A 113,117-nucleotide genomic window follows, 5' to 3' on the forward strand; every position below is an offset into this window, starting at 1 on the left:
ATAACCCTGATGATTTCGCTAGTGACGCGTTAAACGGTAAAAATCCGTGAATAATCAAGTTCAATGGTACTTACACGCTACGGCTTACAGGGTGTCAGCTTGTGAGATAAAAAGCAGCTATTTTATTGCCTCAACCCGCATGAATACACTTAATAACGGCACTTCTGCATGAAAACTCAACGTTATTTTAAGATTTATTTTCGCGTTGCTTTTGCACACTTATGGAATCAATGCTTCCCAACTGAAAATGTGTCCATAAAAACCTCTATTTACAACTTTCCAGCGTTCGGCGATGTGCAATTTCCTTCTGCACAATCGTAGAAAAAACCGCCACCGGCGTCTATCTCCGATTCACCGGTTTCCAAGAAACCTCGTAAAAAATATTAACCGTTACATCAGTTACATAGCGTTATTAGATTGAACATTCCAACAATTGAAAAAGAGTCGAAATAGCTCAGTTTACTTATTGCCATCCCCCCAACCAGACTGCATTCTGTATTTCGAGCATCACCGCCGTTCGGCCCCAAGCCGATCTCTTTTCCATCAGACTGAATGACGCCATGAATAATAAAAATTTTTGTACCGTGGCCGACGTGGCCGACCTTGAGGCTGGCCTACGTGAGATTCGCCAGCACCTGCATCAACACCCGGAACTCTCCAACGAAGAGGCCAAAACCGCCGATTTCGTTTCCAAAGAACTCAGCCAGCTTGGCTATCACGTCACCATGGGCGTGGGCGGGCACGGCGTCGTTGGCACCATGAAACGTGGTACGGGCAGTCGCAGCATAGGCATTCGCGCGGATATGGACGCCTTGCCTATTAATGAAGAGACCGGCGCGGCCTATGCCAGCCAGACTGCCGGCGTGATGCATGCCTGCGGCCACGACGGCCACACCACCATGCTATTAGGTGCTGCCAAGCAGTTGGCCCGCAGCAAAAACTTCTCCGGCACCGTACACCTTATCTTCCAGCCAGCGGAAGAGATTGGTTTCAACAGTGGCGCACAACGCATGCTCGAAGAGGGCCTGTTCGAGCGCTTCCCTTGCGATGCGGTCTATGGGCTGCACAACCATCCGGGCTATCCGGCAGATAAAATGATGTTCCGCGCCGGGCCATTTATGGCGGCGTGTGACACGGTGAATATCACCATTCGCGGCAAAGGCGGCCATGCCGCGCGCCCGCACATGACCGTTGACCCTATTCTGGTCGCCAGCAGCTTGGTGGTGGCGCTACAAACCGTGGTTTCGCGCAATATCGACCCGAACGAAACCGCCGTCGTCACCATTGGCTCGCTGCACGCAGGCCACGCGTCTAATGTCATTCCTGAAACTGCCCGCATTGAAATGAGCGTCCGCTCTTTCGACGCCGGAGTGCGTAAAATTCTTGAAGAGCGCATCCGTTCTTTAGCCGAGCTGCACAGCGCGGGCTATGGCGCGGTGGCGGAGATTGAGTATGTGCCGGGCTATCCGGTGCTGGTCAATCATGCGCAGGAAACGGCCTTTGCCTTAGAAGTGGCAAAAGAGTTGCTTGGGGAAGAGAACGTGGTGGATAACTTGCCGCCTATTTCTGGCAGTGAGGACTTTGCTTACTTCTTGCAGAACAAACCGGGCTGCTTCTTGCGTTTGGGCAATGGCAATAGTGCGGTGCTGCACAACCCAGCCTATGATTTCAACGACGACAGCCTAACTATCGGAGCGGCTTACTGGACGCGTTTAGTCGAGCGTTACCTTACTGAGAACCTTGATTAGTTCAGAAGGTTAGCGGCAAAAACCAAACCAGCGCATGCCTAAGTGGAAGTGATTGGCGTGCGCTGCGTTATAGTCTGGCCCAATGGAGTTACCAAAGTAAGGGCAGCTGCGACTGAACATATCGCGGATGAAACTGCCGCTGGCGTCATCCTGCTTCCAGGCTTTCAGCACAGTGATATTTCTGCCATCGGCAAGTCGGAACCCCGCTACATCCAAGGCTTCCGCAGTGGCATGTTCGCTTAATCGGCCTTCTGCACGATGATAAACATTGCGACAGGCATAGCTGCCGAGATGGTCAATGCGAGTCAGCCCTGCTCCCAGTTGTGCTTCAGCCTGAGGTTTCGCGACCTGCGAAACAAACATCGCGCTGCTCAGCGCCAATCTACAACTCGCCAAAAAGCTTGAGCTTAGAGAAACAGAACCGAATTTCTGCACCCGCACCGCAGACTGCAATGGGCAGTTCCCCTGCGTGCTGGCAACCCGCGTGAAAGTAATCGCCCCCTCCTGTTCCGCGCTATCAAGCACAGACAAACAAGCCTCAGGATTATTGTCCAACCGACGGAGTTTGTACTTGGTAATAACATTCGGCGGATCGTTAACAGACAGCGGCGTAAAAGGGTTATAGCGCGAAGGCACCCTCTCCGTGATCCAAGGCGCTGCATACAGCAGAGCGACCAAGAAAATAATGAGGACAACCACGTACTTCATCAGGATGGTCCTTATGGTTGTGGGTTTGGTGTAAAGCTAGAAGGATGAGTTTTGGGGTAATTTTAGTGTATGGGTGGGGTTTGTGGGGGAAATGAGTTGGTTTATACAACCTAACTGGATTTAGACGTCAGGATGTCAGATATGAATTAGCCAGCAGCAACAGAAGGAGAATGAGGTATAAACCCTGAAAGGCAAAACACTCATGATTCAGGCAGATATTCCCAGCCATTTTGGCCCGCTATGAACTGTACTATCATCATCTATCACTCTTGCCTCAAGCTGAGCTGCAATTTGCAGCATTTTTCTATAGCAATAGCTTTAAACTCAACCAGACACATGGTTGATATCTCGTAGTTCCCCTGTAAAAATTAAAAATAAGTGTACTGAGGTCGATGATTTCCGATATGGCCGATAACGTAATTTGTGAAGAAAAGCCTGCCTCATTGTCATCCAGTGTTTACGATGACGATGAGGAGTGACTAGAAAAATTGAGTTCAGCGCTATGCATGGAGTGCATGATTCTGCATGGCGATCACCCTACTCTTTTCTCCAAGCCAGCCAAGTGCTGGCTTGGAGCGGATAAGTTTACGGAAGTCCATTAAAAGCGACCCATAAAGCGGGCAGGCGTGGCGGGGGTAGCATTGCGCCCAGAGCTGCTCAAGTCTCAGTGATTTTATCCTTTAAGGATATAGTCATTTTTGTCGTAATACCGACCAACTCCATATATATCATTGTTTAAACTTGGTTCTACCTTAGAAGTTGTCATTATCAACTGATAATTTTCAGCATCTTTCAGGCTCGAGACTATTAACTTTTGGAGATTACGGCTACGTCCTTCATTTATGTCTCCACATTCAAAATCCATAATAGAGAAACGTGGATACCTGCACTCTCTATCTTGGATAGCTAATAGTAAAAATGCCAAATGCAAGGCTGTTTTTTTAACTACGTTTGAACTATCCGAATAATTGACGCGCTCATTTATCAACCAGCGATCTTTCGCAAAATCAATTTCTGAGGATAAAGTTGTTGCTGTTTTAAACTTCTCTTCATTACCTGAGTCCTCCTCTAAAACTTTAGTAGCTAACTCAGATAATTTGAAATTAACAAATTCTCTTCTTTTTGCATTTGCCGCTTCTAATGAAGCAATTTTTGTGAAGCACTTATCTATATCTTCTCTCAAACTTTCTCTTTTCTTCTTCAAATCATCAACTTTCGAAACGGAATCAATCTTCTCTTGCAATGAATTTATTTCAATAAGTTTTTGTGTCCTTTCCTCAATCAGAGATGTGAGAAACAACTCTCTTTGATTAGAAACCAGGCTTATTTCAAAAAGCCTATTCTGAGTAAAATGTAATTCTTGCCTCACTCCCCCAATATAGCCGTCTAAATAATCAATCTCTTCAGTTAGTTTTTTTAATGATAATTTCATTTTGCCTACTTTGATATTGTAACTCATTTAAGGTTTCAATATACTTTTCTTCAAGCGACGAAGTACTATCATTAGATTTGCAAAGAGCACACCCAACATCGTCGGATACAGACTCAATTACTGGAGTAAAACAGCAAGGACAATATTCAAAAGATATTTTCCCTAAACTCTCATGAGTACTCTGTGATTCGTTTAAAGATTTAATTCTATAATTTAGGCTCTTGCCAAATAATATGCAATCCTGTATTTCAACTTTCCTAGAATCTAACTCATTGATTTTATTATTTATTTTAGTAGTTAAATGCTGAGATTTTGTAAGAGCTAAATCTCTTTCGGTGGCTAAGTCATATTCATCAGTATTCTTTAAATCAACTTTAGAATCTAAAAGAGACTCTTTTTTGACATCAATTTGTTCAAGCTCATTTATTTTTGTTTTTATTTTGTCAGTTATTTTTTCAACTGTTAAATCAGCATCATCACCAAGGAAGGAAAAGTATGTTTTCAATTCTGTCGTACTTAACTCATACTCCCTCTCGTATTTCAATAGGTTTTGACGATAGGAATGTGTCTCGAGATCGTCCAGCCCTAATAAGAATTCCGCAATAGCAGTACGCGTATTTTCATTATCAGATCGACTAGCCTCTTTTCGAAAAATCCTGTTAGAATCTGACGATTGACTGAGGTAAATCAAGCGTAAAATTTGGTGCATGGTGAGGTTTTGATAATCGTTTGATTTATATTGCCCCCAATTGAACAACTCAAACATTACCTCAGAAAAGCTCAACTTTTCGTTACTACGTCTAGGTCCATAGTCAATCCATCCCTGAACATCGCCCATTGCGATATCGTAGCCACCTTCATAAACTTTTATATGAGGTACTCCACCAGTAGCGTCAATATGCCTTGATAATGTTATAACTCTGCCGTTAATGGTTATTTCCGCATTAACGAATGAACATTGATCAGCAGGATATTTCCAATCATCTTTCTTTAACTCACCACCTAATACATAGAATATCATATCAAGAATTGTTGATTTTCCTACTGAATGCTCCCCTCTGATAATATTAATACCCTCATGAAAAAGCTCATCATAAACTTGCTTGCCATTTTTATTAATCACAAGCCTATTAAGTTTTAATCTTGATGCATTATTAATCATAACGATATTCCATTAAATTTGTTCTTGCCTTAAGGCCCCTGCTTCCTTTAATAGGGAGTTTAGGAATCTCCTTGGTAATTATCTGATACTCAACTGTATCCCTAAAACTATCATTATCAAGGGTGGTGATTAGATTTTGAGGAACTTTGTTTTCATGAAGGCACAGCACGTCCTCATTTAATGAAACCACTCCTTTTGAAAGCAAATGAGATAATGTATTCTTCCTCACAATATTTAATTCAAAAAATATTCTCCTTGGGTTTTCTATATTTTCATATTCACTTTGGATTTCACGAATATTCTTAGCAAGCTTTGAATTCGAACGAGGCCATTTATCGATACATGTCAATTGGCTAGGAAATAAGTAATAAAAATCCATAAAACCAATATTCCCTTCATTGACTTCACTTTCATTTTTATAAAGCAGATTAATAATGCGATATAAGCAATGATTCGCATCTCTGAATGGATGATAAATTATCATTATTCAACCCACCGTAAGTGACATTTACCAGTTAAAAAGAAAATCATTCCTCTGATGAGATCGATTGAAATGCTAGTGCTGACTTCCGAGACTTCTTCGTACAGCGGTTCGACAATTCTATCGTAAATCATCCTATCAACTATAGCAGCACTTACTGTGTTTTTAAACAGTGGTTTTACAAAATGTGCAAAAGTTGAATTTATTTTGCTCAAACAATGGCAGTAGATGACTTCTTCACTTGTAGAAAATTGGTTTCTGGTGACTCGTCTCGCAAATCTGTTCTCCAGATACATAGCATCATCTAAAAGGTCTAACCTGTCGCCTTCTTTAAGTTTCGCTTGAAGTCCAATTATTTTCCTACCTGGCCGAGGTTGGAGATACTCTTGCAACTCTTCGATCATATATCTATATTCACTATCTGTATCACACAGTTGCTTTGATCTGTTTAACAAATTTGCAAGAGCATTACTTTTTGTTTTTAATTCATTAAATGAATAATTTGTTCCAACAACGATATCCCTTGAAGCAGTATTATTACTTATATCATTATTACTGATGTTTGGAACGCTATTATTTGCCATTCTTAGGCCTCTGCCCAATGATAATGTCGCCATCAGTTTCATTATTGGTAACCCTATTTTTTATAATATCACCATTAGTTAGAACACTCAGTCCCTTAGATTTATTCCCTGAAATTACATTATTCTTTATATTTATTGTTTTACTCTTTTTACTAATTTCATTTTTTGAAAAAAATACCACCAGAAGAAAAGCATTTATAGCAACGATGAAAAAAGATAGGCTTATAAGTGGGTGTGCGGTAATAAAACCAACATCATCAAACATAGGTTTCAATAAATATAAAATAAACACTGAAGTAAGTGTGACAGGGGTATTTAACTTAAGTGCCTTTTTAAAAAATCCAAAATCCATAACACGCTCCTTGTTGATAGTTTAATTTATAATCTAAAAGCTCATAAATTAAACTAACTGCTGTGAATAAGGCCTACTAGGACAAAAATGATTTGGACGTTCATTAGATAATAGACAACGAAAATGCTAAAATAGTTAGCAGACTAATGATACCCATAGGCGCACTATGCTTATCTCAATTCAGATTTTATCCATTGCTATTTTATAAACTTTAGTCTTGTGCATGACCAGCATTTTTTGCAGTTATAACCTCGTTGCCCTTACCTTTTGTGGAGTCCACTTAAACACAAGATATCTAAATTTTAATATACTTACCTCATTAATTTTATAGGCTAAGAAGATGCCTCATGTCTTAACGCCTCCATTTCTAATTAAATTGATTTAGATGCTATATGACAAAAAATTGATTATCGGGCTATGCTCCCCAACGTTAATCCCTTTCATCCTCTCTTGCAGCGGTGTCAACTCGTTCCTTATGAAGACCTGCGCCGCCTTCTCCACATCTCCAAACCCTCCCGCATTATCAGGAATGATCCATATCATCTGCGGCGGTGCGCGCTCAGCAGGTCATCTCTGCTGGATTTTTTGATATTGAAGAAATCATACTTAGTGGCGACCTCACTCAGCGGCAGGATCTGGATGCCGTCTTTCTTGACATTCGGCGCCTACATGAACAGGTTGCGGAAGTTTCCCAAGCCTTTTGTTTTCCTCATTGCCTTACGCATTGAATCTATATCGCTTCTGCTCTGCGCGGCGTCAGTCATATATAAGATGTATACGTATCCGCATGCGCGCCGTTCTAGTGGTACTTGCGGCAGAATAACGTGGCTGAGTTATTCAGTCAGGCCGAGCTTAATACGCGGAGATATTCAAGCAGACCGCATAATTACTAATTTATATCCAACTCGATAAGGTGAAATACCCTACCCTTTGCGAACTGTTACAGCTCTTTCCACTCCTGCACAAACAAGTACGTCCCCCCCCCTCAACTCTGCGACGAATATATTTTTCCGGTATACATTCAAAACATAAAGGGTTCGTCAAGTTGGTAGCGACGCAATTCTATTTAGCAGCATGGCAGTTTTGATTTCAGGGCTGCTGCGTTTCACCCATACTACCTGAAGGGCAAACGGCACCACAGAGTGAAACCACTCTCAACAAAATATAATTTATTGAATTTTAAATGTTATTGATTTTAACCAAAAAAAAGACCGAATACGATTCCTATATTCGGTCTAGGGAAATGGCTCTTGGGAGAGAGCCGTGCGCTAAAAGTTGGCATTAATGCAGGCGGTTAAGCCGTACAACTTAAAGCGTAGTTGAGAGTTGCTCGTTTTCCAATCAACTTGTAACCAAGTGATAATAACTTCGCTAAATTAGTTGCTCTTTGTGATAACAATCTCAAAACAGAGATGAGTTTGCTGGCATGGAGCAAGGTTTTAAGACTTAGCAAAGGGTCTCCGCTTTGGCGATGAACGGAGCGAGGCTCATCTTCTGACCTGGATTTTTCGGGTCGTCGAGCAGGATTTTCTCCAGCGGCACGGCCTGTACTTTGTGGCTCTTCACCTGCTCGCGCGCGACATCGTTCAGGGGATACTGCGCCAGCGTGCTGTCGTTAATCACATACAGCGCCTTGCCTGCACGGCATTGCAGCATGACTTCTTCGCGGGTGAATGCCCAATCTTTGCCGTACTGGAGACGCGAAACCGTCACTAATTCAGGCGCGGCGAAGCTACTGGCTGACACAGCGAGCAGCAGAGTGGCAAGGAATGTTTTCCTCATGGCTTTTTCCTTTATAACTAACTTTAAAACGTGATCACGCCGAAGCGAGTCGCCCTTTCCCGCTATCTAATTTAGAACGGCGACAGCGTGGCAAACCAACTGACCAGCAGCATCACCACCAGCGATAGCACTAACTCAAGCTTGGTGGCGGAAGCCAATCGCTGATAGGCCAACTGCGGCTGCGTCGGGATCAGCGGAACTAACCGATAGCGATTAAATATCGCCACGCCGGTCATCACCATTACCAGCGCGATTTTCACCAGCAACAGCTGGATATAGCGCGACGACAGGTCGGTAGGCAGACGTTGCAAAATAATGGCGCTGTTGAGTATCCCGGTGAGGATCACCAGCGCGACCGCCACGTGCCCGCAGGTTGAGAAGCGAATGAGCGTCGCAATGGCGTAAGGCCGCGTCTCGTCCCGTTCGGTGTAAAGCAGGCAACCTAACAGTGGCAGTAAGCTGCCGAACCAGTAGGCGGCGCTGAGCAGGTGCAAGGTGTGATTGCCGCGTTGCAACAGGCCCAGCACGCCTTCGTTCATGGCCGCGTGACCAATCAACGCTTGGCTGAACAGCAGGCCGGTGCTGGTCAAGAACATCAGCATCACCCGCCCCGGCAGCCAGTCCATCAGCCACACCATCAGCGCAATCGCGGTGAGTAACAGGTGCCAGCGCCAGACCTCACCAAAGGTGGTGGTCAGCACCAGTAACCAGACGTTGAGGTTTAAACAATCCTCAAGGCCGTTGCCCATCAATCCGGCTTGAATCGCCAGCATGCCAACCGCAGTTAGCGCAGCAACCCCGACCGAGAGGGTCATCAGCCGCTGATTCTGGTTAAGCAATCCTGTTGCGAATCCTTTCGGTGCCAGCAATCCGGTCATCACGCTGATACCAAATATCTGCATCTCCGCGGCAAAATGGAAAAACCGGCACAGAACAAACAAAGTGGCCAGAGTCATGGCTTATTGCACCGTGAAACTGTACTGCCCCTCGGTTTTGTGACCATCAACTGACACGACGTGCCATGAAACGGTGTATTTCCCCGCGGTCAGTGGCGCGTTCAACGGCACGATGGCCTGAGTTTTGTCATTCGCCGCCAGAGCCAGTTTGCCCGTCTCGATAGCTTTGTTGTCAGGGCCGCTCAGCGCGACCTTGCTGAAATTAGGTTCAATCCCTTCGCTGAAGCCCAGAGTCAGCTCGGTGGGTGCAGATTTAAGGGTGGTATCGGCAGCCGGGGTTTCAGTTTTCAAGTGAGCATGCGCCAGAGCCTGTTGTGACATAAGACCTAAAGCAAGCACCGCGGAAGTAGCCAAAATACGGCAGAGAGAAGAGGATTTTTGCGACACAATTTTTCCTTAGCTTTCTGGTTGAGGGATTTTAACGCCGCAACTTTAGCGCAAAGTCGCCCTGCAAGTCTGTCAAATTTAAGGGATGGTTTAGGGAATCGTTAAGCAGAGCCGAAGTTTGGCACTTTTTGCCCCAAGGCAAAAACAAAAAAACCGCAGCGCTATCAGGTTGCCCTGAAGCTTACTGCGGTTTATTACCAGACGTTTTTGACGACGAAGTAATTAGGCTGATGGACCTTGGTTGACCATGCCTTTCAGGTCTTTGTCGACGAAGAACAGACCATTGCCGGTGTTGCTAACCAGTCCCAGTTTATCCAGAACAGATTTGAACAAGGTTTCTTCTTCATGCTGCTCTGCCACGTACCATTGCAGGAAGTTGAAGGAAGAGTAATCTTTCAGCGTCATCGCCAAGTCAGCGAGTTCGTTGATTTTGGTGGTGATGTGCTGCTCATGCTCGTAAGTCTGCTGGAACACGTCGGACAGTGACTCAAATTCCACCGGCGGCGCGGCAATCGCACCCAACAGTGGCAGAGCGCCAGTGTCGCTGACGTATTTGAACAAACGGTGCATGTGTTCCATCTCTTCCTGAGAATGCTGCATCAGGAAAGCGGCGGCGCCTTCAAAACCTTTATCGCTGCACCATGCGCTCATTTGCAGATATAAATTGGCAGAATAAAACTCAAGATTCAGTTGTTCGTTCAACTGATCGATCATTTCTTTTTTAAGCATGATAGCTCCACATAAATTGGCGAATAGCAGGATGAATTCATTATTTTCACGCATTATGCCGATCGTCGAACAAAATAAAAACACCTGATTCACAATAATATGAATATAAATAACGAAAACAAGTAAACTGTTGATATTTAATGAATTAAAAATTCAATTCAAATCTTATTGAGAATTATTCACAGTGAAAATAAATATTAAAAGAGAATCATTCTTATTCTTTATTTATTTCTTTTTTAGTTATTCCATTCATTATTTCAGTCAATAATTAAGAATGATTCTTATTCCATGAAATTAATTGGCAGATTAAAAATCGGCTGCGAACATTCACCCGGCGCGCTGGGTCGAGTACAATGCGCGCCAAGGCTCGCTTTGGGGAAAATCAATGAACAAGAATTTGGCTGATCTGAGTAAAGAAGAGATGGATAAGGTGAACGTTGATTTGGCCGCGTCTGGCGTGGCGTTCAAAGAGCGCTATAACATGCCGGTGGTGGCAGAAATGGCCGAGCGCGAGCAGCCAGCACACCTGCGGGATTACTTCCGCGAGCGTGTGGCGCACTACCGCGCGGAGTCACACAAATACTCACGCCTACCGTACGAACCTAAGCAGAAGTAGCTCTCAGCTCGGCCAGCAGGCGCGGGTAGACGCTTTACGCGCGGGCGAAACGCTCGTTGGCGCGGATCAGTTGGTCGAGAATACCCGGCTCGTCAAACGAATGCCCTGCTCCTTCAATAATATGCAGGTCGGCTTCCGGCCATGCCTGCGCCAGATCCCACGCGTTCTGCACCTGACAGGCCATATCATAGCGCCCGTGAATGATAACTCCCGGAATATGGCGAATGCGCTCGACGTTCTTCAGCAGCTGATCGTCACTGTCTAAAAAGCCCAAATGGGTGAAGTAGTGATTCTCAATGCGTGCAAAGGCCAGTGCAAAATCATCCTCGCCAAACGAAGCCGCGTCTTCCGTCGGCAGCAGCGTGACCGTCTCCCCTTCCCACAGGCTCCAGATTTTGGCGGCTTCAAGCTGCACGGCGCGATCTTTTGAGGTGAGGCGTTTACGGTAAGCCGCCATCACGTCACCGCGCTCTTCTGGCGATAAAATCGAGAGCATGCGCTGCCATTTGTCAGGGAAGAAGCGCGACGCCCCCTCCTGATAGTACCAATGCAGCTCCTGCTTTCTCAGGGTGAAGATACCGCGTAGGACGATTTCGCTGACATGCTCGGGATGGGTCTGCGCATAGGCCAGCGCCAGCGTCGCGCCCCACGAGCCGCCAAACACCAGCCATTTATCCACGCCCGCCATTTTGCGCAGACGCTCAATATCTTCCACCAGATGCCAAGTGGTGTTGTTGTCCAGACTGGCGTGAGGTTTGGATCGCCCACAGCCACGCTGGTCAAACAGCATGACGTCGTAATCGTTGGGATCAAACAGCTGGCGATGAACAGAGGAACAGCCGCCGCCCGGCCCGCCGTGGATAAATACTGCGGGTTTGCCCTGCGGATTGCCGCTGCGCTCCCAATAAATCTGGTGACCGTCGCCGGTGTCCAGCATCCCGCTGGCATACGCCTCTCTTGGCGGATATAAACCTTTCAATTTCGGCATGGCGTTTCCTGTTTTTTTGAGGTCCAGAATATCAATTTCTCATTTACGCTTTCTCATAACAGCGCATCAGGCTAAGTCGGTCAATCAACAACATGTTGTTAACAATAAAAAAATGCATTTTTTCTATCAGTCGCACAGTAATTCAGCGCGGTTGTATAAAGAAACGGCATCACGCCGCGAAAAAGTCCCTGCAAGATGAGGAGAAAAAACAATAACTCGCATAGAAACATGCCGTTGAGCGAAACCTCTCCAGCGGCTATTGCAAGTTGCGCGAATTAAGCAGTAAATAGGTGAGCAACCCAATCCACAAGCTTTAGAGAGGCAAGCCACCATGAGTAAAGGAATGGATAGCAAAAAGAATGCGAAGAAGAAGCCGTTGAAAACTCCAGCTGAAAAAAAAGCTGAGAAAAGAGCCAAAAAGGCTTCTGCGTAACGGTTCGATTCTGTCATTCAAGACACACCACTTCGTATTGATACAAACCCGCTGATAGCGGGTTTTTTTGTTTATTTAACCTCTGCGTCAGCGCCCTCACCGCTATCCGCTGGCATGTTGTTCTCCGCACAGGGCCATGCGCAGAAAAGTACCGACGGTTGGACTGGGGCCACCTATCCTTTACACTTTACGCATTAACAAGCTTGCTCATTAATAAGAGTGAAACAGGAGAAAAGGTATGACATTCCGGGTAATTGATACGGAAACCTGTGGACTGGACGGCGGCATTGTTGAAATCGCCACCGTTGACCTGATAGACGGCGAGATCGTGCAGCCGATGAGTGATCTGGTAAGCCCTGACAGGCCGATTAGCCACGAGGCGATGGCCATCCACCACATCACCGAAGAGATGGTCGACGGCAAACCGCGCATCGCGGCGGTCATCGGCAAGTATCACGGCAGCCCTTACTACGTGGCGCACAACGCGGCTTTCGATCGTGGCGTGCTGCCGGAGATGCACGGGCAGTGGATTTGCACCCTGAAGCTGGCGCAGGCGCTCTACCCGAATATTCGCTACAGCAACCAGTATCTGCGCTACGCCCTGAAGCTCGACGTCACTGTTCCCGAAGGCCTGTACCCGCACCGCGCGCTGTATGACTGCTATGTCACCGCCGCGCTGCTCAAGCGAATTATTGCGGATTCAGGCTGGAGCGTGGAGAAAATGCTCGAGATAAGCAACAGCCCGACCCTGCTGCGGACGCTGAAATTTGGTAAATACCGTGGGCAGAAGATTGAAGACATTGCGCTGCAAGATCCGGATTATCTGCGCTGGATGTTGAAGTCGATTAAAGATTTAAGCGGCGATATGCGCTTTAGCATTGAGCATTTTCTGGAGAAGTAATAAGAACTTGCTGACGTCACGCGGCCCTTTCATCGCGAAAAGGCCGCGCTATTCACTCACTGAATTACGATTTGCCCGCCAGAGACAGAACAAAAGCATATTCCAACGCAATGTCTTCGTAAGCCTTGAAGCGCCCCGACTTGCCACCGTGACCAGAATCCATATCGGTGTACATCAGCAGCTGGTTATCGTCTGTTTTCAACTCACGCAGCTTCGCCACCCACTTGGCCGGTTCCCAGTATTGCACCTGAGAATCATGCAGGCCGGTGGTCACCAGCATGTTCGGGTAATCCTGCGCCTTCACCTGATCGTAAGGGCTGTATTGCAGAATATAGTCGTAGTAGGTTTTGTCATTCGGATTGCCCCACTCGTCATACTCGCCGGTGGTCAGCGGGATAGACTCGTCAAGCATGGTGGTCACCACGTCAACAAAGGGCACCTGCGCCACTATGCCGCGATACAGCTCTGGCGCTTGGTTAATTACCGCGCCCATCAGCAAGCCGCCGGCGCTGCCGCCCATGGCATAAACCTGCTGCGCTTCGCCATAGCCTTCGGCCACCAGCTCTTTGGTGACGTCGATGAAGTCGTGGAAGGTGTTCATTTTGTTGAGCAGTTTGCCGTTGTCATACCACTGCTGGCCCAGCTCCGCGCCGCCGCGAATGTGCGCCAAGGCGAAGACAAAGCCGCGATCCAACAGGCTCAGGCGACTGCCGCTAAACGCCGGATCCATGCTGCTGCCGTAAGAGCCGTAGCCATAGACCAGCAGCGGATTGCTGTTGGGCTTGAAGGTGTCACGGCGGTAAACCAGTGAAACCGGCACCTTGACGCCGTCGCGCGCGGTCACCCAGACGCGTTCGCTGCGGTAGTTGGCCGCGTCGAAATCTTTCACTTCTTGCTGCTTCAACAGCGCGCGCTCGCCGGTGTCCAGATCCAGCTCAAACAGCGAGCTTGGCGTGGTCATCGAGGAGTAGCCATAGCGCAGCAGCGAGGTGTCCGGGTCAGGATTGTAAGCCAGCCATGTGACATAGGTCGGGTCGTCGAAGTTCAGCGACTTCTCTTCGCCGCTGGTCCAGTGGATCTGGCGCAGGTTGGTCAGCCCCTGCTCGCGCTCTTCCACCACCAGCCAGTCGCGGAACAGGCTAAAGCCCTCCAGCATCACTGCCTCGCGCGGGGCGATCAGCGTCTGCCAGCCGGCTTCGTTGTTATCGGCGCTTTTGTATAAACCGAAGTTTTTACCGTCTTTTGGCGCGGAGATATCGCGGTTGGAGCGAATGTAGAAATGGCCCTGATAGTGGTCCAGCCCGTATTCGTGGTCTTTACGGCGCGGGACGAATACCTGCGGCTTGGCCTGCGGGTCGTTGGCATCCAGCAGTAGCACTTCAGAGGTGGTGGTGCTGTCGAGGTGAATGATCACATATTGGTCGGACGTGGTTTTATCCAGCCCGACATAGAAAGTGTCATCTTTCTCTTCATACACCAGCTGGTCGTTTTTCGGGTCAGTGCCGACGGTGTGGCGGTAGACCTGATACGGCAGCAGGGTCTTTTTGTGTTTACGCACATAATAAAGGGTCTGGGAGTCGTTGGCCCACTCGCTGCCTGCGGTGTTCTTCAGCAGGTCATCGTTCCAGCTCTCATCCTGCAAGTTCTTGATGCGAATGTCATATTGGCGACGCGACAGGAAATCCTCGGAGACCGCCATCAGCTTGTTGTCCGGGCTGATATCCAGACCGCCCAGCGTGTAGAACTCACTGTCGCTGGCGCGCTCATTGCCGTCAATCAGCGTCTGCCACTGCTCGCTCTCGGCGGCTGGCTGGCGCAGATAAATCGCGTATTCATTGCCCGGCTCATAGCGAGTCTGATAGCGATAGCCGTGTTTGACATAAGGTACCGAGTGGTCCTGCTGCGCAATGCGCGCCACCATCTCTTGATACAGGGTTTCACGCAGCGCCTGATGGGGTAACAGCGCCTGTTCGGTATAGGCGTTTTCAGCCTGCAAGTAGCTCAGGACGTCGCTATTGGCGCGGTCATCGTCACGCAGCCAATAGTAATTATCAACCCGGTCTTCACCGTGAATGGATAGCGTTTTAGGGCGTTTTTCAGCCTTTGGAGGTGTGGTCATCAGGCTTTCTCTCAATGTTCTTGAAGGTTTATGCAGAGTGACAGGTTTATTTTGCGAAACCAAGCACTAAGCGGGCAAGCGAGGTGTAGAGCAGGAAATGGCAAGCAGAGGAGTAAGCGCCGTCAGGCAAGATGCCGAGGCGCTTTGAGCAGAATTTAGTGCGGCGTGCCGTAGGTGATTTGGCCGAGCTGGCAGTTTAGCGTTACCGGGTAAGTTTTCTCGGCGCGGTTACCGCGCGCTTTGACCGGAATGCTCCAGTTGGCGCTGTCGCCCGTAATGCTGTCGGTGGAGATCCACACCACTGGCGTTGAGGTGCCGAGCAGTTTTTTATCTTCATCCCAACGGGTAATACGGTTTTGCAGAAAATCACGTTTTACCAAAGCCGCCACTTCGTCCTTGCTGGCATTGTTGCAAGGCGCGATGGTTACCGTGCGACTCTGTTGCTCTGAGGTCTGCGCGGCCTGCACTGCGCCACTCAATCCTGCTACTGCCACCACTGCGCTAAGAATTAATTTGTTCACGTTCCGCCTCCCGTATGCTGTTTCTGTCCCTGACCGAGCACTGCACCCGGCGATATCCTTGCTGAGTGCAGGGTCATTTTTAACAGGGACATGTTAATCCATGACAAGATCATAACACAACGTTAACATCGCGGCGGCGCGAACTTAATTCTCGCCGACGGCTTATCGCAAGATAATCGCTTTGCAGCTTTTGCCTTTGATTTTGCCTTCTTGCAAGCGCTGAAGGGCTTTCTTGGCGCTCTTCTGGCGAATCGCTACATAGGCGTGAACCGGGAACATGTCGATTTTCCCCACTTCCGCCGCCGTCAGCCCGGCATCACCGGTCAACGCACCTAAAATATCGCCGGGACGGATCTTGGCTTTACGGCCGCCGTCGATGCACAAGGTCGCCATTTCAGGGTCCAGCGCCACGGGCGGTGCAGACATCACCTGCGCCGCAGGCTGCCAAACCACGGCCTGACGGGTGTAATCTTCCAAGGCGTGAACGCGCACCATCTCCTGCGGCGTGACTAGACTCACCGCCAAGCCGCTGGTGCCAGCACGGCCCGTACGGCCTACGCGGTGAACATGAACTTCTGGGTCAAACGACAGCTCGTAGTTGATCACCAAACTCAGCTGTTTGATGTCCAAACCGCGCGCGGCGACGTCGGTGGCCACCAGTACGCGGCAGCTGCCGTTGGCGAAACGCACCAGTACGCGGTCACGGTCGCGCTGCTCGAGGTCGCCATTCAACGCCAGCGCGCTAATGCCCTTGCCTGCCAGTGCTTCGTAAATCTCCTGACAGTCGCGCTTGGTGTTACAGAACACCACGCAGGAAGCTGGCTGCTGCTGATACAGCACCGCCGTAAGCAGCGCCAGACGCTGATTGCGGTCAGTTTCGATGAACACTTGCTTGATGTCGGCAATGTCATCTTCGCCTTCAATTTCAACTTTCACCGGCTGACGCTGGAATTTGTTGCTGATGCGCTCGATGCCTTCCGGGTAAGTCGCGGAGAACAACAGGGTTTGGCGGTCTTGCGGCGCGTAGCTCACTACGTCTTCGATATCTTCGCTAAAGCCCATATCCAGCATGCGATCCGCTTCGTCCAGCACCAGCACTTTCAGCTGATCCAGCTTCAGCGTGCCTTTACGCAGGTGCTCCTGAATACGGCCCGGCGTGCCGACGATGATGTGCGCAGGGTGAACCAGAGACTCAAGCTGTGGCCCGATAGCCTGCCCGCCGCACAGGGTCAAAATTTTAATGTTCTGGGTGAAGCGTGCCAGACGGCGCAGCTCTTTGCTGACCTGATCGGCCAGTTCGCGGGTTGGACAGAGCACCAGCGATTGGGTGACAAATTGCCCGACGGTGATTTTATCCAGCAGCCCGATGCCGAACGCGGCCGTTTTACCGCTGCCCGTTTTGGCTTTGGCGCGGACGTCCTGCCCTTGCAGGATAGCCGGTAAAGACGCGGCCTGAATGGGGGTCATTTCGGCATAACCCAGCTCGGACAGGTTAGAAAGCTGCTCGGCGGGCAGTGGCAGGACGGAGAATGAATGCGTGCTCAAGGCGATAACTCTTTATATAAGGCAGAAAATTCGGGGCAGCGACGGAAAAAACGACGCCATGATTTGGGCTAAATGATAACAGAGAGACGGCCTGCCCGCCTTACTCAGCGAACGCCATGCACAAAAAAACCCGCACTAGGCGGGTTTTTCATGCTGTGCAGCGACAGATTGTCTGTCACCGCCCCGAGGTCAAGACGCTCAGGCGTTTTTGCTGTAAGACTTACAGTGCAACAACGTTAGCAGCGGACGGGCCACGTGGGCTGTCCTGAATGGTGAACTCAACGTTCTGACCTTCGGCCAGCGTTTTGAAACCATCGCTGTTAATTGCGGAGAAATGCACGAAAACGTCTTTAGAACCGTCGGCCGGAGTGATGAAACCGAAACCTTTGCTTTCGTTGAACCACTTGACCTGACCAGTTAACTTACTCATTTTTATATCCTTTACTATTTTAAAAGCACCCGCCTCGATCGCGAGTGCGGTGATATTAACGCACATTCAGCCGCCTCACGCAAATCGCACTCTTTGCCGCGCAATCGTTTTCGTCGCGTTTTTTTTCCGTTATAATGCGCCCGAACTGCTCACAGGGCGGCGAATTTGGCCTGTAAATGCGCCATCAGCACACCTTTTCAACCACCACAGATCTGGGTACGAAGCTATGTTAACCATTGGTACTGCACTGCGCACCGGCGCGACTCGCGTCATGTTATTGGGTTCCGGCGAGTTGGGTAAAGAAGTCGCCCTTGAATGCCAGCGTCTTGGTCTGGAAGTGATTGCCGTTGACCGCTATGCCGATGCTCCCGCCATGCAGGTTGCCCATCGTAGCCACGTGATCAATATGCTCGACGGCGAAGCGCTGAAGCAGCTTATTGAGCACGAACGCCCTGATTTCATCGTGCCTGAGATTGAAGCTATCGCCACCAGCATGCTGGTTGAGCTTGAGAAACAGGGCCACAACGTGGTGCCGACTGCCGAAGCCACGCGCCTGACCATGAACCGCGAAGGTATTCGCCGTCTGGCCGCAGAAACCCTGAAGCTGCCAACTTCTACCTATAAATTTGCCGACGACGAAGCCGCTTTCCGCGCCGCCGTCGATGAAATTGGCTACCCGTGCATCATCAAGCCGGTGATGAGTTCTTCCGGCAAAGGCCAGAGCCTGATCCGCAGCGAAGCCACGTTGCAGCAGGCGTGGGATTACGCCCAGCAAGGCGGGCGCGCCGGTGGCGGTCGCGTCATTGTTGAAGGTCTGGTGAAGTTTGATTTCGAAATCACCCTGCTGACCATCAGCGCGGTGGACGGCATTCACTTCTGCGCGCCAATCGGCCATCGTCAGGAAGATGGCGACTACCGTGAATCCTGGCAGCCGCAGCAAATGAGCGAGCTGGCGCTGCAACGCGCCAAAGATATCGCCGAAAGCGTAGTGAAAGCCTTGGGTGGCAAGGGCCTGTTTGGGGTTGAGCTGTTTATCTGTGGCGATGAGGTGGTGTTCAGCGAAGTCTCTCCGCGCCCTCACGATACCGGCATGGTGACCCTGATTTCTCAGGACTTGTCAGAGTTCGCCCTGCACGTGCGCGCCTTCCTCGGCCTGCCAATCAGCCAGATTCGTCAGTTCGGCCCGTCGGCTTCTGCGGTGATTTTGCCAGAGCTGACCAGCAACAACGTGACCTTCAGCGGGCTGGAAAATGCCTTGGTTGGCTCGAATCAGGTTCGCTTGTTCGGTAAGCCAGAAATCAGCGGCAAACGCCGCCTGGGCGTGGCGCTGTCGATTGGCGACAGCGTGGAAGAAGCCGTCGAGACCGCCAAGAAAGCCGCGGCGTCGGTAGTAGTTAAGGGCTAAGCTTTTTTCTGCTGAAGGGGAATGCAAAAAAAACCGGGCCTGCGAAGGACCCGGTTTTTTTATCTCTTGCGTCGAGCTTTTCAGCTCGGCTGGGCATTATTCGTCTTCGTCATCAAAAATAACGGTAACGCGGTCGCCCTGATGCTTAGTGCGGATTTCATCCGCTACCGTGGCAATGGCTTCGCCGCTGCTCATGCCGTCGGCCATCAATTGGCGGATACGGTCGGCGGCCTGTTCCTGTTCGCTATGTGAAAGTGAAGGCATACCTGTCAGCATGGGAGTGTCCTGTTTGTGGGTCATTAGGGAAATACGGTCAGCAATGTCGCCATTCAAGCGCCACTACAACGTGAAGGATCGCCAGTATACTCCTTCTTGCCGCATTGGCCTATGCAGCTTTCAGGGGCGGAAATCTATGTTAGGATCGACACCCTGTTCCAGCCTACTCGTCAGAAATCGTGAAGCCATCCATGCAGCCTGCCCAGACTTACCGTTTACATACGCTCCCTTACCATCCTGACGCCCTGCTGGCGCGGTTCGCGCCGCTCTCTGCTCAGCCGTGGGCGATGCTGCTGCACTCCGGCTCGGCGGATCACGCCCATAATCGCTTTGATATCTTGGTCGCCGATCCGTTGATTCGGCTGACCACCCGTGGCGACAGCACGGAGATTGCCAGCGCGACAGGCACTCAGGTGAGCGACGCGGATCCGTTTCTGCTGATTGACCAGCAGCTAGCCCTTTCGGGCCTGCGGGCCGAGTCACGCGAAGACTTGCCGTTTCTCGGCGGCGCGCTGGGGCTGTTCGGCTATGATTTGGGCCGTCGGGTAGAAAACCTGCCGAGCATTGCCGCGCAGGACATTCGGCTGCCCGACATGGCGGTAGGCATTTATGACTGGGCGCTGATTGCCGACCACCAGTTGCAGCGCCTGACGCTGGCGTGCCACGGCGACCTTGAGCAGCGTCTGGCGTGGCTTGAGGGACAGACCTCGACGGCGCAAAGCAGCAAGTTTAGGCTGCACGGCGGCTGGCAGGCCAACATGAACCGCGAGCAGTATGGCGAGAAGTTCCGCCAGATTCAGGAGTACCTGCACAGCGGCGACTGCTACCAAATCAATCTGGCGCAGCGTTTTTCTACCCGCTATTCCGGCGACGAGTGGCAAGCCTTCCTCATCCTGAACGCCGCCAACCGCGCCCCCTTCTCAGCCTTTATTCGCTTGCCAGAAAACGCCGTACTGAGCCTTTCACCAGAGCGTTTCCTGTGGCTGGAGAACCAGCACGTGCAGACGCGCCCAATCAAAGGCACCCTGCCGCGACTGGCCGATGCGCAGGCCGACGCCCAACAGGCTCTGCGCCTCGCGGCGTCGGAGAAGGACCGCGCTGAGAACCTGATGATTGTGGATCTGCTGCGTAACGACATTGGCCGCGTCGCCACGCCCGGCAGCGTGCGGGTGCCGGAGCTGTTCGTGGTCGAGCCATTCCCGGCGGTCCATCACTTGGTCAGCACCATCACCGCCGACCTCCCGGCAGAGTGCCACGGCAGCGACCTGCTGCGCGCCTGCTTCCCCGGCGGCTCAATCACCGGCGCGCCAAAAGTGCGGGCCATGCAGATCATTGAAGAGCTGGAGCCGCATCGCCGCAACGCCTATTGCGGCAGCATCGCCTATATTAGTTGTTGTGGCACGATGGACAGCAACATAACTATTCGCACGCTATTGACCGAGGGCGATCACATTTATTGCTGGGCGGGCGGTGGTATTGTGGCGGACAGTGTAGAACAGGCGGAATATCAGGAGACCTTCGACAAAGTGGCCCGTATTCTGCCCCAACTGGGAGAACCTGAGCTTTGATGAGCCTTGAAAAAGCGATCGAGATGCCGCGTTATTCACCTGCGGTAGAAGAGTTCGTGCGCCGTTTTCAACTACAACTTCCGGCCTCAGCGCCAGCCAAGGTGACGGGAAAACGTCAGGCGGCGGTGCTTATTCCGATCATCTGCCGCGAGCAGCCGACGCTGCTGCTCACCCGCCGCTCGGACCGCCTGCGCAAGCACGCCGGGCAGGTCGCCTTCCCCGGCGGCGCGGTAGACGCCTCTGACTCTTCTATTATCTTCACCGCGCTGCGTGAAGCGCAGGAAGAGGTGGCGATCCCCTACGGCGACGTCAACGTGCTCGGCACGCTGGCCCCGCTCGACAGCAGCACCGGTTTTCAGGTCACGCCAGTAGTCGGGTTACTGCCGGTAGATGTGCCGCTGCACCCGTGCGAAGACGAAGTGGCCGAGCTGTTCGAGATGCCGCTGGAAGAGGCGTTTAACCTGTCGCGCTATCACCCGCTGGATATCCACCGCGCCGGTACTCACCATCGCGTTTATCTCTCTTGGTATCAGCAGCAGTTCGTTTGGGGGCTGACCGCCGCCATTATTCGCCGTCTGGCGGAGCAAATCCGCGCTTAATCCCTTCTCTTGATGTGGCCATAATTTACACATTGGTCACATTTCGGCATCAAATTACTTTATTTCATGCGAAAAAAGCCACTTTACATCACAGGGCCTTTTACACTGTGTGTTAAGTCCGGAATAAAACTGCGATAATCCACTGCTAAAGATTAATTAAACAGTAAATCTATCCGGGCATGATGCACATGACAGTGCCATCGGCCAAAACAGGAGTATTCAACGTGATTAGCGTTTTCGACATGTTCAAAGTCGGTATTGGTCCTTCCAGCTCCCACACGCTGGGGCCGATGAAAGCGGGTAAACAGTTTGTTGATGACCTGCTCGAAAAAGGCATGATGGCCGACGTCACTCGCGTTGCGGTAGATGTCTACGGTTCGCTGTCGCTGACGGGTAAAGGACACCATACGGATATCGCCATTATTCTCGGGTTGGCGGGCAACAAGCCTGACACCGTGGACATTGATGGCATTCCGCACTTCATCCGCGATGTTGAGCAGCGACGCCGTCTGCCGCTGGGCGACACTCACCACGAAGTCGACTTCCCGCAGGACACCGGGATGGTGTTCCGCAACGAAAATCTGTCTAAACATGAAAACGGCATGCAGATCCACGCTTTTGCGGGCGACAAGCTGCTGTACAGCAAAACCTATTATTCGGTCGGCGGTGGTTTTATCGTCGATGACGAACATTTCGGCCAGCCGGTACTGGACCAAGTCACCGTGCCTTACGCTTTCAACTCGGCAAGCGAAATGCTGGCCAAATGCAAGGAGACGGGCCTGTCGCTCTCCGCGCTGATGATGAAGAACGAGCTGGCGCAGCACAGTAAGCAGGATATTGAGCTGTATTTCGAAAATATCTGGCAGACCATGAAAGCCTGTATCGATCGCGGGTTGAATACCGAAGGCGTGCTGCCGGGGCCGCTGCGCGTGCCGCGTCGTGCTCCTGCCCTGCGCAGGATGCTGGTGTCTAACGATAAGCTCTCCAATGACCCAATGAACGTCATTGATTGGGTGAATATGTTCGCGCTGGCGGTCAATGAAGAGAACGCCGCCGGTGGCCGCGTAGTGACGGCGCCTACCAACGGCGCCTGCGGTATCGTGCCTGCGGTTTTGGCCTATTATGACCAGTTCATTGAATCCGTTAGCCCAGACATCTATTTGCGCTACTTCCTCACCTCCGGCGCTATCGGCATTCTGTATAAGATGAATGCGTCGATTTCCGGTGCGGAAGTGGGCTGTCAGGGTGAAGTAGGCGTGGCCTGCTCGATGGCGGCGGCGGGCCTGGCTGAACTGCTCGGCGGCAGCCCGGAACAGGTGTGCGTAGCGGCTGAAATCGGCATGGAGCACAACCTCGGCCTGACCTGTGACCCAGTTGCTGGGCAAGTGCAGGTGCCCTGCATCGAGCGTAATGCCATTGCCTCAGTCAAAGCCATTAACTCGGCGCGTATGGCCCTGCGCCGTACCAGCGAGCCACGCGTTTCTCTGGATAAAGTGATCGAAACCATGTACGAAACGGGCAAAGACATGAATGCCAAATACCGCGAAACCTCTCGCGGCGGTTTGGCAATCAAAGTGCAGTGTGATTAACCCGCCTCGACAGGTCTAGACCACCCGGCCGCCCTCGGTTTTATGCAGAAATACCGAGAAGCGGCCGCATGAAATCTGCCCTTCAGCAAACTCCGCAGCCAATTGTTCTCTATTAACAGAAACCCCCTGTAATATCAGGAAAAACTGATTTAGCCCTCTTGCTTTCCCCGCCGCTGCTACGGCATGCTGCGTTATAACTGAAACACCTGTTACGTCAGCTATTCTGGTTCACTTACCCATAAAAACGAATAAACCGCCATCTCTGATGGTGGACATGATAAGGGCATTCACCCGTGACAACGTCACTTTGGCGCAATTTGTCGGAATTTAAGGATTCGTAGCATGCCTTTTTCACCGATCGCGCTCGCAAAATATCGCTCCTACCGCGTGGCTTTCGCGGTTGCTATTGGACTTTTCGCCCTGATCATGACGCTCGGCATTCGCATTTGCGAACAGAGCCGGGCTATCAGCCAGAATCAACAGCGGCTGGCAAACCACACCGTGGAAAAGCTGGAAAACCTCTTACAACCTGCAACGAAAGTTTCTTTTAGCGACTTCACTGCGACTGGGACAAGCTGTGCGCAGCAGCAAATCGCCTTACAGCACGCGGTGGCGAGAATTCAAACCCTGCGCGCCATCGCCTTGGTGGTGAATGGCAAAATTGTCTGTTCGAGCCTCGCCGGGGCGCTGGATTTAGACTTCGACCAGATGCTACCCGAGCTGGCCTTGGGCAACAAACACGTGCAGCTGCGCCACTCGATCATGACGCCAGAAAGCATCCCGACGCTGGTGCAGTGGCAGCCGGCGGATACTGACAATCGCAACGGCGTGCTGTTTGTCTATAACATCGGCATTCTGGCCAATTTCCTGCTCGAGCCGCAGCCGCCTTACGCCAACCGCGTGGTGCTCAACGTGCTCAATCAGAGCCTTGAGTATGATAAAAACCGCATCGTGCCGCGCAGCAAGCTCGGCAAAGATGAAGTGGTGCAGGCCTATTCCACCCACAATGAGTTTTCTATTTCGCTGTATGGTGACGACGCCGCGACCATTGCCTGGGGCGACTTGCCCGCCCACTTGCCCCTCTCCTTGCTGATTAGCCTGCTGGTCGCCATCGCCACCTATTTGCTGTCGGCCAGTCGCATCAGTCTGGGTTATCCGATTAGCCACGCCATGTCTAATCGCGAGTTTCAGGTCTACTGCCAGCCGATCATTAACAGCTCCAATGGCAACTGCGTCGGGGTCGAAACCCTGATGCGCTGGAAGAATCGCCGCCAGGAGTGGGTCTCCCCCGACCTGTTTATCCCGCTGGCCGAGCAGCATGGGTTAATCATTCCGCTGACGCGCTACCTGCTGCGACAGGTGAGTGAGAACCTGAGCATGTTCCCGGCGCGGCAAGACTTTTATATCAGCGTCAACGTCGCCGCCCAGCACTTCCACAATATGGAAATCATTGATGACGTCCGCGACCTCTGGCTGTCGGCCAAGCCTGAAGTCTCGCTGATGCTGGAGCTGACCGAGCGCACTCGCCTGCAAGAGCTGAGCGCGCAGCAAATCGCCAAGTTGAAAGCCATGGGCGTGATGCTGGCGATTGACGATTTCGGCACCGGACACAGCTCGCTGAGCTACCTTAAGACGCTAAATCCTGACGTGTTGAAGATTGACCGCGCCTTTACCGCCTCGATTGGCACTGACGCCATCAACGCTACTGTGACCGACACCATTATTACGCTGGCCCACCGCCTTAAGCTGAAGCTGATTGCCGAAGGGGTGGAGACGCTGGAGCAGGCCAACTACCTGCGCGAGCGTCAGGTGGATTCGCTGCAGGGCTTTTACTTCGCCCGCCCTATGCCCATCGACATCTTCCCGCAGTGGCTGGAACGCTATGAGCAGAACAACCAACTGGCCCCGCCCTTCTCCTTCTAATGGGTTTGCGCAGGCATAAATAGAAAACGGCGACCGAAGTCGCCGTTTTTAATGCTGAATCACCCGAAAAGGTTAATCCGCGTCGTGCCAATCATTGTCTGATTTCATCTTGGTTATCTTCACTCGCTCAATGCGGTACTCGGCAAGTTCGATAATTTCGAATTTCAGCGGCGGGATCTCAATGATCTCGCCCACTTCAGGCATCTGCCCAGACTGGGCTAACAGCAGACCGGCCAACGAGGCGTAGTCGTCAGTCGGGCTGACCAGCTCGTAGGTGTCGAGCGTTTGCTGCAACAGGTGCAAATCGGTGCCGCCCTTGGCAATCCAGCCGTCACCGTCAACCACCACGTCAGGAGTTTCGTCCTCGTCCGGGAATTCACCGGCAATGGCTTCCAGCACGTCGAGAGGCGTTACCAGCCCCTGCACCACGCCAAATTCATTGCTGACAATCACCAAACGGCCTTTCGCACGGCGCAGAACCGACAGCAGGTTAATGACATCGATTGTCTCCGGCACCACGATTGGCGCGGTCTTCTCAGCGAAGGCAACAATGTTTTCGCCATTTTCCAGCGCCACCAGCAGGTCTTTAGCACGCACCACGCCAATCACGTCATCCAGCGAGTGGCGACAGATTGGGAACAGGCTGTGCGGCGTGTCCAGCAGCTGCATGCGGATTTCCGCCGGAGAGCGTTCGCAGTCGACCCAAGAGATGTCGGTGCGCGGCGTCATGATGCTGCGCAGTGAGCGCGACGCCAGCGTCAGCACGCCGCTGATCATATGGCGCTCTTCTTCGGCGAAGGTCTCTTTGCTTGGCAGCGTCGGGCCTTGATCGTCTTCTTCTTCATGACGGTGGCTTTTACCCCCCATCAGGCGGTGAATCGCCTCGGCCGTGCGTTCACGCATTGGGCGATTCGACTGGCTCTTGAGGAAGTTACGACGGGCGATTTGGTTGAACAATTCGATAAGAATCGAGAAACCAATAGCGGCGTACAGGTAACCTTTTGGAATATGGAAACCAAAGCCTTCTGCAATCAGGCTCAGACCAATCATCAGCAGGAAGCTCAGACAGAGCACCACCACCGTCGGGTGATTGTTCACAAAGCGCGTCAGCGACTTGGATGCCAATAGCATGACGCCCATGGCGATCACCACGGCGGTCATCATTACCGCGAGGTTATTGACCATACCGACGGCGGTAATTACCGCGTCGAGGGAGAATACCGCGTCGAGTACTACTATCTGCGCCACCACCGACCAGAAACTGGCGTAACCGCGGTTATTACCGCCGTGGCTTTGCTGCCCTTCCAACCGCTCATGCAGTTCAGTCGTGGCTTTAAATAGCAGGAATATTCCCCCCAGCAGCAGGATCAAGTCGCGTCCGGAGAAACTGAATTGCGCGATGCTGAACAGCGGCGTGGTGAGTTTCACCATCCATGAGATCAATGACAGCAGGCCGAGGCGCATGATCAGCGCCAGCGACAGGCCGATGATACGGGCCTTATCACGCTGTTTAGGCGGCAGCTTGTCAGCCAGGATGGCGATGAAAACTAAGTTGTCGATGCCGAGAACGATTTCCAGCACGACCAATGTCAGCAGACCGACCCAAATCGATGGGTCCATTAAAAATTCCATATTAGGCCCCGTGATTCACAGAATGAGAAAAAAGACGCAAGACGTTCCCGCCAGAGCTGGTCCGGTGGTTGAGATCAGTGGTGATCTGAGTAAACGATTTCAATGCGGCATTTATCCGACCTAAATAGGCGAAGTTGCCGAAATGCTGAGAAAAGAAGGAAAAAGAGGATAAGTGACGTCGGTGACAGTCCATAGGGAGGGCTGAGGCCCGATACTCCTGTGCAATTATTGGGAAAGCAACTCTATCAGGAATCATTTATTGGGAAAAGAATGTTTTTGGCTCCACTCTCTTGGAGTTCCACTATGCTGTTTTTGTATGCAATGACGTAACTCATTCATGTTACGTCGTTCAATAGCAGACAGTCGTCACATAATTTATTTTTTCACACACTAAAATAAATCCGGTCGCACAACCTGATGAGGTTCTGCAATGCACGCTTCTTGTTGTTTATCAGAAATTAAAGACTGAAATGCACGGAGGTTCTGAGTCATCTCTCAAAGAACTGCGCGCAAGGACAGCAACATTCGCCACGGGTTATAAAAAGTGTCGAATCTAATGAGCACCCACACTTATGTGCATAACCCTTAATGGGGTTAACAGAGGAGGTAGCGAGTGAGTATTGCTATTATCATCGGCACGCATGGGTCAGCAGCCGAACAGCTGCTGAAAACGGCGGAAATGATTTTAGGCGAACAGGATAACGTGGCCTTTATTGATTTCGTTCCCGGCGAAAATGCTGAAACATTAATTGAGAAATACACGGCAAAACTGGGTGGACTTGATACCAGCAGCGGCGTGCTCTTCTTAGTAGATACCTGGGGTGGCAGTCCGTTTAACGCCGCCAGCCGAATTGTCGTCGACAAAGAGAATTATGAAGTGGTCACTGGGGTGAATATCCCTATGCTGGCAGAAACCTTCATGGCGCGTGACGATAACCCTTCGTTTGCTGAACTGGTTGCCATTGCGGTGGAAACCGGGCGTGTTGGCGTGAAAGCGCTGAAAACGCCTGAACCAGAAGCAGAAACTGCCGCTGTTCAACCCGTGGCTTCGGCACCAAAGGCCGCTGCACCAGCGCGTCCGGCAGGCCCGAATGATCACATGAAAATTGGCCTGGCTCGCATCGATGACCGTTTAATCCACGGTCAGGTGGCAACTCGCTGGACCAAAGAAACCAACGTTAACCGCATCATCGTCGTCAGTGACGAAGTGGCCGCCGACCATGTCCGTAAGACATTGTTGACTCAGGTTGCTCCTCCTGGCGTGACGGCGCACGTCGTCGATGTGGCTAAAGCCATTCGCGTTTACGACAACCCAAAATATGCTGGCGACCGCGTCATGCTGTTATTTACCAACCCAACTGATGTTCTGCGCGTGGTGGAAGGTGGGGTAAATATCACGTCGGTAAATATTGGTGGTATGGCATTCCGTCAGGGTAAAACTCAGGTTAATAACGCCGTTTCCGTCGATGAAAAAGATATTGATGCTTTCAAGCAATTGAACGCCAAAGGTATCGAGCTTGAGGTGCGTAAAGTCTCTTCTGACAGTCGCCTGAAGATGATGGATCTCATTAATAAAATGAATTAATAAACTCAGCGAATTAAAGCAGCAGGTTGTTAACAAATAATCTGTTTCTGATGAGCTTATTTTACTCAGAGTCCTTTTGTCATAGGAGAAGTGCAATGGAGATCACCACACTACAGATTGTGCTGATATTTATTGTTGCATGTATTGCGGGGATGGGTTCCATCCTTGATGAATTCCAATTCCACCGTCCTTTAGTGGCTTGTACCTTAATCGGTTTTGTTCTGGGTGATGTTAAAACCGGGATCATCATCGGTGGTACGTTGGAAATGATTGCCCTTGGCTGGATGAATATCGGTGCGGCAGTTGCACCCGATGCCGCCCTCGCCTCCATTATTTCAACCATTCTGGTTATTGCCGGTGGTCAGTCGGTGGGTGCAGGTATCGCGCTTGCTATCCCACTGGCAGCGGCAGGTCAGGTTCTTACCATCATCGTTCGTACCATCACCGTTGCCTTCCAGCACGCGGCTGACAGTGCGGCAGAACGCGGCAATCTGCGCGCCATCTCTTGGATCCACGTTTCGGCGTTGGTACTTCAAGCGATGCGTATCGCCATCCCTGCCGTGATCGTTGCCGTCTCTGTAGGCACCGAAGTTGTACAGGAAATGCTGGCGTCTATCCCTGCTGTCGTGACTAACGGTCTGAACATTGCGGGCGGTATGATCGTGGTCGTAGGTTATGCGATGGTCATCAACATGATGCGTGCCGGTTACCTGATGCCGTTCTTCTACCTCGGTTTCGTCACCGCTGCTTTCACCAACTTCAACCTGGTTGCGCTGGGTGTGATTGGTGTGGTTATGGCAGTGCTGTACATCCAGTTGAGCCCGAAATACAACAAGTCGGCGCAAGCGGCTGGGCCAGCACAGGGTGTTAACGATCTCGATAACGAATTGGATTAAGGGTGAGAGAAATGGTTGATCAAACTGTAGTTAGCCAAACTCCTGAAAAGAAACTGACGCCAGGCGACATTCGCGGTGTGTTCATGCGTTCGAACCTGTTCCAAGGTTCATGGAACTTTGAACGTATGCAGGCACTGGGTTTCTGTTATTGCATGGTTCCGGCCATCCGTCGTCTCTACCCAGAGAACAACGATGATCGTAAAGCGGCGATCAAACGCCACTTAGAGTTCTTTAACACCCATCCATACGTTGCAGCGCCGGTTCTGGGCGTAACCTTGGCGATGGAAGAGCAGCGTGCCAACGGCGCACCTATCGACGACGCGGCCATCAACGGCCTGAAAGTCGGTCTGATGGGTCCACTGGCAGGCGTGGGTGACCCCATCTTCTGGGGTACTGTTCGCCCGGTATTCGCCGCCCTTGGCGCGGGTATCGCGATGAGCGGCAGCCTGTTGGGTCCGCTGCTGTTCTTCGTACTGTTTAACCTTGTACGCTTGCTGACTCGCTACTACGGCGTGGCATACGGCTACAAAAAAGGTGTCGATATCGTTAACGATATGGGCGGCGGCTTCCTGCAAAAACTGACCGAGGGGGCGTCAATTCTCGGCCTGTTTGTCATGGGGGCCTTGGTTAACAAGTGGACGCACGTCAACATACCGCTGGTGGTGTCGACCATTACCGACCAAACCGGTAAAACCACGGTCACCACCGTGCAAACCATTCTCGACCAGCTGATGCCGGGTCTGGTGCCACTGCTGCTGACCTTCGGCTGTATGTGGCTGTTGCGCCGTAAAGTTAACGCCTTGTGGATCATCATTGGCTTCTTCGCCATTGGTATCTTCGGTTACTGGATTGGCCTGTTAGGTCTCTAAGTAATCACTAAGCCGGGGGAGCCTATCCCCCGGCTTTTTTATGCTTTCACGCTGGAGAAGTTTGCATGTCCCTCACTGATATCGTCCTCGCTGTCTTCGCCCTTCTGCTTCTGGCCTACGCCATTTACGACGAATTCCTGATGGGATCCAACAAAGGGAAAACGCTGCTGCGCGTCAACCTGCGTCGCCGCAACAAGATTGATTGCATTATCTTTATCGGGCTGTTGGCTATCCTGCTTTATAACAATGTGAATGCTCAGGGCTCGCCAATCACCAACTACTTATTAATTGGTCTGGCGCTGATTGCGTTCTATATCTCGTTTATCCGTTGGCCAAAAATGTTGTTTAAATCGACAGGCTTTTACTACGCCAATGCATTTATCACCTATGATCGAATCAAATCCATGAATCTCTCAGAGGACGGCGTTTTAGTGATTGAACTGGAACAACGCAAGCTGTTAATAAGGGTTAACCAGTTAGACGACCTGCAAAACATCTATAATTTAATGGTTGAACATCAGTAAGTTACGTTAATTATGCTATTGGCTATATTTAATAGCATTATATTTAAATAACCCTAATTACCCGCAAGGTTGTTATTGATGTTTAATTCCACAATTTGTGAGTTTATTATCCAATCAATATGATGTGTGCGGGTACTTAATGAAAATCATTATCTTTGGGAATGCTAAACCCTAAATTATTTGTTGTTGTTATCAATTAAAATATTATGTTAAGGTTGCGCCGTCATTTGGGGAGTAGCCGGTTTTTGCATCAATTGTCTCGCACAATGGATGTGAAAACGCTCGTATCAACATACTCGTTTTGAAATAAAACGTGGTGCGAGCAGCCGTGAGGTTGGCGAGACCATAGACGCGTAGCTCCGTCGTAAGGTTGGGGGTGGGTTACGTGTATATGGAAACACCCGGCCGAGGTAACACTCGTGAACTTATCTGCAACACTGATTCTGGCTTTCGGCATGTCGATGGACGCCTTTGCGGCCTCGATAGGCAAAGGCGCCAGCCTGCACCGCCCTCACTTTCGTGAAGCACTGCGCACCGGTTTAATCTTTGGCATCATCGAAGCTATCACCCCGCTGATTGGTTGGGGCATTGGCTTGGTCGCCAGCAAATACATTATGGCGTGGGACCACTGGGTCGCCTTCACCCTGCTGTTCATTCTGGGTGCGCGCATGATCATGGAAGGTCTGAAGAATAAACCGCAGGAAGAAGCCACCACGCAGAGCCGCCACGGCTTTTGGATTTTAGCCGCCACCGCCATCGGCACCAGCCTTGATGCGATGGCTATCGGCGTCGGCTTGGCTTTCCTTCAGGTGAATATCATCCATACCGCGCTGGCCATCGGGCTGGCAACCACGATTATGGCCACTATTGGCATTCTATTAGGACGCTTTATCGGCCCGCTGTTAGGGCGTTGGGCCGAAGTGCTGGGTGGCGTGGTGCTGATTGGTATTGGCTGTAATATCCTGCTGGAGCACTTGGGTTATCTTAGCTGAGAAGCCTGCTACAGGCGGCGATGCAGCCTAATGAGGAAGTCGGTTTCACAGGAGAACGACGTCTCAGCCAGCAGCGCCGCTTTAACTTCTTCGGTAGCCCGCCACGCAAAGGGCGTCATTTGCAGTAAATCAAAAGCTTCGCTGCCGTTTAGCATCATCGGATAGGCCAGCGTCTCCTGACTCACCCGCTCAAACCCTTCTAGCTGTTCATCCAACTCGGCGTGCAGCTGCACCTGCGAATAGATAAGCCCTTTCAACTGATATAAATGACGCGGCCCCGGCGCGACGGTCATCACCAGCCCGCCGGGCTTAACGGCGCGATACAGCTCTTCTGCCTTGCACGGGGCATAAATACGCAGCACGGCGTCAAGCGACTGGTCGGCAAACGGCAGGCGATGGCTGGAGGCCACGCAGAAATTCACCTCGCGATAGCGTTTAGCGGCGTTGCGGATAGCCACTTTGGCGACGTCCAAGCCATAGACTTCAATTGCGCGCAGCTGGCTTAGACGACGAGCCACCTCAGCGGTGTAATAGCCCTCGCCACAGCCTATGTCCAACAGCGTCGAGGCCTCTGCTGGCAGTGACTCATCCAGCTTCTGCGCCACAAGGTCACGCAATGGCTGGTAGTGACCCGCGTCGAGGAACCGGCGGCGCGACTCCATCATCTCCGGGCTGTCTCCCGGCTGCTTCGAACGCTTATGCTGTACGGGCATCAAATTGACATAGCCTTCTTTAGCATTATCAAACTGATGATTTTGCGGGCAGCGCCACTGGCGATCGTTAAGCGTAAGTGCCTGATGGCAAAGAGGACATTGATAACTCATGAAGATCCTAAGGGGAATTCGCGGTGCCCGCAGGCAGAATGCCGCCAAGTCTAAAGAACGCACCGGAGAGTTGCAACCGCTGGCGTGGAAAGGAAAAATCCAGCTACACTGAGCCTTCGACGTTTTACTTATTTGACGTGGTTTATATGACTGACATTTCGGCGTTAATCAGCCAGATAGCTGGGATCCGCCACGGCTTTGGCAGCAAGCGCGCCCTGATACCCGAGGTTTTGGCCGAGTTCGAACCGACCCGGCCGCAGAAAAAACAGGTACACGGCACCCGCATCGTGGATATCAGCCACCCCGCCCAGCCCTGCGGCGAAGCTGACGGCTTCTATACTTCTCAACCCGGCATTCTATTAACCGTGTTCAGCGCCGACTGCCTGCCGCTGATTTTTAGCCGTCAGGACGGTCGCCGCGTGGGCGTGGTTCATGCTGGCTGGCGTGGGCTGAAAGCGGGGATTATTGAGAAAATGGCCGAGCGTATTCATCAGGACGGCATCGTGGAGGATTGGCTGGTATCTATTGGCCCGGCGGCGCGCGCCTGCTGTTATGAAGTCAGCCAAGAGCTGGTGGATGAGTTCCTGCGCGACGTGGACCTGCCGCCCGCGCTTATCTCCCCTTCCCCGCGCCATCTTGACCTCGCGGCGATTGCTCAGGCCAAGCTCGAGCGTTTGGGCTTCGCCGCCATTGACCATGCTGGCGGCTGCACCATCTGCAGCACCGTGCAGGACGGCAGCTTTAAATACACCAGCTTTCGCCGCAACAGCCACCAGCGCGCCAAAGACCCAACGCACCCGGGGATCAGCGGCCGCAATCAGCAATCGGGGATTATTATTTTGCCAGAGTGATGCTGGCTAGCCTCAGATTTCAGATACAAAAAAACCCGCACATGGCGGGTTTTTTTCACAGCTGACGCTGCTTAGATTGCATTCACGTTAACAGCAGACGGGCCTTTCTGGCCGTCTTGGATTTCGAACTCAACGTTCTGGCCTTCAGCCAGAGTTTTGAAGCCGTTACCCTGAATGGCAGAGAAGTGTACGAATACGTCTTTGCTGCCGTCAGCAGGAGTGATGAAACCGAAGCCTTTAGACTCGTTGAACCACTTAACCTGACCTTTAATCTTTGCCATCTTGAGTATTTCCTTTGGATTGTTTAAAGCCGCCTATTGGCGTTACATAGACAAACTAGAGTCGTTACTGCTTGAGGCACTAAGATATAAATCGGCAGAGAAGCAGTGTTCAACGATAACGTTTTTACTCAGGTCTTCTTTACTGAAAATGCCACACATATACAGAACCGTACCTCGTTTTACCCATATGCGTTATCACATAAACTGATTTCGATGGCAAGCCATTTTTAATCAGTGATGGACCTGTCGCACATATTTGAGTCGGTTAAAGCCGGTTGCCGTTAGGCTAAGCTGAAATATGTTGATAGACATGCTTTTTTCTGCTTAACAGTGAAGCCTGTCTTTGATTCAAAACAATAACGACTTGCCCCGATTATTGATCATTTAATGCCGAACGATAAGCGTAAAAGACAACTTTATTTGAATTTTTATCTTTTAAGATATGCCATGAAGTACTGAGAGGACTGCGCCGCAACGCTTGCCTATGATTGGTTATGCATTCATCAAAATGGGCGTGCTGGCAGGCGTTGGTGCATTTCATTGTGTCGCCCGTTATCTATTGCACCGCAAGCGAGCAAACAATTCTATTCCAACTAATAACGCTTGAAAATTAGTTGGATTAATTTCAGGGGCAAATAGCGGCAGGGTCAATATGGGAATAGTGCCTGTTTCGAGTATTTAACATTATGATGAAATAATGATGACCAGACGGTTAAATTACTGTTGATTATATAACCACAATTAATTGAAGTATGTTTAAACCCGAAATCTGGTTTCTATTTTAATAAACCATTTACAGTGATCGACATCACGAATTCATTTTCTATTCTAGTGGGAAACGAGAGCTAAGAGGCATTTTTCACCCTTCATCCGCGTTTAGCCCCTGCCCTTACGGCGGCTTTCGCCGCGAGGTGTAGACGTGGCGGGTGACTTGGACAGATGCTTGCAAGGAAAATCAGCAGTGACGGGAGGAGGCCCTCCCGTCAATAAGGCGCTAATACTGCACATATTTCACTCGGGCAGAATGCTCTGCCCAATTTTCAATGGATAAAAACGCGAGGCAATTTCAGCATTGTTTTGCGTAGCCTGTGCTAATTCCTGCAAAGGCTCATCCAATGATTCATCGGCTAATTCAAACACGCCCCAATGAATTGGCACGGCTTTACGACATTTTATTTCTGAGAAAACCTCGACCGCCTGCTGCGGGTCCATATGCTGCGCACTCATGAACCATCGTGGTGCATACGCGCCAACCGGGATAGCCGCCAAATCGAAAGGCCCCAGCTTGTCGCCGATAACTTTGAATTGGTTGCTATAACCACTGTCGCCGGAGAAGTAGAAACGCAGGTCGGCACTGGTCACCACCCAGCCACACCACAGCGAGCGATTTCGGTCCCACAGGGTTCGCATACTCCAGTGGCGAGCTGGCACCGCGTGGAAATTCAGCCCGCCGATGCTGTGCTCCTGCCACCAGTCCAGCTCGGTGACGTGGCGCGCGCCTTGGCGTATCAGCCAACGCTTCATGCCCAGCGGCACAATAAACTCCAGCTCGGGGAAGCGACGCAGCAGCCTTTTTATGGTCGGCTTATCCAGATGATCGTAGTGATTGTGGGACAGCAGCACATAGTCAATGTGAGGCAAATCCGCGACGTCGGCGCTTACCGGCGTCTTGCGTTTCGGGCCGTAGAATTTCAGCGGCGAGGCGCGAGCAGAGAGCACCGGGTCCATCAGCACGGTTTTGCCTGCAATGCGCAGCAGCAGACAGGCGTGACCCAGGAACCATAGGCGATCCTCGCTGCCGCTGAACTCGGCCTTCTGCCACCACTGGGAAATAAAGTGCTCATAGCCACGGTGCGGCGGCTTGGGCAACTGCTGCTCTTTGCGCTCGCGCTGCCAGCGCTTGAGATCGCCGTCCTGTCGATTATGAGGTTCAGGATTGGTAAACCCTTCCGGCGTATGGTGCGGTTTAGACGCATCATAATAGGGATTTTTAATAGCCATAATGTTCCTTCAAATTACGCAGACAGCTTACTTATGGGGAAGTAAAAACCGCGATGAAGGCTGGCCTCATCGCGGTTTGGGTGTGAATAGACAGTAGTATGTACAAAGTTTTACTGCAACATTCGTGACAGGACTTTACTCAAGCAGCGTCTGCACAAAGTTTGGTGAGATTTCTGGCTCCAATCATTAGGGTAGCAACGTAAGATTGCCGGCGGGTAACCACTTCTACCGCCACACGAGAGTCTTTGTATTTAATGAGATACGTTGAGGGCCAGCCTTGGCGTCGCGTGCCATAGGCTTTTTCGTGACTGTCGATGGCTGCGTGGGCAACCACCAGATGGGAGAGATTTGTATCACCTTTAATGATGCGCTTCATAATGGACTCCGCCTTAGACACAACTGTCAAAATGAGGAAACATTAATCACTTGATACGCATCGCTTTGCGCGATGCTTATTCGAATCACTTCTTTGCAACTTTGTTACAGAATGAGTATCTCCGCGCTTTTTATTACGCGCAAGTTTTACTTAACAAGAAACAGACCATTGCAGCATGCAGTGGCCGGTGACTATCGGCATGCCAATGTCCCTGCTCGCTTTGAATTTGCGCAGACCAACGGGTATCCCCCGGCTGTTCAGTGACATTAAGGCTAATTTTGTTGGCGCAGATTATGGGCCAAGCATCGGAAGGGTTATTGCAATAGTCTTTACCTTTGACGCCGCCGTAGGGATACCATTTGTCAGGCTCTTCGCCGGTCAGCAAGGCAATATTGTGGTTGAGTTCGCTGTCGTTCTCTTCAGACCATTTAATCATCGTCATTCCATCGGGTATCGTTGTTGCCCTGAGACTACGACAGAATTAAGACAGTTTTATGAAAGCCAAATCGGAAACAAAGAAAAGCCCGCGGGTAGTGATACCGGCGGGCTTAGGTTAGATCAAAAGCATCAATCCAAACGCTTATCTTTCGGGGATAAAGCCCCGCAGGCTGAGCACGGAATCCTCTTCCTCAGGCTCTGTCGGAGCTGTTGGCCCCTTAACCTGCGCAGCAAGAATTTTTAACAGCTCCGTTTGTTGGCGCTGCTGTTCAGCGATTTCCTGTAAAAGCTGAATTTGCTGATTAGCTCTGACGCTGGCGCGGTTGACCACAAACCACAGCAGCAAAAATAGCAGAATAAACAAAACACACAGCACCAATGAGGCCAGGCTGGATTGGCCCATTGCGAGATCGAACATTGACAACCCTACAGCTAAATTTTAACGAGCACGTATCTTACCATTCCGCTGAATACTGGGAAGAGCCGATGCCAAAAACAAGCCACTTTTCGCGGCGGTTGGCGGGGAAATTACCAGGGAATGAAAGATGTCACCGAGCAGACCCCGAGTTCAAAGTTTCCACCTTGATCGCAGTAGCTGTTCAATGCCAGAAGATAGAGCGCGATGCAGATAACCAGAAGCGCTAAAATCAGGCTAAGTCTCTTCAGGTTAAAGAAAGATCGTTTAGGTTTTATGGTCGGTTTCTTCCGTTTGGTATCGGGTTTATCAGAGCTCAACGTCAGCTTCCAACGCTTAATGATTCATAGAGTTATGCTACGCCATCGACCTTAAACAAAATATTAACAACTTTGCCCTGTGGTCATAAGCAGCACATATTACTAAGTCAGAACCATTGATTCTAGGAATGCACTGGATTTTGCCGGCGTCCATAGCGACGAAATCCTTCTTACATCTATACTTATCAATACCCTGAGACTGCTCAGGGAGCACAAAAAAAGGAAGGCAGCAGATGGGTGCTATTAAAGCCATTATTGTTTTGGTGATTATTTATGCAATTTTCCTCTTCTCGGGTTATGGCGTCACCGTGGGAAGCAGCGAAAATGCGGCGGGACTGGGTCTGAAGTGTCAGTACTTAACGGCGCGAGGTATTGTTGATTCTCAGTATCTGCATACCGATAGCGGCATCGTTGGCGTGGCTAAGTGCCCGATATTCAAACAAATAGACGAAGTGGTCGACAAAAAATAGTTCTGACTTCCACCTCAAATGCGTTAACAGAATGCCCACCAAGGTGGGCATTTTTCTTGCCTGAGGCTCAGCCTTATGCAAGAAAATTAGCTGTCGTGCTTGGTGAATTTTAGGTCAATCAGCGCGATGGCTTTTTCGATAGCGCGCTTGGTGACGGGATCAGCGCCCGCCGGATGGCGTGAAAAATCGATGCTTTTCAGCTGGTGTGACATCTTGTCGCGCACTTCGGTCGGCGCAATCACGTCGATCACATCCAAAATTTGCTTAATGACCAGCTGACAGGCCACTAAGTCAGACGCGTACTCTTGTTCTTGGGTTAAAAGCTCGGACATGGAAATTCCTCTTTGCATGCACGCAATTTAAGTACATTCGGCTAAAAAATTTGGCCGCCAGAATAGCATGCCGGGCCGCTTATTTTACCCCGACGGTGGTTTATCTGCCTTGAGAATGAGCGAAATGTTTAAATTCTCGGCAATCAATTCAGTGCAACTGTGGTTATCGCCGCAGATCTTCTATGCTTTATTCAGCGGAGCAAAAAGGAGATGTTATGTTCGCGCTTGTATTGACCATTTGCTATCTCGGTGGTGGCTGCGACGACCTCGCTATCGATGCCTTTGATACCAAACAACAATGCATAGTAGCTATGCGCCAGGAAGGTTTGCGCCACGCCGGATGCTATCCGCTGGAAGATTTTATTGACGGCTACTACCTGCCTGCCCGAGAGAATGCTGACTTTTAGAGGGTGATCACACTATATTGTCCTGTTCTTGTAACAGCTCTAACATAAATCTGACATATGTATTGCCAAACGTATCGACCAAAGGTATGACTATCCTGTTACTTATTGATATTTAACTATATTAACAGGACAGGAGATGGCAATGATGCAGCAAAAACGTAAAGCGATTTTCAAGCAGATCCCTCTGGCACTCTTAATTTCCAGTACCTTCCTTTCCTCAATTCCCGCCTTGGCCGCACAAGTGCCCGCTGGCGTGGAATTGGCCGCTAAACAAGAAATTGTGCGTAACAACGGCACTGAACCGGCTTCCCTTGATGCCCACAAAGTCTCCAGCGACATTGAATTCAACATCATCGCCGACCTGTTCGCCGGGCTGGTGAGCATTGATGATAAAGGTAATCCCCACCCCTCTCTGGCGGCTAGCTGGGACAATAAAGACAATACCGTGTGGACCTTCCATCTGCGTCCAGACCTGAAATGGTCCGACGGCTCGCCGATCACTGCCGAAGACGTGGTATTCAGCTGGCGACGTTTAGTGGACCCAACCATTGGTTCACCGTATGCCACCTACCCGAGCAGCATGCATATTCTCAATGCCGCTGACATTACCGACGGTAAAAAGAAACCTGACACGCTGGGTGTGAAAGCCCTCGACGCACACACCGTCGAAGTGACGCTGGACCAGCCTATCTCCTACTTCCTCGGTATGGCGGCGCACCCGACGTTGTTCCCACTGCCGGAAGCCGCCATCAAAAAATTTGGCGACAAGTGGACCCAGCCGGGTAATTTAGTCAGCAGCGGGCCTTTCAAGTTGGATAGCTGGACCGTTAACGAGCGCGTCGTCTCCGTTCGCAACCCGAATTACTGGGATAACCAACACACCGTCATTAACAAAGTCACCTACCTGCCGATTGTTTCCGGCACCGCCGACGTCAACCGTTATAAGGCCGGTGAAATCGATATCACCTCGACCGTGCCTGAAATCCAATTCGCCGCGCTGAAAAAACAGTTGGGCTCGCAGGTGCATGTCGGCCCTAAACTAGGCGTTTATTACTATGCGCTGAATGTCACCAAGCCGCCGTTTGACGATGCGCGCGTGCGTTTAGCCCTCAACCTCGCCTTAGATAAAGACATTATTGCCGGTAAAGTTCTGGGTCAGGGGCAGAAGCCTGCGTGGAGCATTGTCCCGGATGAGACCGGCGGCTTTGACTTCAAGAAAAGCAAATACCAAGAGATGAGCCAAGAGCAGCGTGTTGCCGAAGCCAAAAAATTACTCAGCGAAGCGGGCTATGGTCCGTCTAAACCATTGAAATTCAATCTGCTGTATAACACATCAGAATCCCACCAGCGTATCGCCATCGCCGCCAGCTCCATGTGGAAGAAAAATCTGGGCGTTGATGCCACGCTGCAAAACCAAGAGTGGAAAACCATGCTCGACACCAAACGCCAAGGTAACTTCGAGGCGGTACGCATGGCTTGGATCGCCGACTACAATGAGCCATCCACTTTCCTGAATACCCTGCGCACCGGCGACAGCGAGAACTCCTCGAAATTCAGCAACGCCGCCTATGACAAAGCGCTGGACGACGCCCTAACGGCGAAAGACAAAGCACAGGCCGGTGAGTTCTACCAGCAGGCTGAAGACGTGCTGTCTGAGCAGGTTCCGGTGATCCCGCTGTACCAATATGTCAGCGCCAAACTGGTGAAACCGTTCATTGGCGGTTACGACAACCAAAGCCCGCTGGGCTACATTTACACCAAAGATTTGTACGTGATTAAGCACTAATTTTTCACCGCCGTTAACCGGCGTTGTGGTGGCCCAAAGCCTGCCGCGACGCCGGACTTCCCTTCCCTCTCTTGCTCATTCCTATCGCGAAAAGTTCATATTTCTCCACACATCGGGGCTTGCCTCATCGCGCCCAGATGTTAAATTGGAGAAAAATCACACAGTCGGGAGGAGAGATGAAATTATCGGAAAGTGAAATCCAACCCCTCTGGGATGAGGTTTCACGCATCATTGGCGACGCGGTGATCCATTTGCATCATCGCGGAGAGTATTTGAGCAATGACGCGCTGGTAGGTTATCTCGACGGCCAATTGGGCAGCACGCAAAATGTAAAAAGCCGCATCCTATTGGGCGCGGCTATTAATATGCTTAAAACCAATCGGGTGAGAAATTAACTCAGGCGGACAGCGCCACCTCTGGTGTCAGGGTGCGTAAGCACTTATCCAGCACCACGTAATTGCCTTTCTCGCCGTACAGATAGCCATTCATCACCATCCAATTCAGCGTCGCCTCGAAGTCGATAATCAGTTCGCGGCCGTCCAGCCCCGGCTCTTCCACCCTTTCGCCCTGCGCATCAAGAAAGAAATAGTCATAGTTCGGTACGGCGGCAAACATGCTGCTCGGCGGCTCTTCATTGGCTTCTTTATCTAGCGTCCAGCCGATCCTGCTTTCACCAAATTGGCCGTTGTGCAGCGCCAGATTTACTATTTCCAGAGAATCAAACTCAACCGATCTCGGCAAAGCGCTAATTTGCGCCGCCCTGATCAACTGATAAAACAGAATAAAATTTTGCATTTTTTGCCTCTACTCCACGGGCTTGATCCACACACTAAACGCCCGACCACGCACGTGGACAGGCACTTTAATGAGAACATCAGTATTGAAGGAGCGCAGTTTATCTATTCCCTCTCCTTACGGCGAGAGAAGGAAGGAATAAACTGCGCAATAACGTGGCATCCGGCCCTATTTAGACTGTGCAGCACGTCCTTGCGCAAACAGGAATATCCGCTGAGTGATGTCATCAGTTCCCAATATATTGCCTTTCTGCTCCAGATTAGCGCGGGCATAGGCAATATCATGAGCCTGATCCACCATCATAATCACTCTGTCGCGGGTCTCTTTATCCAGATTTCCCAGCAAAGTGGTCAGGATGGCTTGATAGGCGTTGGAGGCATAGGTCAGCTGCTTTTCGCGCTGCTCGAGTGCCTCGATGCGGGCTACCAGAGACTGCAAAAGGTCATGTTCAGACATAGCGATATCCTTCTGTTCTGGTGAAGGCGACCCGGTGAAATATCTGACAAGCGCGTTATTGCACTGAGTCTACTGATAAGTTTAGCAGAGCGTGCAAAAGTGCTGATAAAACTGTTGAAATCCTCGCGCTAGCCCGCCCGATGATTAAACCAATATTCAACCGTTTAGCATCTCATCGCGCGCCATCGCCTAGCTGTAACCAACTCCCTGCCCGGCTCAACTCACCCAACGCTCAGGCGGTGCGGCTTGCAGACGTGTTGTGCTAATTGCGCCGCCAAACAGGTAACAAATGCAGCAACTGGTTACAGATACCCCCATAGAATATCCGGTCGCGGTATGACATTTTCAGCGCAGGTTTCGCATTCATTGTTTAGCGTGGTGGGATGAATTTATGACAAGAAAAACGATTTACACTCTGGCCCTGACCATGATGTTGTCAGTCAGCACTTTGGCTCATGCCGATGGCTGCCTGAAAGGCGCTGCGGTGGGTGCGGCAGCCGGGCATCTCAAGCACCATGCCGTGTTGGGCGCCGTGGCGGGCTGTGCCGTCGGGCATCACTTAGCCGCCAAGGCGAAAGAAGAAAAGGCGCAGACCGCGGCCAACAAATCATAAAAACTCAGGGAGCCTCGGCTCCCTGATTATTTTCAGCACTTATATTTGGCTACAGCTGAATAGTCTCGAAACGGCCATCCAGCAGCGGCTTGCAGAGGATCTTGTAGCCGTCGCTGTCAAAATAAGTGGAGACTTTTTGCAGGCTCTCCTCATCTTGCAGCGAATCCACGGTGCCGAGATAGAACCAGTCCTGAACAATATGGTACTGGGTGAAGCTCGACCCTTTCTCAACAATGGCAATTCGCCCCGGCCAGTTCCAACAGTGCAGTCGCAACGACGCCAATGAGGCTTCCAGCCGCTGTTGATGCTCCTCGAGAGACTCTGCGCCGCAGCAAGCTCCGGCGCAGCGTTTCAGGCTGTAGCGAAAACAGGCGCGATTTTTAGCCAGCTTCTCAATGCCCAAAACGCCATAACAGAGCTTTTGCTCATCCGCCAACTGGCGCAGCTTTTCCAGCGCCACGGTGCGATTGGCAAACAGCCCAAACAGCCCCGGCGTGCTGGAGAAGTCAATCTCCTTGGCGTAAGCCACCGCCACCTTGCCTTCCTGAATATGCAATGAGCAGAGCTGTTTGGAACGGCGCAGCCTTTTGTTAAACAGCGGCTGCTGCTCTTTGATCATCCGCGCTTCAGTCAGCAGCGCACCCAACTCCCCCGCCGTTTCGACAAAGGAGATATGGGTGGTCTGCCGCAGCATGCGGGCTTCGTCTTTGGCGCGAAAATGGGACATCACGCGAGTGCGGATATTGACGCTTTTGCCGATGTAGAGCGGCATCTGCTGGCTCACACCGTGGAAAATATATACGCCGGGAGAAGATGGCAGCTGCGCCAGACTGTCGCGCAGGTGCTCGGGATATTGGTAAATTTCAGCGGCAAACTCGCTGCGGGACAAATTCCTCAAACGCTCTCACTTATCTCTGTATTGCCATTAGGACGACACAATCACGCGGTTTCGCCCTTCCTGCTTGGCAAGATACAGGGCTTCGTCGGCCTTTTTCAATACTTTCTCTGCGTGATTTTTGTTCGACGCCCCACCAGCGACCCCGAGAGAAATAGTTATCTTATCAATATCCACGATATCCATTTCGGCCACTAGGCCGCGTAAACGCTCGGCAATCTGCGCCGCCACGTCAAGCCCGGTGCCCGGCAGCACCATCAAAAACTCCTCGCCGCCGTTGCGACACAGAATATCGCTATCGCGCGAACTGGCGCGGATCTGCTGGGCAAGCTGCTTGATCACTTCATCGCCGACGTCGTGACCATAGGTGTCATTGACCTTTTTAAAGTGGTCGATATCCAGCGCGATCACCGAGAAACTCAGCTTCATCTGCTGAATATATTCCAGCGCCGTCGCCAGCCCGCGCCGGTTAAACAGCCCGGTCAGCGGGTCGGTTTGCACCTCAAACTTCAACTTACCGATTTTCTTTTGCAGCAGGCTGATGCCCACCAGCAGCGCGCGTTTCAGCTGGGTGACTTCAAAATACCAGTCGGGGATCAGCCGAATATTGTTGGAAACGTCGGGCTTATCCATCTCATTGGCGCTGCGGGCCAGCTGGCGCAGAGGCCGGGCAATCAGCCGCGACAGCAGCCAGACGCAGAACAGTGTCACCAGCGCCAACGGCGTCAGATGGCGCAGCACTTTAAACATCAGACCTTGCAACGGCTTGAGGGTGGAGTCGGTTGGGCGCAGCGTCACTATCTCCCAGCCGGTCGAAGGGACCCGCGCGTAGCCCGCCAGCACGGCTTCACCCGCGTAATTCTCCATCACCAAACTGCCGTTTTCCGCTTTCTTCACCACGTCGGTGATCGGGCGCGGCGGCATGACTTTGCCGATATTGCCCATGTTTGGGTGATAGAGCACGCGGCGATCGCTGTCGACCACCGCAATGTAAGAACCATCGCGATAATAATGCTCGCCCAGCAGTTCGTTAAGAATGCTCTTCTGCTTAAGGTAAATGGTGCCGCCAATATAGCCACGATAGCGGCCATCAGGGGTGACAATCGGCGTGGAGATATTGATAACCAGATTATTGGCCGCGGAAATATAGGGCTTGCTAACAAGCGGCCGCCTCTTCTTCAGCGCCTCGACCGAGCCCGGAGTGGCGATAGTGCGGCCCATCAGTTGCAAACTGTCTGGCGAGGTGGCGCGGATCAGCCCGTGGGCGTCAGTGATCACTACCGAGTTAAAGCTGTCACTTTGGTATTTAAGGCGGGCAGTTTCGGCCTGCAAAATCGCCGGCTCGTCAAAATGCTCGGCGGCAATACGGCTGCTATAAAACAGCTGCTTTTGCATGCTGCGGATTAAGAGTTCGGTACTCGACGCCAGCTTAGTGGCGTACACCCGATTAGCTTCCAGCGTGTTATCAATCAGCAATTGGCGCTGCACGCTATAGCTGGCGTAAAAACTGTTCGCCAGCGTCACGAAGGCACTTGTCACGGCCAAAATCAGGATCAGACGGCGAAGATCGAGACGGAAAAAGGCGCTGAAAAAGGTTGAGAGTGACAAGAAAATAGCCCCGGGGAAAAAAGTGGCTCATGTTTACCATTGCCCGTTACGCTTCACAAGGAGCACGCTGGAAAAATCCTTAAAATCAGCAGATACGGGTAGGAAACAGACTTAATGCAGACATTTAAAAGCGCCCTCGCCCAGAGGGCCGTTATTGCCCGCTGGTGTGGAGTAAGAAGCCGCCCGAAGGCGGCTTCTATTTATATTAAATGCTGTAAACGTCCCAGCCTAAATTTCAGCGTATCAAATATGGATTGGCGGCAAACCAACAAGGCCTTGCACTGCTGAAAGCAAGGTACCTTGCTTAGTGCTTTCCTGTTGCAGTTTAACAGCTGTTTCTATTTCAACACCGAATGCTTCAGCTAATGCCGCCGCATCAAAACCACTAAAGATATTGTTCATTTTGAACCTCACAATTTGTTATGAACCAGATGATTTGCAAATGAATCTATAACTTGCAGGTACAAGTTAACCCTTTGAACAATGACTGGGTATTGATCCCCGCCGTGCTGGCTATGGCACAACGGAATTGAGGGGGCCGTGTTGTCGAGAAAACGCTAATCCATAAAAAAGCCGCCCTGTGGCGGCTAATTAAAAGACGAGTATTTGTAGTGCTTTTATTATTCGTCTTTTTTAATGACAACCTGTTGTGGCTTCATCTGCTGAATTGCACGGCAGATGCAATAAGGTATGACAGCCCACGCGAGACCCATGGCGGCTCCAGCTGCTTGCTGAGGTGCACTGTTTGCGCCGAATACGGCAATAATGCCTTGGAAGAAGCCAATTACGCCGCAAATTGCAGCAATTACCCATAAAGCTTTCATTTAACAATAAACTCCTGTTTATAAAGAATATGAATTTTAATCATAGGAATATTCTTAACAAGGTGTTTTTATACATTTATAGGCGGGCCCACGATAGTATTACTGAATAGCCTTTGATAACGCATGGCTGATTAAAATAGGGACAGAGAATGAAAAAAATGACTTTTATGGCATTGCTATTAACCAGCTTCTCAAGCATGGCGGCCTATGAAAATTGCACAATAGCTAACGGCCGAGTCACTTTCTGCGCAGGATGGGCTCAGTCAGACTCACAGCCCGTGAAACAATCTGATGGCGCTTATAGTGACTGTACTATCAGTAATGGACAGGTCACCAGTTGTCGAAGCTGGTCTCAAGGTTCGGCAGTTGTTCAACAAAGTGATGGCAGCTACTACAGCTGCACCATCGCCAACGGCCAAGTCACCAGCTGCGGGTCTTGGTATCAGGGCAGCGCCATTGTGGACCGGTAGAAAACTGCGGATTTGGAACATTAAAAAAGGAGCCCTAAGGCTCCTTTTCTCATTCATTCCAGCAAATTACATGTTGGAAATGATGTCGTCGCCGAACTCGCTGCATTTACGCAGTTTCGCGCCGTCCATCAGACGTTCGAAATCGTAAGTCACAGTTTTGTTCGCGATCGCGCCTTCCATACCTTTAACGATCAGGTCTGCGGCTTCGAACCACTCCATGTGACGCAGCATCATTTCTGCGGACAGGATGATGGAACCTGGGTTCACTTTATCCTGACCTGCGTACTTAGGTGCAGTACCGTGGGTTGCTTCGAACAGTGCGCAATCGGAACCGATGTTTGCACCCGGTGCGATACCGATACCGCCAACCTGCGCCGCCAGGGCGTCGGAGATGTAGTCACCGTTAAGGTTCATACAGGCGATAACGTCGTATTCAGCCGGACGCAGCAGGATCTGTTGCAGGAATGCATCAGCGATTACGTCTTTAATGATGATGTCTTTGCCGTTGTTTGGGTTCTTGATTTTCACCCATGGGCCGCCGTCGATCAGCTCACCGCCGAATTCTTCACGTGCCAACTGGTAACCCCAGTCTTTGAACGCGCCTTCGGTGAACTTCATGATGTTGCCTTTGTGAACCAAAGTCAGGGAATCACGATCGTTGGTGATGGTGTATTCGATAGCCGCGCGAACCAGACGCTTGGTGCCTTCTTCAGAACAAGGCTTGATGCCGATACCGCAATCTTGTGGGAAGCGAATTTTCTTCACGCCCATTTCGTCTTGCAGGAACTTGATCACTTTGTCTGCTTCAGCAGAACCGGCTTTCCACTCGATACCCGCGTAGATGTCTTCGGAGTTCTCGCGGAAGATAACCATGTCGGTGTCTTCTGGGCGTTTAACCGGGCTTGGCGTGCCGGTGTAGTAACGAACCGGACGCAGGCAGATGTACAGGTCAAGCTGCTGGCGCAGGGCAACGTTCAGGGAGCGAATACCGCCGCCGACTGGGGTAGTCAGTGGGCCTTTGATAGCCACGCGGTAATCACGAATCAGGTCCAGAGTCTCTTCTGGCAGCCATACGTCTTTACCGTACAGGTCAACCGATTTCTCACCGGTGTAGATTTCCATCCAGGAAATTTTGCGTTCGCCGTTGTAGGCTTTTTTAACCGCCGCATCCACAACCTTGATCATGGCTGGGGTCACGTCAACGCCAATACCGTCGCCTTCAATGAACGGGATAATAGGATTATTAGGAACGTTCAGTTTACCCTGGGCGTCAACTGTGATCTTCTTACCTTCAGCCGGAACAACTACTTTGCTTTCCATTAACCTCTCCTTCGAGCGCATTTTTGTTAAAAATTTGTAAGATGCGGGTCGATATTACTTCAATAATCGCCCCGCGCCAATCCGAAACGGTTTTCACGTATAATGCGCCAATTATCTTTTATCTCAATGTCTGTGAGAACAATGTCTGTTAAAAATCACCACGTTAAACGTTTCAGCAAGCGGCCTGACAGGGTTCGTCCCGAACAAAATGCGCCACGAAAAGTGCTATTGTTCAATAAACCTTACGATGTGCTGCCGCAGTTTACTGACGAAGCCGGACGCGCCACGCTAAAAGACTACATCTCATTAACAGGTGTCTACGCCGCAGGCAGGCTGGACCGGGATAGCGAAGGTTTATTGGTGCTGACCAACGACGGCAAACTGCAAGCCGCGTTAACTCAGCCGGGCAAACGCACCGGCAAGGTCTATTATGTGCAGGTGGAAGGTGAACCTGATGACGCGGCCATTAGCGCCCTGCGTTCAGGCGTCGAGCTTAAAGATGGCAAAACCCTGCCAGCGGGCGTGGAGTTGGTGGCCGAGCCTGAGTGGCTGTGGCCGCGCAACCCGCCGATTCGCGAACGCAAAGCGATTCCAACCCGCTGGCTGAAAATCACCTTATTCGAAGGCCGCAACCGACAGGTGCGCCGCATGACGGCCCACGTCGGCTTTCCCACTTTACGTCTGATTCGTTTTAGCATGGGCGAGTACCAGCTTAGCGATTTACAGCCCGGCCAATGGAAGGAGATTTCTGATGTTTAAACCCCACGTTACCGTGGCCTGCGTGGTGCAATCGCAGGGGCAGTTTTTGATTGTCGAGGAGACGGTCAATGGCAAAGTGACCTGGAACCAGCCCGCCGGACACCTCGAGGCCGATGAAACGCTGTTCAGCGCAGCGAAACGCGAACTCTACGAAGAGACGGGTATTCACGCCGAGCCGCAATCCTTCTTGAAATTGCACCAGTGGCAAGCGCCCGACGGCACGCCGTTCCTGCGTTTTGCCTTTGTGATTGATTTAGACCAGCAGCCCGCCACCGCGCCGCAGGATAGCGATATTGACGGCTGCGTGTGGGCCAGCGCGGAGGAAATTCTCAGCTCTACGCAGCTGCGTTCGCCGCTGGTGGCCGAGAGCATCCGCTGTTACCAGCAGGGCGCGCGCTACCCTCTCGACCTGCTGGCCAATTTTAATCTGCCGAACTAGCTTAATCCGCTCTCCAGAGCAGATGGCCTGAGGCACCAAACGACGGTGCAGCAGGCCGCCTGACGTGCTAAAATCCCGCGCTTAGTTTTTAGGTAGTACCCTCTGTCCGGTCCGGAGTGACTTTTTTTGTTGCGCGCGGCCTTCATCCTCGTGTGACTTTCTGGCAGTGAAATGTCAGTCAAAAGCGCCACCCGTCGGGCAATTTATTTATGCAATTCGGTAAAATCATTCGGAATGACAATGTCTGAAGACAACAGCCAGAAAAAAGTGATCGTCGGGATGTCCGGCGGTGTCGACTCCTCCGTATCGGCCTATTTGCTGCAACAGCAAGGCTATCAGGTGGAGGGCCTCTTCATGAAAAATTGGGAAGAGGACGACAATGAAGAGTATTGCACCGCAGCCACTGACCTCGCCGATGCGCAGGCAGTCTGTGACAAGCTGGGTATCAAGCTGCACACCGTCAACTTTGCGGCGGAATATTGGGACAACGTGTTCGAATTATTCCTCGAAGAGTACAAAGCGGGACGCACGCCAAACCCGGATATCCTGTGCAACAAAGAGATTAAATTCAAAGCCTTCTTGGAATTCGCCGCCGAAGATTTAGGGGCGGATTTCATTGCTACCGGCCACTACGTGCGCCGTAAAGACTTTGACGGCATCAGCCACCTGCTGCGCGGCACCGACGGCAACAAAGATCAGAGCTATTTCCTCTACACCTTGGGCACTGACCAAATCGCCCAGAGCCTGTTCCCGGTGGGTGAGTTGGAAAAGCCAGAAGTGCGCCGCATTGCCGAAGAACTGGACCTGATCACCGCCAAGAAGAAGGATTCCACCGGGATCTGCTTCATCGGCGAGCGTAAGTTCAAGGACTTCCTCGGCCGCTACTTGCCTGCTCAACCCGGCCCAATCAAGAGTGTTGATGGTCAGGACATGGGCCAGCATCAGGGTCTGATGTACCACACCCTCGGCCAGCGTAAAGGTCTGGGCATTGGCGGCCAGAAAGACGGCGGCGAAGACCCGTGGTACGTGGTGGACAAAGACGTGGCGAACAATATTTTGTACGTCGCTCAGGGCGGCGAGCACCCGCGCCTGATGTCCGTGGGCCTGATTGCTCAACAGCTTCACTGGGTGGATCGCAAAACCTTGACCGAGCCGCTGCGATGCGTGGTGAAAACCCGCTACCGCCAGCAGGACATCCCCTGCACCGTCACGCCGCTGGGCGAAGATCGCATCGACGTGCGCTTCGACGCGCCGGTTGCGGCAGTGACGCCGGGGCAATCGGCGGTGTTCTACATCGATGAGATCTGCCTCGGCGGCGGCATCATCGAGCAACGCCATCCGCTGTAACGCAGTAAACATCAAGTCGGGACGCCAATGCGTCCCGATTTTTTTGACCAGAATATGTCCGTAAATCTGCACTGATTCCGAACTGGGTTTAAAAAGGATTTTATGGCATGATCTGCGGCTCAGATTTGGCCTGCCGGGTCTCGTCGATGACAGCAGCCGGGTAGTGTCCGAACAACGCTTACAGGAGTAGACGTGGCTAAAAATTATTATGACATTACGTTGGCATTGGCCGGAATGTGCCAGTCAGCACGTCTGGTGCAGCAATTAGCCCATGAGGGGCATTGTGCACAGCATGAAATGTCAGTGTCGTTGCGCAGCCTGCTGGAGATGAATCCGGCCTCAACGCTCGCGGTCTACGGCAATAATGAAGCCAATTTGAAGATGGGTTTGGAAACGCTGCTGGGCGTGCTCAATGCCAATCGTCAGGGGCCGGGCGCGGAATTAACCCGCTATGCTTTAAGCCTGATGGTATTGGAGCGCAAGCTGAATGCCAATAAAGCGGCGATGAACAAACTCGGCGAGCGCCTTGACCAACTTGACCGTCAGCTGGCCCATTTCGAACTTGAGTCTGACACCATTATCAGCTCACTGGCGGCGATTTATGTCGATATCGTCAGCCCGGTCGGCCCGCGCATTCAAGTCACGGGTTCGCCAACCATTTTGCAAAACCCTCAGGTTCAGGCCAAAGTCCGGGCCGTGCTGCTGGCGGGTATCCGCTCAGCCGTGCTGTGGCAGCAAGTAGGCGGTGGACGCCTGCAACTGATGTTTTCCCGTAATCGCTTGTTTGAACAGGCGAAAAATATTTTAGCTCATTGTTAAGACCAGGAGTTGCTACCGATGGAATTATCCTCACTGACCGCCGTTTCCCCCGTTGATGGACGCTACGGTGATAAAGTCAGCGCGCTGCGCGCAATCTTCAGCGAATTTGGCCTGCTGAAATTCCGCGTGCAGGTTGAAGTACGTTGGCTGCAAAAACTGGCAGCGTGCGCAGAAATCAAAGAAGTTCCTGCTTTTGATGCTGACGCAAACGCTTTCCTTGACCAGTTGGTGGCAAATTTTGATGAAAATGATGCCCAGCGCATTAAAGACATTGAAAAAACCACTAACCATGACGTTAAAGCCGTTGAGTACTTCCTGAAGGAAAAAGTTGCGGCGATCCCTGCCCTGCACGCGGTGTCTGAGTTCATCCACTTCGCCTGTACCTCTGAGGACATCAACAACCTGTCCCACGCGCTGATGCTGAAAACCGCTCGCGAAGAGGTGATTGCTCCTTACTGGCTGAAAATCATTGATGCCATCAAAGGTCTGGCGCACCAGTTCCGCGACATCCCGCTGCTCTCCCGTACTCACGGCCAGCCTGCGACGCCATCCACTATCGGTAAAGAGCTGGCTAACGTCGCTTACCGTATGGACCGCCAGTACAAACAGCTGCAACAGGTTGAAGTGCTGGGCAAAATCAACGGCGCGGTCGGCAACTACAATGCCCACATCGTGGCTTATCCGGAAGTTGACTGGCACAAATTCAGCGAAGAGTTCGTGACCTCTCTGGGCGTGACCTGGAACCCGTACACCACACAAATCGAGCCGCACGACTACATCGCCGAGCTGTTTGACTGCGTGGCGCGCTTCAACACTATCCTGATCGACTTCGACCGAGACATCTGGGGCTACATCGCTCTGAACCACTTCAAACAGCGCACCATCGCTGGCGAAATCGGTTCATCCACCATGCCGCACAAAGTTAACCCAATCGATTTCGAAAACTCCGAAGGTAACCTCGGCCTGTCGAACGCCGTGCTGCAACACTTGGCCAGCAAACTGCCAGTTTCTCGCTGGCAGCGCGACCTGACTGACTCCACCGTGCTGCGTAACCTCGGCGTCGGCTTGGGCTACGCGCTGATTGCCTATCAGGCAACCATGAAGGGCGTGAGCAAGCTGGAAGTCAACGAAGCCAATCTGGCCTTCGAATTGGATCACAACTGGGAAGTGCTGGCTGAGCCAATCCAGACCGTGATGCGCCGCTACGGCATCGAAAAACCTTATGAGAAGCTGAAAGAGCTGACTCGCGGTAAGCGCGTTGACGAAGCCGGCATGCACAGCTTCATCGACGGCCTGCCACTGCCAGAAGAAGAGAAAGTGCGTCTGAAAGACATGACGCCGGGCAACTACATTGGCCGTGCGGCGAAGATGGTTGACGAGCTGAAATAGCCTTTTGCCGTCAAATCGCGTAAATCGCGCAAATCAATGATATCAGGCGACCTGCGGGTCGCCTTTTTTGTTATAAAATAGAGAACAACAACTAGAACAATACTGGCTACAGGAAAATCGCCGTTTATGAGCACGGACACCAACCAGCGCCTACTCGATATTCTTAAACAAAACCTCGCCGCCGCCGGGACGCAGCCGCTCTATCTCTGTTTTAGCGACGTCGTCATGCAGGCGATGAAAGAAGGCGTTTTGGCCGAAGGGGATTTTCTGCCCAGCGAACGTCAGTTTACCGAAGAGCTGGGGATCTCGCGCATCACGGTGCGAAAAGCGCTGGCACGGCTGGAAGAGGCAGGCAGCATCGGGCGTTCGCGCGGTTACGGCACCTTTGTTAAAAAGGCTGGCGAGCCCAAGCTCTCTTACTCACTGGCCGATGTGAAAGGCTTCTCGCGCGAAGTGATGTTGCAGGGCCGCAAGCCCGACACTCTGTGGATCAGCCGCGAAAAGGTGCCCGCCGACGCGCTGGTCGCCAGCAAACTCGCCATCACCGAGCGCACGCTGGTCTATCGCCTCAAGCGTATTCACTACATTGATACGCGCCCGATGTCCGTCGCCCTCTCCTACGTGGTGATGGACGCCATTGCCGACGTGCAGGATATCGGCGTGTCGCTGTATGACTATTTCCACCGCAATAACATTGAGTTAGGCGCGCTGCAAAGCCGCGTCAGCGCGGCCATGTCTGACGACGAGCTGATGCAATCGCTGCAGTTGAAAACCCCGATGCCGGTCTTAATCATCCGCCAAACCCTGTTCGATGGGCAGAACCGCCCCATCGAATACAGTGAAAGTTTCTGTCGCAGCGACATGTACGAATTTATCAGCGAGGATTAATCCTCGCGGCTCATCTCATCGGCAAGCTGGGCCAGCGTCGGCGCACAGTCGCCACCCGGCTTAGACACCACGTAGGCCGCCACGCAGTTCGCCAGCATCATGCTCTGCCAGTGGCTTAATCCCAGCGATAACCCCGCCAGCAGCCCGGCGCAGTGGCTGTCGCCCGCGCCAATGCTGTCCACCACCGTCACTTGGCGCGGCGCGATCCAGCCGTGGTCGCTTTCGCCACCAAAGTAGTAACTCCCCTTCTCGCCGCAGCGCAGCACCACCAGCTCGTGAGTTTTAGCATGCAGCTGACGGCAGAAATGCTCTTCGTCATCGCGATAGCCGAGCAGGCCCGCTTCGCGCTGGTTAAGGGTCATGATCACCCCCGGACGCAGCAAACCGTCGATGAATTCTGGCGACATGGTGTCGAGGCGCGGGCCTAAATCCAGCACCACGCGCACCTCGGCGGGCAGCGCCTGCATCCACTCCACCAGCACCCCACCCTGCTTGGCGCCTAGCTGGTAGCCGGAGAGATAAACCAGCCCGCTGGTCGGCGTGCGGTTCTCCAGCCACGCGGTCTGCCACTGATTCTCAATGCCGTCGATGGAGATAAAGGTGCGTTCGCCGTCGGGTTCCACCAGCGCCAGACACCAGCCGTTATCCGCGCCGCCGACCTGCAAGTCAGACTGAATACCGCGCTGGGCCATTTCATCACGCAGGCGTGTTGCCCACATGCCCTCTCCCAGCGGCAGCAGGTTGTGGCTGTCGATCCCCAATTGTTTCAGGCCAAGCGCGATATTCAGCGCGCAGCCGCCGAGGTGAAATCCTGACACACTGGCGGCAGTGTCGCCACCGCGCTCGGGCAAGGCGTCGGCGTGTGCCACCATGTCCATCACCGCCGCGCCGACTACCGTTACCGGACACTGCTGATGCCAGTTCCCCTGCATCAGCGTGTGGAGCAGTTCGCCGTGCTGATTGCTCATGACGCCTCCTCAGCGCGCAGGCGGAAGCGCAGGAAGGCGCTGCTGTAAGTGGTCATGTCCAGCGGGTTAACGCGTTTTAGCTCGGTAAGGTATTGCGCGTCGAAGGCGTCGATACCCTGCAAGGCCCCGCAGATAGCCGTCGCCATCGCGCCGATGGTGTCGGTGTCGCCGCCTAAGTTGGCGCACAGCACGGCGCAGCGGTTCGGGCAGCCTTCGGCCAGTTCCACCATGGCGATAGCCGCCGGAACCGACTCAATAGTGCTCACTCCCGCACCCACCAATTGGTAAACCTGCTCGGAAGCCTGCTCGCTGCCGGTGGATTTCGCCACCACGTCGAGTGCCAGCTCAATGCGCGCGGCCAAAGAGGCGCTGAAGGTGGTGCTCTGGCGGGTCTGGGCGTATTTGGCAATGTCCGGCAACGCCAGTTTAATCTCCGCCCAGCTCGCCCCTTCAATCGCTTTGGACACCGCCCAAGCAATCACCACGGCACCGGCCACGGCGATATCAGACTTATGCGTCGGGCTGGAAGCCAGCCACACCTGCTGGCAGAAGTGCTCGAGTGGCGCTGAAGGCAGCACGCAGCCCAGTGGCGACACGCGCATCGCCGCGCCGTTGGTCACGCCGTTGTTCTCCAGCTCACTGATTGCCACGCCCTTCTTCTGCTCGGCCAGGGCCAGCTTGGAGCTCGGTCCAAGGATGTTTTTATTGAAGGCGTCGAAGCCGTCCACCCAGCGAATGACGTTGCGGGCAATCAGCTCCGGCACCACGTCGCCGTCGGCCTCAATCAGGGCATCGGCCAAGGCCAGCGCCATCGAGGTGTCGTCAGTAAACTGCGCGGCGGTGAAGTAGCAGGCGGCATTGTTCTCAGCCGGGCCATCAAGGAAACGGTCAATCCAGCCAAAATGCTTTTTCACCCGTTCACGCGGCCAGAGTTCTGACGGCATACCCAAGGCGTCGCCCAGCATTTGCCCATAGAGCGCGCCAAGAATGCGGTTTTCGCGGGTTATCTGTTGCATCTGTTATCTCCATAAATAGGCCTGCTGGCGGGCACCACGCCCGCCAGAGAAATCATTAAAATCAAGAACGTGCCAGTTCTACCGGTTCAATCGTTTTGCTGCGCTCGCGGAAGAACAGCAGGAATAAGAGCATCACCGCGACCACCATCGCCGCGCCAACGCCCCACACGGCGAACCAGTCGAAAGTCATGCCGTTGCGCGGGGTAGCCAGTGCGAAAGTGGTCATCGCGCGGCCTCCCAGCCAGTTGCCGATAAAGCTGCCCAACCCTTGGCAAATCAGGGTGATCAGCCCCTGTGCCGCGGTGCGCATGTGCGCCGGGGCTTTTTTATCGACATAGATATAGCCGGTGACGAAATAGAAGTCGTAGCTCACGCCGTGCAGCAGGATGCCGAGGAACAGCATGCTGTAGCCCCACACGTCCTCAGTGCCGCCGTAAATAAAGAAGATGTAGCGGATGGCGGCAGTGACGAAGCCGAGCATCAGTACCTTCTTGATGCCAAAACGTTTGAGCAGCAGCGGCAAGGCCAGCAGCGCGAAAATCTCCGAAACCTGACCCAGCGTCATCCAGCCAGTAGCTTCATTCAGCCCGACCTGCGTCAGATAGCCGTTGGCGAACTGGTAGTAAAACGCCAGCGGCATGCAGAACAGGAAGGAGCAGAGCGCGAAAATGGCGAAAGAGCGGTCTTTGAGCATCGCCAGCGCATTCAGGCCAAACAGCGCCTTAATATCCACCGGGCCGCTGCCCTTGGCCGGGGTATTTGGCAGCCAGAAGCTATAAAGACCCAGCGCGAAGGAGGCCGCGGCGGTCAGCCACAGTGGCAGGTTGGTGTCAGAGATGTTGCCCATGCCGAGCATTGGCGGCAGGACAAACCCGATGAACAGGCCGGAGGCGATCCAGCCCAGCGTGCCCAACACGCGAATGCGCGGGAAGTCTTTTTCAGGGTCGCCAATGTTGGCGAACGCGATGCTGTTGGTCAGCGCCACGGTAGGCATGTAGGTGATGGCATAAACCACCAGCAGCGGGAAGAAGGAGGAGAATTGGGTCTGCACCGCGATGAAACACATCAACACGCCGCCCCCCAATAAGAGCCAAGCGAGAACCTTTTGCGCGGCGAAGTAACGGTCAGCGATAACCCCTACCAAGACCGGCGAAAGAATTGCGGCGATGGCCGTGCTGCTATAAGACCAAGCGATTTCAGACGGGCTAAAGCCCAGTTTATTGAGGTATTGCCAGAGAGGCACGAACCACGCCCCCCAGATAAACCATTCAATAAACATCATGACGGACAGCTTCAGATGGGTACGTTTCATTATTATATCCTTGCTGAATGAGACACCTTTAGCACGAATCACAAGCTCGGCCGCAGGCAGATAAAGGCATCCATCAGATACCTTTATAATACCTTAATAATACATTTAAAATCTTACCGCGATCTTTCTCACATTTCCTGTCATCGCCCCTGAGCGACGTTTATAATTGGTTTAGCTTTCATTTAAGTTGCCTTCCGTCGTGTTTATCTGGCGTTGAAGCAATTGTTTCTGAATAGGCTAGAGTTGTGTCACGATTTATCCTCGATATTTCAGCCAAATGGGCGTAACGCCGCAGCTTACTCCCGCTGAAATCCTCGAGATCTCCATGCAAAAATTGGCCGGGGTTCGTTACGCCCTGCATTAAAAGGAGTTGTTATGCGAATTCTGGTTGTCGAAGACAATGCGCTGCTGCGCCATCACCTCTCGGTTCAAATGCGTGAAATGGGGCATCAGGTCGATGCTGCCGAAGACGCCAAAGAAGCCGACTACTTTTTGCAGGAACACGCGCCGGACATCGCCATCGTTGACCTCGGCCTGCCGGGCGAAGATGGCCTGAGCTTGATCCAACGCTGGCGTAGCCATCAGGCAAAATTGCCGATTCTGGTGCTGACCGCCCGCGAAAGCTGGCAGGACAAAGTGGCGGTGCTGGAAGCCGGTGCCGACGACTACGTCACCAAACCTTTCCATCTGGAAGAGGTGATCGCCCGCATGCAGGCCCTGATGCGCCGTAATAGCGGGCTGGCATCGCAGGTTATCACCCTCGCGCCCTTCCAGATTGACCTGTCGCGCCGCGAACTCACCGTCAGCGACCAGCCGGTGAAGCTCACCGCCTTTGAATACACCATCATTGAAACCCTGATCCGCAACGCCGGTAAAGTGGTCAGCAAAGATTCCTTGATGCTGCAATTGTACCCTGATGCCGAGCTGCGCGAGAGCCACACCGTTGACGTATTGATGGGCCGTTTACGCAAAAAGCTTCAGGCTGAATACCCAACCGACGTGATAACCACCGTGCGCGGTCAGGGTTATCGTTTCGACATTCGTCCATAACGTCTTCGAGCACCTATTTATGAGATTTCGCAAAGGAAAGCCCTTCTCACTGCGCTCGCGTTTTATGGTCGCCACGGCTGGCGTGGTGTTGGCGCTGTCACTGGCTTACGGGCTGGTGGCGGTGGTCGGCTACATGGTCAGCTTCGACAAAACGGCTTACCGCCTGCTGCGCGGTGAAAGCAATCTGTTCTTCAGCCTCGCCCAGTGGCGCGATAACCAGCTGACGATCAATGTGCCGCCAGATTTAGATCTCAACTCGCCAACTCTGGTCTTTATTTATGACGACAAAGGCCATCTGCTGTGGGCCCAGCGCCGCGTGCCTGAGCTGGAGTCGCACATCGACAAAGAGTGGATGAACAAGCCGGGCTTTTATGAAATCGACACTGACACCCAAGTCAGTAGTGAGGTGATCGGTGATAATCAGCAAGCTAAAGATAAGCTGAAAAATTATGACGATACCGACGCCAGCGCCCTGACCCACTCCATCGCGGTGAACACCTACTCGGCCACCTCGCGGCTGCCCGCGCTGAATATCGTGGTGGTGGATACCATTCCGCAAGAGCTGCAGCGTTCCGACTTGGTGTGGGAGTGGTTCAGCTATGTGCTGATCGCCAACTTGCTGCTGGTTATCCCGCTGCTGTGGCTGGCGGCCTACTGGAGCCTGCGGCCGATTAAGGCTTTGATAAGACAAGTGGCCGAGCTGGAAACCCACGAGCGCGAAGCCTTGGACGAAAACCCGCCGAGCGAGCTGAAAGGCTTGGTGCGTAATCTCAACACCCTGCTGCACGGCGAGCGCGAACGCTATGACCGTTATCGCACCACGCTGGCGGATTTGACTCACAGCCTGAAGACGCCGCTGGCTGTGTTGCAGTCCACCCTGCGCTCGCTGCGCAACGGCAAGCAGATGACCATCGAACAGGCAGAACCCGTGATGTTGGAGCAAATTAGCCGCATTTCGCAGCAAATTGGCTACTACTTGCATCGCGCCACTTTGCGCTCAGAACATAATATTTTGGTGCGTGAAGTGCATTCGGTGCCCGGCCTGCTCGACAGCTTGTGCTCCGCGCTGAACAAGGTGTATCAGCGCAAAGGCGTGGTGCTGACGCTGGATATCTCGCCAGAAATCACCTTTATTGGTGAAAAGAATGACTTTATCGAAGTAATGGGCAATGTCATCGATAACGCCTGTAAATACTGTCTGGAGTTTGTCGAGATCAGCGCGGTGTATGCCGAGAAGCAGCTGGTGATCCTGATTGAAGATGACGGCCCCGGCATTCCCGAAAGCAAACGCGAAGTGATTTTCCAGCGCGGCCAGCGTGCCGACACCCTGCGCCCCGGCCAAGGTTTAGGCTTATCCCTCGCCAGTGAAATCATCGAGCAGTATGACGGCCAAATCATTATTGACGACAGTCCGCTCGGCGGTGCCAGCATGCGGGTTTGCTTCGGCCAGCAGCACGACGTGGACATCGATTAAGCTTTCCCCGGCAATTCGTCCGAGTTGCCGGCTATTAATGAAATTTGCAGGCGATTGCCCAATGCAGCCGCCTCGCCTTCCGTTATAATCCTTCTCAGTGACTCTCATTTACGCCATGGAAAATATTTATGGATTATCAACTCGACTTGGACTGGAATGACTTTTTGCAGCGTTATTGGCAAAAACGTCCGGTTGTTCTTAAACGTGGCTTCAAAAACTTCATCGACCCTATCTCCCCGGACGAACTGGCCGGGCTGGCGATGGAGAACGAAGTCGACAGCCGTCTGGTCAGTCATGAAGACGGTCGCTGGCAGGTCAGCCACGGTCCCTTCGAAAGCTATGATCACCTGGGTGAAAATAACTGGTCGATTCTGGTTCAGGCGGTTGATCACTGGCATGAGCCCTCTTCCCACCTGATGCGTCCTTTCCGCCATATTCCTGATTGGCGCATGGATGACCTAATGATCTCCTACTCTGTGCCGGGCGGCGGCGTTGGCCCGCATCTGGACCAGTATGACGTGTTTATCATTCAGGGTACCGGCCGCCGTCGCTGGCGCGTTGGGGAAAAAATCCCCATGAAACAGCACTGCCCGCACCCGGACTTGCTTCAGGTTGAGCCGTTCGAAGCCATTATTGATGAAGAGCTGGAGCCGGGCGATATCGTCTATATTCCGCCGGGCTTCCCGCACGAAGGCTACTCGCTGGAACACGCGCTGAACTACTCAGTCGGTTTCCGCGCGCCGAACGCCCGCGAGATGCTGAGCGGCTTTGCCGACTATGTGCTCTCCCGCGAGCTAGGCAGCAAGCGTTATGGCGATCCTGAGCTGGTTGAGCGCGAGCACCCGGCGCAAATCCTGCCAAACGAGCTGGACGGCCTGCGTAACATGATGCTGGAGCTGGCGGGTGACCCCGAGCACTTCAACAGTTGGTTCGGTGAGTTTATCTCCCAGTCGCGCCACGAGTTGGATTTGGCACCGCCGGAGCCGCCTTATCAGGCCGGTGAGATCTATGAACTGCTGGAATCTGGCGAAACCTTGCAGCGCCTCGGCGGCCTGCGCGTGCTGCGCATCGGCGATGTGTGCTACGTCAACGGTGAAGCCATCACCACCGAGCAGGTTGAGGCCGTGGACGCCCTGACGCGCCACCTGACGGTCACCCGCGAGATGCTGGGCGACGCGCTGGATGACCCGTCATTCCTCGCGCTTATCTCCGCGCTGGTGAACAGCGGCTACTGGTACTTCAATGATTAATCGCTGAAATAAGCGGCATAAAAAAGGGTGCGTATCCTCAGGATCGCACCCTTTTTGTTTTCACTTCGCTAAACAGCAGAGTTATTTTTTGGCGTTGCTGGCCGTCAGTTCGGCAATGCGCATCACCACGCTAACCGCCTTCTCCATCCCCTCCAGCGTCACAAACTCATGCTTGCCGTGGAAGTTGTAGCCGCCGGTGAAAATGTTCGGGCAAGGCAGGCCGCGGAAAGAGAGCTGCGCGCCGTCGGTGCCGCCGCGAATGGGCTTCATCAGCGGCTCGATTTCGCAATCAATCATCGCCTGTTTGGCAATTTCAATGATGTGCGGATGCTGCGCCACTTTGTCGCGCATATTGTAGTAATGGTCATCAAGGGTCACTTCGATATAGCAGTCGCGGTGCAGCCCTTCGCCCACCAGATGCGCGATATCGATGATTTTCTGTTTGCGCGCTTCAAAGTTCGCCTGATCGAAATCGCGAATAATGTAGTGCATCTCGGCGCGTTCGACCGAGCCTTTCATCGACGTCAGGTGGTAGAAACCTTCATAACCTTCGGTTTTTTCAGGCGTTTCATCGGCGGGTAACTCGGCATGAATTCTCACCGCCAGCGACAGCGCGTTGACCATCACTCCCTTGGCGCTGCCGGGATGGACATTGTTACCGACAATTTTAATGGTCGCTGAAGCCGCGTTGAAATTCTCAAACTCCAGCTCCCCGACGCCACCACCGTCCACGGTGTAAGCCCACTCGGCGGCAAAAGCCGGCACGTCGAAGGACTGCGCGCCTTTGCCAATCTCTTCGTCTGGAGTGAAAGCAATACGCAGCGGGCCGTGCGGGATTTCGCTATTTTTCAGCCGCGCCATTGCGGTGACGATGGTGGCGATGCCCGCTTTGTCATCCGAGCCGAGCAGCGTTTTGCCGTCGGTGGTGATCAGCGTCTGCCCCAGCAGCTGGTGCAGCACCGGGAACATCACCGGCGACAGCACTTCGTCGCCGTTGCCCAGCGCGATATCTCCGCCGCGATAATTTTCAACAATTTGAGGATTGACGTGCTTCGCCGTGAAGTCCGGCGCCGTGTCTAAATGAGAGATGAAACCAATGGTCGGCACCGGCCAGTCAACATTGGCGGGCAAGGTTGCCATCACGCAGCCTTTGTCACTGAGCGTGACCTGATCCAGGCCGAGTGCAATCAATTCTTTCTGAAGTTCACGAGCCAGCTTCAGCTGCCCTTCCGTGCTCGGCGTGTGTCGGACGTTGACCTTCGATTGGGTATCAAACGAAACGTAGTGTAAGAAACGATCAAGCAACTTATCCATATTAGGTATCCTCTAGCGACCGAGTTTTATTATGCGCAGCATGAATACCTCGGATATTGCGTCAGGTCAGTTTTCACCGAGTTTAGCCAATGAAGTGTTCTGCTCAGACGCAATTTTAGCAAAATGGAATGACGGCTGAAAAAAAGCCCGGCTAGCGCCAGGCGTTTTCTTGTTTGGTCAGGAAAGCGTGAATAAATTCCGGCACCACCTGACTGGCAAGGCCATACTTGCGTTCATCAAACTGGCTCTCCACCTGACTCGGCTCGAGATTCAGCTCAATGGTGTAAGCCCCGCCCATCTTGGCTTCGTGGACAAATCCCGCCGCCGGATAGACATGGCCCGAAGTGCCAATCGCGATAAAGAAATCCGCTTTCGCCAGCGCTTGATAAATCTCATCCATGCCAATGGGCATTTCGCCGAACCACACCACGTGCGGGCGCAGCGGCGCGGGGAACTGGCAACAGTGGCATTTGTCATCCACCGACAGGTCGCCCGGCCAGTCGAACACTTGCCCGGACTGGGTGCAGCGCACTTTGAGTAATTCACCGTGCATATGCATTACGCGCTTGTTACCGGCCCGCTCGTGCAGGTTATCGATATTCTGCGTTACCAGCATAAAGTTATCGCCCAGCGCGTCTTCGAGGGTGGCTAAAGCGTGGTGCGCCGCATTGGGTTCAATCTCAGCGTTTTGCAGCTGCTGGCGGCGAGCGTTGTAGAACGCCTGCACCAGCTGAGGGTCATTGCGATAGCCTTCCGGCGTCGCCACGTCCTCGACCTTGTGCTCTTCCCACAGGCCGTCGGCGGCGCGAAAAGTACGGATGCCAGACTCAGCGGAGATGCCCGCCCCGGTCAGCACCACAACAAAAGGCCGCTTCAGCGATGCAGCGGCCATATTGTCTCGATGGAAAATATTTGAGCGAAAACGTTGGTGCCGTATGCGCTTGTTTTTGCGAAATCGACACAGACGATGGCGTGTGCGCATATGTGCTCCTGCTCTTGGAAACCTTTTTAACACCCATAATAGGCGTTATTGTCGCAGTCAGTTTGGACATGGACAGCGCGGAAAAACCGCAGCGTACGTCTGGTACGTGAGGATTTTGAGCACTGCCCTCGTTCAAACTGGCAAGTAAAATAGCCTATTGTCCGCCGCTGAGTACACGGGCGGGATCTATGCGGCTTGCACGTCTCGCTGGATACCAACTGGCCAGCAGGCTCAGTACCAGTGCGGTAAACAGTACGCCCGCTACATCAATCCAGTGTAGCTCCGACGGTAAAAAGTCGATGAAGTAGATATCGCCCGACAGGAACTTATGCCCGGTGAAGCTCTGCAACGCGTTAATAATGTTGGTCAGTTGGTATGAGGCAATTACCCCGACCACCACGCCAACAATGCTGCCCACTAGCCCGGAAAGTAAACCGTACCAGATGAACACCGCGCGAATAAGCCCGTCTTTGGCACCCAGTGTGCGCAAAATCGCAATATCGCTACTTTTATCTTTTACCGCCATCACCAGCGTAGACACGATATTGAAACATGCCACGCCGATGACTAAAACCATCGCCATATACATAATGGCGCGAACCATCTGAATATCGCGATACATGTAGCCGTAAGTGCCGATCCAACTGCTGATGTAGACATAAGCGTGGGTCACTTCGCCCGCATCTCGCACCAGCTTTTGCGCGGCAAATACATCATTTACCTTGATATCAATCCCGGTAACGCTGCTGCCCATCTCCTGATACTGCTGGGCATCCGCTAGCGGCACCATGGCAAAGCTGTGGTCCAGCTGGCCGCTGAGTTGCAGGATACCAGTGACGTGCAGACGAATGCGTTTTGGCTGCAACAGCTTCATCTCAGGGTCGCTGTTCGGCACCATCACGGTCACCCAGTCATCCTGTTTGACGCCAATGGCATCCGCCACGCCTTTACCCAAGATCAACTGCTGCTCACCGGCTTTGAAGTTTTTCCAGGCATCGCCCTGCACGAAGTTTGGCGCGGCGCTGACGCGCGATTCTTGCTGCGGATCCACACCTTTCAGCTTGATAGCGCGCAGCTTGGCGCCGTGCTCGATCAGGCCGTTAAATTCAATATAAGGAGCGGCGGCGGCAATACCGGGCACTTTTTCAACGCGTTCCAGTACGCCTTCCCAGCCGTTAAACGGCTGATTGACCGGGCGAATTTCACCATGAGGCACCACGGCCAGCACGCGCTCTTTCAATTCGCGCTCAAAGCCGTTCATCGCGCTTAAGCCGACGATCAGCACCGCCACGCCAAGGGCAATACCCAGCGTGGAGATAACCGAAATCAGCGACACCATGCCGCTGCGGCGACGCCCGCGACTAAAACGCAGGCCGATTAATAGAGAAAAGGGAATGGCTGACATTACTTCGCTCCCAGCAGGGTCGAGTCCTGTTGCAGCTTGCCGTCACGCATCTCCAGCTGTCGGTTCATTCGTTTCGCCAGTTGCAGGTCGTGGGTGACCACCAGAAACGCCGTGCCCTGACGGACATTCAGCTCGCCGAGCAGGTCGAAGATGCTGTCAGCATTTTTCTGGTCGAGGTTACCGGTTGGCTCATCGGCCAGTACCAGCGACGGGCTGTTAACCAGTGCGCGGGCAATGGCGACGCGCTGGCGCTCACCGCCGGACAGCTCGGACGGGCGGTGCTTGCTGCGGTGCTGCAAGCCCACGGCCGCCAGCATCGCCATGGCTTTCTCTTCCACTTCGGCCTTCTTGCCTTTGCCAATCAGCAGCGGCATCGCCACATTTTCCAGCGCGGTGAAGTCCGGCAGCAGATGGTGGAATTGATAGATAAAGCCCAGCTCGCGGTTACGCAATTCGGCCTTGGCGGCAGAAGACATGGTGTTAAGAGAGGTGTTTTTGAATACCACGTCGCCCGAGGTTGGCGAGTCCAGCCCGCCTAGCAGGTGCAGCAAGGTACTTTTACCCGAACCCGAGCTGCCGACAATCGCCATCATTTCGCCCTGTTGGATAGCGAAAGAGACATCGCGCAGCACGTCGGTGTGCATTTTGCCTTCCTGATAGGTCTTACAGAGGTTTTCGCACTGCAATAAGATTCCGCCCTGCGACGATAAAATGTTACTCATAACGTAAAGCCTCTGCGGGTTGGGCGGCAGCTGCGCGCCACGAAGGGTAAAGCGTAGACAGTAGAGCGATGACCATGGCGACCAGCGCGATGACCACGACTTGCATAGGTTCGATGTCGACCGGCAGTGAGCCGCCGTCCAGCATCAGGCCAAGCGCTGGCATGATGGTGTTGAGCTGGGTGGCCAACACCACGCCGAGCACGGCACCGAGCAGCGCGCCGATGATCCCGGCACTCGCGCCCTGCACCATAAACAGCGCCATAATCTGGCGGCGGGTCAGGCCTTGAGTTTTCAAGATAGCCACCTCGCCCTGTTTCTCCATCACCAACAGGCCGAGAGAAGTAATAATGTTAAATGCGGCGACCGCCACAATCAGGCTCAACAGCAGGCCCATCATGTTCTTTTCCATGCGCACGGCTTGGAACAGCTCGCCGCGACGTTCGCGCCAATCTTTCCACTCGGTGCCCTGCGGCAGGGTTTGGGTGCTCAGATTATCCACATCCAACGGCTGATTGAGGTACAGACGCCAGCCGGTGACGTTGCCTTTCGGATAGAGCATCAGGCGCGAGGCGTCCTGCTGGTTAACCAACATCTGGTAGCCATCCACTTCACTGTTAGCAGCAAAGGTGCCCGCCACGGTAAACAGGCGCTGGCTTGGAATGCGGCCCATCGGCGTGAACTGGCTGACGCTGGTGACCATCAGGCGCAGCTGGTCGCCGCGTTTAACTTTCAATTGTTGTGCCAGTTGGTCGCCAAGAATGATGTTGTACTGGCCGGGTTGCAGCACCTGCTGATTGACCGCCACCATGTAGTTCGACAGCGGATCTTTCTCATCAGGATTAACCCCGAGCATCACGCCAACGGCGACGCTACCCGGGCTTTGCAGCACCACGTCACCGGTGGTGAACGGCACGGCGCGGTTGACGCCTTTGAGTCCGGCGACGGCGTCATGGTTGATTTTCTGCGGATCCAGCGAACCCTGCGCTGTGGTGACCAACGCCTGAGGCATCAGACCCAGAATGTTATTTTCCAGATCCTTCTCAAAACCGTTCATGACCGACAAGACAGTTACCAGCGCCATCACCCCGAGGGTGATACCAATAGTAGAAAGCCAGGAGACAAACCGCCCAAAGCGGTCTGAAGCACGTCCGCGCATATAGCGCAGACCTATGAATAACGCGACAGGTTGATACATGACATCCGTATTAAGTGCGTGGCGAAGACAAAAGTTGTCAAGGATAATAAAGGCTCGCTTGGCTTTATGGAACCATAATACCTAAAGTAATCGGTTAATCCTTTAAGCTTTCTACCCAAAATATTTCGGGTTGACCCCGATTAGGAGCACGTCGCAAGATACGCTCTGTAAATCAGGTCCCTATGGCCGCCGACAACGAGATAACAACACTGCCTATGCCTCAAGATCATCGTTATTCTTTGCCTGAACGCGCTGGTGACACCCGAGTTCTGGGCCAGCTGACTGGCTCCGCCTGCGCGCTGGAATGTGCCGACATCAGCGAGCGCCATGCAGGTCCGGTGATGCTTATCGCCCCCGACATGCAAAATGCCCTGCGCCTGCGCGATGAAATCCAGCAGTTCACCGACCTGAAAGTGATCAATATTTCCGACTGGGAAACGCTGCCGTATGACAGCTTCTCGCCGCATCAGGAGATTATCTCCTCGCGCCTTTCCAGTCTGTATCAGCTGCCAACCCTCGAGCGCGGCATCATTATCTTGCCGGTCAACACGCTGATGCAGCGGGTTTGCCCGCACGAGTTCTTGCACGGCCACGCGCTGGTGATGAAAAAAGGCCAGCAGCTCTCCCGCGACAAACTGCGCGCCCAGCTCGAACAGGCGGGTTATCGCAGCGTTGATCAGGTGATGGAGCACGGCGAGTTCGCCACCCGCGGTGCCCTGCTCGACCTCTACCCAATGGGCAGCGACGAGCCTTATCGCATCGACTTCTTTGATGATGAAATCGACAGCCTGCGCGTGTTCGACGTCGACACCCAGCGCACGCTGAGCGAAGTGGAGCAGATCAACCTGCTGCCTGCGCACGAATTCCCGACCGACAAAAACGCCATCGAGCTGTTCCGCAGCCAGTGGCGTGAGAAGTTCGAAGTGCGCCGCGACGCCGAGCACGTCTATCAGCAAGTCAGCAAAGGCACCTTCCCGGCGGGGATCGAATACTGGCAGCCGCTGTTCTTCAGCCAGCCTTTGACCACCCTGTTCAGCTATCTGCCGAAAAACACCCTGCTGCTCAATACTGGCGATTTAGAAGGCGCTGCCGAGCGCTTCTGGCTCGATGCCAACCAGCGTTACGAGAGCCGCCGCGTTGACCCAATGCGCCCGCTGCTCGAGCCTGAGGCCCTGTGGCTGCGGGTGGATTCACTGTTTAGCGAGCTGAAAGAGTGGCCGCGCATTCAGTTAAAAACTGAAGAATTGCCGAAGAAAGCCGCCAACACCAACCTGAGCTATCAGGCCCTGCCGGACCTGTCGGTTCAGCCGCAGAACAAAGCGCCGCTGGACAATTTGCGCCGCTTTAATGAGTCGTTCAGCGGCAGTCTGGTGTTCTCGGTTGAAAGTGAAGGTCGCCGCGAAACGCTGCAAGACCTGCTGGCGCGCATCAAGCTTAACCCGACGCTGATAACGCGCATTGAGCAGGCCGCCACGGCGGGCCGCTACATTATGATTGGCGCCTGCGAGCGCGGTTTCCTCGACAGCGATAAGCAGCTGGCGCTGATTTGCGAAAGCGACCAACTGGGCGAACGCGTTGCCCGCCGCCGTCAGGACAGCCGCCGCGCCATCAACACCGACACCCTGATCCGCAACCTCGCCGAGCTGCGCCCCGGCCAGCCGGTGGTGCATATGGAGCACGGCGTCGGGCGCTATCAGGGCCTGACCACGCTGGAAACTGGCGGATTTACTGCCGAATACCTGATCCTGACCTACGCGGGCGAAGACAAGCTGTACGTGCCGGTTTCCTCCCTGCACATGATCAGCCGCTACGCCGGTGGCGCGGACGAAAGCGCCCCGCTGCACAAACTGGGTGGCGAAGCTTGGTCGAAAGCGCGGCAAAAAGCCGCCGAGAAAGTGCGCGACGTCGCCGCCGAGCTGCTGGATATCTACGCCCAGCGCGAAGCCAAAAGCGGTTTTGCCTTCAAGCATGACAAAGAGCAGTACCAGCTTTTCTGTCAGAGCTTCCCGTTCGAAACCACGCCAGATCAGGCGCAGGCTATCAACGCCGTGCTCACCGACATGACCCAGCCGCTGGCGATGGACCGTCTGGTGTGTGGTGACGTCGGCTTTGGCAAGACCGAAGTGGCGATGCGCGCCGCGTTTCTGGCGGTATCAAATAACAAGCAGGTGGCGGTGCTGGTGCCGACCACCCTGCTGGCGCAGCAGCACTTCGACAACTTCCGCGACCGTTTCGCCAACTGGCCAATTCGTATCGAGATGATGTCGCGCTTCCGCAGTGCCAAAGAGCAGAACGCGGTGCTGGAGCAGGCGGTGGACGGCAAGGTGGATATCATCATCGGCACCCACAAGCTGTTGCAGAGCAATTTGCACTGGAAAGACCTCGGCCTGCTGATTGTCGACGAAGAGCACCGTTTCGGCGTGCGCCATAAAGAGCGCATTAAGGCGATGCGCGCCGATGTGGACATCCTGACGCTGACCGCCACCCCTATCCCGCGCACGCTGAATATGGCGATGAGCGGTATGCGCGACTTGTCGATTATCGCCACACCACCGGCTCGCCGTTTGGCGGTGAAAACCTTCGTACGCGAGTACGACAGTCTGGTGGTTCGCGAGGCAATTCTGCGCGAAGTGCTGCGCGGCGGGCAGGTTTACTACCTGTATAACGATGTCGAAAACATCGAAAAAGCCGCCGAACGTCTGGCAGAACTGGTGCCGGAAGCGCGAATTGCCATTGGTCACGGCCAGATGCGCGAACGCGACCTCGAGCGGGTGATGAACGACTTCCACCATCAGCGTTTTAACGTGCTGGTCTGTACCACCATCATCGAAACCGGCATCGACATCCCGAGTGCCAACACCATTATCATCGAGCGCGCCGACCATCTCGGCTTGGCGCAGTTGCACCAGCTGCGCGGTCGCGTAGGCCGTTCGCACCATCAGGCCTATGCCTACCTGCTGACGCCGCCGCCAAAAGCTATGTCTACCGATGCTCACAAGCGTCTGGAGGCCATCGCCTCGCTGGAAGATCTTGGCGCAGGCTTCGCACTGGCGACCCACGACTTAGAAATCCGTGGTGCCGGTGAGCTGCTGGGCGAAGGGCAAAGCGGCCAGATGACCAGCATCGGCTTCACGCTATATATGGAGCTGCTGGAGAACGCCGTCGAGGCGCTGAAAGAGGGTCGTGAGCCGTCGCTGGAAGATTTAACCACCAGCCAAACCGATGTCGAAATGCGCATGCCGGCCCTGCTGCCGGAAGACTTCATCCCTGACGTCAATACGCGCCTGTCACTGTACAAACGCATCGCCAGCGCCCGTAACGAAGGGGAAGTGGATGAACTGCGTGTTGAGCTGATTGACCGATTTGGCACCTTGCCGGACGGCGCGCGCAACCTTCTGCACATCGCCGTGCTGCGCCTGAAGGCCAAAGAGCTGGGCATCAAGCGTATTGAAGGCAACGAGCGCGGCGGATTTGTCGAGTTCAGCGAGAAGAACCGCGTCGATCCGGGCTATCTGATTGGTCTGTTGCAGAAACAGCCGCAGGTGTATCGCCTCGACGGCCCGACCAAGCTGAAGTTTATGATTGATCTGACGGACCGACCAAAACGCCTGAAGTTTGTCGATGACCTGCTGGAAGCCTTTAGCAGCCATCTGGTTTAAAGGTTAAAACCTCCACCCGAAGCCTGTGTCAGCCCAGCCTGCCACAGGCTTTTTTATGCCTTTCTCGGTGAACAACATCATCGGTCAAAACCCTTTTTTAAGAATTCATTTACACTAACGGCGTATGTCAGATTCCAGCCAGCAAACCAAGGGATTCAGTAGTGATAGGGATAATTTTACTGGCTGCCGGTAGCGCCAGCCGCTTCCGCGCCGCCGGAGGCCAAGGCAATAAGCTCAACGCCAGCCTGCCGGGCAACGCTTCAAGTATCTTCGCCATGACCTTACAGCAGGCGCTAAACAGCGGCCTGCCGGTGCATGTCGTCACTCGCCCAGACAACCCACAGGTGCAAGCCGAATGCGCCGAAGCGGGCGTGACCACCACCCTGATCGACAGCGCCGGAAGCGGCGATTCTATTGCCGCCGGAGTAAAGGCCACCCAGCACTGGTCCGGCTGGCTGGTGCATCTCGCCGACATGCCTTTCGTCCCCGCAGCCCTCTTCATGCGCGTCTCTCAGGCGTTGCAAAAGACCTGCACCGCCCGCCCTTACTGGCAAGAGCAACCGGGGCATCCGGTTGGCTTTAGCAGCATGCTGCGCGACGAGCTGATGGCCCTGCGCGGCGACGCGGGCGCGCGTGAACTGCTGGAGAGATATCCCGCGCTGGCCATCGCCGCCGACGGCCCTGCGACCTTCGTCGATATCGACCTTCCCACCCAGCTTGGCGGCGCGCTCTAAACAGGAATTCTCATGCAACACCTTGATATTCAGGTTATTGAACGGGCAGGATTTTGGCTCCAGCAGCAGCCGGTGTGGCTGTGCACCGTGCTCACCACCTATGGATCTTCCCCGCGTGCGCCGGGCGCGCTGATGGCAGCGACCCGCGACGGCTCATACTGCGGCTCGCTCTCCGGTGGCTGCGTGGAAGATGATTTCTTACAGCGCATTGCCGAGGGCGAGTATTTGGCGGCCAGTCAGGTGATTCGCTATGGCGAAGGGGGCATGACGCCCAACGTCGCCCTGCCCTGCGGCGGCTCGCTCGACGTGCTGGTAGAGTATCTTCTCGCCTCAGATTCAAGCCGAGAGTACTTGTCGCGCATGGCGCAGGCCCTGAGCGGGCATTACGCGCTGAATAAAACCCTCACGCTACCGCAGGCGTGCGACCATCTCGCGCTGACTGGCTACCACAGCCACACCAAGGTCAGCCGACGCGGCAATGAGATCCAGCTGCATATCGCCGCCGCGCCGCGCCTGCTGATCGCCGGACTGTCCAGCGTGGCGCTGTACTGCGCCGATTTCGCCTGCGCCTTGGGGTTTGAAGTGGTGGTGTGCGAATGCCGTGAAGAGGTGCTGGAGAACTTCGCCTCAATGCTGAAAGCCGATGTGAAGTTAGAACACAGCTTCCCGGCGAAATACCTTGAGGAACAGGGTTGCCACGCCAATACCGCCATCGTGGCACTAACCCACGACCCGCGAATGGATGATTTAACGCTGATGGAGGCGGTGAATACGCCAGCGTTTTATATTGGCGCCATGGGATCACAGCTTAACAGCGCCCGCCGTCGAGAAAGGCTGCGAGATATCGCGCAATTCGCGCCGGAGGATTTCGAGCGACTGCACGCCCCGGTAGGGTTAAACATCGGCAGTAAAACCCCGGCGGAGATAGCGCTGGCGGTAATGGCCGACATCGTGAAACACAAAAACGGCAATGCCTGAAAACAGAAAAGCCTGAAGCATCTGCCTCAGGCTTTTTTCTGCGCCGAACTGCGGGTAATTAGCTGCGAGTAAGCTGCAACTGACCGCTTTTATCCAACGGGATTTGCGTGCCTGGATCATGGTCCATACGCACTTTGCCTTGCTGGTTGCCAATTTTATAGGTCACGTCATAACCCAGCATTTTTTCTGACTTGTCGTAAACGGTGTTACAACGCTGCTGCTGAGTGGTGTAAGTGTCACCTTCTTGCATGCTGCTTTGAACTCGGTTACCGGCGTATCCGCCGCCCAATGCGCCCGCGATGGTCGCAACATCACGACCACGACCGCCACCAAACTGGTGACCCAGTACGCCACCGGCGACCGCACCCAGTACGGAACCGGCAATCTGATGCTCATCCTGCACAGGGCGTCTGTGGGTAACAGTCACGTTACGGCACTCCTGGCGTGGAGTTTTCAACGTTTCTTTAATCGGCGTCGCGCTGAGCACTTGTGCATACTCTGGGCCAGATGAAAAAACATTCATACTTGCGACAGCTGCAATACCGAGCGCAGCCGCTACACCGATACCTACGCCAGCTAACATTGACTTGTTCACAGGACATCCTCCTGAAATGTTACCACGCATTTTGTCTCCCGCTGCCGTTGTGGCTGACGCTGTACGCCAGCGTCAAGAGACAGAACCTCAAAGGGCTGAGCCACTGTATTGAGGGATCGGCGTGCGTGAATCGCCGTCTGTAAACAATGTAAAGTCTGCACAATGTTTGCGATTCCGACAATAAGACTCAGGGATGAAAAGCGCGGGTTTATAGGGCAGAACTGCGGGTTTCGGAGAATTCTTAGCTGGCGAAGGGATTTGTATAACATCTTATGCTGAAGTGAAGCGGCTGGCTGGCGAAAAGAAAAAAGCCTGTTAATACAGGCTTTTTCAGTTAGGCCGCTTTAAGAGCTGTGCTCTAGACCATTAATGCAGCTTGAGGCGCGGGCGAATCACTTTGTTAATGCCGCCCACCAGCATCATCAGGCCGGTTTTGGTGTAGCCGTGCAGTGCAATCTGGTGCATACGGTAGAGAGAAACATACACGATACGCGCCAGACGCCCTTCGACCATCATCGAGCCTTTCATCAGGTTACCCATTAGGCTGCCGACGGTGCTGAAGCGCGACAGGGAAACCAGCGAGCCGTGGTCTTTGTAGACATAGTCTTTCAGGCTATGGCCATTGCGCTGCGCCATGATGTTGTCGAAGCAGCGCGACGCCATCTGGTGCGCGGACTGGGCGCGAGGAGGCACAAATCCGCCGCTCTTTTGCGGGCAAGAGGCGCAGTCACCGATGGCGAAGATGTTCGGGTCGCGGGTGGTTTGCAGCGTCGGCTCAACCACCAGCTGGTTGATACGGTTGGTTTCCAGCCCGGCGATATCTTTCATAAAGTCCGGCGCTTTAATCCCCGCCGCCCATACCATCAGGTCAGCTTCGATGAACTCACCGTCTTTGGTGTTCAGGCCATTGGCATCGGCGCTGGTGACCATGGTCTTAGTCAGCACGCGCACGCCAATCTTAGTAAGCTCAAGGTGGGCCGCCGCAGAAATACGCGGAGGCAGCGCAGGCAGAATGCGCTCGCCCGCTTCCACCAGCGTGACGTTGAGTGCCTGATTGTCCAGACCTTCAAAGCCATAGCTGTGCAGCTGTTTCACCGCGTTATGCAGCTCGGCGGACAGCTCAACGCCGGTCGCCCCTCCACCCACAATGGCGATATTCACCTTCTTCTGCTTGTCTGGGTTAGCAGAGAACTTGAGGAACAGGTTGAGCATTTCGTTATGGAAACGGTGCGCCTGATGCGGGTTATCCAAGAAGATGCAGTTCTCTTTGACGCCCGGCGTGCCGAAGTCGTTGGAGGTACTGCCCAGCGCCATGACCAAGGTGTCATAGGCGATTTCACGGGCAGGCACCAGCACTTCGCCATTCTTCTCGTCGCGGATCTCAGCCAGTTGTAAAGTCTGAGTGTCGCGGTCGATATTGGTCAGAGAACCAATTTGGAAGTTAAAACCGTGGTTACGCGCATGGGCCAGATAGCTCAGGGCATCAACGCCGTCATCCAGACTGCCGGTTGCCACTTCATGCAGCAAAGGTTTCCATAAATGGCTGTGGTTGCGATCCACTAAGATGATTTCGGCTTTCTTCTTACGGCCCAGTTTATGGCCCAGGCTGGTCGCCAGTTCCAATCCACCCGCGCCGCCGCCAATAATGACAATTTTCTTCATAGTAGCAGTCAAATGACCCCCTCAAATGTGAACCAATTGTTATCTAAGAGTAAAATTAATATCCTTAGATTACATAGGGTTGGCTTAAGTTAATTCGGTATCTTTCCCGAGAATAACACGCGTGGTGATTTGGTCATACCAAAATTGACCTACATCAATTTAAATTCATTTGGCTAATTTTAGTTACGAAAATGGCACGGCTTTTGACCGTTTTTAATCAGGGAGTTAGCGCGGAGAAATGGCAGAAAAAAGTCATGCCGCCGGGGCAAGTTTAGGCATGATTGGCGAGGCTGAAAGTAAAAAAACGGCCGCAAAGGTGATTCGCGGGCCGTTTTTTTGTTACTCGTCGCAAACTCAGGCGAGGTTTTTGAAAGCTTTGATGCGCTGCAGGTGTGGCGAGATATCTTTGAACTTGTGGCTCTGCTTATCGTCCCAGATAATTTCATAGTAATGATGCAGCGCGCTGGCGCTGTCATTGCTGTCGAGCACGCCGTCTTCACGGGATAAAATCACCAGACAGCGATCGCGGTTTTTCTCGCGGAAATCGCTAACGCACTTGGTGGCGATGTCCAGATACTCTTCCGGGCGGTCGATTTTGCCGGTCATATTATCCTGCGGCGCAAGGTTCGGGTTGAACATCACCTGACGAATGCCGCACAGGAAGCCGATACGCTCGGCCCAGAAACCGCCCAGTCCCACGCCGCAAATCAGCGCCCGCTGGTCGCCGGATTGCTGAATGGCTTTATCCACTTCTTTTAACAAATGCTGCATGTCGTGACGCGGATGCAGCGTGCTGTAGCTGATGAAGCGAACGTCCGGGTCGATAAACTGGAGTTGCAGCACCTTTTCATGGTTGCCGGGGCTGGTTGAGTCAAAGCCATGCAAATAAATGATCATCGTTTTCCTCGTCCTGACTGTGCGTTGATTAGATTAGCGAGCCGACTGTTTATGCTCCTGCCAGCGGGCGTCCAGCGCGGTGAGTTCACGGTTGGACTGCTGCCAGCGGCTGGAATTTAACAAATCGCGGCGCGCATCTTTCCCACTGTACTTGCCCCGATGGTACAGGCCAGCGACCTTCTCTGCTTTGACCGGAGACAGGTTATCTAACACGCTCACGGCTCCCTGACGGTTGTTGCAAACCAGAATCATGTCGCATCCGGCGTCGAGCGATGCCTGCCCGCGCTCGGCATAGCTGCCCATGATCGCTGCCCCTTCCATCGACAGATCGTCGGAGAAGATAACGCCGTTGAAGCCCAGCTCTTGGCGCAAAATCTGCTGCAACCAGTAAGGGGAACCACTCGCCGGACGCGGGTCAGCTTGAGTATAGATAACGTGAGCGGGCATCACCGCATCGAGCAGCTTTTTCTCGTTGAGCTGGCGGAAAATCGCCATGTCGTGTTCGCGGATAACCGACAGTGGGCGGTCGTCGCGCGGCGTCTCTTTGTGCGAGTCGGCACTGACCGCACCGTGGCCGGGGAAGTGTTTGCCGGTGACTTTCATCCCCGCGCTGTGCATGCCGAGAATGAACTGTTCAGCCATCTCCAACGCTTTTTGCGGTTCGGCGTGGAATGAGCGCTCGCCGATTGCGGCGCTGATGTGGCCAATATCCAGTACAGGCGCGAAGCTGATATCAATGTCCATGGCAATCATCTCCGACGCCATCAGCCAGCCCGCTTCCTGCGCCAGACGTTTGCCTTCGTGCAGCTCATTGATTTCGGCAAAAGACTGCGCGGCCGGAATGCGGGTAAAGCCTTCGCGGAAACGCTGTACTCGACCACCCTCTTGGTCGACCGCCAGCACCAAGCGCTCTCTCGACGCCTCGCGAATCTGGCGAATCAGCTCGTGCAGCTGCTCCACGTCATGGTAGTTACGGGTGAACAGAATTAAGCCGCCGACCAGCGGGTGTTGCAAGATCTCGCGCTCTTCAGCATCCAGCTCATAGCCGGCAACGTCTAACATTACTGGGCCCACGTCGTTTCTCCTTTATTTATTATGCTTTCTACCGGGCATGGCTCTGGTGAATAGGCTCTCACGCAGCGGCTGCGCCCAGTCGGTAAATTGGCGATCGCCGGTCTGTTGCCAGCGAACTTCAAACCACATCAACATTAGGTACTCAACCCACGGGGTCCAGCGGCGAATTTGCTGCTGTAAACGCCGGGTTTGTTTATGACCGCCATAGCCGCCAGCGGCAGCATAGGTTTGCAGAAAGTATTGCTGCTGCTCATCACTCCAGCCATTGCCACGAAACAGCGCCGCAAGCTCTAAAGCGATATCGCCGTCGGCGGCGTACTCCCAGTCAATCAGCCGCAGGCCCTGCTCGCCGTCCACCAGATTGCCGGGGTGGATGTCCATATGCATCACCGCCAGCTTTAACGGCTGTGGCATGGATTGGTGCATAAAGTGCTGGTGTAGGCGCAGCCAATCGGCAGTCAGGCGCGAACGGTCGATCTGTTGCCAATAGCGGGAGAATTGCTGGTGAAGCTGGAGCCGATAGCCACTGGGCGGCAGCCGCTGTAGCTCGACCACGCGCTGACTCAGCCTGTCCAGATTATGCCGGTGAGAGAAGAAGTCTGGTTCGCAGGGTTGGCCGCTGAGCCATGTCACAACCAGCCACGGCGGAGAAATTAGCCGAGTTTGCGGCGCAATATTCAGTGCCGCAACATGGCGCAACAGAGCCTGCTCTCGGCGGCGATTGACGCCCAACGCGGCTTTATCAGCCGACTGCATGCGCGCCAACAGAGTTTGCCCCGGCGCCTCGATTTTCCAGCTTTCACCCGTCAACCCGACCACAGGGCTTAAATGACAACCGGCGGAAAAGACCGCCGGAAGTTGTTGTGCTAAGCGCTGCTCGAGTGACGCCTTAATGCTGGACGGCACCGTTACCCGACCACACAATTTCGCCACTCGGCACGGTCATCATCTGCATTTTCAGCGTCGGTGACTTCACGTCGCCCGTCACCGTGCTGTAGAGCACGTACTGGGCGTTAACGTAGCGCGCCAGACCAATCGCCTTGCTGCGCGAACCCAGACTGTCGTCAACTGACAGACCTAACGCCTGCTTGGCGCTGGCTAACTGGGTATCAGGAACCACTTGGAATTTGTTATTGGTGGCCAGCGCGTCGTGCAGAGCCGCCGTGGCGTTACCCACTGGCAGTGAGCCGTTGGTGCTGTTTTTCACGCTGTCGAGCAGCAACACGCTGCCCGCCTGAACGCCGTCAGCTTGCAGCATTTTTCGCTACCATTGGCTGAACGCTGGCTTTCCAGTTAATGGTCTGCTCTTTCGGCGGCTGCGGCACGGTTTCTGGCGGCGGCGGCACTTCAGTTTGTGGTTTCTCAGGCTCAACCGGGGTCACAGGCGCGGTTGGCTGCTCAGGCTGCTGCTGTTGGTTTGGCAAGGTACAACCGCCAAGGATCAGGGCGGCAAAGGCCACCATGAGGAAATACTTTTTCATCAACCTACTCCGTAGAGGACATTAAAGGTAGAGGTAAACACGCACCCTGTACGCATCCAGATTGCCGTTCAGGGAGGAGATAGTCAGCTCGCTGTTGGCCGGAACGGTAATGGTTCTGGCTTCGGCAATCGGCAGTAAATCCAGCCCCTGTTTGTCATACCAATAGAAACGATAGTGCAAGGTCACGGCGTGGGGCTGGCTGTTACTCAGCACGCTGCTGGCTTGTTTACGCCCACCGACTTCAGAAATAGACGGCGAGCTTGGGATGATTCCCGCCGTCAACACCGGCGATTCCATGATGACGGTCTGCTGATTGTTTAGTGCAATATGCGGGTCACTGCTACAGCCCATCAGTAATACAACGGGTAACAACGCCATCAAAAAACGCATGGTACTTCCTTTTAACAAAGAGCTTTATGAAGACAAAGCCTTATGGACGCGCCAGCATCGGGCCTAACTTACGGCCACCCACCAGATGCATGTGAATGTGATAAACCTCCTGACCGCCATCGCGATTGCAGTTCACAATCAGGCGATAACCGTTTTCAGCAATACCTTCCTGCTCGGCGATTTTAGCCGCGACGGTCATCATGCGGCCCAGCGCAGCTTCGTGCTCGGTCGTCACATCATTCATGGTCGGGATTAACACGTTAGGAATGATCAGGATATGGTTGGGTGCCTGAGGAGCTATGTCGCGAAACGCCGTGACTAACTCATCTTGATAAACCACGTCCGCAGGGATCTCACGGCGGATAATTTTGCTGAAAATTGTCTCTTCGGCCATCTTGCCAGTCCTTATCTTAGTCAAAAGCAATGCCACCAGTATGAGTGACAATTTCTATTCCTTTCAACCTGATTACGCTTTTTAAACCTTAATTGGCGTAGAAAGCGCCATCCCGCGCCCGAAATGCCGTTTTGCCGGATAGCAGACATGAAAAAAGGAGGCCGAAGCCTCCTTTTTGCTACTGCTCAACGCTAATCCGAGGATTAGTGGTTGCGCATGTATTCGTCCATATCCGTTTTCAGGTTATCAGACTTAGTACCGAAAATTGCCTGAACGCCTGAACCCGCGACCACCACACCTGCTGCACCCAGTTTCTTCAGGCCAGCCTGATCCACTTTGGAGACATCAGCCACGCTAACGCGCAGACGAGTGATGCAAGCATCAAGGTTAGTGATGTTTTCTTTACCACCGAACGCCTGAACCAGAGAAGCTGACATTTCTGAGCCACCCTGAGCAGATTGCTCGCTGCTGCTCTCTTCGCGACCTGGCGTTTTCAGGTTCAGTTTCACAATCAGGAAACGGAAGATGCTGTAGTAAACGATGGCATAGATGATACCAACCACTGGGAACAGCCAGATACGGCTGCTGTTGCCGCTCAGCACGATGAAGTCAATCAGACCGTGTGAGAAGCTGGTACCGTCACGCATACCCAACAGGATACAGATTGGGAAGGCCAGACCTGCCAGAATCGCGTGGATTGCGTACAGGATTGGTGCCACGAACATGAAGGAGAATTCGATTGGCTCGGTGATACCGGTCAAGAATGAAGTCAGCGCAGCGGAGATCATGATGCCGCCAACTTTCGCACGGTTTTCAGGTTTCGCTGAGTGCCAGATAGCGATTGCAGCCGCTGGTAGACCGTACATTTTGAACAGGAAGCCACCAGACAGTTTGCCCGCAGTTGGGTCACCCGCCATGTAGCGAGGGATGTCACCGTGGAACACCTGACCGGCTGAGTTCACGTACTCACCGATTTGCATCTGGAATGGAACGTTCCAGATATGGTGCAGACCGAATGGAACCAGCGAACGCTCAACCACGCCGTAGATGCCGAAAGCAACCACTGGGTTCTGATAAGCAGCCCACTGAGAGAAGGTCTGAATAGCCGTACCAATAGGTGGCCAGATGAAGGACAGCACCACGCCCAGGAAGATAGCAGCCAAGCCGGAGATGATTGGGACAAAGCGTTTGCCCGCGAAGAAGCCCAGATACTCAGGCAGCTTGATGCGGTAGAAACGGTTGAACATGTAGGCTGCAATTGCACCTGCGATGATACCGCCGAGAACGCCGGTGTCTGCTAAGTGTTTAGCTGCAATTTCTTCAGCCGGTAAGTGCAGTACCAATGGCGCAACCACGGCCATGGTTTTCACCATGATGCCGTAGGCAACCACCGCCGCCAGTGCAGAAACACCGTCGTTGTTAGTAAAGCCGAGGGCAACACCGATGGCGAAAATCAGCGGCATGTTAGCGAAGACTGAACCACCAGCCTCGGCCATAACGTGGGAAACGATCATTGGCAGCCAGCTGAAGTTTGCCGACCCGACGCCAAGCAGGATACCTGCGATTGGCAGTACGGAGACTGGCAACATCAGCGATTTACCCACCTTTTGAAGGTTTGCAAACGCGTTCTTAAACATAATTGAGTGTGCTCCTGAGTAATGATGCTTTAGATACTTCTCACGGCGTCCGCTTATGTGGATCTGCAAACTGCCGCGTTGCAAGGTTATGAAAACCCTTGGCGTTCAGGGTGTCTAAGCACCCCTTTTGAATTTTTACGAAGGGTAAAATAATTCCCTTTTTTAATGTTTGATGGCAGTCACGTTTTATTGAAAAAAGACGGCAAGCGCGCTTAAAAATGAGACTTTCGTTAAAGAAAATCTGAAATTTGCCGCTTCTGACAGCCTAAAACGGGTGTGCACATTACCCGTTCAGGCCATTAATTACGAGCCGTAAAATAATTCCAGTGAATATGACTGCTTTTTAAGGCTAGCTCAGGGAGGAAGTGTTGAGGTGAAACAGGCGTGAAAAGTTGGCCGTTGTGGCTTCGGCGAGGGCTTCAAGGCTAACCCCTTTCAACACGGCCATGTACTCGGCCACGTCGCGAACATAGGCAGGCTGGTTCTCTTTACCACGGTGCGGGACCGGGGCTAAGTAAGGCGAGTCAGTTTCAATCAGCAGGCGATCCAGCGGCACATAGCGCGCCACGTCGCGCAACTGCTCGGCATTGCGGAAGGTAACAATCCCCGAGAAGGAGATGTAAAAGCCCAGATCCAGTAAGAACTCCGCCGTCGGCAGGTCTTCCGTGAAGCAGTGCAGCACGCCGCCGCACTCTCCGGCTTTCTCATCGCGCAGGATGTCCAGCGTATCCTGTCGCGCATCACGCGTATGGACAATCACCGGCTTGTTCAGCTCGCGGCCGACGCGGATGTGATGGCGGAAAGAGTCCTGCTGCAAGGCAATCTGCTGCTCTTCTTTCTGGTAGAAGTAATCGAGGCCGGTCTCGCCCATGGCAACCACTTTAGGGTCTGCCGCTAGCTGGCGCAGCTCGTCGAAATCATAACCCCCGTCAATGTTCAGTGGGTGGACGCCACAGGAAAACGCCACATCCGGGCGGTCGCCAATCAGCTGGGTCATGGCACGGTAGCCCGGCAAGGTCGTGGCAACCGCGAGCATGAACTTCACGTCGCGCTCGCGGGCTTTTTCTAATACTGCATCCACACCGCTGTGCAGCTCGTTGTAATCCAGACTGTCGAGATGACAATGGGAGTCGACTAAAAACATAATATTTAACTCTTTACGATGGTTTTGGCAGGTCAGCGCACCGATGAAATGACGCGCTGCTGAATAATCATTTTGGTCTCATTAGCCCAGCAACTGTTCCCATTCGAGCAACTGCTCGGTAAGGATCAGCTCCCGATTGACGCCAGTAATGGTCAGAAGCTGCTGGCGGCAGTGCATCCAGCCCTGCACGCTTTTCTGCAACGCGTCGTTGGTTTGCAGGTGAGCAATCTGGCTAATGAGGTTCTGTTGGTCGTGATTGATGATGAACTGCCCGGCGTTTTGCTGCCATTTAATGGCGTCGAGCAGCAAAGAGCAGAGCCACTGCACGCGCTCGCCGACGTCATCATGATTAAGCTGCGGCAGCAAAGAAAGCATGTCCCGCTGCTGGCAGCTTGTGGCCAACTGCTGGCACAGCGCCACTCGCTGCTTCCAGCGCTCAGGCTGCAGCAGCGCCTGCGCCGATAGCGGCGTGCCATTGCCGAGCCTGAGAGCCGTTTTGATAGCCAGCGGATCGGCGCTCAGTTGACGGCTGAGCCACTGCGCCGCGAGATTCTCTTCCGGCGTCGCCAGATGCCAATACAGGCAGCGGCTGCGCAAGGTCGCCAGCAGGCTGGCAGGCTCGGTGCAACCAATCAGGAAATAGGTTTTTACCGGCGGCTCTTCCAGCGTTTTCAACAATGCGTTGGCGGCGGCTTCGGTCAGCAATTCGGCCTCGGGCAGCCAAACCACCTTGGCCCCGCCCTGCTGAGAATAGTTGTAGAGCGTTTCAATCAGTTGACGAACAGGGTCGATGCCGAGCGAATTCTTGCCTTTCTCTGGCGTCAAAACGTGCCAGTCAGGGTGGTTGCCAGCAATCATCAGTTGGCAGCTACGACAGGTGCCGCAGCTTTTCTCGCCGTCTTGATGCTGGCACAGCAACCAGCGGCTTAGCCCGTAAACCAGCGCCTCCTCGCCCATACCGCGCGCAGCGTGCATCAGCAAGGCATGGTGACCGCGGCCAGATTGGTACTGGCTCACCAGTTGACGATAAGGGGCGCTCAGCCACGGATACCACGTCATTGCGCTTGGCCCTGCTGCTCGGCAAACCAATGACTCAGCGTCTGTTGGATTGAAGCCGTGACCTGCGCCAGCGGCTGGGAAGCATCGATGGTTTTGATCCGCGAGTCTTCCGCCACCAAGCTCAGGTAACGCGCACGAGTGCGTTCAAAGAACGGCAGCGCCTCTTTCTCAATGCGATCCAGCTCGCCGCGCGCGCTGGCGCGTTGCAAACCAATTTCAGGCGGCAGGTCGAGGTAGAGCGTCAGGTCAGGGCGGAAATCCCCCAGAGAGATATCACGCAGAGAGCGCATCAGTTCCGGGTCAATGCCACGGCCGCCGCCCTGATAAGCTTGCGAAGAGAGGTCATGGCGATCGCCAACCACCCAAGCTCCGCGCGCCAAGGCAGGCAGGATAACGGTTTCAACCAACTGCACGCGGGCGGCGTAGAGCATCAGCACTTCGGCTTTCACCGTCGGCTTGTCGTGGTCAACGCCGCGTTTAAACAGGTCGCGCAGCTTTTCAGCCAACGGCGTTCCGCCCGGCTCGCGGGTAAAGACAATCTCTTCCACGCCCAGTTCGCGCAGTTGGTTTACCACAACGTCGCGCGCCGTGGTTTTACCGGCCCCTTCCAGACCTTCAATAACAATAAACTTACTTTTCATTCTTATTTTTCAATGCCTCGCGATACACACGCACCGCTTTGTTGTGATTTTCGAGGTTAGTCGTAAAGGTGTGGCCGCCTTTGCCGTCAGCCACAAAATAGAGGTAATTGGTGGTCGCCGGATGCGCCGCAGCTTCAATCGAGGCTTCGCTTGGCATGGCAATTGGCGATGGCGGCAAACCAGAAATCACATAAGTGTTGTAAGGCGTCGGCGTCTCGAGATCCTTACGGCTGATGTTGCCTTTGTAGTTCTCACCCATGCCGTAAATCACCGTCGGGTCAGTCTGCAAGCGCATGCCGATGCGCAGACGGTTGATGAACACCGAAGCCACTTCGGCGCGCTCCTCTTTGACCGCCGTCTCTTTTTCAATAATAGACGCCATGGTCAGCATGTCGGTTGGCGTTTTGTAAGGCAGCGAGTCAGCGCGGCCTTTCCAAATGCTGTCTACGGTCTTCTCCATATGCTGGTGAGCGCGCTTGAGCAGAGACAGGTCGGTCATGCCCGCGGTATAGAGATAGGTGTCCGGATAGAGCCAGCCTTCGGCGTTTTTGGTGTCGGTCATGCCTAGCGCGGCGGCAATCTCTTCGCCGGTTTTGCCACTTAACTCGTGTTTGAGGTAGGCCGAGTCATCCAGCACCTTCATCCAGTCACTGAGTTTAAAGCCTTCCACCAGACGCACGCTAAACTGCGCCTCTTTGCCACTTCTCAGCAATTCGAGCATTTGGCGCACCGTCATGCCCTTTTCAAAGCGATAGGTCCCAGCTTTGAAATTACTCAGCTCCGGCTCAATGCGCAGCAGCCAAGAGAAGTAGGGATTTTTTTGCATGATCTGGTGTTTCACCAGCAGGGTTTCCAGCACCACGCGGCCAGTACCGGCTGGCAGAGTAAAGATAGTCTCACTGCTGACATTGATCGGGCGATCGCCAAAAGTTTTCACTTTGTGGTAACCAAAAGCCAGCGCAGCAAGCAGAATGACGATAATAAGAGCAGGGATTTTGAATTTTTTATTCTTCATGATTGTTCACTTCTGATGCGCTGGTTTAACAAACCTGATGTAAAAAGTCGTTCAAAGTTGACGACGTAAAATGCCAATCTTCTACCTGACGCACCGGCATAAAGGGCATCAGGGCATTACAAATAATCACTTCTTCTGCATCACTCAGAGTCTGCGGCGGCTCTGCAACCACGGAAACGCTAAACCGGCCACTTTGCTCGAGCAAGGCAATAATATGGTGTCGCATCACGCCGGACACCCCGGACAGTGACAAGTCGGGAGTAAAAACGCTCTCCCCTTTGCGCCAGAAAAGATTGGCGGCACAGCATTCTACCAGCATCCCGGCGGTATCAACCACTAGTGCCTCTTGGGCATCTGTCTGGTCGAGGTGCAGGCGCACCATCACTTGCTCGAGGCGGTTGAGATGCTTAATGCCGGCTAACAGCGGGTTTTGGCTGAGTGCCACCGGGCTAAGAGCCAGTTTAACGCCCTGCTCGCGCCATGCGTGATAATGCGCCGGGTAAGCAGAGGTGGAGATAATCCGCGTCGGCGAATCGCAGCCTTGCGGGCTATAGCCGCGGCCACCTGCCCCACGCGTCACCACCACCTTGAGCACCGCTTCGTCGCACAGGCTGGCGGCGTGCAGCATTTCGGCTTCGAGCAGTGACCAATCCACGCCCGTAATCATCAAACGCTCGGTCGCGACCTTCAGCCGGTCAAGATGCGCTGACAGGAGTTTTACTTTCCCCTGTGAGATATGAGCCGTTGTAAAACTGCCGTCACCAAATTGTGCAGAGCGATCCCCTGCTGGCAATAAATGGGTCGAGACACCGTTAATCCACATTACTTACTCCCGCTGTGACTCTTGTGAGCAGTTCCCCAGCGAAGCCTGAGGCAGTTTGCTTGGCCTATCAAGTAGAGCATTCTGACTTTATACCGCGAGTCTCAGATAACAAAAAGGCCCGAATATCGGGCCTTTCAGACATCTTCAACAGGCTGGGAATATCCCGTCAGACTTTACGGAAGACCAATGAACCATTGGTGCCGCCAAAGCCGAACGAGTTACACAGCGTGTATTCCATATTGCTTACCTGACGAGCTTCGTGCGCCACGAAGTCCAAATCGCAACCTTCATCTGGGTTATCCAGGTTGATAGTTGGAGGGACAGCCTGGTCACGCAGCGCCAGCAGGGTAAAGATGGATTCAACCGCGCCCGCCGCGCCCAGCAAGTGGCCGGTCATAGACTTGGTCGAACTCACCAACACGCGCTGTGCGTCAGCACCAAACACCGATTTAACGGCTTGGGCTTCGGCTTTATCTCCGGCGGCGGTAGAAGTGCCGTGCGCGTTGATATAACCAATTTTAGAAGCGGCAATACCGGCATCGCGCAAGGCATTTTCCATCGCGAGAGCGGCGCCAGCGCCATCTTCCGGAGGAGAAGTCATGTGGAATGCATCGCTGCTCATGCCAAAACCAACGATTTCAGCATAAATTTTTGCGCCGCGCTTTTTCGCGTGTTCATACTCTTCCAGCACCATAATGCCAGCGCCGTCGCCAAGTACGAAACCATCGCGGTCTTTATCCCACGGACGGCTCGCCGCCTGTGGATTGTCATTACGCGTGGATAAAGCGCGTGCTGCACCAAAACCACCCACACCCAATGGGGTACTGGCCTTTTCGGCACCGCCGGCCAGCATCACGTCGGCATCATCATAAGCAATGATTCGAGCGGCATGACCAATATTGTGAACACCAGAAGTACAAGCTGTGGCAATTGAAATGCTCGGTCCACGCAGGCCAAACATAATGCTCAGATGACCGGCAATCATGTTTACGATGGTGGAAGGAACGAAAAATGGGCTGATCTTGCGGGGTCCGCCGTTAACCAATGAAGTATGGTTTTCTTCGATTAGACCGAGACCGCCAATACCTGAACCAATCGCCGCACCAATTCGCGGGGCGTTTTCGGCAGTGACTTCAAGCCCAGAGTCTTGCATCGCTTGGATGCCGGCAGCAATGCCGTACTGGATGAAGGCGTCCATTTTGCGGGCATCTTTGCGCGAAATGTACTCTTCACAATTAAAATCTTTTACTAAGCCAGCAAAACGCGTTGCAAAGGCACTAGTATCAAAATGGTCGATTAGGCTAATGCCACTCTGACCGGCAAGAAGAGCGTTCCAAGTGGACTCTACAGTATTGCCGACAGGAGACAGCATGCCAAGTCCAGTCACTACAACTCGACGCTTAGACACGTTGTGTCCTCCAGGGAGGGAAAAATTGATACGGTGGGTCAGAAAAAACTTAGGCGGTCGAATGACCGCCTAACTATCTAAACTAAAAGCAGATTAGCTTACTGCTGGCTAGCGTTGATAAAATCAATAGCTGCCTGAACAGTAGTGATCTTTTCAGCTTCTTCGTCAGGGATCTCGGTATCAAACTCTTCTTCCAGAGCCATAACCAGCTCAACGGTGTCGAGAGAATCAGCGCCAAGGTCGTCTACGAAAGACGCAGCATTAACTACTTCTTCCTGTTTAACACCCAGCTGTTCAACGATGATTTTCTTAACGCGTTCTTCGATAGTGCTCATACTCTTAAATTTCCTATCAAAACTCGCTTTCGCGATGGTTTTCGTAGTGTATAAAATGTTGAAAAAGATGCAACTAAATCCCGGCTGGTCAAACCACGAATTTGCTCTATTTTGCGGTTTTTACCGCAAATAACGCAAATAGTTTCGTAATTTTTAAATCATGTACATGCCGCCATTGACATGTAATGTTTCACCAGTGATGTAGCTGGCCTCATCAGAGGCTAAAAAAGCAACTGCGCTAGCAATTTCTTTGGCATCACCCAACCGGTTGGCTGGAACTGATGACAAAATGCCTGCGCGTTGATCATCTGTCAACGCCCTTGTCATGTCCGTCTCAATAAAGCCGGGAGCAACAACGTTGACAGTAATGCCGCGTGAAGCCACTTCACGCGCCAAAGACTTGCTAAAACCGATTAAACCGGCTTTAGCTGCCGCGTAGTTCGCCTGCCCTGCGTTACCCATAGTTCCAACAACAGAACCAATTGTAATGATCCGGCCAAATCGCTTTTTCATCATAGCCCGCATTACTGCTTTTGACAGCCGAAATACTGAAGTCAGATTCGTATCAAGAATATCTTGCCACTCGTCATCTTTCATTCGCATGAGAAGGTTATCACGTGTGATACCGGCATTATTAACTAAAATGTCAATTTCGCCAAATTCAGCTCGAATCGTAGCCAATGTTTGCTCGATCGATGCAGAATCAACCACATTCAGGGCGATGCCCTTACCGTTTTCACCTAAATATTCGCTAATTGCAGCCGCGCCGCTTTCGCTGGTTGCTGTACCAATGACTTTCGCGCCACCAGCAACCAACTTTTCTGCGATTGCACGACCAATGCCACGGCTGGCGCCTGTGACGAGGGCAATTTTACCTTCGAAGCTCATCATGTTCCTCTTATTCTTGTTCGAGCGCAGCAGACAGGCTGGCAGTATCATTCACGGCCGCTGCTGTTAAAGTATCAACAATACGCTTAGTCAGGCCGGTGAGAACTTTACCCGGTCCAACTTCAACTAAATGCTCAACGCCCTGCGCCGCCATGAATTCGACAGACTCAGTCCAGCGAACCGGGTTGTAAAGCTGACGAACCAGCGCGCTGCGGATAGCCTCAGGCGAAGTTTCAACTTTAACATCCACGTTGTTCACGACAGGATATTGCGGCTCGCTGAAAGTCACCTCTTCCAGCGCCACGGCCATTTTGTCGGCAGCAGGCTTCATCAGCGCACAGTGAGACGGCACGCTGACAGGCAGAGGCAATGCGCGTTTGGCACCGGCGGCTTTACAAGCAGCACCCGCGCGCTCAACGGCTTCTTTATGCCCAGCAATAACCACTTGGCCCGGAGAGTTGAAGTTCACTGGGGAGACAACCTGCCCCTGTGCAGACTCTTCACAAGCTTTAGCAATAGCGTCGTTGTCCAGACCGATAATGGCGGACATCGCGCCAGTGCCTTCAGGCACGGCTTCTTGCATCAATTTACCGCGCAGTTCAACCAGCGAAATAGCCTGTTTGAAGTCCAGCACGCCCGCACAAACCAGAGCGGAATACTCGCCCAAGCTGTGACCCGCAAGGAAAGCCGGCTTAGCGCCGTTGCTTTGCTGCCATACGCGCCAGATAGCGACAGAAGCCGCCAGCAACGCAGGCTGGGTCTGCCAAGTTTTATTCAGTTCTTCCGCAGGACCCTGTTGTACCAGCTCCCACAGATCGTACCCTAGCGCAGATGAAGCCTCTGCAAAGGTTTCCTCAACAATCGGATGTGCAGCCGCTAAATCAGCCAACATCCCCAAGGCTTGTGAGCCCTGCCCAGGAAAAACAACTGCTATTTTTGTCATTTTGATTATCCTGTTAAATCAGAAACGTACCAGCGCCGAGCCCCAGGTAAAGCCACCGCCAAATGCTTCGAGAAGAACCAGTTGTCCGCGCTTGATACGGCCATCGCGAACGGCTTCATCGAATGCCGCAGGAACAGACGCTGCGGAGGTATTACCATGGCGATCGAGGGTCACGACGACTTTATCCATGCCCATGCCCAGCTTCTTAGCCGTTGCGCTGATGATGCGCAGGTTAGCCTGATGCGGAACCAGCCAATCCAGCTCTGAACGGTCAAGGTTATTGGCCTCAAGCGTCTCTTCAACGATATGAGCCAATTCGGTCACGGCGACTTTAAAGACTTCGTTGCCCGCCATAGTGACGTAAGCCGGTTTTTCTGGCGCAGATTGATCTGGGTAAGCCAGCGTCAACAGGTTGCCATAGTGGCCATCGGCGTGCATGTGAGTGGAGATGATCCCCTGCTCTTCAGACGCGCCAAGCAGCACAGCGCCTGCGCCGTCACCGAACAGAATCACGGTGCCGCGATCTTCAGGATCGAGCTTGCGCGACAAGGTGTCAGAACCGATCACTAATGCATAGCGAACAGCGCCGTTCTTGACGTATTGATCGGCAACGCTCAGCGCGTAGGTGAAACCTGCGCAAGCCGCTGCTAAGTCAAAGGCCGCCGTATCTTTGATACCCAGCATGTTTTGAATCTGGCATGCCGAGCTTGGGAATGCGTGGGTAGATGAGGTTGTCGCAACAATGATCAGACCGACATCGCTCGCGCTGACGCCTGCCATTTCAAGTGCCTTCTCTGCTGCATGCAGGCCCATTGTGGCCACAGACTCATCCGGAGCAGCGATACGACGTTCACGAATACCTGTACGGGTGACAATCCACTCGTCGGAGGTATCCACCATTTTTTCTAAGTCGGCATTAGTCCGAACTTGCACGGGCAAATAGCTCCCCGTACCGAGAATTTTTGTATACATGTACGATCAGTCACTCTTGGGTAATACAGCCTCAAGGCGCGCGGCTATCCGATGTGGAACTTGCCGCTGCACCGCCTGCACAGCCTGTTCGATAGCAACAGCGAACGCTCGCTGATTTGCTCCGCCGTGGCTTTTAATAACGATGCCCCGTAATCCTACTAAACATGCGCCATTATACTGGTCCGGATTTAGATGGCCGAAGCGCTTTGCTAATTTCTTCTGCAAAATACGGCCTAACCATTTCAGCCACCAAGCCTTCTTGCCACCCTCCCCAGAGGATTTTAACAGTGACAAAAACATCCTTATTACACCTTCCATGGTTTTGAGTGTGACATTCCCTACAAAGCCATCACACACCATCACGTCAGTTTTACCGGTTAACAGCTCATTGCCTTCAAGATAGCCGATATAGTTGATTGCTGGTGTATTTTTTAAAATCGCTGCCGCGTCACGAATGTTGTCCAGCCCTTTCGACTCTTCCTCGCCGATATTCAGCAAGGCCACGCGCGGGTTCTCAATGCCAATGACTTCTTCAGCCATTACCGAGCCCATCACGGCAAACTGGACCAACATCGTGCTGTCACATTCAACATTCGCCCCAAGATCAAGCACCACCGTTTTACTGCGCAGCTGATTCGGTAACACCGTCATCAGCGCCGGGCGCTCGATACCTTCCAGAGGCTTGATAACCATTTTCGCGAGCCCCATCAGCGCACCAGTATTACCAGCACTGACACAGGCCTGCGCGTCTCCACTCTTAATCAGCTCTAAGGCCACCCGCATTGAACTTCCTTTGCTGGCCCGGATAGCTTGCGATGCGCGAGCGTCACTGGCTATAACTGATTCAGCAGGAATAATCCGAATTCGTTCTCTCAGAGAAGGATCGGCTTTAGCAAGGAAAGGCGTGATAGCGTCGGGGTCGCCGACCAGAAGAAGATGGAGTTCAGAATTAGAGATCAGTGCCTGCAATGAAGCAGGCACTGTGACGGAAGGACCGAAATCCCCGCCCATTACATCTAACGCAAGGGTTAGACGAGTCAAGGTATCGCCTTGCTAGTACTTATCATGAGTGAGTTATCACGCAAATAAGTAGCAAGCAAATCTCAGCCGATTACCTTGCGACCGCGGTAGAAACCGTCGGCAGTGATATGGTGACGCAGGTGAGTTTCACCAGAAGTTTTGTCCACAGACAGAGTGGAAGTGGTCAGAGCATCGTGAGAGCGACGCATGCCACGTTTAGAACGGGTTGGTTTATTCTGTTGTACGGCCATGGACCTTACTCCTTAAGTACTTTTCTTTAAACTCGCTAATACGGCAAATGGATTTGGTTTCTCCGCCTCTTCAGGCAGTTTACCGAATACCATGTCCGCGTCGGACACTTCACAGTGTTCAGATTCATGTACCGGAACGACAGGCAAAGAAAGAATGATTTCATCTTCAATCATTGCCAACAGATCAACTTCGCCAAAGTCGTCGACTTCGATCGGCTCGTACGCTTCCGGTAATGCCTCAGCCTGTTCATCATTGCGAACAGGGCTAAAACAATATGTTGTGTGAACCTGATGCTCAAACGTCTTACCACATCGCTGACATTCCAGAGTTACGAGAACTGCTGATTTGCCTTCGATAACGGCCAGCCGTTGATTGTCGATATTAAACGACAAAGATGTTTCCACATCAGAATCAACACTAACCACTGATGCCGCAACTCGTGTTACCTGATCAGGCGTGTAGACACCGGAGTAATCTAAACGCTTTTGGGCTGTACGAACCGCATCAACGGCCAAGGGTAATTTTACTTTTTGCATAGGGCGCGCATATTAACTTTGTAACGACATAGAGTCAAAGAAAAAGGCCTCAAAACCGCACCTTTCACCAATATTCGCTTCCACAGCGGCCAACAGTTTAAGATGTGCAAATAAATAACGCTACGCTTTGTGAAAAAATAATAATGCCAACTTTACCCCCTATTCTGCTCGCTTCGACATCAACATACCGCCGCGCACTGCTGGAAAAGCTTAACCTTGAGTTTAGCTGCGCCGCGCCGAATATCGACGAGTCGCCCTATGCTGATGAATCGCCTGAAACTTTAGTCAAACGATTGGCCGAAGCCAAGGCGCGGGCTTTGATGCACTCTCATCCCAATCATTTGATCATCGGTTCAGATCAGGTCTGTGCATTAGATGGAAAAATCACCGGCAAACCGCACACCTTTGAGAATGCGAAACGGCAATTGCGTGCGGCGAGTGGCAAAGTGGTGACCTTCTACACCGGCCTGTCGCTGCTCGATAGCCGTACTCAGCAAGCCGTTACTGTGTGTGAACCCTTTGAGGTTTCCTTCCGCGCGTTGAGCGATGAAGAGATAAGCAACTATTTAGAGATGGAACAGCCCTACGATTGTGCGGGGAGTTTTAAGTGCGAGGGGTTGGGGATCAGCTTGTTTAGCCAACTCAACGGCAGAGATCCCAATACGCTGATTGGCCTGCCGTTGATTGCCCTGCTGGAACTGTTGCGCGCCAAGGGTGTGAACCCCCTGCTGCGCCAACATTCAGTATAAAAGCATTAGCCTTTGGCGGGTTTGAGACGCAGCTTCTTCAAGCAATTGCGCAGTTTGGCGTCCATTGGAGCCTCAATGCGCATGGTCTCACCAGTGCCTGGGTGCTCAAAACGCAGCGCCGCAGCATGCAGGAACAGGCGATTTAGCCCCGTGCCAGCAAGCTGCCCGTCGAAATCGCGGTCGCCATATCTGTCGTCAAAAGCAATCGGGTGCCCCGCATACTGGGCGTGAACGCGGATCTGGTGCGTTCTCCCGGTGACCGGGCTGGCTTTAATCAGCGTGGCGAACTCGTAGCGCTCTTCAATTTTAAAGCGAGTCTCAGAAGGCTTGCCTTCCGCGCTCACTCTGACGATACGCTCGCCGCTCTGCAAAATGTTCTTCAGCAACGGCGCTTGCACCACTTTGCAATGAGACTGCCACTCGCCCTGCACCAGCGCGAGGTAATCCTTCTGCATGCCTTTCATACGCAGTTGCTCATGCAGCGAACGCAACGCTGAACGCTTTTTGGCTACCAGCAAGACGCCTGAGGTGTCTCTGTCCAGACGATGCACCAATTCAAGGAAGCGCGCATCAGGGCGTAAGGCTCTTAGGCCTTCGATCACGCCGAAACTCAAACCGCTGCCGCCATGCACCGCAGTACCAGAAGGCTTATTGAGGATCAGCAAATGGTCATCTTCATAAAGGATGCAGTCGGCTAACGCTGCCACTTTATCCAGTTTGGCTGAGACCGGCGCTTCATCTCGCTCTGCGACACGAACAGGTGGCACGCGAACTTCATCGCCTGCCAATAATTTGTATTCAGGTTTAATACGCTTTTTGTTCACCCGCACTTCACCCTTGCGCACGATGCGATAAATCATGCTCTTAGGTACGCCTTTAAGGATATTACGCAGGAAGTTATCTATGCGTTGTCCGGCTTCATCTTCGGAAATGGGGATTAATTGAACAGATGGATTCTCAGTTTTCATGGGTCGCGATTCTAAATATCCGGCACGGTTCGCGCCACTGGTTTTTATGAGCTTAGCGTTTAGTTTATCAGCAACTGGGCTGGAAAACCCGACGAGCAGTAAGAATGAAGGGATAATCATTGCGGGTTGTATCGCATAAGGATAAGAATCTTTACTGCAACTACTAAAGTCACCTTGCTATCACTGTACATGCAATGGAATAATGAGGTCACTTTCCGCGTTCTTTTCCTTAAGTTAGGGAAAACGCAGGAATTATAGATTTGTCTGATCGAACAAAAGCGCAGCAATGGCGTAAGACGTAATGTGAAATCAAGCAATTAGCGGGCTGCGGATTGCAGCTTGGCCGGCAAATGGAATGAGATCTGTTAACCTAAATTCAGAAGCTATTCCCCTACTAAAAGTACTGCTTTCATAACGCTGGTATGGTTAATACGGCAAAAGCAGACTTACCGAAATAATGCGCCCCTATGCAAGCGACAACCGTGAGGTTGACGACTTTGCGAGAAGACTCGGGGCCAACGGTTTATCCGGCCATGAGGTTATTTTGCCCGCAGCTCTGTCAATAATGCAAAAATAACGAGTAAGTTAAGATGAAAAGAATGTTGATAAACGCAACTCAGCAAGAAGAGTTGCGCGTTGCCCTTGTGGATGGACAGCGGCTCTATGATTTGGATATCGAAAGTCCGGGTCATGAACAGAAAAAAGCCAATATTTACAAGGGTAAAATCACCCGCATTGAACCAAGTCTGGAAGCGGCATTCGTTGATTATGGCGCTGAGCGACATGGTTTCCTCCCCCTCAAAGAAATTTCTCGCGAATACTTCCCTAGCAATTACTCCTCGCATGGCCGCCCAAACATCAAAGATGTTCTGCGCGAAGGTCAGGAAGTTATTGTTCAGGTAGATAAAGAAGAGCGTGGTAATAAAGGTGCAGCACTGACCACCTTCATCAGTCTGGCCGGTAGCTATTTAGTGTTAATGCCTAACAATCCACGCGCTGGGGGTATTTCCCGCCGGATTGAAGGGGATGACCGTACTGAACTGAAAGAAGCGTTATCTTCGCTGCAACTGCCAGACGGCATGGGCCTCATCGTGCGCACCGCCGGTGTAGGTAAATCCGCAGAAGCACTTCAGTGGGATTTAACCTTCCGTCTGAAGCACTGGGATGCCATCAAGAAAGCCGCCGAAGGCCGCCCTGCTCCGTTCCTGATCCATCAGGAAAGCAACGTCATCGTGCGCGCGTTCCGCGATTACCTGCGCCCTGACATCGGCGAAATCTTGATCGACAACCCAAAAATCCTCGATTTGGCTAAAGAGCACATCGCAGCGTTGGGTCGTCCAGATTTCAGCAGCAAAATTAAGCCTTACATCGGTGAAATCCCGCTGTTTAGCCATTACCAGATTGAATCTCAGATTGAATCTGCGTTCCAGCGTGAAGTGCGTCTGCCTTCCGGTGGTTCCATTGTTATCGACAGCACCGAAGCTCTGACCGCTATCGACATCAACTCCGCACGCGCAACCCGCGGTGGCGATATCGAAGAAACTGCATTCAACACCAACCTTGAAGCCGCTGACGAAATTGCTCGCCAATTGCGCCTGCGCGACTTGGGTGGCCTGATTGTTATCGACTTTATCGACATGACGCCAGTGCGCCATCAGCGTGAAGTTGAAAACCGTCTGCGCGATGCCGTTCGTCAAGACCGTGCTCGCATCCAGATTGGCCGTATCTCTCGCTTCGGTTTACTGGAGATGTCGCGTCAGCGTCTCAGCCCTTCTCTGGGTGAGTCTACGCACCACATCTGCCCACGCTGTGCGGGTACCGGGACCATTCGTGACAACGAATCCCTGTCTCTGTCGATTCTTCGTTTAATCGAAGAAGAAGCGTTGAAAGAGAACACCAAAGAAGTTCACGCCATTGTTCCAGTGCCGATTGCTTCGTACCTGCTGAACGAAAAACGTGAATCAGTCAATGCGATTGAAAAACGTCAAGGCGGCGTGCGCGCGGTGATCGTGCCGAACGATCAGATGCAAACCCCTCACTATTCCGTACTTCGCGTGCGTAAAGGCGAAGAGTCTTCCGTACTGAGCTACCTGCTGCCACAGATTCATGAAGCAGAGATGTTGCAACCTTCCGAAGAGATGCCAACTGAGCGTAAACGCCCAGAGCAGCCTGCGCTTGCCGCATTCGCTCTGCAAAGCGAAGCGCCGCCAACCTCTTTCGAGCGTCCTGAAGCCGTTGAGCAACCAGCACAAACTCGTCCAGCCGCTGTAGCAGCGCCTGCTGCCGCTAAACCGGGTCTGGTCAGCCGCTTCTTCAGCGGGTTGAAAGGTCTGTTTGCCGCTGAACCACAGGCTGAAGCTAAGCCTGTTGAAGTGGCGAAAGCAGAACCAGAAACCACTGAGAACGAAAACCGCCGTAACGGTGATCGTCGTAACCAGCGCCGACAAGGCAATGGTCGTCGCGATCGTAACGGTGAACGCGGTGAGCGTGGCAACCGTTACAATCGCAGCGAAGGTCGCGATAACAATCGTGATAACCGTGGCGAAGGTCGTGATAACCGCGAGAACAATCGTGAGCAGCGTGAAGATCAGCGTCGTAACCGTCGCAATCAAGAACCTGTTGTCGCCGCTGAAACCCGTAACGATGAAGAAACCACCGCTTCTCGCGACGAGCAGCAGCAGGCTCCGCGTCGTGAGCGTGGCGATCGTTCGCGTCGTCGTTCAGATGACAAACGCAAAAACACCCAAGAAGATAAAGTCCAAGAAGTTGTGGCTCAGGAAGTTGTCGCTAACGTTGTAGAAGAGACTGCACAGGAAGATCGTCAGCCAACTCAACGTCGCCAGCGTCGTCAGCTTTCTCAGAAAGTACGCTTCGAGTCTGAAATCGATCATGAAGCTGAAGCAGCTGCCCAGCAGTTGATCACCGGCATCATGCCAACCGTCACGCCAGCGGCTCAAGAAGCTCGTGCTGAGCAAGACGTTGAGCAGACGGCGAATGCCGAGACGGAAGAAGGTCAGAACGAAGGCGGCCGCGAAGGTGGCATGCCACGTCGTTCACGCCGTTCGCCTCGCCACCTGCGCGTCAGCGGCCAGCGTCGTCGCCGTTACCGTGATGAGCGTTACCCATCACAGTCAGCGATGCCATTGGTGGGTGCCTTCGCTTCGCCAGAAATGGCATCAGGCAAAGTGTGGATCAGCTACCCGGTTGCTCAAGCTGAGCAGCAAGAGCAACACGCAGCCGTGGTTGAAAATGCCGAGACTCTGACTAATCAGGTTGAAATCGCTCAGGAAAACACCCCTGCACCGGTCGTGACCGAAGTGGTTGAAGCGCCTAAGCAGCCTGCGGTTGAAACGCCAGCAGCTGAAGCACCTGCTGAAACTGTTACCGAGCATCAGGCTCCAGCAGTTGAAGAAGTGGCTAAGCCTGCAGTTGCAGAGCCAGTGGCTTCTGAACCACAAGTTGCAGCGCAGCCTGTTGCTGATGAGCCAGTATTGGTTGAAGCAGAAACCGTCGAGCCGGTAGAACCGACGCCAGTGGTTGAAGTTAAGCCTGAAGCTCAGCAGCCTGTTCTGGTTGAACCAACTGTTGAACCTGCGATTGTCGAGCCTGTAGTTGCAGAGCCTGAAGTTGCAGAACCAGTCGTTGCGACCGAGCCTAAAGTTGAACCTGTTCAGCCTGCGGCAATTAAAGCGGCCGTTGAGGCAGTAGCAACAGATGTGGCGGCTCCGCGCTTCAAACATCACGCTACCGCGCCAATGACGAAAGCGCCTGCTCCGGACTACGTTCCTGAGCCTGCTCGTCAAAGTGACTGGGTACGCCCAGAGTTCAACTTTGACGGTAAAGGTTCAGCTGGCGGCCATGCAGCAGTCACCACTGCAACAGCTCCGGCGACCAAACCCGCCATGCCAACTGAATAAGAGGGTGTGATGGTTATAAAAAAACCCGCTTCGGCGGGTTTTTTATTGGTTCAAATTCAGTAACTTGTTTGAAAGTGAATTAGCCGATTTTCTTCAAGCGTTTGATATCTAAACGAGCAACCTTTTTCTCGATGAAACGGGCGAAGCCAACCAAGTGCTCTGTTTCATTGTGCTGGGAGAGTGCTTCTTGCGAAGCCCAGCGTTCATAGAAAATAAAAGTCTCAGGATGGTCGATATCCTGATGCAAATCATACTGAAGGCAGCCCAGCTCCTGACGGCTATGCTCGATTAACTGGTGCATAGCGTCGGTAACTTCTTTCACAAACTCAGGCTTAGCGACAACGGTAGCAACGACTCTGACTTCCATAACTTCTCCTTATAGCAGTAGCCTTTAAATATGGATGAAGATGAGGATTAGTGAAACCCTGCCCCTACTATGGCCCTCTGTTTGCTTCAATTTCAATGTTAACTTTATTAAACAGATGCAACTGAACAGTTTTCCGCTTATCCTTGTTCCCCGCCGTTAATGCATCTGAAATTCACGTATTGCTTTTCAACGCCGGAGCCCTGCCTGATGACCGCAACACCGCAAGTTTTGAAAATTCGCCGCCCAGACGATTGGCACATTCATCTGCGTGATGATGAAATGCTCGCTACCGTTTTGCCTTATACCAGTGAAGTCTTTGCCCGCGCTATCGTCATGCCGAACCTGACACCGCCGGTAACCAGCGTTGCAGTCGCCGTGGCCTATCGCGATCGCATCAATGCCGCTATCCCTGCTGGCCACAACTTTACTCCCCTGATGACCTGCTATTTGACCGATTCTCTGGATCCGGAAGAAGTCGCGCGTGGTTATCTGGAAGGCGTATTTACCGCCGCTAAACTCTACCCGGCGAATGCGACCACCAACTCGCAGCACGGCGTTTCCAACGTAAAAGCGATTTACCCTATTTTCGAGCGTATGCAATCGATTGGCATGCCGCTGCTGATCCACGGTGAAGTGACGCATAGCGACGTGGACATTTTTGACCGCGAAGCGCGCTTTATTGATGAAGTGATGAACCCGATTCGCACACACTTCCCTGAGCTGAAAATTGTTTTCGAACACATCACCACCAAAGAAGCGGCTCAGTACGTTCTTAGCGGCAATGACTATATTGGCGCGACCATTACGCCACAGCACTTGATGTTCAACCGCAACCATATGCTGGTTGGCGGCATTCGCCCTCACCTGTTCTGCTTGCCTATTCTAAAGCGCAACGTGCATCAGCAGGCCCTGCGTGAAGTTATCGCCAGCGGCTCAAATCGCTTCTTCCTCGGTACCGACTCTGCACCTCATACCAAAGGCCGCAAAGAGTCGAGCTGCGGTTGCGCAGGCTGCTTCAACGCACCTCTGGCAATCCCTGCCTACGCCACCGTATTTGAAGAGATGAATGCCCTCGAGCATTTAGAAGCCTTCTGCTCATTGAACGGCCCGCGTTTCTATGGCCTGCCAGTTAACGAAGATTTCATTGAAATCAGCAAGGTAGCAGTTACTCAGCCAGAAGAAATCGCCTTGGGCGACGAATCGGTGGTGCCTTTCCTCGCCGGCCAGACCTTGCAGTGGAAAGTCACGTCTTATTAAGTGACAGCGCCGCCAGCGGGATATGACTCGCTGGCGGCAACATAAATGCGCGTCCCCCTTGCTTAGTACTGGATATGACTGTATAAATATACAGTCATATTAATTCAGGGGGTCATATGCGTGTTGAAGTCACAATCGATAAAACCAAACCTCTTCCAGCCGGTGCTCTTGAAGCGCTGTCAGGTGAATTCAGTAAACGAATAAACCAACAATTTTCCGATACCGATAACAAAGTTCAGGTTCGCTATGCTGGCTCCAATAACCTGTCGGTTATGGGCGCGCCAAAGACGGATCGCGATCGTATTGAAGAAATTCTGCAAGAAACCTGGGAAAGCGCCGATGAGTGGTTTTCTACGGATGATTAACAGCAGTGCTGCGATGCGGGTTGATGTCTCAATCTCAGTCGTGGCATTAAAGGATTAATAATAATTAGGTTGATATATAACCAGGCTCTCTAGAGCAGTTTTTACCGGGCGTCGCTGTCCGGTTTTTTTCATTTATCTTATTTCTAAGATTATTCCCTGTTTTAATTCTCACCCTCTGGTTTATTCATCTTTCATCACACTTTTTTTACTATTAAATACATTACTAGCCCCCAAAAGCCTGTTTAAGTGTTTATACTGAAATTGCTCACCAGATAATGAGCCGCATTGATCCTCGTTAGTTACTCATGCTAGTCACTACAAATTAAGGGGTCTATATGGACAGAAATGATGAAGTTATTCAAACACACCCACTTGTGGGCTGGGATATCAGTACCGTCGACTCTTACGATGCAATGATGATACGTCTTCATTACCTGTCTTCCAAAGACCAACCACCAGAAGATGCCAACGTAGACAGAACATTGTGGTTAACGACAGACGTAGCGCGACAACTGATCAACATTCTCGAAGCTGGTATAGAAAAGATTGAATCGAACGAGTACGAGTACATTGACCATCGCAAACATTAATTTTCACCAACCTATCTAAAAGCACCCTCACATAACTGTCAGGGTGCTTTTTTTATGGCTTGATGGTGAAACCCGCACAGTTAGCCACACCCGCACGCCGGAGTTAACTTGCCTTTAGGTGAGCTATCTCACTATTATGCCCAACAATATTTTCTTAAAAATCATCAGGGGAAGCTGAAATGCAATACGACCTCATCATTGTCGGCAGCGGTTCTGTCGGTTCAGCGGCAGGTTACTACGCAACGCGCGCCGGACTCAAAGTATTGATGATAGACAGCGCGATGCCGCCCCATCAGGAAGGCAGCCACCACGGCGAGACGCGTATTATCCGCCACGCCTATGGTGAAGGTGCCAGCTACGTGCCAATGGTTTTGCGCGCCCAGCAACTGTGGGATGAGCTGGCGACCCTCAGCGGCGAGAAGATTTTTCATCGCAGCGGGGTTATTAACATTGGCCCGCATGACTCTGAGTTCATCAATAACGTCAAAAGCACCGCCGTTGAATATCAGTTGAATACCCAGTCGATGAGCGCCGAGGAGATCCGCGCCAAATGGCCTTTGATCTCTATCTCCGATGATTACTGCGGCGTATTCGAGAAGGATTCTGGCTATCTGCAAAGCGAACTGGCCGTCGCCGCCTATATTCGACTGGCGCGCGAGGCAGGTTGCGCCCAGCTGTTCAAATGCCCGGTAGAGTCGATAAGCTATGACCAAGATGGCGGCGTCACCGTCACCACCCACGAAGGCAGCTATCGCGCGCCGCGCATTGCGTTAACAGCAGGAACTTGGGTTAAAAAGCTGCTGCCAGAGCTGCCTGTCAGCCCAGTTCGTAAAGTCTTTGCCTGGCACCACGCCGACGGCCGCTACAGCGAAGAAAACCATTTCCCGGCATTTACCTTCCAGACCCTCTCCGGCGACCAATACTATGGTTTCCCGGCGGTTAAAGATGCATTGAAGCTGGGCAAACATAACGGCGGGCAGCCGATCACCGGACCTGAAGGGCGTAAACCCTTCGGCAGCGTCGCCGCAGACGGCACCGAGGTGTTTAATTTCCTGCGCCACCATCTGCCGGGCGTGGGCGTTTGCCTGCACGGCGCGTCTTGCACTTATGACGTGACTGTCGACGAAGATTTCATTATTGATACCCTGCCTGAACATGACAATACCTTAATCATCTCCGGCTTGAGCGGGCATGGTTTTAAATTTGCCAGCGTATTAGGTGAAATAGTGGCCAACTTTGGTGCCAATCACCCCGCCGATTTTGACTTCACTCCTTTCTCGCTTTCCCGCTTTAACTAGAGCTTCATCAATCATGCCGGTTTTTAAAACCGGCAATTCAGCTACCACGAATTGGCGTTTATCTAATTCCCGCGTTTTTTCGAATTGACACCTTTGCCATTATGAATCTATCCTGCTAATAGCTATCACAGGAGTGATGGTTGTCGCGCAACGACTGCGCATGTACAAGGAAGTTTTATGAAAGTATTAATCATTGAACCCTGTAGCTTTACCCGCCTCGGAATTTATTCTTTCTTATTTAATAACAAACAGATAGAAATACTCGATTTTGTGAGTATGGCTGAAGCTATGCCTCATATGGCAACCTTCAACCCCGATTTGGTGCTGATTAATATCACCCAACTGTGTCAGAATTCGAAATTCTCGGCGGAAATAAAAGAGTGTCTCGACCTTCTGCAAGACACGGCAATGTTTTGCTATCTGGATACCCAATATCCCGTCACGACCCATCCAGTACATATCACAAACGATGTTTATATTCTTAATAAACAGCTTGTGACCACCTTGTTGCGAACTATCGCGGAAGGTAGCGCTTATTACCCGCCTTATAACAGCCGCAGCATCTTTAGCGAACAAGAAATACTGGTGATGAATTACTGGATGTCGGAAATGCCCAATCACAAGATTGCGCGCAAGCTGGAAATCAGTAATAGAACGGTTTACGTGCATAAACGCCATTTGGCGCAGAAAATCAAAGTACGTAACCGGCTTGAGTTTTGTTATGTGTATAACTTCATCAAATACCTTTTTTGGCCAATCAACGAATCTTCTCGTGCGCCTATTAGTCGGCAAATAAAAGAAGAAATCCTTACACTCTACAAACAATGAAATTCATTACAAAACAAAGAGAAAGGCGAAAACTCTTTCTCTTTGCTTGCTGCTTAGCGGGCAGGTTTGCCATCCCCCAATAGCACGGCAATTTTATGCCCCGCCACCGTAGGTTCAAAAGCAATTTTAAGCACTATAGTCAGTGGAACTGAGAGTAACATTCCCACCGGGCCCATCAGCCAACCCCAAAATATCAGTGACATAAATACCACCAAGGTGGATAGTCCCAGCCCTTTACCTAATATTCTTGGTTCCACAATATTGCCAATAATGAGGTTTATCGCTAAATAACCGGCAATTAAGGTGACGCCTTCACTGACCCCATTAAACAAGAAAGCCTGAATAATCGGCGGAATAGCAGCAATAATGGAGCCAATATTAGGAATGTAATTTAGTGCGAAGGCTAATAACCCCCAGAGGAATGCAAAACGTACACCAAGCAGGGCCAGCAATGCCCAAATGGTTAACCCCGTAGCGACGCTAATTAACGTTTTGATCACCAGATAACGCGTCACGCTATCTAGGGCGCGCTGAATGCTTCCCGCTCCTGGCTCTTCTTCCGAGCTCTCCGCAAGCTGATTCAACTTATAAGGCAGTTGCGGCACTTCGAGCAGCATAAACACCACGGTCATCACCAGCAGGAAGACACCTGCCATGGCATTGGAGAGATGGGTGATAAGGCGACTGATCAGATTGATGGCGTAACCGGGGTCAAAATATCCGGCCAGCGTCTCGAAGGAGAATACCAGCCCGTTGATTTGCAGCAGGTTTTGTAAATCCTCAAACTTCTGCAAAATCAGGCCACGGTATTGCGGCAGCGTTCGCCCGAAGTCATTGAGTGTGACAATCAGCATGCTGGTCAGGAACACCATCAGCATCACGACCAGCGCAGCGACCAAAAGCACGGCTAAAGGCCGCGGAAAGCGAATCCGCTCAAGGCGAACAATCAGCGGATTGAAGACGAAAGCCAAAAATAGCGCCAGAATAAAAGGCACGATGATATCCGCCGCCGATTTGATCCCGGCGAAAATGATAACCAGCATTGCCATCATAATGGCTATCTTCAAACCCTTTACCGTCACCACGGATTTGGCCATTTATCTCTCCCTTAAGTGCCTCTATTTTGTCTCTCGCCCAAGCGCCGCATGTAACCGTTATTAGTATGACTTATTAATATAGCTCAGTGATTCATTTACATTTGCAAGAGTAGCATATAACCCAATTAGCTAAGTAAAATGATAAAACCTTTATAAAAAAGACCTAAATGGCAATATTTTAATCAAATAAGTTGATATATAAGTAACTTTACCAAGCCTTGCAAAACCTGACAAATAGCCAAATTTTTCTATGAATTAAAATTTAACACTGAATCATTGAATGAAAAATGCAAATATCATTCAAATAAAAAGAACAACGAGTAAAAGGTTAAATGTGATGAGATTTATTATTGATTAAATGTTTCTATGTGTTTATTTTCATTTAAAGGATTGCTGCTTAATTAAGGAATTGCCGTGCAGTGGAAAAACTCACCCGTTCAATTTGGCCATATTTCCGTGCTGATGCACTGGCTGGTTACTTTAGCCTTTTACGCCATGTTTGCCTTGGGGCTGTGGATGGTCGGGCTGGGTTATTACGATGGCTGGTATCACCGAGCACCTGAGTTGCATAAAAGCATCGGCGCGTGCGTTTTCGCAGTCATGGTCTTTCGTCTGGCTTGGCGTTTTATCTCCCCGCCCCCTTCCCCGTTGAAAAGCTACAGCACGGCGACGCGCGTCGGTTCTTGGCTGGCTCACGTAGTGCTGTTTGTCGGCCTATTCACCATTCTGATCAGTGGCTATCTCATCTCCACCGCCGAAGGACAGCCGATTAGCGTCTTTGGCTGGTTTGATATCCCCGCCACGCTGTTTGGCTTGAACCAGCAGGCGGACATCGCGGGCGTTATTCACCTGTGGGTGGCGTGGGGAATTGTCATTGTTTCTGTACTTCACGGCCTTGCGGCCCTTAAGCATCACTTTATTGACCGGGACATCACGCTGACCCGCATGCTCGGGCAGCGGCGTTCCGATTAACTTGTTGGATAATGGAGGATCATCATGTTCAAAAAAACCACTCTGGGCTTAACTCTGGCGTCTTTACTGCTGGCGGCGGGCAGTGCAACGGCGGCGAACTACAAGATTGATAAAGAGGGGCAACACGCCTTTATTGAGTTCCGCATCAAGCACTTAGGCTATAGCTGGCTGTATGGCAGCTTCAATGATTTCGACGGCGGCTTTACCTTCGATGAGAAAGACCCGTCAGCCGATAAAGTAAATGTCACGATTAATACCACCAGCGTATTCACCAACCATGCCGAGCGCGATAAGCACTTACGCAGCGCGGAATTCCTCAATGTCACCAAGCACCCGCAGGCGAGTTTCACCTCAACGTCAGTGACCAAAGAGGGTGATGGACTGGCGGTGACGGGCGATTTCACCCTGAATGGCGTGACCAAGCCTTTGACTTTGCAAGCTAAGTTGGTTGGCCAAGGCGAAGATCCTTGGGGCGGCTACCGTGCGGGCTTTGAAGCGGCGGGTAACATTAAGCTGAAAGATTACGGTATCACCACCGATCTGGGGCCAGCTTCGCAAGAGGTTGAGCTGATCATCTCGGTGGAAGGGGTTCGCGAGAAGTAACTTCCCCTGAAGCCATTGTTAATAAGATAAAAAAAGGGCCCGTACCTGATACGAGCCCTTTTCACTTCATGCTGCCAATTACTGCTTTTCAGGTGCCGGGATGTGCATGGTGGTCTGCAACAGCCCTTTCGACTTATTGAAGACTTTGATGCCATTTTCGCGCCCGGCTCGCAGTGCGCGCTGCTCTTCCAGCGGCAACTTCAGCTCGGTTTGGCACATTTCGCTACAGCAGCCTTCAAACTTGGCAGCGCAGCTCGGGCACTGAATGAACAGCAGATGACAACCGTCGTTAAGGCAGTTGGTATGGCTGTCGCACTCGGCGCCGCACTGGTGGCAGTGGGCAATCACGTCGTCAGAAATGCGCTCACCCATGCGTTCATCAAATACAAAGTTCTTGCCTTTGAATTTGATCGGCAGGCCCTGCTCTTTGGCACGACGTGCGTACTCGATGATGCCGCCTTCAACGTGATAAACATTTTTGAAACCGTTATGCAGCATATAAGCACTGGCTTTTTCACAGCGAATGCCGCCGGTGCAATACATGACGATTTTCTTGTCTTTATCTTCTTTCAGCATGTCCACCGCCATTGGCAGCTGGTCGCGGAAAGTGTCTGACGGTACCTCGATCGCCTTGTCAAAGTGGCCCACTTCATACTCATAGTGGTTACGCATGTCGACAAACAGCGCGTCCGGGTCGTCAATCATCGCGTTAACTTCTTCGGCTTTCAGATACTGCCCGATGTTCGACGGGTCAAAGGTATCGTCATCAATGCCGTCTGCCACGATGCGGTCACGCACTTTAAGGCGCAGAACCCAGAATGATTTGCCATCGTCTTCCAACGCGATGTTCAAACGAATCTGGTCCAAAGCGGGATGGCTACCGAAAAGCTCGGCTTTAAAGGCTTCGAACTGATTGTTTGGCACGCTGATTTGCGCATTGATCCCTTCGTGTGCCACATAGATACGACCAAATACATTCAGTTTGGTCAGGCAGACGTAGAGCATGTCGCGGAAGGCTTTTGGGTCTTCGAGGTGGAAGTATTTATAAAAAGAAACCGTGGTGCGCGGCTCAGTTTCAGCCAACATGCGCGCCTTCAGTTCCTCGTTAGAAATTCGGTTATGTAACACTGGCATGGTGTACTTTCCTGTCTTTCGAGGTTAATTCTTAGAGAATAAGCAGTGCCGTAAAGGCTTACAGCACCACTTTTCGAGCGGCAACATCATACATTAAACCAACATTCTCGACATCTTCCGTTGCAAAATTTCGGCTAAAACGTTGTACAAAAGCGGCAACTGCTAAGGCAAAGCGCGGGAAATGGGATAACCTCAAATGAGTTGGGATGAATTTTAATCCATTAAACCAAGATAATGAGGAAACTATGAGTAAGCTTTTCCAACCCATTTCACTAGGTAACCTGACATTAGCTAACCGCATTATCATTGCGCCAATGTGCCAATACTCTTCTGACAACGGCAAGGCGACCTCCTGGCACCACGCTCACCTTGGGCAACTCTCCTTCTCTGGCGCGGGGTTGCTTATCCTCGAAGCCACGACGGTTGAAGCCGTTGGCGGCATCTCGCCACAAGATTTAGGTTTATGGGATGACGAAACCGAAGCGGCGATGAAAGAGCTGGTGACGTCTATTCGCGATAACAGCGACATTCCCCTCGGCTTACAGCTGGGTCACGCCGGGCGAAAAGCCTCGTGCCACGTGCCGTGGAAAGGCGGCAAGCAGCTGACGCGCGAAGAAGGCGGCTGGCAGACTATCGCTCCTTCAGCCATCCCCTTCGCCGATACCGACGCCGCGCCAGAGGCCATCTCCCTAGAACGCATCGCCGAGCTGAAAGCGGCTTATGTCGAATCCGCCAAGCGCGCTGACCGTTTGGGCTTTGACCTGTTGGAGCTGCACGGCGCACATGGCTACCTACTGCACCAGTTCTTGTCTCCCCTCTCCAACCAGCGCACTGACAACTACGGCGGCTCGCTGGAAAACCGTATGCGCCTGCTGCTTGAGATATATCAGGAAATTCGTCAGGCATTCTCTGCCGACAAGCCGATTGGTGTGCGGATTTCAGCTACCGACTGGGTGGAAGGCGGCTGGGACTTGGAACAGTCAGTGGTGCTGGCGAAAGAGCTGGAAAAACTGGGTTGTAGCTATATTCACGTCTCCAGCGGCGGCCTGAGCCCGCAGCAGAAAATCAGCATTGGCCCGAATTACCAAGTGCCGTTTGCCGAGCGAATCAAGCAGGAAGTCAGCACGCCGGTGATTGCCGTTGGCCTGATAACTGAACCCGATCAGGCCGAAGCCATTGTTGGCACGGGTCAGGCGGATATGGTGGCACTGGCGCGCGGTATCCTCTATAACCCGCGCTGGCCGTGGCACGCCGCCGCCAAGCTGGGTGCCAAAGTCTCGGCACCTAAACAGTATTGGCGCAGCGAACCGCACAATGTTAAAGGCATATTCCTAGCAGAATAAAGTCAGTGAACAGTCATTAATGTTAACAAGAGGGGCAACGCGCGTTGCCCTTTTTTATTGCTAAAACCTGAACATATTTAATTTGATTTAATTCACCTGTTTTTTAAATCAATTTTTATGGCGGGGAAAATTGACAAAATTGCGTTGTCTGCCGATATTCAATCGATCTTAAACGGCAGAGTAGCCGCAAGTTTGCTCACAAAATCGGCGACCTTCGCGCTATTGATGTACAGTCTGCGGCCTATTGATAGACAGATAGCCGTCAAATGAACTATTCATGCCGTTAATTTTCACCTGAAACCTAAAAAATGCCACAATACGTCACTTCGCTTAAGGGAATGACTCGCAGCGGCTATGAAAGCCGGGTTGTGGTGTGTTTTCTGTGGCTGGCTACTGCACATAGACAGAGCTTATATCTTCTTACTTCGACACATTGACGCAGAGATTTTATGACTCAGGTACCGACCTTTACACTTTCACTACTGCATCCGCGTTATTGGATAACATGGCTGGGATTAGGCCTGCTTTACCTGCTGGTGCTTCTGCCGTACCCGATTATTTATCGTATGGGTACCGGACTGGGCCGCTTTTCAATGCGTTTCTTAAAACGCCGCTTTAACATTGCTCAGCGTAACCTCGAACTCTGCTTCCCAGAAATGAGCAGTGAAAAACGCGACCACATGGTGTTGAAGAACTTCGAATCCGTCGGCATGGGTCTGTTTGAAACCGGCATGGCGTGGTTCTGGCCGGACTGGCGTATCGAGCGCTGGTTCAAAGTCAGCGGTCTGGAGCACATCCAGAAAGCCCGTGACAACCAGCAAGGCGTCTTGTTGATCGGCGTCCACTTCCTGACGCTGGAACTCGGCGCGCGCATCTTCGGCATCCATAATCCCGGCGTTGGCGTTTATCGCCCGCACGACAACAAGCTGATGGATTGGATCCAGACCAAAGGCCGCATGCGCTCTAATAAAGCGATGATCGACCGCAAAGACCTGAAAGGCATGATCCGCAGCCTGAAACAGGGCGACATCATCTGGTACGCGCCGGACCACGACTACGGCCCGCGCAGCAGCGTGTTCGTTCCGTTCTTTGCCGTGGATAAAGCCGCCACTACCACCGGAACCTATCTGCTGGCTCGCATGGGTAAACCGGCGATCATTCCTTTCACGCCGCGTCGTTTGGAAAATGGCAAAGGTTATGAATTGCTGCTTCATCCGGCGGTAGAAAACTTCCCGCTGGAAGATGAAGTGGTGGCTGCGGCCTATATGAATAAAGTGGTTGAGGATGAAATTCGCCTCGCGCCTGAGCAGTACATGTGGCTGCACCGCCGCTTTAAAACCCGCCCCGAGGGCGAGCCTTCGTTGTATCAGGCTTTAGAATAATCTTAGCGTTTTACCGTTCAGGGTGTTGCACTCTGGACGGCCCCCTCTCACTCTCCTGATCCTGCTGTAAAAAACTTATCTTGCTAATTATTGATCTGTTGCAATGCACCAAAATTTCTAAACCGGTATTTTAGTTTCTGCGTTAACTTTTCCGTAACATCATTGATGTGACTGATTAATAGGCGCATAATTATCAGCCTAGTGCATGATAGTTAATCCGCTCTGGCACTCGCCCGACAGCTCAGAGCCAATGGACCTCTCATATCGGTAATTTATGACTTCGGAACCCGCAGCAGAAACGGCACCAGACCCTATAAATTGGAAGCGAAATCTGTTCGTTGCTTGGATAGGATGTTTCCTGACTGGTGCAGCATTCAGCCTGATCATGCCTTTCCTGCCTCTGTACGTTGAAACCCTTGGTGTGACCGGGCATGAGTCCCTGAACATGTGGTCCGGTCTGGTGTTCAGCATAACGTTCCTGTTCTCCGCCATCGCCTCTCCCTTCTGGGGCAGTCTTGCAGACCGTAAAGGTCGTAAAATCATGCTGTTGCGTTCAGCACTCGGCATGGCAATCGTCATGGCCCTGATGGGTCTGGCAACCAATATCTGGCAATTTCTGGTGCTACGCGCCCTGCTCGGCCTGCTCGGCGGCTTTGTCCCTAACGCCAATGCGCTGATTGCTACCCAGATCCCGCGTAACAAGAGTGGCTGGGCGCTGGGCACTTTATCCACTGGCGCGGTCAGCGGCGCGCTGATTGGCCCGCTGGTCGGCGGCTTACTGGCCGACAGCTACGGGCTTCGCCCGGTGTTCTTCATCACCGCTTTTGTACTTTTCCTGTGTTTTATCATGACGTTGTACTTCATTCGCGAGCAGTTTATGCCGGTCAACAAGAAGGATATGTTGAATCGCAAACAGGTTTTCGCCTCACTGAAGAACCCTAAGCTGGTGCTGTGCCTGTTCATCACCACCATGATCATTCAGGTGGCGACGGGGTCGATTGCGCCAATCTTGACGCTGTACGTCCGCGAACTGGCAGGTAATACGCAGAACTTGGCGTTTATCAGCGGCATGATTGCTTCGGTGCCGGGCGTGGCGGCGCTGATGAGTGCGCCAAGGCTTGGTAAGCTGGGTGACAGGATTGGTCCGGAGAAGATTCTGGTGGCGATGCTCGGGGTGTCGGTGCTGCTGCTGATCCCGATGGCCTTTGTGCAAAACCCGCTACAGCTGGGGATCTTGCGCTTTATGCTCGGCGCGGCAGACGGCGCGCTGCTGCCTGCGGTGCAAACGCTGCTTATCTATAACTGCACCAATCAGGTGGCCGGGCGAGTGTTCAGCTATAACCAGTCATTCCGCGACGTGGGTAACGTGACCGGCCCACTGCTGGGTGCCGCCGTCTCGGCAAGTTACGGCTTCCGCACGGTGTTCTGCGTCACCGCGCTGGTGGTGCTGTTCAACGCCGTCTACTCCTATTGGAGCCTGCAACGCCGCCAGCGCGAAGTCACCGTCGAGTAATTCAGGCCGTCCAGTCGCGCCTTGCGAGAACCACCCGATAGCCGTCAGCATCTTCAAAGGTGCTGCCGGTTTGATCCCAATAAGGGTTATAAGACGCGACTTTCACAAACCCCGCCTGCTCCATCTGCTCACACTGCCGCTGCCACTCTTCGGCATTAGGAATGTAAAACACCAATAGATTGTCCTGCGTCGGCGCCCTGCCAACCCGCGTACCGCGATGGTGAGTGAACTCAAGATGATAATGGTGAGTAGGATGCCCGATGATCACGCCGTCAAAGCCTTGGTGGTCGTCAAACTGCCCTAACAGCTCAAACCCCAAACCCTGCTGATACATCTGCGCAATCTGCCGGATATTGTCGGTTGGACGAGCAATGCGCAAAACCGCCTGACGTGAAACCATGAGCGCCAATCTCCCTGTGGGTGAAGTGTTCTGAAAAAAACAAAAAACCGGTTAATTTCTGCGTTATTAGCGGGTGAAAACTTGCAACCTCAGCCACAGCGTCAACAATTAGTGAGTTAGAAAAACAACACACAGAACTTTTATAACTTAGCCGTTAGCGCCTAATAACTAACGCATTAAACATTATCCACAACCCTCGTTAAAGCAACTCAGGAGAAAAAGATGAGCATGTATGCAACCTTAGAAGAAGCCGTTGATGCCGCCCGTGAAGTGTTTCTTGAGGCTGCGCAAGACACTGCCGATAGCGACGAAGAGGCGATCCCTGAGCAGTTCAACCTGCAAAAGTATGTAATGCAGGATGGCGATATTATGTGGGAAGCCGAGTTCTTCACCCGCGACGGCGAGGCCGTTGAGAGCACCAATTTCCGCAGTGGCGAGGCGGCTCAGGCTATTTTTGATGGCGACTACGACGCGCAAGAATTGGAAGAAGAGTGGCTGGAGGAAGGCACGCTTTACGAATGGGACGAAGGTGAGTATCAGTACGAGCCGCCGTTGGATACCGAAGAAGGCGAAGCCGCGGCCGACGAGTGGGATGATGAAGATGATTATCCGGGCAAGGATATCGACTAAGCCCGAAATAACCCATCACTCATAAGGCCCGTGGCGGGCGTCAATCGGCAGCATAAAGGTGTCGACAATCATCGACAGCGGAACGTCGATAATAGTGACATAGCGCCACGGGCCGTCGCGCACGTCCCACTGCACGCCCGGATAATATTGATTGCCATGCCCCTGCCCCGGAACGGTTCGGCTAATAATGCTGCCGCAGCCTGTCAGGCTGGCCACCACCACCCCGAGGGCGACGGCGCGAAGCATTGAATGTCTTGTCACACCCTTCCCCACTTGTAAAAAATCACGGATAAAAAACCACTCATAAAAAAGGCAGGATGCTGATGCATCCTGCCTTTTATCTCTCACCGTCGTGCTTCACCACGGCTTTCGCTTAAGGCGTTTAGGCCGGTTTGGCTTCCAGCGTCTGCGTCTCAGGGAAAGCCTGAACGTTACGCGGCAGCTCGCTATAGTAAGCGCTCCACGCGTGTTGATCAGGCTGAGTCCAGACCGCAGAGTGCAGGCGCGCCATAATCACTGGGTCACTCAGCAGGACCAGACGATCCGCTTTGCTCAAGGCTTTTGGCCCAGTGTTGAATGCCTGCTCCAGACGGTACTGACGGCCATTTTCGATGCTTGGGCGCAGTAGGTGACGCGAGGTCGCCATGGCCGTTGCCAGCGCATTGAAGCTTGGGTCAAACACCGCGTGCATGAAACCGTTTTTCAGTGAACGAGAACGGTTCAGCATCAGGTATTCGTCAGTCGCTACCAATTCGCGCGGCGGGTTGTACTCTTCCGGGATCAAGAACAGTTTAGCTTTCTTGCTCTTAATACCCAGCGTTGCACGGCTCGACAGCACGGAAACGAACGGCGACAGGATCAGTGAGAAGACGATTGGCGCCAACCACCACAGGAAGCGCAGGTCCAGCCACGCCATCCCGCCAGCCCACACGGCACCCAACAGCAGTTGCGATCCGTGGCGCTTGAAGGCTTCGCCCCAAGGGGTGTCGTCATCATCACGTTGTGGAGAGTTCCACACCACTTCCCAACCCAAGAACGCGCTCACCACGAAGACAGTGTGGAACAGCATGCGCACAGGGGCCAGCAAGACGGAGAACAGCATCTCGAGCAGCATGGAGAAGAACAGACGAATGCCACCGCCATACTCTTTCGCGCCCTTGGCCCAAATCAGCACAATACTGAGCAATTTAGGTAAGAACAGCAGCACCAGCGTGGTGGAGAACAGGGCTATCGCCAGCTCAGGACGCCACTGCGGCCAGACTGGGAAAAGCTGCCTTGGCTGAAGGAAGTATTGCGGCTCCATCAGCGTATGCACCACTTGCAGCGCGGTAGAGAGCGCCAGGAACATAAACCACAGCGGTGCAGACAGGTAGGACATGACGCCAGTCAGGAACACGGCGCGGTGAACCGGGTGCATGCCTTTAACCAAGAACAGGCGGAAGTTCATCAGGTTACCGTGACACCAGCGGCGGTCGCGTTTCAGCTCGTCCAGCAGGTTTGGTGGCAACTCTTCGTAGCTTCCCGGCAGGTCATAAGCAATCCACACGCCCCACCCCGCACGACGCATTAACGCGGCTTCGACGAAGTCATGGGACATGATAGAACCGGCGAAGGAACCTTCACCCGGCAGCGGCGCAAGGGCGCAGTGCTCGATGAACGGCTTCACGCGGATAATGGCGTTGTGGCCCCAGTAGTGAGACTCACCCAACTGCCAGAAATGCAGACCGGCGGTGAACAGCGGGCCGTAGACGCGCGTCGCAAACTGCTGGCAGCGCGCATACAGGGTATCCATGCCCGACGCCTTAGGCGCAGACTGGATAATACCGGCGTTCGGGTTGGCATCCATCAGACGCGCAAGGCCCGTCAGACATTCGCCACTCATCACGCTGTCGGCGTCGAGAATAACCATGTAGGCATATTCCCCGCCCCAGCGACGACACCAGTCATCGATGTTACCGCTTTTACGTTTTACACGGCGGCGGCGGCGACGATAGAAGATGCGGCCATGCCCGTCGACGTCACGACACACTTCCATCCACGCCTTTTGCTCGGCCACGCAGATGTCTGGGTCATAACTGTCACTCAGGACATAAATGTCGAACTGGTCGAGATCGCCGGTGGCTTTCACAGACTCATAAGTCGCACGTAAACCCGCGAATACGCGTTCTACGTCTTCATTACAAATCGGCATGATAAGCGCAGTACGGTTGTTCGGGTTCAGCGGCTCATTGCCCGTTGTCGAGGCCGTGATGCTGTATTTGTCACGCCCGATGAGCAGCTGTAAGAAGCCCATCAGTGCGGTCCAGAAGCCCGCCGAAACCCAACAGAACAGGATGGCGAACAGCACCAGAATCCCGGTCTGTAAGACATAAGGCAGCAACTGTAAGACGGATTGAAGCCAGTCTTGATTCAACATATCTGCGGGGTCGATAAGCGCCCAGCCTTGATATGGCAAGATGGTTTTCATGTACCAGGTGGCGATGGCGGTTTGCACCAGCATCAACACCAGCAAAATGTAGCGACGCACAGAACCGGCGTGACGCCATCTTTTTTCAGACTCTGGCATTTCCGATTTGCCGTCGCGGCGCGAAACGGTGCTGCGCCCCATCAGGCTATCCCAGAAACGCCCTACCGGGTTGGTACGCCACACATCAGGGAACATGCTTGAACGCTTAACCGGCGGCATGGCATTAACAATGGTGCGGCCTTCGTTGTCCACTTCAGACAAGTTGCCGTTTTCCATGGCATCTGGCCAGCTTCCTGCAACACGTGTCTTCACTGAAAGCAGAGGAGCATCAGCGTCGGAAACGTCAGTAGTCATCGTTGATTCACCGCCGATTTGGCGGTGAACGGTCGCAAAGGCTTCTCCCTCGGACTGAGGGAGTTGCTGAATTAGCGCCGCTTTCTGTTCTTCAGAGAGCGGCAAAGCCTTTACGTAATCTTGAGTAGAATGCGTTGACTTATTCATTGGCAGGCAGCTGATAGCTCCAGGTTTCACTCAGTGTTTTCTCGCCATTAACCAGAGAAGCGCGCATTTCGATTGGCTTCTTCGGATCTTTCACTTTCAGGCGCAGCGTTAAACGCCAGCCTTTAGTTACTGGATTATAGCGGACATTATTTTCTACCAGATCACCATTGTCACCGACACTCACCTGCGAAGCGACTGGGGTGTCATCTTTCAGCGCTTTCAAGTTAGGGCCGACGAAGTCCACCAAGAACGCCACGCTACCGTCTGCATCACGCGTCAGATTTGACTGCTTGACGTCGCCGGTTGAACGCATGGTGCGCTGTACCCAAGCCAGATTAGGAGAATGTAACTTCTCTTCTTCACGGCTGAAGTGCAGGCGGTAGTTCAGATCTAATGGTTTACCCACTTCTGGCAACTGGTCTGGAGTCCAGAAAGCCACGATGTTGTCATTGGTTTCATCAGCGGTTGGAATTTCCACCAGCTCGATTTTACCTTTGCCCCAATCGCCTTTGGTTTCTACCCAGCCACTTGGACGCAGATCGTAGCGATCGTCTAAATCCTCGAAGTTGGAGAAGTCACGACCACGTTGCAGCAGACCGAAGCCTTTGGGATTTTCCATGGTGAACTGACTAACAGAGAGGTGTTTTGGATTATTC

116 protein-coding genes, 2 pseudogenes and 1 riboswitch (1 of these 119 cut by a window edge) are annotated in these 113,117 nt (G+C 52.8%); of the genes and pseudogenes, 45 read left to right on the forward strand and 73 right to left on the reverse strand.

Translation table 11 applies throughout. The features are described from left to right. The first annotated feature begins 560 nt into the window (after positions 1-560). Positions 561-1,748 carry a M20 aminoacylase family protein gene (locus GEAM_RS10600; RefSeq protein ID WP_034791246.1) on the forward strand — a complete coding sequence of 396 codons (1,188 nt, stop codon included), beginning with the start codon at positions 561-563 and terminating at the stop codon, positions 1,746-1,748. Positions 1,749-1,757: 9 nt separating this feature from the next. Here the strand turns inward: GEAM_RS10600 and GEAM_RS10605 are convergent, their stop codons facing one another. The 11 genes and pseudogenes from GEAM_RS10605 to ftnA all read right to left on the reverse strand — a co-directional run bounded on the left by GEAM_RS10605 (position 1,758) and on the right by ftnA (position 10,321). Further along, complete coding sequence (locus GEAM_RS10605; RefSeq protein WP_034791248.1) at positions 1,758-2,456, reverse strand: extensin-like domain-containing protein; 699 nt, start codon at positions 2,454-2,456, stop codon at positions 1,758-1,760. 673 nt (positions 2,457-3,129) lie between these two features. Continuing rightward, positions 3,130-3,888, reverse strand: coding sequence for a hypothetical protein (locus GEAM_RS23440; protein ID WP_246867338.1), 759 nt, complete (start codon positions 3,886-3,888; stop codon positions 3,130-3,132). Then, the gene (locus GEAM_RS23445; RefSeq protein WP_246867339.1) at positions 3,860-5,050 is read right to left on the reverse strand and encodes an AAA family ATPase; all 1,191 of its coding nucleotides are present in this window, start codon (positions 5,048-5,050) and stop codon (positions 3,860-3,862) included. Before GEAM_RS23445 ends, GEAM_RS23440 begins: the two co-directional genes overlap by 29 nt. Then, on the reverse strand, positions 5,043-5,534 hold the full coding sequence (locus tag GEAM_RS10615; RefSeq protein ID WP_034791250.1) for an ABC-three component system middle component 5: 492 nt from the start codon (positions 5,532-5,534) through the stop codon (positions 5,043-5,045). The genes GEAM_RS23445 and GEAM_RS10615 overlap by 8 nt, the downstream gene beginning before the upstream one ends. Beyond that, positions 5,534-6,115 carry an ABC-three component system protein gene (locus GEAM_RS10620; protein ID WP_244956613.1) on the reverse strand — a complete coding sequence of 194 codons (582 nt, stop codon included), beginning with the start codon at positions 6,113-6,115 and terminating at the stop codon, positions 5,534-5,536. Before GEAM_RS10620 ends, GEAM_RS10615 begins: the two co-directional genes overlap by 1 nt. Continuing rightward, the gene (locus GEAM_RS10625; protein WP_034791254.1) at positions 6,105-6,467 is read right to left on the reverse strand and encodes a hypothetical protein; all 363 of its coding nucleotides are present in this window, start codon (positions 6,465-6,467) and stop codon (positions 6,105-6,107) included. Before GEAM_RS10625 ends, GEAM_RS10620 begins: the two co-directional genes overlap by 11 nt. Positions 6,468-6,848: 381 nt before the next feature. Next, positions 6,849-7,502: pseudogene (locus tag GEAM_RS23450) on the reverse strand (phage portal protein); the annotation flags it as partial. A gap of 411 nt (positions 7,503-7,913) precedes the next feature. Next, a complete protein-coding gene (locus GEAM_RS10635; RefSeq protein ID WP_034791255.1) occupies positions 7,914-8,249 on the reverse strand; it encodes a YebY family protein in 336 nt (111 codons plus the stop codon). Positions 8,250-8,320: 71 nt separating this feature from the next. Next, positions 8,321-9,205, reverse strand: coding sequence for a copper homeostasis membrane protein CopD (gene copD, locus GEAM_RS10640; RefSeq protein WP_034791257.1), 885 nt, complete (start codon positions 9,203-9,205; stop codon positions 8,321-8,323). Between the two features lie 3 nt (positions 9,206-9,208). After that, positions 9,209-9,595, reverse strand: a complete 387-nt coding sequence (gene copC / locus GEAM_RS10645) for a copper homeostasis periplasmic binding protein CopC (RefSeq protein ID WP_128124476.1) — start codon at positions 9,593-9,595, stop codon at positions 9,209-9,211. Positions 9,596-9,814: 219 nt separating this feature from the next. Next, a complete protein-coding gene (gene ftnA / locus GEAM_RS10650) occupies positions 9,815-10,321 on the reverse strand; it encodes a non-heme ferritin (protein ID WP_034791262.1) in 507 nt (168 codons plus the stop codon). Between the two features lie 385 nt (positions 10,322-10,706). Between ftnA and GEAM_RS10655 the strand changes: the two genes are divergently transcribed. Next, positions 10,707-10,937, forward strand: coding sequence for a DNA polymerase III subunit theta (locus tag GEAM_RS10655; protein WP_034791263.1), 231 nt, complete (start codon positions 10,707-10,709; stop codon positions 10,935-10,937). 34 nt (positions 10,938-10,971) lie between these two features. Here GEAM_RS10655 and pip read toward each other — a convergent pair whose 3' ends face one another. Further along, positions 10,972-11,925 (reverse strand): prolyl aminopeptidase, encoded by a 954-nt coding sequence (gene pip, locus GEAM_RS10660; protein WP_034791265.1) that lies wholly within the window; start codon positions 11,923-11,925, stop codon positions 10,972-10,974. Between the two features lie 126 nt (positions 11,926-12,051). After that, positions 12,052-12,375 (reverse strand): hypothetical protein, encoded by a 324-nt coding sequence (locus GEAM_RS23285; protein WP_167333531.1) that lies wholly within the window; start codon positions 12,373-12,375, stop codon positions 12,052-12,054. Between the two features lie 221 nt (positions 12,376-12,596). Here GEAM_RS23285 and exoX point away from each other — a divergent pair, with 221 nt between their 5' ends. Continuing rightward, entirely contained in the window at positions 12,597-13,259 is a 663-nt protein-coding gene (exoX, locus tag GEAM_RS10665; RefSeq protein ID WP_034791268.1) for an exodeoxyribonuclease X, read from the forward strand. A gap of 64 nt (positions 13,260-13,323) precedes the next feature. On the opposite strand, the gene GEAM_RS10670 is transcribed toward exoX, so the two are convergent. The 4 genes from GEAM_RS10670 to cspE (GEAM_RS10685) form a co-directional block, all read right to left on the reverse strand. After that, positions 13,324-15,378, reverse strand: coding sequence for a S9 family peptidase (locus GEAM_RS10670; RefSeq protein WP_034791270.1), 2,055 nt, complete (start codon positions 15,376-15,378; stop codon positions 13,324-13,326). A gap of 155 nt (positions 15,379-15,533) precedes the next feature. Continuing rightward, a complete protein-coding gene (gene yebF / locus GEAM_RS10675; RefSeq protein WP_034791271.1) occupies positions 15,534-15,899 on the reverse strand; it encodes a protein YebF in 366 nt (121 codons plus the stop codon). Between the two features lie 162 nt (positions 15,900-16,061). Beyond that, positions 16,062-17,444 (reverse strand): ATP-dependent RNA helicase DbpA, encoded by a 1,383-nt coding sequence (dbpA, locus tag GEAM_RS10680; protein WP_034791272.1) that lies wholly within the window; start codon positions 17,442-17,444, stop codon positions 16,062-16,064. Positions 17,445-17,664: 220 nt separating this feature from the next. Continuing rightward, positions 17,665-17,874 carry a transcription antiterminator/RNA stability regulator CspE gene (cspE, locus tag GEAM_RS10685; protein ID WP_034791273.1) on the reverse strand — a complete coding sequence of 70 codons (210 nt, stop codon included), beginning with the start codon at positions 17,872-17,874 and terminating at the stop codon, positions 17,665-17,667. Positions 17,875-18,100: 226 nt separating this feature from the next. Here cspE (GEAM_RS10685) and purT point away from each other — a divergent pair, with 226 nt between their 5' ends. Next, the gene (gene purT / locus GEAM_RS10690) at positions 18,101-19,279 is read left to right on the forward strand and encodes a formate-dependent phosphoribosylglycinamide formyltransferase (protein WP_034791274.1); all 1,179 of its coding nucleotides are present in this window, start codon (positions 18,101-18,103) and stop codon (positions 19,277-19,279) included. A gap of 96 nt (positions 19,280-19,375) precedes the next feature. On the opposite strand, the gene GEAM_RS10695 is transcribed toward purT, so the two are convergent. Continuing rightward, a complete protein-coding gene (locus GEAM_RS10695) occupies positions 19,376-19,555 on the reverse strand; it encodes a YoaH family protein (RefSeq protein WP_034791275.1) in 180 nt (59 codons plus the stop codon). A 191-nt stretch (positions 19,556-19,746) separates the two neighbouring features. Here GEAM_RS10695 and pabB point away from each other — a divergent pair, with 191 nt between their 5' ends. The 4 genes from pabB (at position 19,747) to GEAM_RS10715 (ending at position 25,234) form a co-directional block, all read left to right on the forward strand. Then, complete coding sequence (gene pabB / locus GEAM_RS10700) at positions 19,747-21,123, forward strand: aminodeoxychorismate synthase component 1 (protein WP_034791276.1); 1,377 nt, start codon at positions 19,747-19,749, stop codon at positions 21,121-21,123. After that, on the forward strand, positions 21,123-21,722 hold the full coding sequence (locus GEAM_RS10705) for a CoA pyrophosphatase (RefSeq protein WP_034791277.1): 600 nt from the start codon (positions 21,123-21,125) through the stop codon (positions 21,720-21,722). Before pabB ends, GEAM_RS10705 begins: the two co-directional genes overlap by 1 nt. 224 nt (positions 21,723-21,946) lie before the next feature. Beyond that, positions 21,947-23,311: an L-serine ammonia-lyase gene (locus tag GEAM_RS10710; RefSeq protein ID WP_034791278.1), complete on the forward strand. Its 1,365-nt coding sequence runs from the start codon at positions 21,947-21,949 to the stop codon at positions 23,309-23,311. 342 nt (positions 23,312-23,653) lie between these two features. Next, a complete protein-coding gene (locus GEAM_RS10715) occupies positions 23,654-25,234 on the forward strand; it encodes an EAL domain-containing protein (RefSeq protein ID WP_034791280.1) in 1,581 nt (526 codons plus the stop codon). Between the two features lie 72 nt (positions 25,235-25,306). On the opposite strand, the gene GEAM_RS10720 is transcribed toward GEAM_RS10715, so the two are convergent. Then, the gene (locus GEAM_RS10720) at positions 25,307-26,866 is read right to left on the reverse strand and encodes a TerC family protein (RefSeq protein WP_034791282.1); all 1,560 of its coding nucleotides are present in this window, start codon (positions 26,864-26,866) and stop codon (positions 25,307-25,309) included. A gap of 613 nt (positions 26,867-27,479) precedes the next feature. On the opposite strand from GEAM_RS10720, the gene manX reads away from it, so the two are divergent. From manX to mntP, 5 genes are all read left to right on the forward strand, one after another. Further along, positions 27,480-28,451 (forward strand): PTS mannose transporter subunit IIAB, encoded by a 972-nt coding sequence (manX, locus tag GEAM_RS10725; RefSeq protein ID WP_034791284.1) that lies wholly within the window; start codon positions 27,480-27,482, stop codon positions 28,449-28,451. A 95-nt stretch (positions 28,452-28,546) separates the two neighbouring features. Next, the gene (locus GEAM_RS10730) at positions 28,547-29,347 is read left to right on the forward strand and encodes a PTS mannose/fructose/sorbose transporter subunit IIC (protein ID WP_034791285.1); all 801 of its coding nucleotides are present in this window, start codon (positions 28,547-28,549) and stop codon (positions 29,345-29,347) included. Positions 29,348-29,358: 11 nt separating this feature from the next. Beyond that, positions 29,359-30,216: a PTS mannose transporter subunit IID gene (locus tag GEAM_RS10735; RefSeq protein ID WP_034791287.1), complete on the forward strand. Its 858-nt coding sequence runs from the start codon at positions 29,359-29,361 to the stop codon at positions 30,214-30,216. 65 nt (positions 30,217-30,281) lie between these two features. After that, positions 30,282-30,740, forward strand: a complete 459-nt coding sequence (locus tag GEAM_RS10740) for a DUF986 family protein (protein ID WP_034791289.1) — start codon at positions 30,282-30,284, stop codon at positions 30,738-30,740. Positions 30,741-30,956: 216 nt separating this feature from the next. Next, a riboswitch (yybP-ykoY riboswitch) is annotated at positions 30,957-31,149 on the forward strand. A 10-nt stretch (positions 31,150-31,159) separates the two neighbouring features. Next, positions 31,160-31,732: a manganese efflux pump MntP gene (mntP, locus tag GEAM_RS10745; protein ID WP_034791291.1), complete on the forward strand. Its 573-nt coding sequence runs from the start codon at positions 31,160-31,162 to the stop codon at positions 31,730-31,732. Positions 31,733-31,740: 8 nt separating this feature from the next. Here the strand turns inward: mntP and rlmA are convergent, their stop codons facing one another. Beyond that, on the reverse strand, positions 31,741-32,556 hold the full coding sequence (rlmA, locus tag GEAM_RS10750; RefSeq protein WP_034791293.1) for a 23S rRNA (guanine(745)-N(1))-methyltransferase: 816 nt from the start codon (positions 32,554-32,556) through the stop codon (positions 31,741-31,743). 146 nt (positions 32,557-32,702) lie between these two features. Between rlmA and GEAM_RS10755 the strand changes: the two genes are divergently transcribed. Further along, the gene (locus GEAM_RS10755; RefSeq protein ID WP_034791506.1) at positions 32,703-33,407 is read left to right on the forward strand and encodes a purine nucleoside phosphorylase YfiH/LACC1 family protein; all 705 of its coding nucleotides are present in this window, start codon (positions 32,703-32,705) and stop codon (positions 33,405-33,407) included. Between the two features lie 71 nt (positions 33,408-33,478). Here the strand turns inward: GEAM_RS10755 and cspE (GEAM_RS10760) are convergent, their stop codons facing one another. The 7 genes from cspE (GEAM_RS10760) to mgrB all read right to left on the reverse strand — a co-directional run bounded on the left by cspE (GEAM_RS10760) (position 33,479) and on the right by mgrB (position 37,154). Next, on the reverse strand, positions 33,479-33,688 hold the full coding sequence (gene cspE / locus GEAM_RS10760) for a transcription antiterminator/RNA stability regulator CspE (protein WP_034791295.1): 210 nt from the start codon (positions 33,686-33,688) through the stop codon (positions 33,479-33,481). A gap of 42 nt (positions 33,689-33,730) precedes the next feature. Next, complete coding sequence (locus tag GEAM_RS22680) at positions 33,731-33,847, reverse strand: DUF2627 domain-containing protein (RefSeq protein WP_072009888.1); 117 nt, start codon at positions 33,845-33,847, stop codon at positions 33,731-33,733. An 852-nt stretch (positions 33,848-34,699) separates the two neighbouring features. After that, a complete protein-coding gene (locus tag GEAM_RS10765; RefSeq protein ID WP_034791297.1) occupies positions 34,700-35,689 on the reverse strand; it encodes an MBL fold metallo-hydrolase in 990 nt (329 codons plus the stop codon). Positions 35,690-35,828: 139 nt separating this feature from the next. Then, the gene (locus tag GEAM_RS10770) at positions 35,829-36,065 is read right to left on the reverse strand and encodes a DUF4060 family protein (protein WP_034791299.1); all 237 of its coding nucleotides are present in this window, start codon (positions 36,063-36,065) and stop codon (positions 35,829-35,831) included. Positions 36,066-36,198: 133 nt separating this feature from the next. After that, positions 36,199-36,501, reverse strand: coding sequence for a phage protein NinX family protein (locus GEAM_RS10775; RefSeq protein WP_034791300.1), 303 nt, complete (start codon positions 36,499-36,501; stop codon positions 36,199-36,201). Between the two features lie 144 nt (positions 36,502-36,645). Beyond that, positions 36,646-36,921: a YebO family protein gene (locus GEAM_RS10780; RefSeq protein ID WP_034791301.1), complete on the reverse strand. Its 276-nt coding sequence runs from the start codon at positions 36,919-36,921 to the stop codon at positions 36,646-36,648. A 110-nt stretch (positions 36,922-37,031) separates the two neighbouring features. Further along, on the reverse strand, positions 37,032-37,154 hold the full coding sequence (mgrB, locus tag GEAM_RS22685) for a PhoP/PhoQ regulatory lipoprotein MgrB (protein WP_434737159.1): 123 nt from the start codon (positions 37,152-37,154) through the stop codon (positions 37,032-37,034). Between the two features lie 317 nt (positions 37,155-37,471). Here mgrB and GEAM_RS10785 point away from each other — a divergent pair, with 317 nt between their 5' ends. Next, positions 37,472-37,708 carry a YobH family protein gene (locus tag GEAM_RS10785; RefSeq protein WP_034791302.1) on the forward strand — a complete coding sequence of 79 codons (237 nt, stop codon included), beginning with the start codon at positions 37,472-37,474 and terminating at the stop codon, positions 37,706-37,708. A gap of 86 nt (positions 37,709-37,794) precedes the next feature. On the opposite strand, the gene GEAM_RS10790 is transcribed toward GEAM_RS10785, so the two are convergent. Then, positions 37,795-38,040: a DUF2766 family protein gene (locus GEAM_RS10790; RefSeq protein ID WP_034791303.1), complete on the reverse strand. Its 246-nt coding sequence runs from the start codon at positions 38,038-38,040 to the stop codon at positions 37,795-37,797. Positions 38,041-38,255: 215 nt separating this feature from the next. On the opposite strand from GEAM_RS10790, the gene GEAM_RS10795 reads away from it, so the two are divergent. The 3 genes from GEAM_RS10795 to GEAM_RS10805 all read left to right on the forward strand — a co-directional run bounded on the left by GEAM_RS10795 (position 38,256) and on the right by GEAM_RS10805 (position 40,628). Further along, positions 38,256-38,447, forward strand: coding sequence for a YdfD/YebW family protein (locus tag GEAM_RS10795; protein WP_034791304.1), 192 nt, complete (start codon positions 38,256-38,258; stop codon positions 38,445-38,447). A 145-nt stretch (positions 38,448-38,592) separates the two neighbouring features. Beyond that, entirely contained in the window at positions 38,593-40,233 is a 1,641-nt protein-coding gene (locus GEAM_RS10800) for an ABC transporter substrate-binding protein (protein WP_128124622.1), read from the forward strand. 176 nt (positions 40,234-40,409) lie between these two features. Next, the gene (locus GEAM_RS10805; protein WP_034791308.1) at positions 40,410-40,628 is read left to right on the forward strand and encodes a hypothetical protein; all 219 of its coding nucleotides are present in this window, start codon (positions 40,410-40,412) and stop codon (positions 40,626-40,628) included. A gap of 1 nt (position 40,629) precedes the next feature. On the opposite strand, the gene GEAM_RS10810 is transcribed toward GEAM_RS10805, so the two are convergent. Further along, positions 40,630-41,028: a hypothetical protein gene (locus tag GEAM_RS10810; protein ID WP_034791311.1), complete on the reverse strand. Its 399-nt coding sequence runs from the start codon at positions 41,026-41,028 to the stop codon at positions 40,630-40,632. A gap of 168 nt (positions 41,029-41,196) precedes the next feature. Then, entirely contained in the window at positions 41,197-41,484 is a 288-nt protein-coding gene (locus tag GEAM_RS10815) for a hypothetical protein (protein ID WP_034791313.1), read from the reverse strand. A 391-nt stretch (positions 41,485-41,875) separates the two neighbouring features. Here GEAM_RS10815 and GEAM_RS10820 point away from each other — a divergent pair, with 391 nt between their 5' ends. Next, positions 41,876-42,097: a hypothetical protein gene (locus tag GEAM_RS10820; RefSeq protein ID WP_034791315.1), complete on the forward strand. Its 222-nt coding sequence runs from the start codon at positions 41,876-41,878 to the stop codon at positions 42,095-42,097. 49 nt (positions 42,098-42,146) lie between these two features. On the opposite strand, the gene cho is transcribed toward GEAM_RS10820, so the two are convergent. From cho to GEAM_RS10835, 4 genes are all read right to left on the reverse strand, one after another. Further along, positions 42,147-42,995: an excinuclease Cho gene (gene cho / locus GEAM_RS10825; RefSeq protein ID WP_229333829.1), complete on the reverse strand. Its 849-nt coding sequence runs from the start codon at positions 42,993-42,995 to the stop codon at positions 42,147-42,149. A 27-nt stretch (positions 42,996-43,022) separates the two neighbouring features. After that, entirely contained in the window at positions 43,023-44,600 is a 1,578-nt protein-coding gene (locus GEAM_RS10830) for a sensor domain-containing diguanylate cyclase (protein ID WP_034791318.1), read from the reverse strand. Positions 44,601-44,843: 243 nt separating this feature from the next. Further along, positions 44,844-45,002: a hypothetical protein gene (locus GEAM_RS23115; protein WP_154147297.1), complete on the reverse strand. Its 159-nt coding sequence runs from the start codon at positions 45,000-45,002 to the stop codon at positions 44,844-44,846. Between the two features lie 218 nt (positions 45,003-45,220). After that, complete coding sequence (locus GEAM_RS10835; RefSeq protein ID WP_034791320.1) at positions 45,221-45,424, reverse strand: hypothetical protein; 204 nt, start codon at positions 45,422-45,424, stop codon at positions 45,221-45,223. Positions 45,425-45,702: 278 nt separating this feature from the next. On the opposite strand from GEAM_RS10835, the gene GEAM_RS23120 reads away from it, so the two are divergent. Continuing rightward, positions 45,703-45,894, forward strand: a complete 192-nt coding sequence (locus tag GEAM_RS23120) for a hypothetical protein (RefSeq protein WP_128124474.1) — start codon at positions 45,703-45,705, stop codon at positions 45,892-45,894. A 66-nt stretch (positions 45,895-45,960) separates the two neighbouring features. On the opposite strand, the gene icd is transcribed toward GEAM_RS23120, so the two are convergent. Beyond that, positions 45,961-47,214, reverse strand: a complete 1,254-nt coding sequence (icd, locus tag GEAM_RS10840) for an NADP-dependent isocitrate dehydrogenase (RefSeq protein ID WP_034791321.1) — start codon at positions 47,212-47,214, stop codon at positions 45,961-45,963. Positions 47,215-47,316: 102 nt separating this feature from the next. Here icd and rluE point away from each other — a divergent pair, with 102 nt between their 5' ends. The 6 genes from rluE to GEAM_RS10870 all read left to right on the forward strand — a co-directional run bounded on the left by rluE (position 47,317) and on the right by GEAM_RS10870 (position 52,855). After that, complete coding sequence (gene rluE / locus GEAM_RS10845; protein ID WP_051899475.1) at positions 47,317-47,973, forward strand: 23S rRNA pseudouridine(2457) synthase RluE; 657 nt, start codon at positions 47,317-47,319, stop codon at positions 47,971-47,973. Beyond that, on the forward strand, positions 47,966-48,412 hold the full coding sequence (locus GEAM_RS10850; RefSeq protein WP_034791323.1) for an NUDIX hydrolase: 447 nt from the start codon (positions 47,966-47,968) through the stop codon (positions 48,410-48,412). The genes rluE and GEAM_RS10850 overlap by 8 nt, the downstream gene beginning before the upstream one ends. A gap of 240 nt (positions 48,413-48,652) precedes the next feature. Further along, positions 48,653-49,759, forward strand: a complete 1,107-nt coding sequence (mnmA, locus tag GEAM_RS10855) for a tRNA 2-thiouridine(34) synthase MnmA (protein WP_034791324.1) — start codon at positions 48,653-48,655, stop codon at positions 49,757-49,759. 192 nt (positions 49,760-49,951) lie between these two features. Then, the gene (gene hflD / locus GEAM_RS10860; RefSeq protein WP_034791326.1) at positions 49,952-50,578 is read left to right on the forward strand and encodes a high frequency lysogenization protein HflD; all 627 of its coding nucleotides are present in this window, start codon (positions 49,952-49,954) and stop codon (positions 50,576-50,578) included. An 18-nt stretch (positions 50,579-50,596) separates the two neighbouring features. Further along, complete coding sequence (gene purB, locus GEAM_RS10865) at positions 50,597-51,967, forward strand: adenylosuccinate lyase (RefSeq protein ID WP_034791328.1); 1,371 nt, start codon at positions 50,597-50,599, stop codon at positions 51,965-51,967. 126 nt (positions 51,968-52,093) lie between these two features. Next, the gene (locus GEAM_RS10870) at positions 52,094-52,855 is read left to right on the forward strand and encodes a GntR family transcriptional regulator (protein ID WP_034791329.1); all 762 of its coding nucleotides are present in this window, start codon (positions 52,094-52,096) and stop codon (positions 52,853-52,855) included. Here GEAM_RS10870 and GEAM_RS10875 read toward each other — a convergent pair. The 3 genes from GEAM_RS10875 to GEAM_RS10885 all read right to left on the reverse strand — a co-directional run bounded on the left by GEAM_RS10875 (position 52,852) and on the right by GEAM_RS10885 (position 56,151). Continuing rightward, the gene (locus GEAM_RS10875; RefSeq protein ID WP_051899476.1) at positions 52,852-53,823 is read right to left on the reverse strand and encodes a PfkB family carbohydrate kinase; all 972 of its coding nucleotides are present in this window, start codon (positions 53,821-53,823) and stop codon (positions 52,852-52,854) included. The two genes, GEAM_RS10870 and GEAM_RS10875, sit on opposite strands and share 4 nt — an antisense overlap. Then, entirely contained in the window at positions 53,820-54,839 is a 1,020-nt protein-coding gene (locus GEAM_RS10880) for an ADP-ribosylglycohydrolase family protein (protein ID WP_034791331.1), read from the reverse strand. Before GEAM_RS10880 ends, GEAM_RS10875 begins: the two co-directional genes overlap by 4 nt. A 61-nt stretch (positions 54,840-54,900) precedes the next feature. Further along, the gene (locus GEAM_RS10885; RefSeq protein WP_034791332.1) at positions 54,901-56,151 is read right to left on the reverse strand and encodes a nucleoside permease; all 1,251 of its coding nucleotides are present in this window, start codon (positions 56,149-56,151) and stop codon (positions 54,901-54,903) included. Between the two features lie 375 nt (positions 56,152-56,526). On the opposite strand from GEAM_RS10885, the gene phoP reads away from it, so the two are divergent. From phoP to GEAM_RS10900, 3 genes are all read left to right on the forward strand, one after another. Further along, on the forward strand, positions 56,527-57,201 hold the full coding sequence (gene phoP, locus GEAM_RS10890) for a two-component system response regulator PhoP (RefSeq protein WP_034791334.1): 675 nt from the start codon (positions 56,527-56,529) through the stop codon (positions 57,199-57,201). 19 nt (positions 57,202-57,220) lie between these two features. After that, entirely contained in the window at positions 57,221-58,675 is a 1,455-nt protein-coding gene (phoQ, locus tag GEAM_RS10895; protein WP_034791336.1) for a two-component system sensor histidine kinase PhoQ, read from the forward strand. A 128-nt stretch (positions 58,676-58,803) separates the two neighbouring features. Then, positions 58,804-59,925, forward strand: coding sequence for a ribosomal protein uL16 3-hydroxylase (locus GEAM_RS10900; protein WP_034791337.1), 1,122 nt, complete (start codon positions 58,804-58,806; stop codon positions 59,923-59,925). 81 nt (positions 59,926-60,006) lie between these two features. On the opposite strand, the gene pepT is transcribed toward GEAM_RS10900, so the two are convergent. The 5 genes from pepT to lolC form a co-directional block, all read right to left on the reverse strand. Beyond that, positions 60,007-61,239, reverse strand: a complete 1,233-nt coding sequence (gene pepT / locus GEAM_RS10905; RefSeq protein WP_034791339.1) for a peptidase T — start codon at positions 61,237-61,239, stop codon at positions 60,007-60,009. Positions 61,240-61,390: 151 nt separating this feature from the next. Then, positions 61,391-62,221 carry a Sir2 family NAD+-dependent deacetylase gene (gene cobB, locus GEAM_RS10910; protein WP_034791341.1) on the reverse strand — a complete coding sequence of 277 codons (831 nt, stop codon included), beginning with the start codon at positions 62,219-62,221 and terminating at the stop codon, positions 61,391-61,393. A 154-nt stretch (positions 62,222-62,375) separates the two neighbouring features. Next, the gene (lolE, locus tag GEAM_RS10915) at positions 62,376-63,626 is read right to left on the reverse strand and encodes a lipoprotein-releasing ABC transporter permease subunit LolE (protein ID WP_034791342.1); all 1,251 of its coding nucleotides are present in this window, start codon (positions 63,624-63,626) and stop codon (positions 62,376-62,378) included. Next, complete coding sequence (lolD, locus tag GEAM_RS10920; RefSeq protein WP_034791345.1) at positions 63,626-64,348, reverse strand: lipoprotein-releasing ABC transporter ATP-binding protein LolD; 723 nt, start codon at positions 64,346-64,348, stop codon at positions 63,626-63,628. Before lolD ends, lolE begins: the two co-directional genes overlap by 1 nt. Beyond that, the gene (gene lolC, locus GEAM_RS10925) at positions 64,341-65,543 is read right to left on the reverse strand and encodes a lipoprotein-releasing ABC transporter permease subunit LolC (RefSeq protein WP_034791346.1); all 1,203 of its coding nucleotides are present in this window, start codon (positions 65,541-65,543) and stop codon (positions 64,341-64,343) included. Before lolC ends, lolD begins: the two co-directional genes overlap by 8 nt. 215 nt (positions 65,544-65,758) lie before the next feature. On the opposite strand from lolC, the gene mfd reads away from it, so the two are divergent. From mfd to GEAM_RS10940, 3 genes are all read left to right on the forward strand, one after another. After that, the gene (gene mfd, locus GEAM_RS10930; protein WP_034791510.1) at positions 65,759-69,202 is read left to right on the forward strand and encodes a transcription-repair coupling factor; all 3,444 of its coding nucleotides are present in this window, start codon (positions 65,759-65,761) and stop codon (positions 69,200-69,202) included. A 161-nt stretch (positions 69,203-69,363) separates the two neighbouring features. Further along, positions 69,364-69,936: a nucleotidyltransferase family protein gene (locus GEAM_RS10935; protein WP_034791347.1), complete on the forward strand. Its 573-nt coding sequence runs from the start codon at positions 69,364-69,366 to the stop codon at positions 69,934-69,936. A 12-nt stretch (positions 69,937-69,948) separates the two neighbouring features. Continuing rightward, complete coding sequence (locus GEAM_RS10940) at positions 69,949-70,914, forward strand: XdhC family protein (protein WP_034791348.1); 966 nt, start codon at positions 69,949-69,951, stop codon at positions 70,912-70,914. A 58-nt stretch (positions 70,915-70,972) separates the two neighbouring features. Here the strand turns inward: GEAM_RS10940 and GEAM_RS10945 are convergent, their stop codons facing one another. The 22 genes and pseudogenes from GEAM_RS10945 to yceD all read right to left on the reverse strand — a co-directional run bounded on the left by GEAM_RS10945 (position 70,973) and on the right by yceD (position 90,080). Beyond that, positions 70,973-71,509: a glycine zipper 2TM domain-containing protein gene (locus tag GEAM_RS10945; RefSeq protein WP_034791349.1), complete on the reverse strand. Its 537-nt coding sequence runs from the start codon at positions 71,507-71,509 to the stop codon at positions 70,973-70,975. Positions 71,510-71,875: 366 nt separating this feature from the next. Then, positions 71,876-73,183 (reverse strand): NAD(P)/FAD-dependent oxidoreductase, encoded by a 1,308-nt coding sequence (locus tag GEAM_RS10950; RefSeq protein WP_034791352.1) that lies wholly within the window; start codon positions 73,181-73,183, stop codon positions 71,876-71,878. 342 nt (positions 73,184-73,525) lie between these two features. Beyond that, entirely contained in the window at positions 73,526-74,068 is a 543-nt protein-coding gene (gene ycfP / locus GEAM_RS10955) for an alpha/beta hydrolase YcfP (RefSeq protein WP_034791354.1), read from the reverse strand. Between the two features lie 33 nt (positions 74,069-74,101). Then, entirely contained in the window at positions 74,102-75,130 is a 1,029-nt protein-coding gene (gene nagZ, locus GEAM_RS10960) for a beta-N-acetylhexosaminidase (protein ID WP_034791356.1), read from the reverse strand. Between the two features lie 24 nt (positions 75,131-75,154). Beyond that, a complete protein-coding gene (locus tag GEAM_RS10965) occupies positions 75,155-76,036 on the reverse strand; it encodes a phosphotransferase (protein ID WP_419471229.1) in 882 nt (293 codons plus the stop codon). Further along, positions 76,032-76,623 (reverse strand): annotated as a pseudogene (gene lpoB, locus GEAM_RS10970) (penicillin-binding protein activator LpoB). The gene GEAM_RS10965 and the pseudogene lpoB overlap by 5 nt, the downstream one beginning before the upstream one ends. 21 nt (positions 76,624-76,644) lie before the next feature. After that, a complete protein-coding gene (locus tag GEAM_RS10975) occupies positions 76,645-77,013 on the reverse strand; it encodes a YcfL family putative periplasmic lipoprotein (RefSeq protein WP_034791357.1) in 369 nt (122 codons plus the stop codon). 40 nt (positions 77,014-77,053) lie between these two features. Then, positions 77,054-77,407 carry a purine nucleoside phosphoramidase gene (hinT, locus tag GEAM_RS10980; protein ID WP_034791359.1) on the reverse strand — a complete coding sequence of 118 codons (354 nt, stop codon included), beginning with the start codon at positions 77,405-77,407 and terminating at the stop codon, positions 77,054-77,056. Positions 77,408-77,610: 203 nt separating this feature from the next. Beyond that, positions 77,611-79,044 carry a PTS glucose transporter subunit IIBC gene (gene ptsG, locus GEAM_RS10985; RefSeq protein ID WP_034791361.1) on the reverse strand — a complete coding sequence of 478 codons (1,434 nt, stop codon included), beginning with the start codon at positions 79,042-79,044 and terminating at the stop codon, positions 77,611-77,613. Positions 79,045-79,393: 349 nt separating this feature from the next. Continuing rightward, entirely contained in the window at positions 79,394-80,188 is a 795-nt protein-coding gene (locus tag GEAM_RS10990; RefSeq protein WP_034791363.1) for a metal-dependent hydrolase, read from the reverse strand. Positions 80,189-80,269: 81 nt separating this feature from the next. Further along, positions 80,270-81,247 carry a DNA polymerase III subunit delta' gene (gene holB / locus GEAM_RS10995; protein WP_034791365.1) on the reverse strand — a complete coding sequence of 326 codons (978 nt, stop codon included), beginning with the start codon at positions 81,245-81,247 and terminating at the stop codon, positions 80,270-80,272. Beyond that, positions 81,244-81,888 (reverse strand): dTMP kinase, encoded by a 645-nt coding sequence (gene tmk, locus GEAM_RS11000; protein WP_034791368.1) that lies wholly within the window; start codon positions 81,886-81,888, stop codon positions 81,244-81,246. The genes holB and tmk overlap by 4 nt, the downstream gene beginning before the upstream one ends. Beyond that, complete coding sequence (gene mltG, locus GEAM_RS11005) at positions 81,878-82,903, reverse strand: endolytic transglycosylase MltG (RefSeq protein WP_034791370.1); 1,026 nt, start codon at positions 82,901-82,903, stop codon at positions 81,878-81,880. Before mltG ends, tmk begins: the two co-directional genes overlap by 11 nt. A 25-nt stretch (positions 82,904-82,928) precedes the next feature. Continuing rightward, positions 82,929-83,726, reverse strand: a complete 798-nt coding sequence (gene pabC, locus GEAM_RS11010) for an aminodeoxychorismate lyase (protein ID WP_034791372.1) — start codon at positions 83,724-83,726, stop codon at positions 82,929-82,931. 166 nt (positions 83,727-83,892) lie between these two features. After that, complete coding sequence (fabF, locus tag GEAM_RS11015; protein WP_034791374.1) at positions 83,893-85,134, reverse strand: beta-ketoacyl-ACP synthase II; 1,242 nt, start codon at positions 85,132-85,134, stop codon at positions 83,893-83,895. A gap of 98 nt (positions 85,135-85,232) precedes the next feature. After that, complete coding sequence (gene acpP, locus GEAM_RS11020; RefSeq protein ID WP_015690190.1) at positions 85,233-85,469, reverse strand: acyl carrier protein; 237 nt, start codon at positions 85,467-85,469, stop codon at positions 85,233-85,235. Positions 85,470-85,622: 153 nt separating this feature from the next. After that, positions 85,623-86,357, reverse strand: coding sequence for a 3-oxoacyl-ACP reductase FabG (fabG, locus tag GEAM_RS11025; RefSeq protein WP_034791377.1), 735 nt, complete (start codon positions 86,355-86,357; stop codon positions 85,623-85,625). A gap of 10 nt (positions 86,358-86,367) precedes the next feature. Continuing rightward, entirely contained in the window at positions 86,368-87,300 is a 933-nt protein-coding gene (gene fabD / locus GEAM_RS11030) for an ACP S-malonyltransferase (protein WP_034791379.1), read from the reverse strand. Positions 87,301-87,318: 18 nt separating this feature from the next. Continuing rightward, entirely contained in the window at positions 87,319-88,272 is a 954-nt protein-coding gene (locus GEAM_RS11035; protein WP_034791381.1) for a beta-ketoacyl-ACP synthase III, read from the reverse strand. A 6-nt stretch (positions 88,273-88,278) separates the two neighbouring features. Then, on the reverse strand, positions 88,279-89,313 hold the full coding sequence (plsX, locus tag GEAM_RS11040; protein ID WP_034791383.1) for a phosphate acyltransferase PlsX: 1,035 nt from the start codon (positions 89,311-89,313) through the stop codon (positions 88,279-88,281). 62 nt (positions 89,314-89,375) lie between these two features. After that, complete coding sequence (gene rpmF, locus GEAM_RS11045; RefSeq protein WP_013576249.1) at positions 89,376-89,543, reverse strand: 50S ribosomal protein L32; 168 nt, start codon at positions 89,541-89,543, stop codon at positions 89,376-89,378. A 12-nt stretch (positions 89,544-89,555) separates the two neighbouring features. Beyond that, positions 89,556-90,080: a 23S rRNA accumulation protein YceD gene (gene yceD, locus GEAM_RS11050; RefSeq protein ID WP_034791386.1), complete on the reverse strand. Its 525-nt coding sequence runs from the start codon at positions 90,078-90,080 to the stop codon at positions 89,556-89,558. Between the two features lie 143 nt (positions 90,081-90,223). On the opposite strand from yceD, the gene GEAM_RS11055 reads away from it, so the two are divergent. Then, positions 90,224-90,829: a Maf family protein gene (locus tag GEAM_RS11055; RefSeq protein ID WP_034791388.1), complete on the forward strand. Its 606-nt coding sequence runs from the start codon at positions 90,224-90,226 to the stop codon at positions 90,827-90,829. 5 nt (positions 90,830-90,834) lie between these two features. Here the strand turns inward: GEAM_RS11055 and rluC are convergent, their stop codons facing one another. Continuing rightward, positions 90,835-91,797, reverse strand: a complete 963-nt coding sequence (gene rluC / locus GEAM_RS11060) for a 23S rRNA pseudouridine(955/2504/2580) synthase RluC (RefSeq protein WP_034791389.1) — start codon at positions 91,795-91,797, stop codon at positions 90,835-90,837. A gap of 590 nt (positions 91,798-92,387) precedes the next feature. Between rluC and rne the strand changes: the two genes are divergently transcribed. After that, the gene (gene rne, locus GEAM_RS11065) at positions 92,388-95,714 is read left to right on the forward strand and encodes a ribonuclease E (protein ID WP_034791393.1); all 3,327 of its coding nucleotides are present in this window, start codon (positions 92,388-92,390) and stop codon (positions 95,712-95,714) included. Between the two features lie 79 nt (positions 95,715-95,793). On the opposite strand, the gene GEAM_RS11070 is transcribed toward rne, so the two are convergent. Further along, positions 95,794-96,081, reverse strand: coding sequence for a putative quinol monooxygenase (locus tag GEAM_RS11070; protein WP_034791396.1), 288 nt, complete (start codon positions 96,079-96,081; stop codon positions 95,794-95,796). Between the two features lie 207 nt (positions 96,082-96,288). Between GEAM_RS11070 and pyrC the strand changes: the two genes are divergently transcribed. The 5 genes from pyrC to GEAM_RS11095 all read left to right on the forward strand — a co-directional run bounded on the left by pyrC (position 96,289) and on the right by GEAM_RS11095 (position 100,419). Next, entirely contained in the window at positions 96,289-97,338 is a 1,050-nt protein-coding gene (pyrC, locus tag GEAM_RS11075) for a dihydroorotase (RefSeq protein ID WP_034791398.1), read from the forward strand. Between the two features lie 116 nt (positions 97,339-97,454). Then, positions 97,455-97,703, forward strand: a complete 249-nt coding sequence (gene dinI, locus GEAM_RS11080) for a DNA damage-inducible protein I (protein WP_034791400.1) — start codon at positions 97,455-97,457, stop codon at positions 97,701-97,703. Between the two features lie 335 nt (positions 97,704-98,038). Continuing rightward, the gene (gene bssS / locus GEAM_RS11085; RefSeq protein ID WP_034791401.1) at positions 98,039-98,293 is read left to right on the forward strand and encodes a biofilm formation regulator BssS; all 255 of its coding nucleotides are present in this window, start codon (positions 98,039-98,041) and stop codon (positions 98,291-98,293) included. A 179-nt stretch (positions 98,294-98,472) separates the two neighbouring features. Continuing rightward, entirely contained in the window at positions 98,473-99,591 is a 1,119-nt protein-coding gene (solA, locus tag GEAM_RS11090; RefSeq protein ID WP_034791403.1) for an N-methyl-L-tryptophan oxidase, read from the forward strand. A 177-nt stretch (positions 99,592-99,768) separates the two neighbouring features. After that, on the forward strand, positions 99,769-100,419 hold the full coding sequence (locus tag GEAM_RS11095; protein WP_034791405.1) for a LuxR C-terminal-related transcriptional regulator: 651 nt from the start codon (positions 99,769-99,771) through the stop codon (positions 100,417-100,419). 53 nt (positions 100,420-100,472) lie between these two features. Here the strand turns inward: GEAM_RS11095 and GEAM_RS11100 are convergent, their stop codons facing one another. Beyond that, positions 100,473-101,516, reverse strand: coding sequence for an AI-2E family transporter (locus tag GEAM_RS11100; protein ID WP_034791407.1), 1,044 nt, complete (start codon positions 101,514-101,516; stop codon positions 100,473-100,475). A gap of 414 nt (positions 101,517-101,930) precedes the next feature. Between GEAM_RS11100 and GEAM_RS11105 the strand changes: the two genes are divergently transcribed. Next, entirely contained in the window at positions 101,931-102,488 is a 558-nt protein-coding gene (locus GEAM_RS11105; RefSeq protein ID WP_034791409.1) for a cytochrome b, read from the forward strand. Positions 102,489-102,512: 24 nt separating this feature from the next. Continuing rightward, positions 102,513-103,091 (forward strand): YceI family protein, encoded by a 579-nt coding sequence (locus tag GEAM_RS11110; protein ID WP_034791411.1) that lies wholly within the window; start codon positions 102,513-102,515, stop codon positions 103,089-103,091. Positions 103,092-103,169: 78 nt separating this feature from the next. Here GEAM_RS11110 and trhO read toward each other — a convergent pair whose 3' ends face one another. Then, positions 103,170-104,225: an oxygen-dependent tRNA uridine(34) hydroxylase TrhO gene (gene trhO, locus GEAM_RS11115; RefSeq protein WP_034791413.1), complete on the reverse strand. Its 1,056-nt coding sequence runs from the start codon at positions 104,223-104,225 to the stop codon at positions 103,170-103,172. Between the two features lie 245 nt (positions 104,226-104,470). Here trhO and GEAM_RS11120 point away from each other — a divergent pair, with 245 nt between their 5' ends. From GEAM_RS11120 to mdtG, 3 genes are all read left to right on the forward strand, one after another. Beyond that, positions 104,471-105,568 (forward strand): NADH:flavin oxidoreductase/NADH oxidase, encoded by a 1,098-nt coding sequence (locus tag GEAM_RS11120; RefSeq protein ID WP_034791513.1) that lies wholly within the window; start codon positions 104,471-104,473, stop codon positions 105,566-105,568. Positions 105,569-106,017: 449 nt separating this feature from the next. Next, positions 106,018-106,950 carry a Kdo(2)-lipid IV(A) acyltransferase gene (locus GEAM_RS11125; protein ID WP_034791416.1) on the forward strand — a complete coding sequence of 311 codons (933 nt, stop codon included), beginning with the start codon at positions 106,018-106,020 and terminating at the stop codon, positions 106,948-106,950. A gap of 274 nt (positions 106,951-107,224) precedes the next feature. Next, positions 107,225-108,463, forward strand: coding sequence for a multidrug efflux MFS transporter MdtG (gene mdtG / locus GEAM_RS11130; protein WP_034791418.1), 1,239 nt, complete (start codon positions 107,225-107,227; stop codon positions 108,461-108,463). A 1-nt stretch (position 108,464) separates the two neighbouring features. On the opposite strand, the gene GEAM_RS11135 is transcribed toward mdtG, so the two are convergent. Then, positions 108,465-108,863 carry a VOC family protein gene (locus tag GEAM_RS11135; RefSeq protein ID WP_034791420.1) on the reverse strand — a complete coding sequence of 133 codons (399 nt, stop codon included), beginning with the start codon at positions 108,861-108,863 and terminating at the stop codon, positions 108,465-108,467. A 222-nt stretch (positions 108,864-109,085) separates the two neighbouring features. Between GEAM_RS11135 and GEAM_RS11140 the strand changes: the two genes are divergently transcribed. Then, a complete protein-coding gene (locus GEAM_RS11140) occupies positions 109,086-109,493 on the forward strand; it encodes a MysB family protein (RefSeq protein WP_034791422.1) in 408 nt (135 codons plus the stop codon). Between the two features lie 15 nt (positions 109,494-109,508). Here the strand turns inward: GEAM_RS11140 and GEAM_RS11145 are convergent, their stop codons facing one another. The 3 genes from GEAM_RS11145 to GEAM_RS11155 form a co-directional block, all read right to left on the reverse strand. Beyond that, a complete protein-coding gene (locus tag GEAM_RS11145; protein WP_034791424.1) occupies positions 109,509-109,739 on the reverse strand; it encodes a YceK/YidQ family lipoprotein in 231 nt (76 codons plus the stop codon). 136 nt (positions 109,740-109,875) lie between these two features. Next, positions 109,876-112,461, reverse strand: coding sequence for a glucans biosynthesis glucosyltransferase MdoH (gene mdoH, locus GEAM_RS11150; RefSeq protein ID WP_034791426.1), 2,586 nt, complete (start codon positions 112,459-112,461; stop codon positions 109,876-109,878). After that, on the reverse strand, positions 112,454-113,117 hold the final stretch of the coding sequence (locus tag GEAM_RS11155) for a glucan biosynthesis protein G (protein WP_034791514.1). It continues 872 nt past the right edge of the window; 664 of the gene's 1,536 nt are visible here — the last part of the coding sequence; its start codon lies off the right edge, out of view; the stop codon is at positions 112,454-112,456. The genes mdoH and GEAM_RS11155 overlap by 8 nt, the downstream gene beginning before the upstream one ends.

The sequence above is a fragment of the Ewingella americana ATCC 33852 genome, assembly GCF_000735345.1.
Lineage (GTDB): Bacteria > Pseudomonadota > Gammaproteobacteria > Enterobacterales > Enterobacteriaceae > Ewingella > Ewingella americana.

Excerpts from the sequence above, each read along its gene's own strand:
- GEAM_RS10600 (WP_034791246.1), top strand. The coding sequence starts at position 561 with ATGAATAATAAAAATTTTTGTACCGTGGCCGACGTGGCCGACCTTGAG.
- GEAM_RS10605 (WP_034791248.1), bottom strand. The coding sequence starts at position 2,456 with ATGAAGTACGTGGTTGTCCTCATTATTTTCTTGGTCGCTCTGCTGTAT.
- GEAM_RS23440 (WP_246867338.1), bottom strand. The coding sequence starts at position 3,888 with ATGAAATTATCATTAAAAAAACTAACTGAAGAGATTGATTATTTAGAC.
- GEAM_RS23445 (WP_246867339.1), bottom strand. The coding sequence starts at position 5,050 with ATGATTAATAATGCATCAAGATTAAAACTTAATAGGCTTGTGATTAAT.
- GEAM_RS10615 (WP_034791250.1), bottom strand. The coding sequence starts at position 5,534 with ATGATAATTTATCATCCATTCAGAGATGCGAATCATTGCTTATATCGC.
- GEAM_RS10620 (WP_244956613.1), bottom strand. The coding sequence starts at position 6,115 with ATGGCAAATAATAGCGTTCCAAACATCAGTAATAATGATATAAGTAAT.
- GEAM_RS10625 (WP_034791254.1), bottom strand. The coding sequence starts at position 6,467 with ATGGATTTTGGATTTTTTAAAAAGGCACTTAAGTTAAATACCCCTGTC.
- GEAM_RS10635 (WP_034791255.1), bottom strand. The coding sequence starts at position 8,249 with ATGAGGAAAACATTCCTTGCCACTCTGCTGCTCGCTGTGTCAGCCAGT.
- copD (WP_034791257.1), bottom strand. The coding sequence starts at position 9,205 with ATGACTCTGGCCACTTTGTTTGTTCTGTGCCGGTTTTTCCATTTTGCC.
- ftnA (WP_034791262.1), bottom strand. The coding sequence starts at position 10,321 with ATGCTTAAAAAAGAAATGATCGATCAGTTGAACGAACAACTGAATCTT.
- GEAM_RS10655 (WP_034791263.1), top strand. The coding sequence starts at position 10,707 with ATGAACAAGAATTTGGCTGATCTGAGTAAAGAAGAGATGGATAAGGTG.
- pip (WP_034791265.1), bottom strand. The coding sequence starts at position 11,925 with ATGCCGAAATTGAAAGGTTTATATCCGCCAAGAGAGGCGTATGCCAGC.
- GEAM_RS23285 (WP_167333531.1), bottom strand. The coding sequence starts at position 12,375 with ATGACAGAATCGAACCGTTACGCAGAAGCCTTTTTGGCTCTTTTCTCA.
- exoX (WP_034791268.1), top strand. The coding sequence starts at position 12,597 with ATGACATTCCGGGTAATTGATACGGAAACCTGTGGACTGGACGGCGGC.
- GEAM_RS10670 (WP_034791270.1), bottom strand. The coding sequence starts at position 15,378 with ATGACCACACCTCCAAAGGCTGAAAAACGCCCTAAAACGCTATCCATT.
- cspE (WP_034791273.1), bottom strand. The coding sequence starts at position 17,874 with ATGAGTAAGTTAACTGGTCAGGTCAAGTGGTTCAACGAAAGCAAAGGT.
- purT (WP_034791274.1), top strand. The coding sequence starts at position 18,101 with ATGTTAACCATTGGTACTGCACTGCGCACCGGCGCGACTCGCGTCATG.
- GEAM_RS10695 (WP_034791275.1), bottom strand. The coding sequence starts at position 19,555 with ATGCTGACAGGTATGCCTTCACTTTCACATAGCGAACAGGAACAGGCC.
- pabB (WP_034791276.1), top strand. The coding sequence starts at position 19,747 with ATGCAGCCTGCCCAGACTTACCGTTTACATACGCTCCCTTACCATCCT.
- GEAM_RS10705 (WP_034791277.1), top strand. The coding sequence starts at position 21,123 with ATGAGCCTTGAAAAAGCGATCGAGATGCCGCGTTATTCACCTGCGGTA.
- GEAM_RS10715 (WP_034791280.1), top strand. The coding sequence starts at position 23,654 with ATGCCTTTTTCACCGATCGCGCTCGCAAAATATCGCTCCTACCGCGTG.
- GEAM_RS10720 (WP_034791282.1), bottom strand. The coding sequence starts at position 26,866 with ATGGAATTTTTAATGGACCCATCGATTTGGGTCGGTCTGCTGACATTG.
- GEAM_RS10730 (WP_034791285.1), top strand. The coding sequence starts at position 28,547 with ATGGAGATCACCACACTACAGATTGTGCTGATATTTATTGTTGCATGT.
- GEAM_RS10735 (WP_034791287.1), top strand. The coding sequence starts at position 29,359 with ATGGTTGATCAAACTGTAGTTAGCCAAACTCCTGAAAAGAAACTGACG.
- GEAM_RS10740 (WP_034791289.1), top strand. The coding sequence starts at position 30,282 with ATGTCCCTCACTGATATCGTCCTCGCTGTCTTCGCCCTTCTGCTTCTG.
- rlmA (WP_034791293.1), bottom strand. The coding sequence starts at position 32,556 with ATGAGTTATCAATGTCCTCTTTGCCATCAGGCACTTACGCTTAACGAT.
- GEAM_RS10755 (WP_034791506.1), top strand. The coding sequence starts at position 32,703 with ATGACTGACATTTCGGCGTTAATCAGCCAGATAGCTGGGATCCGCCAC.
- cspE (WP_034791295.1), bottom strand. The coding sequence starts at position 33,688 with ATGGCAAAGATTAAAGGTCAGGTTAAGTGGTTCAACGAGTCTAAAGGC.
- GEAM_RS22680 (WP_072009888.1), bottom strand. The coding sequence starts at position 33,847 with ATGTGTGGCATTTTCAGTAAAGAAGACCTGAGTAAAAACGTTATCGTT.
- GEAM_RS10765 (WP_034791297.1), bottom strand. The coding sequence starts at position 35,689 with ATGGCTATTAAAAATCCCTATTATGATGCGTCTAAACCGCACCATACG.
- GEAM_RS10770 (WP_034791299.1), bottom strand. The coding sequence starts at position 36,065 with ATGAAGCGCATCATTAAAGGTGATACAAATCTCTCCCATCTGGTGGTT.
- GEAM_RS10775 (WP_034791300.1), bottom strand. The coding sequence starts at position 36,501 with ATGATTAAATGGTCTGAAGAGAACGACAGCGAACTCAACCACAATATT.
- GEAM_RS10780 (WP_034791301.1), bottom strand. The coding sequence starts at position 36,921 with ATGTTCGATCTCGCAATGGGCCAATCCAGCCTGGCCTCATTGGTGCTG.
- GEAM_RS10785 (WP_034791302.1), top strand. The coding sequence starts at position 37,472 with ATGGGTGCTATTAAAGCCATTATTGTTTTGGTGATTATTTATGCAATT.
- GEAM_RS10790 (WP_034791303.1), bottom strand. The coding sequence starts at position 38,040 with ATGTCCGAGCTTTTAACCCAAGAACAAGAGTACGCGTCTGACTTAGTG.
- GEAM_RS10795 (WP_034791304.1), top strand. The coding sequence starts at position 38,256 with ATGTTCGCGCTTGTATTGACCATTTGCTATCTCGGTGGTGGCTGCGAC.
- GEAM_RS10800 (WP_128124622.1), top strand. The coding sequence starts at position 38,593 with ATGCAGCAAAAACGTAAAGCGATTTTCAAGCAGATCCCTCTGGCACTC.
- GEAM_RS10805 (WP_034791308.1), top strand. The coding sequence starts at position 40,410 with ATGAAATTATCGGAAAGTGAAATCCAACCCCTCTGGGATGAGGTTTCA.
- GEAM_RS10810 (WP_034791311.1), bottom strand. The coding sequence starts at position 41,028 with ATGCAAAATTTTATTCTGTTTTATCAGTTGATCAGGGCGGCGCAAATT.
- GEAM_RS10815 (WP_034791313.1), bottom strand. The coding sequence starts at position 41,484 with ATGTCTGAACATGACCTTTTGCAGTCTCTGGTAGCCCGCATCGAGGCA.
- GEAM_RS10820 (WP_034791315.1), top strand. The coding sequence starts at position 41,876 with ATGACAAGAAAAACGATTTACACTCTGGCCCTGACCATGATGTTGTCA.
- GEAM_RS23115 (WP_154147297.1), bottom strand. The coding sequence starts at position 45,002 with ATGAACAATATCTTTAGTGGTTTTGATGCGGCGGCATTAGCTGAAGCA.
- GEAM_RS10835 (WP_034791320.1), bottom strand. The coding sequence starts at position 45,424 with ATGAAAGCTTTATGGGTAATTGCTGCAATTTGCGGCGTAATTGGCTTC.
- icd (WP_034791321.1), bottom strand. The coding sequence starts at position 47,214 with ATGGAAAGCAAAGTAGTTGTTCCGGCTGAAGGTAAGAAGATCACAGTT.
- rluE (WP_051899475.1), top strand. The coding sequence starts at position 47,317 with ATGCGCCAATTATCTTTTATCTCAATGTCTGTGAGAACAATGTCTGTT.
- GEAM_RS10850 (WP_034791323.1), top strand. The coding sequence starts at position 47,966 with ATGTTTAAACCCCACGTTACCGTGGCCTGCGTGGTGCAATCGCAGGGG.
- mnmA (WP_034791324.1), top strand. The coding sequence starts at position 48,653 with ATGTCTGAAGACAACAGCCAGAAAAAAGTGATCGTCGGGATGTCCGGC.
- purB (WP_034791328.1), top strand. The coding sequence starts at position 50,597 with ATGGAATTATCCTCACTGACCGCCGTTTCCCCCGTTGATGGACGCTAC.
- GEAM_RS10870 (WP_034791329.1), top strand. The coding sequence starts at position 52,094 with ATGAGCACGGACACCAACCAGCGCCTACTCGATATTCTTAAACAAAAC.
- GEAM_RS10875 (WP_051899476.1), bottom strand. The coding sequence starts at position 53,823 with ATGAGCAATCAGCACGGCGAACTGCTCCACACGCTGATGCAGGGGAAC.
- GEAM_RS10880 (WP_034791331.1), bottom strand. The coding sequence starts at position 54,839 with ATGCAACAGATAACCCGCGAAAACCGCATTCTTGGCGCGCTCTATGGG.
- GEAM_RS10885 (WP_034791332.1), bottom strand. The coding sequence starts at position 56,151 with ATGAAACGTACCCATCTGAAGCTGTCCGTCATGATGTTTATTGAATGG.
- phoP (WP_034791334.1), top strand. The coding sequence starts at position 56,527 with ATGCGAATTCTGGTTGTCGAAGACAATGCGCTGCTGCGCCATCACCTC.
- phoQ (WP_034791336.1), top strand. The coding sequence starts at position 57,221 with ATGAGATTTCGCAAAGGAAAGCCCTTCTCACTGCGCTCGCGTTTTATG.
- GEAM_RS10900 (WP_034791337.1), top strand. The coding sequence starts at position 58,804 with ATGGATTATCAACTCGACTTGGACTGGAATGACTTTTTGCAGCGTTAT.
- pepT (WP_034791339.1), bottom strand. The coding sequence starts at position 61,239 with ATGGATAAGTTGCTTGATCGTTTCTTACACTACGTTTCGTTTGATACC.
- cobB (WP_034791341.1), bottom strand. The coding sequence starts at position 62,221 with ATGCGCACACGCCATCGTCTGTGTCGATTTCGCAAAAACAAGCGCATA.
- lolE (WP_034791342.1), bottom strand. The coding sequence starts at position 63,626 with ATGTCAGCCATTCCCTTTTCTCTATTAATCGGCCTGCGTTTTAGTCGC.
- lolD (WP_034791345.1), bottom strand. The coding sequence starts at position 64,348 with ATGAGTAACATTTTATCGTCGCAGGGCGGAATCTTATTGCAGTGCGAA.
- lolC (WP_034791346.1), bottom strand. The coding sequence starts at position 65,543 with ATGTATCAACCTGTCGCGTTATTCATAGGTCTGCGCTATATGCGCGGA.
- mfd (WP_034791510.1), top strand. The coding sequence starts at position 65,759 with ATGCCTCAAGATCATCGTTATTCTTTGCCTGAACGCGCTGGTGACACC.
- GEAM_RS10940 (WP_034791348.1), top strand. The coding sequence starts at position 69,949 with ATGCAACACCTTGATATTCAGGTTATTGAACGGGCAGGATTTTGGCTC.
- ycfP (WP_034791354.1), bottom strand. The coding sequence starts at position 74,068 with ATGATCATTTATTTGCATGGCTTTGACTCAACCAGCCCCGGCAACCAT.
- nagZ (WP_034791356.1), bottom strand. The coding sequence starts at position 75,130 with ATGTTAGACGTTGCCGGCTATGAGCTGGATGCTGAAGAGCGCGAGATC.
- GEAM_RS10975 (WP_034791357.1), bottom strand. The coding sequence starts at position 77,013 with ATGCGTTTTTTGATGGCGTTGTTACCCGTTGTATTACTGATGGGCTGT.
- hinT (WP_034791359.1), bottom strand. The coding sequence starts at position 77,407 with ATGGCCGAAGAGACAATTTTCAGCAAAATTATCCGCCGTGAGATCCCT.
- ptsG (WP_034791361.1), bottom strand. The coding sequence starts at position 79,044 with ATGTTTAAGAACGCGTTTGCAAACCTTCAAAAGGTGGGTAAATCGCTG.
- GEAM_RS10990 (WP_034791363.1), bottom strand. The coding sequence starts at position 80,188 with ATGTTTTTAGTCGACTCCCATTGTCATCTCGACAGTCTGGATTACAAC.
- holB (WP_034791365.1), bottom strand. The coding sequence starts at position 81,247 with ATGACGTGGTATCCGTGGCTGAGCGCCCCTTATCGTCAACTGGTGAGC.
- tmk (WP_034791368.1), bottom strand. The coding sequence starts at position 81,888 with ATGAAAAGTAAGTTTATTGTTATTGAAGGTCTGGAAGGGGCCGGTAAA.
- mltG (WP_034791370.1), bottom strand. The coding sequence starts at position 82,903 with ATGAAGAATAAAAAATTCAAAATCCCTGCTCTTATTATCGTCATTCTG.
- pabC (WP_034791372.1), bottom strand. The coding sequence starts at position 83,726 with ATGTGGATTAACGGTGTCTCGACCCATTTATTGCCAGCAGGGGATCGC.
- acpP (WP_015690190.1), bottom strand. The coding sequence starts at position 85,469 with ATGAGCACTATCGAAGAACGCGTTAAGAAAATCATCGTTGAACAGCTG.
- fabG (WP_034791377.1), bottom strand. The coding sequence starts at position 86,357 with ATGAGCTTCGAAGGTAAAATTGCCCTCGTCACAGGCGCCAGCCGTGGC.
- fabD (WP_034791379.1), bottom strand. The coding sequence starts at position 87,300 with ATGACAAAAATAGCAGTTGTTTTTCCTGGGCAGGGCTCACAAGCCTTG.
- GEAM_RS11035 (WP_034791381.1), bottom strand. The coding sequence starts at position 88,272 with ATGTATACAAAAATTCTCGGTACGGGGAGCTATTTGCCCGTGCAAGTT.
- rpmF (WP_013576249.1), bottom strand. The coding sequence starts at position 89,543 with ATGGCCGTACAACAGAATAAACCAACCCGTTCTAAACGTGGCATGCGT.
- yceD (WP_034791386.1), bottom strand. The coding sequence starts at position 90,080 with ATGCAAAAAGTAAAATTACCCTTGGCCGTTGATGCGGTTCGTACAGCC.
- GEAM_RS11055 (WP_034791388.1), top strand. The coding sequence starts at position 90,224 with ATGCCAACTTTACCCCCTATTCTGCTCGCTTCGACATCAACATACCGC.
- rluC (WP_034791389.1), bottom strand. The coding sequence starts at position 91,797 with ATGAAAACTGAGAATCCATCTGTTCAATTAATCCCCATTTCCGAAGAT.
- rne (WP_034791393.1), top strand. The coding sequence starts at position 92,388 with ATGAAAAGAATGTTGATAAACGCAACTCAGCAAGAAGAGTTGCGCGTT.
- GEAM_RS11070 (WP_034791396.1), bottom strand. The coding sequence starts at position 96,081 with ATGGAAGTCAGAGTCGTTGCTACCGTTGTCGCTAAGCCTGAGTTTGTG.
- pyrC (WP_034791398.1), top strand. The coding sequence starts at position 96,289 with ATGACCGCAACACCGCAAGTTTTGAAAATTCGCCGCCCAGACGATTGG.
- dinI (WP_034791400.1), top strand. The coding sequence starts at position 97,455 with ATGCGTGTTGAAGTCACAATCGATAAAACCAAACCTCTTCCAGCCGGT.
- bssS (WP_034791401.1), top strand. The coding sequence starts at position 98,039 with ATGGACAGAAATGATGAAGTTATTCAAACACACCCACTTGTGGGCTGG.
- solA (WP_034791403.1), top strand. The coding sequence starts at position 98,473 with ATGCAATACGACCTCATCATTGTCGGCAGCGGTTCTGTCGGTTCAGCG.
- GEAM_RS11095 (WP_034791405.1), top strand. The coding sequence starts at position 99,769 with ATGAAAGTATTAATCATTGAACCCTGTAGCTTTACCCGCCTCGGAATT.
- GEAM_RS11100 (WP_034791407.1), bottom strand. The coding sequence starts at position 101,516 with ATGGCCAAATCCGTGGTGACGGTAAAGGGTTTGAAGATAGCCATTATG.
- GEAM_RS11110 (WP_034791411.1), top strand. The coding sequence starts at position 102,513 with ATGTTCAAAAAAACCACTCTGGGCTTAACTCTGGCGTCTTTACTGCTG.
- trhO (WP_034791413.1), bottom strand. The coding sequence starts at position 104,225 with ATGCCAGTGTTACATAACCGAATTTCTAACGAGGAACTGAAGGCGCGC.
- GEAM_RS11120 (WP_034791513.1), top strand. The coding sequence starts at position 104,471 with ATGAGTAAGCTTTTCCAACCCATTTCACTAGGTAACCTGACATTAGCT.
- GEAM_RS11125 (WP_034791416.1), top strand. The coding sequence starts at position 106,018 with ATGACTCAGGTACCGACCTTTACACTTTCACTACTGCATCCGCGTTAT.
- mdtG (WP_034791418.1), top strand. The coding sequence starts at position 107,225 with ATGACTTCGGAACCCGCAGCAGAAACGGCACCAGACCCTATAAATTGG.
- GEAM_RS11135 (WP_034791420.1), bottom strand. The coding sequence starts at position 108,863 with ATGGTTTCACGTCAGGCGGTTTTGCGCATTGCTCGTCCAACCGACAAT.
- GEAM_RS11140 (WP_034791422.1), top strand. The coding sequence starts at position 109,086 with ATGAGCATGTATGCAACCTTAGAAGAAGCCGTTGATGCCGCCCGTGAA.
- GEAM_RS11145 (WP_034791424.1), bottom strand. The coding sequence starts at position 109,739 with ATGCTTCGCGCCGTCGCCCTCGGGGTGGTGGTGGCCAGCCTGACAGGC.
- mdoH (WP_034791426.1), bottom strand. The coding sequence starts at position 112,461 with ATGAATAAGTCAACGCATTCTACTCAAGATTACGTAAAGGCTTTGCCG.